The following is a 95018-nucleotide window of genomic DNA, read 5'->3' on the forward strand; positions in this document are numbered from 1 at the left end:
CATTCTACAGCGTCCTCTGTATCTGTCAAGCGATTATTTTCTGAAGTTTTTCGTTTTTCCCGATCAACTTCAATCACTTGCGCTTCGACCAACTCTGCGCTGCTCGTCAGCGGGAGGCGAATTCTACAGCGTTACAACCGCGTGTCAAACTCTTTTTTCTCACCGCTGTCGATTCAAACAAACTCGACCTGCTTCCTCGCTGACCTCATCCGATAAACCCTTGTAACTCATTGAATCTCAAGGATTTTTCGTTTCCGTCTGCGCCGGAAGTGGGGCGAATTATAGACACATCACAGAGCGCGTCAACCGTTATTTTGAACTTTCTTCAGAAACCAGAGTAACGCGCCCAAAAGCCTTCTTCCCGGCCTGACAGACATGCGTAGAACCCAGCTTAAAGATAAAGCTGCGATCAACGACCTCACCATCTATACGCACACCACCGGAAGCCAACAGATCACGAGCAACGGCGGAGTTCTTTACCAGGCCTGCTTTATTAAGGACGGCCGAGATCGGCATATCTTCAGCAGCGCTGACGGAAATCTCCGGCAGATCGTCCGGCAGCTCACCTTCTTTCATACGGTTGCCCGCAGAACGGTGCGCATTGGCGGCCGCCTCTTCACCATGGAAACGAGCGACCAGCTCTTCTGCCAGCTTGATCTTGATGTCACGCGGATTGGCACCCGCCTCACAATCAGCCTTGAAGCCTTCGATCTCTTCCATGGAGCGAAAGCTCAGCAGCTCGAAGTAGCGCCACATCAGCGAGTCAGGCATCGACACCAGCTTGTTGTACATGATGCCCGGCGCTTCCTGGATGCCGACGTAGTTACCCAGGGACTTGGACATCTTCTTGACGCCATCCAGACCTTCGAGCAGCGGCATGGTCAGAATGCACTGCGGCTCCTGACCATACGCACGCTGAAGCTCACGACCCATCAGCAGGTTGAATTTCTGATCCGTACCACCCAACTCGACATCGGCGCGCAACGCGACCGAATCGTAGCCTTGCACCAACGGGTAGAGGAATTCGTGGATGGCAATCGGCTGACTGCCTTTATAGCGCTTGTCGAAGTCATCACGCTCCAGCATGCGCGCTACCGTGTACTGGGAAGACAGTCGAATGAAGTCTGCCGGACTGAGCTTGTCCATCCAGGTAGAGTTGAACGCGACCTCTGTCTTGGCCGGATCAAGGATCTTGAACACCTGAGCCTTATAGGTTTCTGCGTACTCCAGAACCTGTTCACGGGTCAGCGGCGGACGAGTGGCACTCTTGCCGCTCGGATCACCGATCATGCCGGTGAAGTCGCCTATCAGGAAGATGACCTGATGGCCCAGCTCCTGGAATTGACGCAGCTTATTAATAAGGACGGTATGACCCAGATGCAGATCGGGCGCCGTCGGGTCGAATCCGGCCTTGATGCGTAGCGGCTGGCCGCGCTTGATTTTGGCGACCAGTTCGGCCTCGACCAGGAGTTCATCCGCGCCGCGCTTGATCAGCGCCAGCTGCTCTTCAACCGACTTCATATCAGCCCCTAATTTAAAGGGAACCAACCATACAAGATCAGAGCCCAATTACAAGTTTTTGCCCAGCACTCACCTACGAATCAGGAAGGGATTCGTGGGAAGGGTTGCTTCGGGCAGGTTTTGGTTATATTTTATACAGTTATTTCATCTTCATCATGTCATTCATCTTTTCCTTTTCACCTTTTTCAAAGTCAAAATTACCTATGATAGACACACCGCCTAAAGCGCCCCCGCTTTATCCGAAGAGTCATCTGCTCGCTGCAAGCGGCATCGCCGCCCTGCTGAGCCTGGCTCTTCTGGTTTTCCCTTCCAGCGAAGTCGAAGCCAAACGTACCAATCTGGTTCTTGATCTGGAGATGCCGTCAGATCAGAACGCACAGGATCAAGACGCTCCAGACGCCGCCCAAGCCACACCTGAAAGCGCTGAATCGCCATTTGCACAGATCGATAACACTGAAGAACAGACTTCAGAAACGGCGAGCACTCAACCCGAAGCGAAGAAACAGATCCCTGAAGCGGTTAAAAACCCTAATCATCGGGAAGTGGTCGTCGCCAAGGGCGACACGCTGTCTACCCTGTTTGAAAAAGTAGGCCTTCCAGCCGCCACGGTTCATGAAGTACTGGCCAGCGACAAACAGTCCAAGCAGTTCAGCAAGCTGCAGAACGGTCAGGTCCTGCAGTTCGAGCTCACGCCTGATGGACAGTTGAAACAGCTGCACACAAAACTCAGCGAACTCGAAACCATCAGCCTGTCCAAAACGGCCGCAGGCTTCACGTTCAATCGCGAAGTCAGCAAACCCAACGTCCGTAATGCCTATGTCCATGGTGTGATCAACAGCTCGCTGTCGCAGTCGGCGCAGCGCGCAGGCCTGACCCACAGCATGACCATGGATATGGCCAACATCTTTGGCTACGACATCGACTTCGCCCAGGACATCCGCAAGGGCGATGAATTCGACGTCGTCTACGAGCAGAAAGTAGTCAATGGCAAGAGCGTCGGCACCGGCAACATTCTGTCGGCCCGCTTCACCAATCGCGGAAAGACCTACACCGCGGTCCGTTACACCAACAAGCAAGGCAACACCAATTACTACACCGCCGATGGCAACAGCATGCGCAAAGCGTTCATCCGTACTCCGGTGGACTTCGCCCGCATCAGCTCAATGTTCTCCATGGGCCGCAAACACCCGATTCTCAACAAGATCCGCGCTCACAAAGGTGTCGATTACGCAGCGCCACGTGGCACGCCAATCAAGGCAACCGGTGATGGCAAAGTGATTCTTGCCGGTCGTCGCGGCGGCTACGGCAACACCGTGATCATTCAACACGGCGATACCTACCGCACGCTCTACGGCCATATGCAAGGTTTCGCCAAAGGCGTACAAACCGGTGGATCGGTCAAACAAGGTCAGGTGATCGGCTATATTGGAACAACCGGCTTGTCGACGGGCCCGCACCTGCATTATGAATTCCAGGTCAACGGCGTACACGTCGACCCGTTGGGTCAGAAACTTCCGATGGCGGATCCGATCGCCAAGTCCGAAAAACAGCGGTTCATGCAGCAAAGCCAACCGTTGATGGCGCGTATGGACCAGGAAAAGGCCACCACGCTGGCCTCGAATAAAAGGTAATCCATGGCCTTCTTCTATATAGGTGTGATGTCCGGCAGCAGCCTCGATGGGATTGATATCGCCCTATTGGAGCAGGATGACCGACCAAGACTTCTGGCAACTCACTACATTCCCATGCCGGAAGACCTGCATGCGGAACTACTGAGCCTCTGCTCAAGCGGCACGGATGAGCTCACGCGAGCCGCCCTCGCCGAGCAGAAATGGTGTCGTCTGGTTGCCCAGGGTGTATTGACCCTGCTCAAGGAGCAGAACATGGTGGCCGGTCAGATCCGTGCCATCGGCAGCCATGGTCAGACCATCCGTCACGAACCTGCACGCGGCTTCAGTATCCAGATCGGCAACCCTGCGCTGCTCGCCGAGCTGACCGAGATCACAGTGGTAAGCGACTTCCGCCGTCGCGACATTGCGGCAGGTGGTCAGGGGGCCCCGTTGGTGCCTGCCTTCCACGAAGCCCTGTTCGATGACAACAAGGAGCATCGCGCAGTGCTCAACATCGGGGGGTTCAGCAACCTAAGCCTGATCGAGTCTGATCGCCCGGTTTCGGGTTTCGACTGTGGTCCTGGCAACGTATTGCTCGATGCCTGGATCCAGTCGCAACGCAATCAGAGCTATGACAAGGATGGTGCATGGGCGGCGAGCGGTCAGGTAGACGCAGCGCTGCTGAAAACCCTGTTGAGCGACCAGTTCTTCCTGACCAAGGGGCCGAAGAGCACCGGCCGTGAGGTGTTCAATCTTGGCTGGCTGCATCATCATCTGTTCCAGCTGCCGACCCTGGCGCCAGAGAATGTGCAGGCTACGCTGCTTGAACTGACTGCGCTTACCATTACCGAATCCCTGCAGTCAGCCCAGTCCAGCACCATGGAACTGCTGGTCTGCGGTGGTGGCGCTCACAACACTGCGCTGATGAACCGTTTGGCCGAGCTGCTACCCAATACCCGTGTCAGCAGCACAGCCAAATTCGGGGTTGATCCTGACTGGGTCGAAGCGATGGCTTTTGCCTGGCTCGCGCACTGCTGCCTGGAGAGCGTACCGGCCAATCGGCCAACGGTCACCGGCGCCAAGGGGCTGCGCGTGCTGGGCGCTATCTACCCCGCCTGATGTCGGACGCCAGAATGAAAAACGCCGCTCAATGAGCGGCGTTTTTCATGACTGCGATGCGTTGTCAGATCGAGAACGACGACCCACAACCGCAGGTAGTGGAAGCATTCGGATTCTTGATCACGAAGCGCGAACCTTCCAGCCCTTCCTGATAATCCACCTCGGCACCTGCCAGGTACTGGAAGCTCATTGGGTCGACCACCAGGCTGACGCCTTCGCGCTCGACGATGGTGTCATCGTCTGCGACGTCTTCATCGAACGTGAAGCCGTACTGGAAGCCGGAGCAACCGCCGCCGGTCACGAAGACACGCAGTTTAAGGCGATCATTGCCCTCTTCATCGACCAGAGACTTCACCTTGTGCGCTGCACCAGGGGTGAATTCCAAAGCCGTCGGAGTGAAGGATTCGACACTCATGTCAGATATCTCCCGGCGTTAAGCCGTCGTAATGCGTAATGACGGGCATTATCCGCTTGTCCTAGAAAATCGGTCAACTATTTGCAGAGCAGCGGCAAGCGAAGGTTATGTTCGCTTGCCGCCCGAGTCGGAACTTACGGCATCATCCCGGCATGAGACAGGCCCAGACGCTCGTCCAGACCAAACATGATGTTCATGTTCTGAACCGCCTGGCCTGAAGCGCCCTTGACTAGATTGTCGATAACCGACAGCACGACGACCAGATCGCCACCCTGCGGACGATGCACCGCAATGCGGCAGACGTTGGCACCGCGCACACTGCGCGTCTCGGGATGGCTGCCAGCTGGCATAACATCCACGAACGGCTCATCGGCGTAACGCTTCTCGAACAGCGCCTGTAGATCCACAGAGGTGTCAGTGACCGTTACGTACAGAGTGGAATGGATACCACGAATCATGGGCACCAGATGCGGAACGAACGTCAGGCCAACATCGCCGCCGGCTGCGCGGCGCAGGCCCTGGGTGATTTCAGGCAAGTGACGGTGACCTTTGACAGCGTACGCCTTGAAGCTTTCGTTGGCTTCCGAGTACAGCGAGCCGATGTTCAACCCGCGCCCTGCGCCGCTCACACCCGACTTGCAGTCGGCAATCAGCCGCCCGTTATCGGCAATGCCCGCTTCAAGCAGCGGCAGAAAACCTAGCTGAGTGGCGGTCGGGTAGCAGCCGGGCACCGCAATCAGGCGCGCCGTCTTGATCTGCTCACGATTGACTTCAGGCAGGCCGTAGACCGCATCTTTCAACAGCTCTGGGGCACCATGGGGCTGGCCGTACCATTTGGCCCACTCATCCGAGTCCTGCAAGCGGAAGTCGGCAGACAGGTCGATCACCCTGGTGCCGGCAGCCAGCAATTCGCCGGCGAGTGCGTGAGCGACACCATGCGGGGTGGCGAAAAACACGACATCACACGCGCCCAGTGTCTGCACGTCCGGGACGCTGAATGCCAGACCGTCGTAATGGCCTCGCAGGTTAGGGTACATATCGGCGACAGGAAGACCGGCCTCCGAGCGAGAAGTAATCACCACCACTTCAGCTTGCGGATGCTGTGCCAACAGACGCAGCAGTTCGACCCCGGTGTAACCCGTGCCACCGACGATACCGACCTTGACCATAACCTGCCCTCAACGAAACAACTGGAAAGCGGTCGATAATATGGGCCTATGGCCTCTGCGACAACCGACAACGTGACGTATGGACACCCAAGCCTCTACTATTCGGCCACCGTGAACCTGGGAATAACTAAAAATGCTCTATTTATGGATCAAAGCACTGCACATCATTTCAATGGTCTGCTGGTTTGCAGGTCTCTTCTACCTGCCACGGCTGTTTGTTTATCACTCGATGAGCGAAGACACCATCAGCCGGGACCGGTTCTGCATCATGGAGCGCAAGCTGTACCGAGGCATCATGGGACCCGCAATGATCGCGACCCTGATCTTCGGCGGCTGGCTGATCAGCTTCAACCCCAGCGGCTACTTCAGTCAGGGCTGGATGCACGTCAAGCTTACGCTGGTCGTGTTGCTGATCGGTTACCACCATGTCTGTGGCGCGCAGGTCAAACGTTTCGCCCGCGGCGAGAATGGTCGTAGCCATGTGTTCTACCGCTGGTTCAATGAAATTCCGGTTCTGATCCTGCTTGCCATCGTCATTCTGGTCATCGTCAGACCTTTCTGATCGCGGTGACACAGCCTGTAAAACAGGTGCCCCACGCGGCGGCGCCTGGTTCGCTCTCACTTCAAGACAAGGAAGCCCTGTATGGCCGATACCCACTTCAAAATCGTATTCGAAGGGCAGGTGCGCCCAGGCGTTGAACCCGAAGTGGCGAAAGCCAATCTCGCCAGGCTATTCAGTAGCGAAGCCGCTGCGGTGGAAAAACTGTTCAGCGGACACCCTGTCGCGCTCAAGCGGGGTCTGCCTCATGACGAGGCGGAGCGCTATGTGAACGCCCTCAATGATGCAGGCGTCGAAGCGCGGATCGAACCGGATCCAGCCATCAGCCTGAGTCTCAATAAAACAGAGGCTCAACCGTCCGCCTCGCCTTATGCCCCTCCAAAATCGCAGGTCGGAACGGAGTTTGCCGAGCCGTCCACGCTCAAGGTGTTCGGTATTCAGGGCCGTATCGGCCGTCTGCGTTATCTGGCGTGGATTCTGGTCCTTAGCGTGACCTTGTTACCGCTGTCGCTCATCACAGTCAGTTTCCTGACCCAGTCATTGGTGGCCGGCGGGCTGCTGTTCGCGGTTCTGCTGATGGCGTACGCACTCCTCGCCGCTCAAATGGGCATCAGGAGACTGCACGATATCGGCTGGTCGGGCTGGCTTTTACTGCTGAACCTTGTGCCCTTCGTGGGCAGCTTCTTTCCGATCCTGATGACGGCCATACCCGGCACCAAAGGCCCGAACAAGTACGGCGCCCCCCAGCCGCCTAACTCACGTGCAGTCAAGATATTGGCCGGACTGTGGGTCTTGTTGATTCCTCTGATTATTGTGGGCAGCCTTTCCGGCGGCGTGGATGCGATCAAGGACGAACTGGACGTTCAGACAGATGAGTACGAACAGTCCCTGCCCTACGACGACGAAGCAGAGCGGGACAGCGTTCAAACGAACGCTGCCGATGTGGAAAAATCGCCCGAAGACAACACCGAGAAGCAATAAAGGGCTCGCGGCCCGGTAAACTGCCGACCGCATTATGCTCAATGGAGAACTGCATGACCCGTTACGCCCTGATCACTGGCGCATCCAGCGGCATCGGCCTGGCCATGGCCGAGGCACTGGCGCGCCGTGGCCGCAGCCTTATTCTGGTCGCTCGCCAGCGGGATCAGCTGGAAACCATCGCGCTGGAGCTGACGCAGCGCTTTGGCGTGGAGGTGCTGTTTCGCGCATGTGATCTGGGCGAGCCGTTGCGTCTCTCCGGGTTTCTGCTTGAACTGGAAGACGGCGCGCATCAGATCGACCTCTTGGTAAACGCAGCGGGCATCGGCACCTGTGGCCCGTTTCTGGCCCAGGACTGGGGCGCGGAACAGGACCTGATCGACCTGAACATTTTGGCGCTCACACGCCTGTGTCATACCGTCGGCAACCTGATGGCGATTCAGGGCGGCGGGCAGATTCTCAATGTCGCGTCCGTGGCGGCGTTTCAGCCAGGTCCGTGGATGAGCACGTACTACGCGAGCAAGGCTTACGTCCTGCATTTCTCCGAAGGCCTGCGTGAAGAAGTGAAAAAAACCGGGGTCAAGGTGTCGGTACTGTGCCCTGGCCCGACCCGCACTGCGTTCTTCCGCACGGCGCAGCTCAAGGTCAACACCGAAAACATGATCAGTGCCGAAGAGGTTGCGCTCTACACCGTGCGGGCCCTGGCAAAGAATCGCGCCGTGATCATACCCGGCTGGCGCAACAGACTCTGGACGTTCAGCCCACGCCTCGTATCGCGCTGGGTGACACGGCAAATCAGCGGCTACATCAACAAGTCATGCTGCCCGCGCTGATCGACAAAGGGCTGGGCGGGGCCTGCCTCGCTCAGTACACTCGGTCGCATCGATAACCTGCAGATAATCATCAACCGACAAGGAGCACACGGCTGTGGATACTTTGTTCACCAGGATCATCAATCGGGAAATACCGGCAAAGATCATCTACGAAGACGATCAGGTGCTGGCCTTCCACGACATTGCCCCTCAGGCTCCCGTGCACTTTCTGGTTATCCCCAAAAAGCCCATCCGCACACTGAATGACCTGACCGAGGACGACAAAGGTCTGGCCGGTCATATCCTGTTCACGGCGCAGCGCCTGGCCAAGGAGCTGGGCTGTGAAGATGGCTTTCGTGTGGTCATGAACTGCAACGAGCTGGGTGGACAGACCGTTTATCACATTCACATGCACGTACTGGGTCAACGCCAGATGAACTGGCCGCCGGGCTGAGTCAGCCGTTGCGCAGAGTACGCCTTGCCAGGCTTGCACCCTGGAAGCCGGCAAGGCGGTACATGCCCAAACCCTCCCCTGCTGATTCGGGTAAACTGCCTTCCATGGACCCAACCGGAGGTGCCCATGGCTACCGAACGTCACTACTCCCCCATTGACCGTCTTTTACTGCAAGCCGATAGCGCGATGCGCACGCTGCTGCCGTCGAGCGGCCACTCGCAGCGACCGTCGCCTGCCATCGTGCAGCCTGATCGCACCATGAGCGATGTCGAAACGCGCCATGTCGCGGGTCTGATGCGCATTAACCATACCGGCGAAGTCTGCGCCCAGGCGCTGTATCAGGGGCAGGCATTGACCGCCAAACTGCCCAAGGTACGCAAAGCCATGGAGCACGCCGCCGAAGAAGAAATCGACCATCTGGTCTGGTGCGAGCAGCGTATTCATCAGCTTGGCAGCCACACCAGCGTGTTGAATCCATTGTTCTACGGCCTGTCCTTCGGTATCGGTGCAGCGGCTGGCATTATCAGCGACCGAGTGAGCCTTGGGTTTGTTGCAGCGACGGAAGATCAGGTCTGCAAGCACCTGAGCGAACACCTTGAACAGCTGCCGGCCGAAGATGACAAGTCTCGGGCGATCCTCGAACAGATGCTCAGCGATGAAGAGCATCATGCCGAATCTGCGCTGGAGGCAGGCGGTTTCCGCTTTCCGGCACCGATCAAGTTTGGCATGAGTATTCTGGCCAAAGTCATGACCAAGAGTACCTATCGCATCTGAGCGGATCGCACGCACAAAAAAGGCGCCTTTAAAAGGCGCCTTTTTCGTTGCGGCAGTCCGTGCCGGTCAATGCAGTTGCATTCAGACCGCTACGTTACGACCGTAGAAGATCTCGAGCATCTCGTGCTTGACCTTCGCGGTGACCTGTTCACGCTGTTCAGTGGACAGGTTGCTGGTCGCGTCGCCGAACAGGTAGTTGTCCAGTTCGAACTCTTTGAGCAGCATCTTGGTGTGGAACAGGTTTTCCTGGTACACGTTCACGTCGGTCATCTGGTAACCGTTGCGAGTGTCTTCGGACAGGTAGTTCTGGATCGAGTTGATCTCGTGATCGATGAAGTGCTTCTTGCCTTCCACGTCACGGGTAAAACCGCGCACGCGATAATCGACTGTCACGATATCCGACTCGAACTTGTGAATCAGGTAGTTCAACGCCTTGAGCGGTGAAATAACGCCACAGGTCGACACATCGATATCCACTCGGAATGTGGCAATGCCATCCACCGGGTGAATTTCCGGGTAGGTGTGAACCGTGATGTGGCTCTTGTCCAGGTGAGCCAGAATGGTTTCCGGCAGTGGACCTGGCGACTCTTCGATCTGGCTTTCGGTAGGCGTTACCGGCTGCTCGGAGATCAGAATGGTCACACTGGCACCCTGAGGATCGTAATCCTGACGCGCGATGTTCAGGATATTGGCACCAATGATATCGACAACATCGGTCAGAATCCGCGTCAGGCGTTCTGCGTCATACACACTGTTGATGTATTCGACGTACGCCTGCTGGTCCTGCGGGGTTTCCGCATAGCAGATGTCATAAATGTTGAAGCTCAAGGTCTTTGTCAGGTTATTGAACCCGTGGAGCTTGAGTTTGCTTTTCACCGTTAAAAACTCTCTATATGTGTGCGGCGCCAGCCGCGTGATCAAGCATGCCCGTCAGATGAGTCCGGCTCAGCTGCGTAGGACGGTTAACACCTCTTCGCGTTGGCGATTTTGGTTGTCTGCTCGGGCACAACAGCAGAAAACCCATGCATGCTGTGCCCTGAAAAAGTGGCGCATTATGCAGACGTCCGAAGCCGTCTGCCAGAGTGTGCGCCGTTTTTATGATCGTTGGATGTCTGGATGTCAGCCCAGCTCGACGATTTCATAATCGTGAGTGATCTTCACGCCCGCATTGCCAAGCATGATCGAGGCCGAGCAATACTTTTCTGCAGACAGCTCGATGGCCCGTTTGACCTGGGCTTCTTTCAGCCCTCGACCTTTAACGACAAAGTGCAAATGAATGCGGGTGAAGACTTTCGGGTCTTCGTCAGCGCGTTCGGCTTCAAGAAACGCCTCGCAACTTTCGACCGGCTGACGAGACTTTTTAAGGATGCTCACCACGTCGAAGTTGCTGCAACCGCCCAGACCGATCAGGACCATTTCCATGGGCCGAACGCCCAGGTTGCGACCGCCGCTTTCAGGCGGGCCGTCCATGACCACCACATGCCCGCTGCCGGACTCGCCGAGGAACATGGCTTCGCCAGCCCATTGGATGCGTGCCTTCATCGCCAAGACTCCACTGCTAAAAAAGGGTCGTCAGCTTAGCATAGGGCTGCTCTATCGCCCGGCTGCGTAAAGAAAAATGGGATATGTAGCTAATGTGTAGGAAGTTTCGTAAATTGAGCCCGCCATTCGTCGAAAAGCTGGCGAGATTGCAGGTGCAGCCGATACCTACAGGTATGCCATTTGGCGAAGGTCTTTTTTCGGAAGTTACGCATGGTCGCGATCACACTTACATCAAAAACAAAGAGTCTGGACAAGCTTCTTCCCCACGCACAACGTCGTCGCTGCGCAGCCAAAAGCAATATCATCAATGCCGGTGACAGTTCTGAGTCGTTGTTCTTGATTATCAAAGGGTCAGTCACGGTTCTGATCGAGGATGATGAAGGCCGGGAGATGATTATCGCCTACCTCAACAGCGGAGATTTCTTCGGCGAACTGGGTCTTTTCGAACAGCCCGGCCATGAATCGGTACGCAGTGCCTGGGTGCGCGCCAAGACCGAGTGCGAAGTGGCTGAAATCACTTACGTGAAGTTTCGTGAGCTGACTCAGCAGGAGCCGGAAATCCTTTACGCCCTTGGCAGCCAGATGGCGGATCGCCTGCGCAACACCACACGCAAGGTGGGCGACCTGGCGTTTCTGGATGTCACCGGACGCGTGGCCCGTACGTTGCTGGACCTGTGCAGGCAACCGGATGCCATGACCCATCCTGATGGCATGCAGATCAAGATCACCCGTCAGGAAATCGGACGCATCGTGGGGTGTTCGCGGGAAATGGTCGGACGCGTACTCAAGGCTCTGGAAGAGCAGAGCCTGATCAACGTCAAGGGCAAGACCATGGTGGTGTTCGGCACGCGCTGATCGCAGCCTGTCACAACCGCGCGAGCAGTTGCCGGTAGGATCGGATCAGACGCTCAAGGACATCATCCTGGGCAAACACTTCCTGCAGGGCGATGTGGCTTTCAGCCCGAACCCTGGCATCCAGTTCGCACAGCTCATTGAAGCGATTGACCGCAGCCACCATGGGCACACGCTCGTTCTCCAGCAGCAAGGCGGCATGGGCCAGTACGACGGGCCGTGATCCACCCTGACTCTGGCGCCAGCGCTGGGCCGTTCCGACCATCTTGCGACCGTTGAGGTTGACGTTGAAGCGACCGTCACAGAACGCACCTTCGACCTCGCCCAGCGAAGCCTGCCCTCCCAGCTCCACCAGCAGATCGAGAATGGGCTGACACAGGCGTCGATAGGCCGTCTCGATCCGGTCGCGATCCACGTCAGTTGATGGCTGCGCGTAGACCAATGCGATGTTCACCGTAGCCGATGACTGTGGCACCGGCTCACCACCGGTTTCTCGCAACAGAATCGGCCAACCGTTATCGGACAGCGTTTCACTGGCTTCGACAAAGCCCGGCAAGCGGCTCATGCGTCGCGGCATGACCAGCGCCCGATCATTGGGCCGCCAGAACAGCAACCCGTGATCGGACTCACCCGCCCCGACCGAGGCCAGCAGATCCTGCTCAATCTGCAGGCCTTTTTCCACACAGATATCGATGATCGAGTCCGACATGCTGGGCCTCTGGGTCATGGTCGGTCTGACCGCTGTCAGTCGAGCGTCGAGCCGCTCACCGGGCTGCCACGCTCAGGGAAGAACAGACGCTGCAATTCGGTTCCCGGATGTTCGGCGCGCATGAACGCCTCGCCCACCAGAAACGCGTAGACGTCACTGATTTCCATCAACTCGACGTCCGCGCGATTGAGGATGCCGCTTTCGGTGATCACGATCCGGTCGCGAGGAATGCGCGGCAGCAGGTCCAGCGTGGTTTCCAGACTGACGTCGAAGGTGTGCAGGTTGCGGTTATTGATACCGACCAGCCGAGTGTCGAGGGTCTTGAGCGCGCGTTCAAGCTCGTCGCCATCGTGCACTTCGACCAGCACATCCAGCCCGACGCCCTTGGCGACGGCAGCCAGCTCCGCCATCTGCCCATCGTCCAGCGCAGACACGATCAACAGGATGCAGTCGGCGCCCAGAGCACGCGCCTCGACGACCTGATAAGGGTCAATCATGAAATCCTTGCGGATCACCGGCAAATTGCAAGCTGCACGCGCTTCGCGCAAGTACGCATCAGCACCCTGAAAGAAATCGACGTCCGTCAGGACTGACAGGCAGGTTGCGCCACCCGCCTGATAACTTCTGGCAATGTCTGCCGGCAGGAAGTTTTCGCGGATAACGCCCTTGCTCGGCGAAGCCTTCTTGATCTCTGCGATGACCGCAGGCTGTTTCTTTTTGACCTGCGTGATCATGGCATCGGCAAAGCCTCGTGGCGCGTCGGCCGCAGCGGCTTGCTGCTCCAGTTCCGCCAGGCTGACGATGGCGCGACGAGCCGCGATTTCCTCGGCCTTACGGGCGAGAATCTTTTCCAGTACGGTTGGTACGCTCATCCTTCATTCTCCTGTTTGAACACTGCCGTGAAGGCGCCCAACTCTTCCAGTTTTTCCCGCGCAAGGCCGGTGTGCAACGCATCATGCGCCAGTGCCACGCCTTCTTTCAGGCTGGTGGCATGGTCAGCGGCATAAAGCGCAGCGCCGGCATTGAGCACAATCATTTCAGCCGCTTTCTGGCCGTTCTCGGTCTTGCGACGCCCCAGTGCATCACGAATCAGCTCGAGCGAGGCCGCCGGACCTTCGACCGCCAGCCCATAAAGGCTCTGGCTCTTGATGCCCAGGTCTTCAGGCTGCACCCAGTATTCGGTCACTTCGCCGTTCTTGAGTTCCGCGACAAAGGTCGGAGCGGCCAGGCTGAACTCATCCAGCCCATCCTGCGAATGCACCACCAGCACATGCTTGCTGCCCAGTCGCAGCAGCACTTCGGCCAGCGGACGGCACAGCGCCTGATTAAACACTCCCACAACCTGGTGGCGGACACCCGCCGGATTCGTCAGCGGGCCGAGCATGTTGAACAGGGTGCGCAAGCCCAGATCACGCCGAGGGCCGGCAGCATGCTTCATGGCGCGATGGTGAGACTGGGCAAACATGAAGCCGATGCCGACGCTGTCAATGCAGCGCGCGACCTGGACCGGCGTCAGGTTCAGGTAAACGCCCGCCGCCTCCAGCAGATCAGCACTGCCGCTCTTGCCCGAGACTGCACGGTTGCCGTGCTTGGCCACGGTGCAACCCGCTGCCGCGATCACAAAGGCTGAGGCCGTCGAGACGTTGAAGATGTTGGCGCCGTCGCCGCCGGTGCCGACGATATCGACAACCCCTTCCAGGGTTTGTAACTCGACCTGGTCGGCCAGTTCACGCATGACCGACACCGCGCCGACGATCTCGTCGATGGTCTCGCTCTTCATGCGCATGCCCATCAGAAACGCACCGATCTGCGATTCGGTGCATTGCCCGGTCATGATCTCGCGCATGACGTCACGCATCTCGTCAGTGGTCAGGTCCAGCTGGTTGACCACGCGGTTCAGCGCGCTTTTGATATTCATGGGGGTATTCATAAAAAGTCCTTAACCCTGACGACTGCCGCCGCGCTGCTTGAGGAAATTGGCGAACAGCTCGTGGCCCTGCTCGGTCAGGATCGACTCGGGGTGAAACTGCACCCCTTCGACGTTCAGTGTCTTGTGACGCAGGCCCATGATTTCATCGACCGAACCGTCGTCGTGTGCCGTCCATGCGGTCACTTCCAGGCACTCTGGCAGCGTGTCCAGCTTGACCACCAGCGAGTGGTAACGCGTGACGACCAAAGGATGGTTCAGACCCTCGAACACGCCCTGGTCTTCGTGGATGACCGGGCTGGTCTTGCCGTGCATGACCTGACGCGCACGCACCACGTCGCCGCCAAACGCCTGACCAATGGACTGATGCCCCAGGCACACACCCAGAATCGGCAATTTGCCCGCGAAGTGATTGATCACCTCCAGCGAGACACCGGCTTCATTGGGTGTACAAGGACCCGGCGAGACAACGATACGCTCAGGGTTCAAGGCTTCGATCTGGGCGATGGTCAGCTCGTCATTGCGGATGACCTTAACGTCGGCACCCAGTTCACCCAGGTACTGCACGACGTTATAGGTAAAGGAATCATAGTTATCGATCATCAGCAGCATTTTGCTATTAGCCTTTTGAATTTACTGACTTTGTTCATGCCTTCAGATCGCCACTCGCTCAAGCATCCGCCTGTTCAGCCGCATCGAATGACGTGACAGTGGCGGGAGAACATGACGAATTGAAGACATACAGGTGCGGATCCGGCAGGGCCGGCAAGGAAATAGTCAGGCGCGCCAACGCCAGCGGGCGTGAGCCTTGATAACGCGCATCAAGAGTTTGCTGACAATCGTCACGGAAGGGGTCTCATCGGTACGTTTCGGGACATTAGCGTACCCGGCTGCACGGTGCAATATCATTGTACGATAGCGAAAGGCTATTCATGGATGTGAAAAGTACCGAAAGCGCACACGTGCTTTTCCATGAATGGACAGACGGGGCTGCATAATTTACCTCAGTGATAGGCCAACCACTGGGCGGTAACTTTCGATAGCGCTGGCGGTCATGAAGAGGCTTGCTACGTTTCCTAGACAGAATAAAAACACAGGAAAGGATCTTTTCTCATGATCACGACATCAAGGCGCTGGCCCTTTGCGGCCTGTCTGCTTTCGCTGGCCTGCAGCACGGCCGTTGCCGCGCCCTACTCGACCATGGTGGTGTTCGGCGACAGTCTGGCCGACGCAGGGCAGTTCCCCGACACCGGCGGGCCTGCCGGTTCCACCCTGCGCTTCACCAACCGCGTCGGTCCGACGTACCAGGATGGCAGCGGCGAGGTCTATAACCTCAACTCTTCAACACTCATCGGCAGGATGCTCAATGTACCCGCTGGCGATCTGGCAGCCTCGACCTCGCCGGTCAATGCCGCGCTGGGCTTGCCAGATGGCAACAACTGGGCGGTGGGCGGCTATCGGACCGACCAGATTCTGGATTCGATCACGACGCGATCCGACGCGGTGACGCCCATCACCAATGGCTCGCAGACCGTCCTGCGCAGCCGGACCGGCTATCTTCCGGCCAACGGACTGCGCGCTGACCCTAACGCGCTGTATTACCTGACCGGGGGCGGCAACGATTTTCTGCAGGGTCGTGTGTTGAGTGCCGGCAGCGCCGCACAAGCTGCCAATCAGTTGGCTGACAGCGCGCAAGCCCTGCAACAGGCCGGTGCACGCTACATCATGGTCTGGTTGCTGCCGGATATCGGTAAAACGCCAGCCTTGAGTGGTTCGCCACTGGCTTCGGCAACTTCAGCACTCAGCGCGGGTTTCAATCAGCAACTGGTCAGCCGACTGGCACAGATCAATGCTCAGATCATTCCGCTGAACGTTCCGTTGCTGATCAATGAAATCCTCGCTGAACCGGCACGTTTCGGGTTCGACTCCAACGAAAACCTGGTCAGCACCTGTTTTAGCGGCGACAGCTGCCGGGAAAGCACTACCAACGGCAGGTCCAGTGCGACACCGAATCCGAGCCGGTTGTTCTTCAATGATCGCGTCCACCCGACCGAAGCCGGCCAGCGCTTGCTGGCCGACTATGCGTATTCATTGCTGTCGGCGCCTTGGGAAATCACCCTGCTGCCTGAAATGGCCAACAGCACCTTGCGTGCTCATCAGGACGAGCTGCATGCCCAGTGGCTCAGCGACTTCGGCAACTGGCAGGCGGTGGGTCAGTGGCAAGGCATTCTCTCGGCGGGCGGTCAGAAGCTCGACATCGATGCCCAGGACACTTCTGCCGATGCTGACGGCAAGGGCTACAGCCTGACCATTGGCACCAGCTACCGTTTCGCCGAGAACTGGCGTACAGGCGTAGTTGCCGGCGCCTATCGACAGAACCTTGAGGCAGGCCCAAGAGACTCGGACTACAAACTCAACAGCTACATCGCCACTGCGTTTCTGCAGTATCAGGCCAATCACTGGTGGGGCGATCTGGCAGCGTCCGGCGGCAAGCTGGATTACGAAAACGCCGAGCGCAAGTTCGCGCTGGGCGTGAGCGAGGGTCAGGAGAAGGGCGATACCGAGGGTGAGCTGTGGGCGGTGAGCGCACGCGTCGGTTTCGACATTGCGGGCATGGCCAGCCGCTGGCACCTGTCACCCTTCATCAGCGCGGACTATGCGCACATCGATGTGGACGGCTACTCAGAGGAAGGCGCTCGCTCGACGGCCCTGACCTTTGGCGATCAGACACGCAAGTCAAAACGCGCAGGCGTAGGCTTACAGGGCAAGTTCGACGTCACGCCTTCGACTCAGCTCTGGGGAGAAGTGGCGCGTGAACGGGAGTTCGAAACCGATCAGCAGAACGTGAGAATGTCACTTAACAGCGTGCCATCCATCGACTTCACGCTGGACGGCTACACCCCGCAACGCAACCTCAACCGAGCCACAGTGGGCGTCAGTCAGAAACTCACTCAGGACCTCACGCTGCGCGCCAACTACAACTGGCGCAAGAATGATGACGTGACCCAGCAAGGCGCGAACGTGGCGTTAAGCCTGAATTTCTGATCGGAGGTCGGTTCCCGGTCGTTCCTGCACAGCGCGCAGGAACGATCAGCAACATTCGGTCAGGCGGAGCGAACTGAACAGCTCACTCCCCTGCTGTCTGCTCCGCCAGCGCCACGGCACGGAACATTGCACGACGTTTGTTGAGGGTTTCTTCCCACTCCAGCGCCGGGACAGAGTCCGCCACAATCCCGCCGCCGGCCTGCACATGCAGCTCGCCGTTCTTGATCACAGCGGTGCGAATTGCGATGGCAGTGTCCATATTGCCGTTCCAGGCAAAGTAACCCACTGCCCCGCCATACACGCCGCGCTTGACCGGTTCCAGCTCGTCGATGATTTCCATGGCGCGAATCTTTGGTGCGCCCGACAAGGTGCCCGCTGGCAGAATCGCCCGCAGTGCATCCATTGCCGTCAGGCCTTCTTTCAACTGACCGGTGACGTTGGAAACAATGTGCATCACATTGGAATAACGCTCGATGACCATCTTCTCGGTCAGCTTGACCGTACCGACTTCCGAAACACGACCCGTGTCGTTGCGGCCTAGATCAATCAGCATCAGGTGCTCGGCAATTTCCTTGTCATCGGACAGCAGGTCTTTTTCCAGCGCAAGGTCAGCCTCTTCGTTGGCACCACGCGGGCGTGTGCCAGCAATCGGACGTACCGTGATCAGATTGTCCTCGACCCGCACCAGCACTTCCGGCGAACTGCCGACGACATGGAAGTCACCGAAGTTGAAGAAGTACATGTAAGGCGTCGGGTTGAAGCAACGTAGCGCCCGGTACAGATCGATGGGCGCGGCCTTGAAGTCGATGGACATGCGTTGCGACGGCACAACCTGCATCACGTCGCCCGCCAGGATGTACTGCTTGATGGTATCGACCGCAGCTTCGTAATCGTCCTGCGTGAAGCTTGAACGAAACACCGGATCAGGCGCAGGCGGTCGATCCAGGTCCAGGCCACGACGCGGCGTGATGGGCTGGCGCAGTTTGTCCATCAGCTCATCGAGCTGCTTGCGACCCTGCTCGTAGGCGTCCTGTAGCGCCGGATCGACCAGCACGATGGCGTGCATCTTGCCCGCCAGATTGTCGAACACCACGACCGCATCGGACACCATCAGCAGGATATCGGGCACGCCCAGCGGATCCGGGTTCGGACAGTTCGCCAGACGCTTCTCGACGTACCGCACGCAGTCATAACCGAAGTAGCCCACCAGCCCGCCGTTGAAGCGCGGCAGACCGGCAATGGTCGGCACGTTGTAGCGCGCCTTGAAGGCTTCGACGAACGCCAGCGGGTCTTCGGCTTCATGGCTCTCGATCTCGACGCCATCATGGGTAATGCTGACGCGATGACCGTGCACGCGCATCACGGTGCGGCATGGCAAACCGATGATCGAGTAACGCCCCCATTTCTCGCCGCCCTGCACCGACTCCAGCAGATAAGAGTTCGGCTGGTCAGCCAGCTTCAGGTAGATGGACAGCGGCGTGTCAAAGTCGGCCAGGGTTTCGCGGGCAAGCGGGATGCGGTTGTAGCCGTCAGCGGCCAAACGCAGGAATTCTTCACGGTTCATGAGCAACCTCGTGGTTTGAGGAAAAATCGGTCAAATAGGCAAACGTACCGGCGAGCCGGCCAGGATCAAGTCAGGCGCGCCAACGCCAGCGGGCCAGGGCCTTCATGACTTTCATCCAGAGTTTGCGAGTGACCACCACGATGGAATCTCTAAGGGAGGGACGTTCGATGTCGGGCAACAGTATCTCAGCGTCCTGATCCAGGCAACCGGGAATCAGCTTGCGCAGATCATCGATCACCATGGCTGGAGATTCCTCGGCAATCGGGCGACCGTGGTTGTAGCCATAACTCAAGGCAACGCACGCCACACCAGCGGCTTTGGCCGCCTGCACATCGCTGCGCGAGTCGCCGACAAACAGCGACTGCGAAGCGGGCACACCGGCCATTTTCATGACGAAGAACAGCGCAGCAGGGTCGGGCTTCTTTTGCGGCATGGTGTCGCCGCCCACGATCCAGCGAAAGAACCGCCCCAGCTTCATTTCATCGAGCAGCGGTGCAACAAAGCGCTCCGGCTTGTTGGTGATGAGCGCCATCTGCACGCCCATCTTCTGCAGCCACTTCAGGGTTTCACGCACGCCGGGATAGACCACGGTGAACTCGTGCTTTTCCGCGTACGCTTCCATGAACAGTTCAAGCCCGCGCTCGGCCAGCGCGTCATCAACGCCACTGTGCTCGATGTCATTGGCCAGCGCCCTGCGCACCAATACCGGAGCGCCGTTGCCGACCCAGGCACGGACCGACTCAAGCCCCGCTGCCGGACGATCGAGTTGCAGCAGCATCTTGTCCACTGCTACGGCCAGATCCGGTACGGAGTCCACCAGGGTTCCGTCCAGATCGAACATGATCAGCCTGGGCAGTTGACCTGCAAACAGCTGCTCGAAGCCGTTCATGCGCGGGCAGACGCCAGTTCGGCACGCATTTTCTCAATCACTTCACGGTAATCGGGCGCATTGAAGATGGCCGAGCCGGCCACAAATGTATCAGCGCCAGCCGCTGCGATTTCGCGGATGTTATTGACGTTGACGCCGCCATCGATCTCCAGACGAATATCACGCCCCGACGCGTCGATCAGCGCCCGCGCTTCGCGCAGTTTGTTAAGCGTGCCGGGAATGAACTTCTGACCACCGAAACCCGGGTTGACGCTCATGAGCAGGATCATGTCGACCTTGTCCATGACGTATTCCAGCAGGTTCAGCGGCGTGGCCGGGTTAAACACCAGGCCCGACTTGCAACCGCCTTCGCGGATCAACTGCAGCGAGCGGTCGATGTGCTGGGTGGCTTCGGGGTGGAAGGTAATGTAGGTCGCACCGGCCTCGATGAAATCGCCGATGATGCGATCCACAGGGCTGACCATCAGGTGCACATCGATAGGTGCTGTTACGCCGTATTTACGCAGCGCGCTGCACACCATCGGACCAATGGTCAGGTTCGGGACGTAGTGGTTGTCCATGACATCGAAATGCACGAAGTCCGCGCCAGCGGCCAGAACATTGTCGACTTCCTCACCCAGACGGGCGAAGTCAGCGGAAAGAATCGATGGGGCAATAACGAAGGGCTGCATGGCGCACCTGTTTGAGCAGAATCACGGTGGCGCGCATTGTACTCCAACGTTTCTCAATATGTCGCAGGTGCACTTTTCAGGTGTCCCTCTCGCGACCAACACATTAGCTTGCTCGCGAAGAGGACAGTCCATCCGCTGCTGATGTGGCGGCTGGACTACAGCTTTCGCGAGCAAGCTCGCTCCCACAAGAAATGCATCGGCCGCAAACTGCCTGCCAGATTGAATGGGCTTCGACGCGGCGCTGTCTCGCGGCCAATACATTAACCGTGGGAGCGAGCTTGCTCGCGAAGAGGACAGTCCAGCCGCTGCTGATGTGGTGACTGAACTACAGCTTTCGCGAGCAAGCTCGCTCCCACAAGAAATGCATCGGCCGCAAACTGCCTGCCAGATTGAATCGCGCAACGGCATCAAGCCGCCTGCGTCCTCAACTTCTCGCTGCGCCCACGCAGCCATTCGAGCACCAGCAGCAACACCACCGAAAAACCGATCAGCAAGGTTGCCGCCGCCGCGATGGTCGGGCTGAGGTTTTCGCGAATGCCGCTGAACATCTGGCGCGGCAAGGTGGCCTGCTCCGGGCCTGCGAGGAACAGTGTCACCACGACTTCATCGAACGACGTCGCGAAGGCAAACAGCGCGCCGGAAATTACCCCCGGCGCGATCAAAGGCAAGGTCACCCGGCGGAACGCTGTCAGCGGCGACGCACCGAGGCTGGCCGCCGCACGCACCAGATTGTGGTTGAAACCCTGCAGGGTCGCCGACACCGTGATGATCACGAACGGCACACCCAGCACCGCATGCACCAGAATCAGCGAGGTGTAGCTGTTGCCCAGTCCAAGCGGCGCGAAGAACAAATAGCTGGCCACACCGACAATGACCACAGGCACCACCATCGGCGAAATCACCAGCGCCATGACCAGCGCCTTGCCGGGGAAGTTGCCCCGCGTCAGCCCTATCGCCGCCAGTGTTCCGAACACCATGGCCAGCAGCGTCGCCGCCGGGGCGACAATCATGCTGTTCTTCAGCGAGCGCATCCACTCGGCAGAGTTGAAAAAGTCCTGGTACCACTGCAGCGAAAAGCCCTGCAGCGGGTAGACCAGAAAGCTGCCGGAGTTGAACGACAACGGCACGATAACCAGAACCGGCAGCACCAGAAACAGCAGCACCAGCGCGCACAGGATGCGTAACGCGAAGTACCAGATGCGCTCGATCGGCGATGTGTAGGGATTCAACATGGTGACGCTCCTCAGCTCAGACGCAGGCGGCTTGCGCCGACCAGCCAGCTATAAATCAGATACAGCACGATGGTCGCCAACAGCAGCAGGCCGCCCAGCGCCGTCGCCATGCCCCAGTTGATGCTGGTGTTGGTATAGAACGCGACGAAGTAACTGACCATCTGATCGTTCGGGCTGCCCAGCAAGGCCGGGGTGATGTAGTAGCCGATCGACAGAATGAACACCAGCAGGCAGCCCGCGCCGATGCCGGCATAGGTCTGCGGGAAGTACACGCGCCAGAAGCTGGTGAACGGATGGCAGCCCAGCGAAATCGCGGCGCGCATGTAGGTCGGCGAGATGTTCTTCATCACGCTGTAGATCGGCAGGATCATGAAAGGCAGCATGATGTGCACCATCGAGATGTACACGCCGACCCGGTTGAAGACCAGCTCCAGCGGCTTGTCGATGATACCCATTGCCAGCAGCGCGCTATTGATCAGACCACTCGATTGCAACAGAACAATCCACGCAGCAACACGCACCAGGATTGAGGTCCAGAACGGCAGCAGCACCAGAATCATCAGCAGGTTGCTTTGGCGGGACGGCAGGCTGGCGAGCAAATACGCCAGGGGATACGCCAGCACCAGACAGATGACCGTGATGACAAAGCCCATCCAGAAGGTACGGGCGAAGATGTCCAGGTAGATCGCTTGATCGGGGGTCGCGGGGGCCACTTCACCGAGGTCATCGATGCGATGATCCAGGGCGGCCAACACGTAAAAAGGCGTGATGCTGCTGGTGTTGCGGCGCACAGCCTGCCAGTAGGCCGGGTCGCCCCAACGTTCATCCAGCGCTTCAAGCGCTTCTTTATAAGAGGCGGGCTCAGTCTTGAACGGCAAGGCACGCGCCGTCTTGCTCAGCAGGCTACGATAGCCGGCCAGCTCAGTGTTCAGGCGTCGGGACAGATCGCCCAAGGTCGAATTCTTGCGGGTTTCAGCCAGGTCCAGGCTCAACGCCTTGTAGACCGACTCGGGCGGCAGCCCTTTTCCATCCCATTTCTGGACTTCAATCACGGTGCTCGGCAAGGCGGCAACGACTTCCGGGTTACCGACGCTCTTGTAGAGCAGCGCGGCGATGGGCACCAGAAACACCAGCAGCAGGAAGATGACCAGCGGAGCGATCAGTGCCTGGGCCTTCCAGCGATTGACTCGCTCTGCACGCGCGAGACGTTGCTTCAAGTTGGGGCTGGCGCCTTCAGTCAGGGGCACGGCGGTGGCCATAGCGAACTCCGAATCTTTCAACGAAGAGGGTGTTCCCTGAGTCAGGGAACACCCGGATCTAACTCAACGTAACGCGATTACTTGGCGGCCCAGGCAGTGAAACGCTGCTCCAGGGATTCGCCATTGTCGTTCCAGAACGCCACGTCCATCTGCACCTGATCCTTGATGTTTTCAGGCGTGGTCGGCATGTTCTGCAGGGTTTCCTTGTCCAGCAGCGCAACAGCCTGGGTGTTGACCGGGCCGTAGGCGATGTTTTGCGAGTAGACCTTCTGCTGCTCCGGCATCAGGCTGTATTCGATGAACTTCTTAGCCGCTTCAGCGTTTTTCGAACCCTTCGGAATGGCCCATGCGTCGAAGTCGTAAACGCCGCCGGTCCAGACCACCTTCAAGTTGCTTTCTTTCTGCACGGCAGCGATACGGCCGTTGTAGGCCGAACTCATCACCACGTCGCCGGAAGCGAGGTACTGTGGCGGCTGTGCGCCAGCTTCCCACCATTGAATGCTCGGTTTGAGCTCATCAAGTTTCTTGAACGCGCGGTCCTGGCCGTTTTTACTGGCCAGCACTTTGTAGACATCCTTCGGCGCAACACCGTCGGCCATCAAAGCGAATTCCAGGGTGTACTTGGCACCCTTGCGCAGGCCACGCTTACCCGGGAATTTCTTGGTATCCCAGAAATCCGCCCAGCCGCTCGGCGCGCTGGACAGCTTGTCGGCGTTGTACGCCAACACCGTGGACCAGACGAAGAAACCAGCGCCGCAGGTAGTAATCGCGCCAGGAACAAAGTCAGCTGCCTTGCCCAGCGTGGCTGGATCCAGCTCCTCAAACATATCCTCACTGCAACCACGAGCCAGCTCCGGCGACTCGACTTCTACCAGATCCCAGGAAACACTCTTGGTGTCTACCATGGTTTTGATCTTGGCCATTTCACCGTTGTACTCACCGGCAATGATCTTGCCTTTACCCGCCTTTTCCCACGGCGCGTAAAAGGCTTTTTCCTGAGCGGCCTTGTTGGCACCGCCGAAGGAAATGACCGTCAGGTCTGTGGCTGCCATGGTCTGCGCTGCGCACATCATGCCCAGGGTGATGGCGGTGAACTTCAATGATTTCAGCATTTATTCTTTTCTCCACGAGCAGTGTTGGTAAGCGATTGGGGTGGGCGATGAATTCGCCTCTGTTATTGCTTTTATCGATGGATCAATGCACTTGCTGCAAGGGGTCGAGCGCGCGGACGTGCTCGACTTGCCAGCCGATCGGCACCACGTCGCCAACACTCAGCGCAGGGTCCAGCTCGGCGATGGGCTGTTTGACGAAGAAGTCGGTCTTGCCTGCCACTTCCAGACGCACACGCACGTGGTCGCCCAGATAGATGAACTCGGCCACACGGCCGGAAAAACGGTTGGCACAGCTTTCGCTGCGGCCATTGAGGTGGATGCGCTCCGGGCGAATCGAAAGCGTGACCGGCCCGCCTGGCTGACCCACGTTGATCGCCAGAGCGTGGACTTTTTCACCGCGCTCAAGCTCGACCACGCAACGGTCGCCGTCCTGGCTGACCAGACGCCCATTGAGGCGATTGTTTTCGCCGATGAAGTTGGCGACGAAGGTATTTCTCGGCTCTTCATACAGGTTGCGCGGTGGGGCGATCTGCTGGATTTCGCCCTGGTGGAATACGGCTACACGGTCAGACATGGTCAGCGCTTCGCCCTGATCGTGGGTCACGTAAACCACGGTCACACCAAGACGCTGGTGCAGGTGTTTGATTTCCATCTGCATGTGTTCGCGCAACTGTTTGTCGAGCGCACCCAGGGGTTCGTCCATCAACACCAGCTGCGGTTCGAAGACCAGCGCACGCGCCAGAGCGACGCGCTGTTGCTGACCGCCTGACAACTGCGCCGGGTAGCGGTGAGCGAAGCTGTGCAACTGGACCATTTCCAGCGCACGCTTCACCTTCTCGCCAACGTCGGTCTTGCTCATGCCACGCACCGACAGCGGGAACGCCAGGTTCTCGGCAACCGTCATGTGCGGGAACAACGCGTAGTTCTGGAACACCATGCCGATGTCGCGCTTGTGCGGCGGCACATTGTTGATGGCGCGGCCGCCGAGCAGGATTTCACCGGCGGTGGGGGTTTCGAAACCGGCCAGCATCATCAGGCTGGTGGTCTTGCCGGAGCCGGACGGCCCGAGCAGGGTCAGGAACTCGCCCTTGCGAATGTCCAGGTTAAGGTCTTTGACGATCAGTGCTTCGCCGTCGTAGCTCTTCTGCACACCACGAAAGCTGACCAGAACATCACTTGCTCCAGCGCTTGTATCGACGTCGCTCATTACCCACACCTTTGTTTTGTCTGCGTGGCTTCAAGACTAGAACAGCCCGAAGCCCCCGCAAATCGGGGGTAATGAGAGATTAGGCTAGGCGGTCTGGAAGGCTTGGGGTAGGGATTGCCCTACAGGGATGGCGGGATTGGACATGTCTTCGACATTGCACAGCATCAGGTGGAAGCGGGCCTGTCCGAGCAAGAGCGTCAACCCTGAGCATCTGCGTCGCCTGACCCATTTTTCGCGGACAAGTCCGCTCCCACGGCGCGGTGTCCAGAACGCTGATGCATGTCGTTTTCAGACTCAGAGCAGCTTGTGCTCCATCGCGTATTTCACGAGATCGGCCAACGAGTTGAGCTTCATTTTCTGCATCAGCCGCGCTTTGTGGGTGCTGATGGTCTTGCTGCTCAGCGCCAGTTGCTGGGCAATGTCATTGACGTTCGCGCCTTGGGCCAAACGTTCGAATACCGAAAACTCGCGTTCCGACAGCAGTGAGTGCAGCGGCCGATTGTCAGTAAGGCCCACTTCGAACACCATCCGGTCGGCCAGTTCCGGGTCGATGTATCGCCCGCCCGCCGCCACCCGGCGAATCGCTGTCAGCAGCAATGCCGGATCGCTGTCCTTGGTGGCGTAGCCGGCTGCACCGACCTTCAATGCACGCGCCGCCATCTGAGCCTCATCGTGCATCGACAGCACCAGAATGGCCGGCGGATTGTTCAGCGCACGAATTCTGGGAATCGCTTCCAGACCGTTGACGCCTGGCATTGAAATGTCCAGCAGCACCACTTCACAGGCCACATGGCGCAGGGTTTCGAGCAACTGCTCGCCATTGCTGGCCTCGCCCACCACTTGCAGGTCCTTGGCCAGGCCGATCAATTGCTTGATCCCCTCACGCACGATGGTGTGGTCTTCGGCTACCAGTACACGGATCACTTTGCTCGCTCCTGTCCAGCGGGGTCCAACGGAATATAAGCGCGCAAGGTTGTGCCCTCACCCAGCTCGCTGTCCAGCTCCAATCGGCCACCCAGCATCAATACACGCTCACGCATCCCGACGACACCAAACGACACCGGCCTGCCCGGCTCGATGACGAAGCCCTGCCCGTCGTCGGCAATGGTCATGCACATCACATCCCCTTCAAGCGTCAGGCTGATCTCGACGGTGTGCGCCTGGGCGTGCCGCATCACGTTGGTCAGCGCCTCCTGAAGAATCCTGAACATGCCCGTTGCCCTGGCATCGCTGAGCACGGGCAGGTTGTCCGGGACCTGCACCAGACAAGGAATCTGCGTGCGCGATTCAAAGCGTCGGGCCTGCCACTCGATGGCCGAGGCAATGCCGGCATCGAGAATCGGCGGCCGCAATGCTGTGGCCACATCGCGCACCAGTTGGAATAGCTGCGCGATCAGCTTTTTCATGCTCCCCAGCCGGTCGCTCAATCCCGGGTCCAGATCAGCGTAAGCCAGTTCACACATCGACGTTTCCAGCTTGAGCACCGTCAACATTTGCCCCAGCTCGTCGTGAACCTCACGGGCGATCCTGGCCTTCTCTTCTTCGCGCACACTTTCCAGGTGGGCCGACAGTTCACGCAATTGATCGTGGGCGCGACGGCGCTCGCTGACGTCGCTGAGGAAGACCACCAGATACTCCGCCTCACGAAAGCGCAAGAAGCTCAGTGACACATCGACCGGCAGCACACTGCCGTCGGCGCACACACAATTGGTCTCGAACAACTGCGGGCTGTCTTCGGCAGAGCGGGCGTTTTTCCACAGGTTGAGCCAGCGGTCCATATGCAGGCCGGGGTCGAAATCGATCAGGGGGCGCTCGACCACCTTCCCCGGCGCATACCCGAGCATGGTCTCCGCTGCCTGGTTGGCGTAGCGCACGCGGCTGTCCCAATTGACCCACAAAATGCCGACGGTGCTCTGGTCGATGGAAAACTGCGCCAGCCGCAGCGATTCCTCCCCCTGCACTCGACGGGCAATGTCGTCGCGGGCCGCCAACAGCTCCTGCTCAAGTGCCCGTTGCTGGCGACGTTGCCAGATCACGATGGCAAAACAGGCGAGCATCATGACCAGCAACAAGATGCAGAGGTTTTGCCAGAGCCCTGGCGACTCGCTGAAATGCGCAGGCGTCATGGGCATCCAGCGGGTGTGCAATTGCTCCAGCTCCTTGGCCGGGATGGTGCGCAAGGCCTCGGCGACGATGTCCGCCAGTTGCGGCTCATCTCGACGCGACGCGACCCTCAGCAACAACGGCAGACCGATATCGCCCACCACCGCCAACCCGGCAAACTCAGGCTCGCGCAACAGACGACTGAGTTGCGCTTCATCGGCCACGGCATAGCGCGCCTGCTGGCTGAGCAGGAGTTGCAGAGCCTGGCGTTCGAGCGGTACGCCTTGCAGGTTCAGGTGCGGGTAGTTACTGCGCAGGTAGTCCGCCGTCGTACTGGGCATGCGCACCGCGACCCGCGAAAGGCTGTCGAGCTTGTCCAGATCCACCACAGCGCTGCCATCACGCTCGCCGATCAGCAACTGTGAGACACGTAGATACGGATCAGAAAACAGCCAATGCCGCAGTCCTGCCGGCGTCTGCATGAGACCCGGTGCGACGTCCACTTCGCCATCGGCCAGCGCCTTTTCCAGCGCGGCCTGATCGGAGAAGTTTCGCCACAGCAGTTCGACCGGCAGCGTGGCCGCCAGCGCATTCATGAGGTCAACGTTAGCGCCCGACAGTTGTTGCAGGCGTTGATCGAACTGCGCATAGGGCGCGCGCAACACCAGTCCAACGCGCAGCGGGCCATGCCGGGTCAGCCAGTCGCGCTGCGTCGGGCTCAATTGAGCACGAGCCACCAGGCCAGGCTCATCGAACTGTGCATTCGCCGCTTGCGCCATCAAGAGCACAGCCAGGCAGCCGATAAAACCGATGCGCCAAAGACGAGTTAGCAACGTGTCGTTCTCATGTAAAAGTATTGCGCAAAGGCGCGTGCCTGACAAAAGCCGATCAACCCATTAGGCTGCCGGGATAGTTTCTGGCTTGGAATATCCGATGTCCTACACCATTCGCGCAATGTTTCCTGCATTGTTTCTGTCATTGATCGTCCCTTGCGCCCTACCTGCAATGGCCGCCGATGCGCCAAAGGATGCTGCCAAAGAGACACCTGAAGAGCGCGCACCCTTGCTCAGTCGTGCGCAGGAAGATGCTCTGGCGCTTGAGCGTCAGTTGCCCCGGCAAGACCAGCAACAGTTGCAGGCAGGAGACGAAAGCTTCCTGGCGCTGTGGAAGCCGGCCAATACGCCAGAGCCGCAAGGCGCGGTCATTATCCTGCCCGGCGCCGGCGAGTCTCCGGACTGGCCTGATGTGGTCGGGCCGCTGCGCCGCAAGTTTCCCGATGTCGGTTGGGCCAGCCTGAGCGTCACCCTGCCCGACGCCCAGGACACTGCGTTGATGCCGCGTGAACCTGAAGCAGCGACTGGCGACGCCGGTGCAGAAAAAGCCAAGGCAGTGCCAAAGGACGCGCCTGCGAAAGATGCGACCGCAGAGGCAGAAGCCCAGGCCAGCGCCGAGACGGCCAAGGCAGCAGCCGATGAAGAAAGCAACAAGGCACAGGCCGAACGGGTGTTTGCCCGCATTGATAGCGCAATTGCGTTTGCACAACAGAACAAGGCACACAGCATCGTGTTGCTGGGCCACAGCAGCGGTGCTTATTGGGCGGCGCGCTACATGAGCGAACGGCCATCGCCTCTGGTACAGAAACTGGTGATGGTTGCCGCACGCGAACCGCTCAACCTTGCGCCCTCGTTGCGCGACATGGTGCCTGAACTGAAGGTCAAGACCGGGGACTTCATCTACAAAACCCCGGACCAACAGGCCGCAACGGACCGCCTGCAAGCCAGCAAACGCGCCAAAGGTCCGGGCTTCACGCAAATCGGGCTGCTCAGTATCGCGGGCAATCAGGAAACCGAACAGGAACAAATCTTCCGCCGGGTACGCGGCTGGGTCGAGGCTAAATAGCGGTTGGCACGCCTCACCAGAAATGCTGCGTCCTCAAAATAGCTTTCGTGGACAAGTCCACTCCTACAGATTGATGAACACGTAGGAGCGGACTTGTCCGCGAAGAGGGTCTTCAGATCAATGCCTGCTCACTGGAACCCGCGACGCGCCTTGATCACCCGATAGGCATTGTGCAACTCGCTGGTTTTTTCGGTCGCCACCCGGACCTGCAGCGAGCTGGCGCCCGAACCTGCGATCTTGTCCGGGTGATGCCTGCTGAGCAATCGCCGATACGCGCGTTTGATGCTCACAGGGTCGGTGTCGGCCTGCACGCCCAGCAACAGCATCGCACCCTTGTAGACATCGCTGCTGCTGATCGGCGGGCGTTTCATCGGGTCATGTTCGGCAGACAGCGCTTCGATCTGCGGCTCGGTCCAGCCCAACCACATTCCCCAGACACCTATCAGCTCGCGCTCGGCCCGTGACGCCTTGCCGTCGGCCCACGCCATTCGCCAGCAGGCGCGCAACAACCCCTCAGTGCTGTCCGGCTGGCCACGCAGACGACGCAGGTAACTGCGCAGCCCGTCAGTGCCATCCTTGCCGCGTTTGAACGCATTGATTGCGCGCAGTTGATCGGCCTTGCCCAGGCCCAACTGCTGCATCTCTGCACGCGCCTGATGGATGTGACTGGCAACGACGCGCCCGTCACATTTGGCCAGACGCCCCAGCAATACGAACAGCAACTCATCGTCATGAATGGCCGCGCGACCACCCAGACGCTCGCGCAAGTGCGCCCAGCTGTACAGCTTCAGCCGCCGATCCAGCGCCTGCCCCAGCAATGCGCCCAGCAGCGCGCCAGGAATGTCGGCGATGGCATAGCCGATCCCGGCACCTGCCAGCGTGCCCGGCCAGATCATTCAGCGCGTCCCGACAACAGCTGTTCCACTTCGGCCAGACGTTCGTGGGTGCCGACATCCACCCAGCGCCCTTTGAAATGCTCGCCGGTCACCTTTCCGTCACGCATGGCGTCGCGCAATAGCGGTGCCAGCTTGAACGCGCCCGCCTCACATCCCGCAAACAGACGCGGGTGCAGGATGGCGATACCGCTATACGTGAGGCGCGCTCCGGCCGAGTCGTCATCGCGCACCTGACCATCGACCAGCGAGAAGTCGCCGCTCGGGTGATGCGCCGGGTTGTCGATCAGCACCAGATGCGCTAGCCCTGCCAGCGGGGTACGTAATGCGGCGAAGTTGTAATCGGTCCAGATGTCGCCATTGACCACCACAAACGGGTCATCACCCAGCAACGGCAAGGCGCGAAAGATGCCGCCACCGGTCTCCAGAGGCTCGCCTTCAGGCGAGTAACGGATATCAAGGCCCAGACGCTGCCCGTCACCCACATAGTCCTCGATCTGCTGGCCCAGCCACGCGTGGTTGATGACCAGGTCGTGAAATCCGGCCTCACGCAAGGCATTGAGGTGATACTCGATCAGGGGAACACCGCCCGCACGCACCAGAGGTTTTGGCGTGTGCAGGGTCAGCGGGCGCATGCGCTCGCCTTTCCCGGCGGCGAGAATCATCGCTTTCATGCAGTCCTCTTCAACACAATCGATACCTTTTCAAAAATGATTCAAACGGCCGTCTCGACCGGCTGCTGCAGGCTGGTCAGCAACTGACCCAGTTGCGCCAGCTCCGGGCGTCGCGAAAGAACGGCTTCTATATAGGCGAAAAAGCGTGGCACGTCGCCCAGATAACGAGGCTTGCCGTCGCGATGACAAATGCGCGCGAAGATCCCGATGACTTTCAAGTGACGCTGCACACCCATCAGGTCGCTGGCTCGCTCGAACGCGGCGAAGTCGTCATGAACCGCAATGCCCTGCGCGCGCGCCTGCTCCCAGTAGCCTTTCAACCAGCCCGTGACACGTTCCTGCGGCCAGCTCAGGAACGCGTCCTTGAACAGACAGGTAATGTCGTAGGTCACCGGCCCGTAAACAGCATCCTGAAAATCCAGCACACCGGGATTGGGCTCGCTGATCATCAGGTTACGGGGCATGTAGTCGCGATGCACCAGCACTTTGGGCTGTATCAACGCGCTTTCGATCAACAGCTCGCTGGCCTGACGCCAGTCGGTCAACTGCGCCTCGTCCATGTCGACGCCCAGATGACGTTTCACGTACCACTCGGGAAACAACTCAAGCTCACGGCGCAACAATGCCACGTCGTAGCTGGGCAACGGCGCGTCCATCGGTAACTGCTGATACGCCAGCAACGCGTCGATGGCATCGGCGAACAATGCATCGGCGTTATCGGCATCGATCACGTCCAGATAAGTCTGACGACCCAGATCGTTGAGCAGTAAAAAGCCCTGTTCGAGGTCTTCGGCGTAAATTTTCGGAACATTGATGCCCGACTTTTCCAGCAAATGAGCGATATCAACGAACGGTTTGCAGTTTTCCTGGGGTGGCGGCGCGTCCATGACAATAAAAGTTCGACCCTCGCCTTCCCAGCGAAAGTATCGGCGAAAACTGGCATCACTACTGGCCGCAGTCAATGTAGCCGGGGGTACGGCGCCCCAATTTTGCGCCGCGAACAGCGCTGGCAACTGCTCGTCGAGCCAAACTTTCAGGGATTGCAGGCGTATATCTTGATCTGGCATTACAAGGGTCTCCGACGGCGCTAGCCGTCAAGCGGGTCATGCTTTATTATCCGGGATCTTTTTCAGCCCATCGAGAGGCGTGCGGCCCCCCCGCGGGCAGATGGCGCGCAGGAAGCCCGGACTAATAAGATGGCATTGAAATCCCCCGCGTTTCGTAAAAAATTTCCGTTGCTCGTAACCGGCAGTCTGCTGGCGATGCAACCTCTGGCCACTCAGTTCGTGGTCGCCGCGGAACAGTATGACTGCTCAGTCTCTGCTTCGGGTGCCTGGAACTGTGCGCCGAAATCCTCTACCGCTGCCGTAGAGCTGCCTCCACGTCCTGTGCACAGCACAACGTCGGTCAGTTCCAACGGCACCGTGACGTCGGACAGTACCGTCGACGGTCAACCGGCAGCCACCACGCAACTGGTGACCGAAGCCAAGGGTAAAGGCCTGAAGTCGCGTAGTGCTGACTACAGCCACCTCGATTGGGTTCCTCGCGAAAAGCTCACCGCAGCGCAACTGGCCGAAACCGGTCCGTACTGCTCGGGTGCCTACGTAGAGCCGATTCGCCCAGGCATGGATGACAAGACACCGATGAGTGAGGCACCGATGTTCGTCGGTGCTAAAGCCTCGCGTTACGAGCAGGAAGCACAGGTTGCGACCCTCGCGGGTGACGTTGTGCTGCGTCAGGGCAGCATGCAGGTACAGGCCCAGGAGGCCGCCCTGCATCAAGCCGAAAACCGTGGCGAGCTGAACGGCGATGTCCGTCTGCGCGACAACGGCGCACTGATCGTCGGTGACAAGGCCGAGCTGCAGCTCGATACCGGCGAAGCCCGTGTCGACAACGCCGAGTACGTTCTGCACAAGTCGAACATTCGTGGTAACGCCCTGTACGCCAAGCGTGCAGAGAACGCGATCATTCGTCTCAAGGACGGTACGTACACCTCCTGCGAACCGGGCAGCAACGCCTGGACGCTGAAAGGCAACAACATCACGCTGAACCCGGCGACCGGTTTCGGCACCGCGACCAACGTAACGTTGCGGGTCAAGGACATACCGGTCCTCTACACCCCGTACATCTACTTCCCGATCGACGATCGTCGCCAGTCAGGTTTCCTGCCGCCGACCATCTCGGCAGGTGGCGACAACGGCTTCACGCTGGTCACGCCGTACTACTTCAACCTGGCGCCGAACTACGACGCCACGCTGTATCCACGCTACATGGCCGATCGCGGCCTGTTGATGGAAGGCGAGTTCCGTTATCTGACCAAAGGCAGCGAAGGCCAGTTTGGCGGCGCATACCTGAACGACGAGAACGACGAACGCAGGCAGCAGTCCGACTACGACAAGACACGCTGGATGATCAACTGGCAGCACGTGGGCGGTCTCGATACCCGCTGGCTGACCAAGGTCGACTACACCGACATCAGCGATCCGTATTACTTCCAGGACCTGGAAACCGATCAGATCGGCGTCAAGAGAACCGACTACATCAACCAGCAGGGTTCCCTGACGTATCGCGGCGACAACTATTCGGCAGTCTTCAACGCCCAGGCGTACAAGCTGGCGACCGTTGCGAACATCACGCCTTACAACCGTCTGCCACAGATCACCTTCAACGGCACCCTGCCTTACAACCCGGGCGGCCTGAAGTTCGACTACCAGACAGAAGCGGTGCGCTTCGAACGCGACCTGCGTAACGGCAACTTCATCGACGAAAACGGCAACTCGACACCTCGTCTGGACAGAAACGTTGCAGGTCTGGCCCGCTCCAACGGCGACCGTCTGAACCTGGCACCGTCGGTGAGCCTGCCGATGAACTGGACCTACGGCTTCCTGACGCCAAAGCTCAAGTATGTCTACACCCAGTACGATCTGGATCTGGACAGCCAGGGCAAGAGCACACTGCTGGCTGACGAAGAGTACAGCAGCAGCCAGAGCCGCTCCGTGCCGATCTTCAGCGTCGACAGCGGCCTTTACTTCGACCGTAATACGCAGTGGTTCGGCAAAGACTATCGCCAGACGCTGGAACCGCGCCTGTTCTATCTCTATGTTCCCGAGAAAGACCAGACCGACATTCCGGTATTCGACTCAAGCGAAAGCACCTTCAACTACGCCTCGCTGTTCCGTGACAACCGCTTCACCGGTTCCGACCGCATCGGCGACGAAAACAAACTGTCGCTGGGCGTGACCAACCGCTGGATCGAAGAGAACGGTTTCGAGCGTCAGCGCTTCAGCATTGGCCAGGCGCTGTACTTCGAAGACCGCAAGGTGCAATTGCCGGGTGTGGTATTCGCAGACCGCGACGACGCCAAGGCCAACGTGTCGCCTTACGCACTGGAATACGAATACCGCTTCAACCGCGACTGGCGCTTCAACTCCGATTTCAACTGGGATCCGGACAGCAAGAGCACCCGTTCGGGCAGCGCGATGTTCCATTACCAGCCTGAAGACAACCCGAACAAGGTCGTCAACGTCGGCTATCGCTATCGCAACGACCAGATCCGGTTCGACCAGACCACTGGCCGCTGGACCGTGGGCGGTGGTGACTACGGCAGCCCGGGCGATCCGAACTACGTGAAGGATTACTACAAGATCCAGCAGCACGACTTCTCGGTCATCTGGCCAATCGTGCCGCAGTGGAGCCTTATCAGCCGCTGGCAATATGACTACAACCGCGACCGTACCATCGAGGCCTTTGGTGGTTTCGAATACGACAACTGCTGCTGGAAACTGCGCCTGATCAACCGTTACTGGGTTGATTACGACGAATTCAGCCAGGAAGCGCCTCAGAACGAAAAAGGCGACCGCGGTATATTCCTACAAATCGTGTTGAAGGGACTCGGCGGCGTGACCGGCGCCAAAGTAGAGAGCTTCCTCGACAAAGGCATCCAAGGTTATCGTGAACGTGAAGACCAAGCTTTCTGATTGTCTGCGCCCGCTGATGCTGGGCGCGTTACTCCTGAGCGGCGCCGTGCATGCAGCGGTTCAACCTCTGGACAGTGTTGTGGCCATCGTCGATAACGACGTGATCATGAAAAGCCAGATGGACCAGCGTGTTCGCGAAGTTCAGCAAACCATCGCCAAGCGCGGGTCGGGCGTACCGCCCGCCGAAGCGCTGCAGCAGCAGGTTCTGGATCGTCTGATTCTGGAAAACCTGCAGCTGCAGATCGGCGAGCGTTCCGGCATCCGCGTCACTGACGAAGAGCTGAACCAGGCCATCGGCACCATTGCCCAGCGTAACAACATGAGCGTGGAGCAGTTCCGCGCTGCCCTCGCCCACGATGGTCTCTCGTACAACGATGCACGCGAGCAGGTTCGCCGGGAAATGATCATCAGCCGTGTGCGCCAGCGCCGCGTAGCCGAGCGTATCCAGGTGTCCGAGCAGGAAGTGAAGAACTTCCTGGCCTCCGACCTGGGCAAGGCTCAGTTGTCCGAAGAGTTTCACCTGGCCAACATCATGATCGCCACGCCTGACAGCGCATCGTCCGATGCCATTCAGGCCGCCGCGCGCAAGGCCAAGGATGTCTACGACCAACTGAAGAAAGGTGCCGACTTCGCGCAGATGGCAATTGCCAAATCGTCGAGCGAAAGCGCACTGGAAGGCGGTGACATGGGCTGGCGCAAAGCCGCGCAACTGCCTCCACCTTTCGGCGATATGCTCAGTTCGATGCCGATCGGTGACGTGACGCCTCCGGCGCGTACGCCTGGTGGCTTCATTATTCTCAAGCTGCTGGAAAAACGCGGCGGACAAGGTCAGGCCCAGATGCGTGATGAAGTTCATGTGCGTCACATCCTGATCAAGCCAAGCGAAATTCGCAGCGAAGATGAAACCCGTCGTCTGGCCACCAAGATCTACGAGCGCATTGAAAACGGCGAAGACTTCGGCGAGCTGGCCAAGAGCTTCTCGGAAGATCCGGGCTCGGCGCTCAACGGTGGTGACCTGAACTGGGTCGACCCCAACTCGCTGGTTCCGGAATTCCGTGAAGTCATGACTGAAACGCCTCAGGGCGTGGTGTCCAAGCCGTTCAAGACCGCTTATGGCTGGCACGTACTGGAAGTACTTGGCCGTCGCGCCACGGACGCCACCAGCCAGGCCCGTGACCAGCAAGCCCTGAACGTGCTGCGTAACCGCAAGTACGACGAAGAGCTGCAAACCTGGCTGCGTCAGATCCGTGACGAAGCCTACGTTGAAATCAAGCTCCCTGGCGCAGCCCAGGCTGCACAGTGACGCCAAAGCGCTTCGCACTGACACCCGGCGAGCCGGCCGGCATAGGTCCTGACCTTTGCCTGCTGCTCGCCACGCAGCCTCAGCCACACCCCCTGATTGCCATCACCAGCCGTGACCTGCTCCTTGAGCGGGCCGCGCAGCTGGGTGTGGTCGTCAACCTGATCGACGCTGCCCCCGATGCCTTCCCGGACGCGCCAGCGCCCGCCGGCAGCCTGTATGTCTGGGACACGCCATTGGCGCAACGGGTGGTCACAGGTGAGCTGAACAAGGCCAACGCCGGGTTCGTGCTGCAAACCCTGACACGCGCCGGGCAAGGCTGCCTTGACGGCCTGTTCAGCGGCATGATCACAGCACCGGTCCATAAGGGCGTGATCAACGAAGGCGGGTTCGCCTTTTCAGGACACACCGAATTCCTTGCCGAACTGACCCATACCGAACAGGTCGTGATGATGCTGGCCACCGGCGATCTGCGCGTTGCTCTGGTGACTACGCATTTGCCATTGCGCGATGTGGCCGACGCCATCACGCCAGATCGCCTGGAGCGCGTCACGCGCATCCTGCACGCCGATCTGGTGAACAAGTTCGGCATCGCCCACCCGCGCATCCTGGTGTGCGGCCTCAACCCTCATGCCGGTGAAAGCGGGCATCTGGGGCGCGAGGAAATAGACATCATCGAACCGACTCTGGAGCGTCTGCGCAGCGATGGGCTGGACCTACGCGGCCCGCTGCCTGCCGACACTCTGTTTACCCCCAAATATCTGGAGCACTGCGACGCGGTGCTGGCGATGTACCACGATCAGGGCCTGCCGGTGCTGAAATACAAAGGCTTTGGCGCAGCGGTCAATGTGACGCTGGGCCTGCCGATCATTCGCACGTCTGTCGACCACGGCACCGCGCTGGATCTGGCGGGCAGTGGCAAGATCGACACCGGCAGCCTGCACGTGGCGCTGCAAACCGCCTACCAGATGGCCGAGACCCCTTCATGACCGAGCAATACCAACACCGGGCGCGCAAGCGTTTCGGGCAGAACTTCCTGCACGACGCAGGCGTTATCGACAAGATCCTGCGTGCCATTCGGGCAAAGCCTGAAGACCGCCTGCTGGAAATCGGGCCAGGCCAGGGCGCGCTGACCGAAGGCCTGCTCAACAGCGGGGCTCATCTGGATGTCGTGGAACTGGACAAAGACCTGATCCCGATCCTCAACAGCCAGTTCGCCGGCAAACCCAACTTCAACCTGCATCAGGGCGATGCATTGAAGTTCGACTTCAACAGTCTGGGCGCACAACCCAACAGCCTGCGCGTTGTCGGCAACCTGCCCTACAACATCTCCACACCGTTGATCTTCCATCTGTTGCAGAACGCCAGCCTGATTCGCGACATGCACTTCATGCTGCAGAAAGAAGTGGTCGAGCGCCTCGCGGCGGGCCCGGGCGGCGGTGACTGGGGTCGCCTGTCGATCATGGTCCAGTACCATTGCCGCGTGGAGCACCTGTTCAACGTCGGGCCAGGCGCGTTCAATCCGCCGCCCAAAGTGGACTCGGCCATTGTGCGCCTGGTGCCGCACGAAACACTGCCCCACCCTGCCAAGGATCATCGCCTGCTGGAGCGCGTTGTACGCGAAGCCTTCAACCAGCGCCGCAAGACCTTGCGCAACACGCTCAAGCTGCTGTTGAGCAGCGACGAAATCACCGGCGCTGGCGTAGACGGCAGCCTGCGTCCGGAACAACTGGATCTGGCTGCTTTTGTACGCCTGGCCGACAAGCTCAGCGAGCAGACCGTAGCACCGTAACCTGTCGAGACAAGTGAACGGCGAACGGCCATTCGTCATTTTCCGCGCACTTGTCCTAGACTGATGCTTCTACTCAGTGCTCCCGTTTTTTTCGCTATGGATTTCAAGGCCTACTGAATGTCCGATTCCCGTTATCAGGTCGACGTCAGCGTCGTCACACGTTTCCTCGCAGAACAGTCGCAACCCGAGCAGAATCGCTTCGCGTTCGCCTACACCATCACGGTCCAGAACAACGGCCAGTTGCCGGCCAAGCTGCTGTCCAGACACTGGGTCATCACCGATGGCGACGGCCACGTCGAGGAAGTCCGGGGCGAGGGTGTGGTCGGGCAGCAGCCGTTGATCAAGGTCGGGCAGAGCCACACGTACAGCAGCGGCACGGTCATGACCACCAAGGTCGGCAACATGCAGGGCTCGTATCAGATGCTCGCTGAAGACGGTAAACGTTTCGACGCCGTCATCGCCCCCTTCCGTCTTGCCGTACCCGGTGCCCTTCACTGATGGCGGTGTACGCCGTCGGCGACCTGCAAGGTTGCCTGGAACCACTGAAGTGCCTGCTTGACGATGTGGGTTTCGACCCTGAAAAAGATCGCCTGTGGCTGGTGGGTGATCTGGTCAACCGCGGCCCCCAGTCGCTGGCAACGCTGCGCTTTCTGTACAACATTCGTCAGTCGCTGGTGTGCGTGCTGGGCAACCACGACCTGCACCTGCTCGCTGCCGCGCGCAACATCGAGCGTCTCAAAAAGAGCGACACCTTGCGTGAAATTCTGGAAGCGCCTGATCGCGACGATCTGCTGGGCTGGATACGCCAGCAGAAGCTGATGCACTACGACGAAACGCGCAACGTGGCCATGGTTCATGCCGGTATCGCGCCACAATGGTCGCTGAAGAAAGCGCTCAAGCACGCCGCCGAAGTCGAACAGGCCTTGCAAGACGACAATCTGTACGAACCCTTTCTGGATGGCATGTACGGCAACGAGCCTGTCAAATGGGACAATGCCTTGCATGGAGTCACTCGTTTGAGGGTGATCACCAATTACTTCACCCGAATGCGGTTCTGTACCAGCGATGGCAAGCTGGACCTCAAGGGCAAGGAAGGTGTAGAAACCGCCAAGCCTGGCTACGCGCCCTGGTTCAGCCATCAGACACGCAAGACGCGCTCGGTTAAAATCATTTTCGGTCACTGGGCGGCACTCGAAGGCCGCTGTGACGAACCGGGTGTCTTCGCCCTGGACAGCGGCTGCGTATGGGGCGGCGCAATGACACTGCTCAACGTCGACACCCTTGAACGCCATCAATGCAATTGCGATGCTGCCGGCAATGTCGCGACACCGGCCATCACCCGAATACCGAGCCACGTCGCACCGCATCAGCCCCCAGAGGCACAGGAGCCCAAACAATGAGCGAGTTCAAACGTATTCCCCCAGAGCAGGCTCAGGCGCTGCGTGAACAAGGCGCGGTCGTGGTCGATGTTCGCGACGCCCAGACGTTCGAGAGCAACCATATTCCCGAATCGCTGCACCTGGACAACCACTCCATTGCCGACTTCATCGCCAAGGCCGATCTGGACAAGCCTCTGGTCGTGATCTGCTATCACGGCAACTCCAGCCAGAACGCTGCCGCCTATCTGGTGGGTCAGGGCTTCTCGGATGTCTACAGCGTGGACGGCGGCTTCGAGCTCTGGCGCTCGACTTTTCCGGCAGAAACCGTGCAAGGCCGCTGAAAAATATTTTTATGACAGCCGATCCCGCGTTCTACGCGGGCTCGCGCCCCAACTGACGAACGGTCAGCCCGTCTTCTCGCTCATCCCTTCTTTATCTTTCCGAATCCGAACTATCCTTAGCCTCAGGCCATCCGAAATCAGGGGAGAGCCGGTACACCGGCGCGTGGGTCATCGGTAGCTACTTTTATGGTGTTCTGGGGGGTAAACGGCATCTGGATACTCAGCTGCTGCCAGCATCGACTGACGATCCGCCGCCGGCTCAACGTATCGAGCGAGGTGACGTCATGAGTATTTTTAGCCACTTCCAACAACGCTTTGAAACGACACGCCAGGAAGAGCTCTCGCTGCAGGAGTATCTTGAGCTCTGCAAACAGGATCGCAGTGCCTATGCCTCAGCCGCCGAACGTCTGCTGCTGGCCATAGGTGAACCTGAGCTGGTGGATACCTCCGCCAACTCGCGGTTATCGCGAATTTTCTCCAACAAGGTGATACGGCGCTATCCGGCGTTTGCTGACTTCCATGGGATGGAAGAATGCATCGACCAGATCGTTTCCTACTTCCGCCATGCCGCTCAAGGCCTGGAAGAAAAGAAGCAGATTCTCTATCTGCTTGGCCCGGTTGGCGGTGGTAAATCGTCTCTGGCTGAAAAACTCAAACAACTGATCGAAAAGGTCCCGTTCTACGCCATCAAGGGCTCGCCGGTGTTCGAGTCGCCATTGGGCCTGTTCAATGCCAATGAAGACGGTGCCATTCTCGAAGAAGACTTCGGCATCCCGCGTCGCTACCTGAGCACCATCATGTCGCCTTGGGCGACCAAACGTCTGGCTGAGTTCGGGGGCGACATCAGCCAGTTCAAGGTCGTGAAACTCTATCCGTCGGTACTCAACCAGATCGCTGTGGCAAAAACCGAGCCGGGTGACGAGAACAACCAGGACATCTCGGCCCTGGTCGGTAAAGTCGACATTCGCAAGCTGGAAGAATTTCCGCAGAACGACGCCGATGCCTACAGCTACTCGGGCGCACTCTGCCGGGCCAACCAGGGCCTGATGGAATTCGTCGAGATGTTCAAGGCACCCATCAAGGTTCTCCACCCGTTGCTGACGGCTACTCAGGAAGGCAACTACAACAGCACCGAAGGGTTGGGCGCGATTCCGTTCACCGGCATTCTGCTCGCGCACTCCAACGAATCGGAATGGCACAGCTTCCGCAACAACAAGAACAACGAAGCCTTCATCGACCGTATCTACATCGTGAAGGTGCCCTACTGCCTGCGCGTCAGCGACGAAATCAAGATCTACGACAAACTGCTGTTCAACAGCTCCCTGTCCAAGGCGCATTGCGCACCGGACACGCTGAAGATGCTTGCGCAGTTCACAACCCTGTCGCGCCTCAAGGAGCCGGACAACTCCAACATCTACTCCAAGATGCGCGTGTACGACGGCGAGAACCTCAAGGACACCGACCCGAAAGCCAAGTCGATTCAGGAGTACCGCGATAGCGCGGGTGTCGACGAGGGCATGAACGGTCTGTCGACCCGTTTCGCGTTCAAGATCCTCTCCAAGGTGTTCAACTTCGATCCGCATGAAATCGCCGCCAACCCGGTACACCTGCTCTATGTGCTGGAGCAGCAGATCGAACAGGAGCAATTCCCGGCCGAGACGCGCGAGCGTTACCTGCGCTTCATCAAGGAATACCTGGCACCGCGCTACATCGAGTTCATCGGCAAGGAAATCCAGACGGCTTATCTGGAATCCTACAGCGAGTACGGTCAGAACATCTTCGATCGCTATGTGCTCTATGCAGACTTCTGGATTCAGGATCAGGAATACCGCGACCCCGAAACCGGCGAGATTCTCAACCGGGTGGCCTTGAACGAGGAACTGGAAAAGATCGAGAAACCCGCCGGCATCAGCAACCCGAAAGATTTCCGCAACGAGATCGTCAACTTCGTGCTGCGCGCCCGCGCCAACAACAATGGCAAGAACCCGACCTGGCTCAGCTACGAGAAGCTGCGCGTGGTGATCGAGAAGAAAATGTTCTCCAACACCGAGGACCTTCTGCCGGTCATCAGCTTCAACGCCAAGGCCAGCAAGGAAGACCAACAGAAGCACAACGACTTCGTCACTCGAATGGTTGAACGGGGCTACACCGATAAACAGGTACGTCTTCTCTCCGAATGGTATCTGCGCGTACGCAAGTCGCAGTAATGGCAGCGGCAAGCGGCAGGCTGTAAATCTCGGGCCGGCGTCAGGCCCGCCCGAGGTGCTGTTTTGTGCCAGCGCTTGCTTTTAAGCTTCAGGTTCACCGCCTGAAGCTTGCAACTTGAAGCTGCCCGGAGGGCCTATGAGCTATGTGATTGACCGACGTCTCAACGGCAAGAACAAGAGCACGGTAAACCGGCAACGGTTTCTGCGGCGTTATCGCGACCACATCAAGAAGGCTGTGGAAGAAGCGGTCAGCCGACGCTCCATTACCGATATGGAGCATGGCGAACAGATCAGTATCCCCGGTCGGGACATCGACGAACCAGTGCTACACCACGGGCGTGGTGGCAAACAGACGGTCGTTCACCCCGGCAACAAGGAGTTCACCACCGGCGAGCACATCGCCCGGCCGCAAGGCGGTGGCGGCGGCAAAGGGCCTGGCAAGGCGGGCAACTCCGGCGAAGGCATGGATGAGTTCGTGTTCCAGATCACCCAGGAAGAGTTTCTCGAGTTCATGTTCGAGGACCTTGAGCTGCCTAATCTGGTCAAGCGTAACCTGACCGGTACGGACACCTTCAAAACAGTGCGTGCCGGGATCAGCAACGAAGGCAACCCTTCACGCATCAATATCATTCGCACGCTGCGCTCAGCACACGCACGGCGCATCGCCCTGTCCGGCAGCAGCCGCGCAAAACTCAAGGAAGCCACAAGCGAACTTGAGCGCATGAAGCGCGAAGAACCAGACAATTTCGGCGACATTCAAGAGCTTGAGGTGGAAATCGAACGTCTCAAGGCGCGTATCCGTCGCGTGCCCTATCTGGACACCTTCGACCTCAAATACAACCTGTTGGTCAAGCAGCCCAACCCCAGTTCCAAAGCCGTGATGTTCTGCCTGATGGACGTTTCAGGTTCCATGACGCAGGCCACCAAGGACATCGCCAAACGCTTCTTCATCCTGCTGTACCTGTTTCTGAAGCGTAACTACGACAAGATCGAAGTCGTGTTCATTCGTCACCACACCAGTGCCCGCGAAGTGGACGAAGAAGAGTTTTTCTATTCACGGGAAACCGGCGGCACCATCGTGTCCAGCGCCTTGAAACTGATGCAGGAAATCATGGCCGAGCGCTACCCGAGCAACGAGTGGAACATCTACGCGGCCCAGGCTTCCGACGGGGACAACTGGAACGATGATTCGCCGATATGCCGCGACATCCTCACCAAACAGATCATGCCGTTCGTGCAGTACTACACCTACGTGGAAATCACGCCGCGCGAACATCAGGCACTTTGGTACGAATATGAACGCATCGGCGAGGAATATGCCGACACGTTCGCCCAGCAGCAGCTTGTCTCTGCCGGTGATATCTATCCGGTATTCCGCGAACTCTTCCAGCGAAGGTTAGTGTCATGACCGCCAGAGAGCAGAAACGCCAACCCATCTCCACGGGGTCAGAGTGGACGTTCGAACTGATCCAGACCTACGATCGGGAAATCAGCCGCATCGCTGATCGTTACGCGCTGGACACTTATCCCAACCAGATCGAAGTGATTACCGCTGAACAGATGATGGACGCCTACGCGTCGGTGGGCATGCCGCTGGGCTATCACCATTGGTCCTACGGCAAACACTTCCTCAGCACCGAAAAATCCTACTCGCGAGGCCAGATGGGTCTGGCCTACGAGATCGTGATCAACTCGGACCCGTGCATCGCCTACCTGATGGAAGAAAACACCATCTGCATGCAGGCACTGGTCGTCGCTCACGCCTGCTATGGACACAACAGCTTCTTCAAGGGCAACTACCTGTTCCGCACCTGGACCGATGCCAGCTCGATCATCGATTACCTGGTGTTCGCCAAGCAGTACATCATGCAATGCGAGGAACGCCACGGCATCGATGCGGTGGAAGACCTGCTCGACTCCTGCCACGCCCTGATGAACTACGGCGTGGATCGCTACAAACGCCCTTATCCGATCTCCGCCGAGGAAGAGCGACGCCGGCAGAAGGACCGCGAAGAACACCTGCAACGCCAGATCAACGACCTGTGGCGCACCATCCCGAAAAGCGCGAAAGAAGGCGGCAAGGAAGACAACGCGCGCTTCCCGGCTGAACCCCAGGAAAACATCCTGTACTTCATCGAGAAACACGCGCCGCTGCTCGAACCCTGGCAGCGCGAAGTGGTGCGCATCGTGCGCAAGATTGCGCAGTACTTCTACCCCCAACGCCAGACTCAGGTGATGAACGAGGGCTGGGCAACATTCTGGCATTACACGTTGATGAATGACCTGTACGACGAAGGCTTGGTCACCGACGGCTTCATGATGGAGTTTCTGCAGTCGCACACCAGCGTCATCTACCAGCCCGGCTTCGACAGCCCTTACTACAGCGGCATCAATCCGTACACGCTGGGTTTTGCCATGTATCAGGACATTCGGCGGATGTGCGAACACCCCACCGATGAAGACCGTCAGTGGTTCCCGGAAATTGCCGGCACGGACTGGCTCACGGCGATCAAGTTCGCCATGAGCAGCTTCAAGGATGAGAGCTTCATCCTTCAGTACCTCTCACCCAAGGTCATTCGCGACCTCAAGTTGTTCAGCATCATGGATGACGACCAGAAGGACGACCTGCTGGTGCCCGCCATCCACGACGAGAACGGCTACCGGACCATTCGCGAAATCCTTGCCGCGCAGTACAACCTGGGCAACCGCGAGCCCAACATCCAGATCTACAGCATTGACCGTCGCGGAGACCGCTCGCTGACCCTGCGCCACCAGCAGCACAATCGCAAGCCGCTGGGTGACTCCACGGACGAGGTACTCAAGCACCTGCATCGCCTGTGGGGCTTCGATATCCATCTGGAAACCCTGCTGGGTGATCAGATCGTAAAAACCCATCATGTGCCACCGAGAGGCGAGCACGCCGACAGTGAATATCCCCGGCTTGATATGGCGGTCGTTCACCTCTAGGGACTAGACGCCTGCACTCTTGAGCGGGTAATCGTTCGGTTTTAGCCTCCGCAGGCACGACAAGGTTTATCCTGTCGCGCTTACGGAGGTTTTTTATGCAGATTTATAAAGTGGGCGGCGCTGTACGTGATCGCCTTCTGGGTCAGCCAGTCACCGACATTGACTGGGTGGTGGTCGGTGCTTCGACCGAAGAAATGCTGATCAAGGGCTACCGCCCGGTCGGCACAGACTTCCCTGTGTTTCTTCATCCGCTGACGGGCGAGGAATATGCCCTGGCGCGTACTGAGCGTAAAAGCGGCGTGGGGTATGGCGGCTTCGTATTTCATGCAAGCCCAGACGTCACGCTGGAACAGGACCTGATCCGTCGCGACCTGACGATAAACGCGATGGCCGAAGACAAGGACGGCAACCTGACCGATCCGTACCACGGCCAGCAGGATCTTGAAGCACGCATCTTGCGCCACGTTTCCCCCGCATTTGCCGAAGATCCGCTCCGGGTGCTGCGCGTTGCCCGCTTCGCGGCGCGTTATGCACCGCAAGGATTCAGCATTGCTCCCGAGACCCTGGACCTGATGCGCCAGCTCAGTGAATCGGGTGAACTCCAGGCGTTGACGCCCGAGCGCAGCTGGAAGGAGATTTCCCGCGCACTCATGGAAAAACAGCCACAGGTGTTCATCAAGGTGCTGCATGAGTGCGGCGCGCTCAAAGACCTGATGCCTGAAGTCGAAGCGCTTTTCGGCGTGCCCCAACCCGAAGCGCATCACCCGGAAATCGATACCGGCGTGCATGTATTGAGCGTGCTGGAACAAGCCGCCCGCCATGAACATTCGCTGAGCGTACGCTGGGCGTGCCTGCTGCATGACCTGGGCAAAGGACTGACGCCGGAATCGGAATGGCCCAGGCACATTGCCCATGAACACACCGGCCTGCGCCTGATCAAGATCGTCAACGAGCGCTTCCGCGTGCCGAGGGAATGCCAGGAACTGGCGCTACTGGTCGGCCAGTACCATACCCACGGACACCGGGCACTGGAGCTGAAACCCTCGACCGTGCTGGAACTGCTGCAAAGCTTCGACGTATACCGCAGACCACAACGTTTCGAAGAATTCATCGCGGCGTGCGAAATGGATGCGCGGGGCCGTCAGGGCTTTGAACAACGCAATTATCCACAGGCGGACTACCTGCGCGGTGCTGCGCAGGCGGCGCGATCGGTGTCAGTACAGCCGCTGCTTGAAAAAGGTTTGCAGGGCAAGGATCTGGGCGACGCCCTGAAAAACGAGCGACTGGATGCGCTGAAGATCTACAAGGCGGAGTATGGCGGATAAGTGATTTGATCCTACGCTACGCGCATGAGCATCACGGCTGCATGCACCCAGGCCTGGAAGATGCACAAAACGGGGTCAAAAACGAAAGTGTCTGACTGAATGCGTACCCGTGGGAGGTGGCTTGCCGGCGATGGCATCAGTTCAGCCACCGATGTGTCGCTTCAGAAAAAGCATCGCCGGCAAGCCGCCTCCCACAGTCCGTTGCTTGCAGAAACACTTGCGTATAACGCTGAGTGCTTCGCGTGTACACGCAGCCCGCAACGCTGCGCGTGTCCATGCTCAGCACTCATCGCTCTACACAATTCTGGAAGACGCGAAAAACGGGGGGGGGGGCAAAAGCGAAAGTATCTGACTGAATGCGTACCCGTGGGAGGCGGCTTGCCGGCGATCGCGGCCGTTCAATCACCGATGTGTCGCTTCAAAAAAAGCATCGCCGGCAAGCCGCCTCCCACAGTCCTTTGGTCGCAGCAAAACGTGTGTATGACGCCTGGAAAACGCGCAAAGCGGGGCCAGAACGAAAGTGTCTGACTGCATGCATACCCCGTGGGAGGCGGCTTGCCGGCGATGGCGTCCGTTCAGTCACTGATGCATGGGGCACGATCATTGTGAAATCAGCCCTTGAGCAACCCCGCAGGCGTGAGTGCCTGCCCTCGCCACTCGAACGCCACAGGCCAGAGCTGCTGGTCGATCTGCGCCTCGGCCCACAGTGTGCTGAACGGCACGCCGACACCCGGATGCGAACGATCCGGGGCGATCAGCGACAGCGGCCATAACACGAAGGCGTTTTTGAGGATTTCTGCACGGGGCAGTATCAGCCCGTCAAAATTGCCGACCTGCTCGCCATACAGCAACACGTCGATGTCCAGCGGCAGGCCCTTGCGATCCGGGGCATAGCGGCCATTGTCGGCCTCGATGAATTTCAAGCGGCGATCCAGTTCCAGCAACGGCAGGTCGGTCAGCGCCGAGACCACCAGATTGAAGAACGGGCCGCTCTTGATGCCCACCGGGTGGCTCTCGAACACGGGCGAGCAGCTCAGGTCGCTCAGAAAACCATCGAGCGCATCCAGCCCGGCATGCAGGTGCGTTTCGCGCTCGATGTTACTGCCGAGCCCGAGAAAAATCCGCGTCAGCGACATCCGCGCTCGATCTCCACGCCCACACCGGCAGCGGCAGGAACCGCACCGGGCTTGGTCAGCCTCAGGTGCAACCAGGGAATAGTGAACTCCGCCATCAGCACCTCGGCCAGACGTTCTGCGAACGTCTCGACCAACTGGAACCGGGCCTGTTCGGCAAAGGCCTGAATGCGGGCCGAAACACTGGCGTAGTCGAGCGCTTTGCTCAGGTCATCGCCCGCCGCAGCAGGTCGGTTGTCCCACGCAAAACTCAGGTCCAGACGCAGGCACTGACGAATGCCGCGCTCCCAGTCATAGGCGCCGATCACGGTATCGACCTCAAGACCCTGGATGAAAACTCTGTCCAAGCACTACTCTCCACTGCACGACAAGGGCGCGATGCGCCGTTAGAATCAGGGCATCCTCGCCCGGAATGGTTAGCATGTTTTGGTTACTGGCGACTTTCGCCTACCTGCTTGGCTCACTGTCCTTCGCTATCCTGCTCAGCCGCCTGAGCGGCAACCCCGACCCGCGTGACAGCGGCTCAGGCAATGCAGGCGCGACCAACATGTTGCGCCTGGCAGGCAAAAAACTGGCCATCCTCACGCTGCTGGGCGACCTCTGCAAAGGCCTTGCCCCGGTACTGATCGCCAACGCTCTGGGCCTCGATCCCTTCCAGCAAGGCTGGATCGGGGTCTGTGCAGTGCTGGGCCATCTGTTCCCGCTGTACTTTCGCTTCCGGGGCGGCAAGGGTGTTGCCACCGCCGCTGGCGTGCTGCTGGGCCTGTACCTGCCAGCGGCCCTGCTGGCCATTGCCGTCTGGCTGCTGACATTCCGTCTGACCCGCACCAGCTCGCTCGCTGCCTTGATAGCCACGCCCCTCACCCTGCCACTGCTGGCCTGGCAAGAACCGAGGGCGCTGCTGCCCATGAGCGTGCTGACCCTGCTGATCGTCTGGCGCCATCGCGGCAATCTACGCGACCTGCTCGCCGGGCGCGAACGGCATTTCTGAATGCCCGGATGAAACCGGCTCACTCGACATGCCATCGCACCTGACATACACGCCTCAGAGGCCCGACAGTTGCTCCATTGGCCAGCGCGCCTGCACGCTGATGCTCAAATCTTCCTTCTGGCCTGCCTGCAAACGCTGGCAGCCGGCATACGCGATCATCGCGCCGTTGTCGGTGCAGAATTCGGGACGCGCGTAGAACACCTGCCCGCGCAACTCACCCAGCATGCTCTCCAGCGACTGCCGCAATGCCTTGTTGGCACTGACGCCACCGGCGATGACCAGACTCTTGAGCCCGGTCTGCTTGAGCGCGCGCTTGCACTTGATGGTCAAAGTCTCCACTACCGCCTGCTGGAAGGCCAGAGCGATGTCGCAACGGGTTTGCTCACTGTCGTCCCCGGCACTCTGGCATTGCTGCCAGGTATTGAGCGCAGAGGTTTTCAGGCCGCTGAAGCTGAACATCAGCCCCGGACGATCGGTCATCGGCCGCGGGAAGACGAACCGCCCTGCCACGCCCTGCGTCGCCAGGCGGGAAATCTCGGGACCACCCGGATATTGCAGCCCCATCATCTTGGCCGTTTTGTCGAACGCCTCGCCTGCCGCATCATCAAGCGTCTCGCCCAGCAATTCGTATTGGCCGATGCCATCGACGCGAACCAGCTGCGTATGGCCGCCGGATACCAACAAAGCGACGAACGGGAACTGCGGCGGGTTTTGCTCAAGCATCGGGGCCAGCAGATGGCCTTCCATGTGATGAACACCGAGCGCCGGAATATCCCAGGCGAACGCCAAGGCCTGAGCGCAGGACGCGCCGACCAGCAAAGCACCCACGAGGCCCGGCCCCGCGGTGTAAGCAATGGCGTCGATGTCCGTCGCCACGCAGTCGGCTTCGGCCAGCGTCTGGCGAATCAGGGGCAGCATGCGCTTGACGTGATCGCGCGAAGCCAGCTCCGGCACCACACCGCCATAGGCGCGGTGCAGGTCGATCTGGCTGAATAATGCGTCGGCCAGCAAACCGCGTTCGCTGTCGTAAAGTGCGACGCCGGTTTCATCGCAGGACGTTTCTAATCCCAGTACTAGCATGGGTTTGCGCCTTGTAGGGGGCAGATTTGAAGGCGCGCATAATAGTCGCCGACCGAGGCGCCGACCAGCGGTTTTCGATCAGAGGCTTTGCATTCCTCTCAATGAGGGGTTAACATCCGCAACCCTTAAAAACCGACGTACTTTTGTGCAGTGTTTGCACGAAGCGTTGACCCCGGTAATGAATGAAGGTAGCTCTGGATGCCAGCCGTCAAAGTTAAAGAGAACGAACCCTTCGACGTAGCTCTGCGTCGTTTCAAGCGCTCCTGCGAAAAAGCCGGTGTTCTGGCTGAAGTTCGTAGCCGCGAATTTTACGAGAAGCCGACTTCTGAGCGTAAGCGTAAGGCAGCAGCTGCTGTCAAACGTCACGCCAAGAAAGTTCAGCGCGAACAGCGCCGCGCCGTTCGTCTGTATTAATACAGACTAGCGTCGCAAGCTTCTGCCTTGCCCGACCTTACAGTCGGGCTGTCGGCAGTTGCAGTGATCGCATCACGCTAGATTGACCGAGCAGTCCAGGCCGCACATGCGACCCAGACTTCAGTCAAGCACGTCCAGCCTGCTTATAGGTGACATTGATCACGTCCACTCGGACAGCAAATCGATCAATGGACAAGACGAGTATGCCTTGATGACTTCGCAAGAAGCTCAGCCAAGGCAGCGTCTCGTGTGCCACTCGCTCATGCCCCAGGCATGCAGTGAGTATGTGCCTATTTCCTTTCCATGCCCAAGCGCCGACCTTCGGATGCGAAGACGTGCCCGTTTGTTGCACTGCCTTTCAAAATGGCGGCTGACAGGCTGACGCAACGCTCGTAGAGTCACCCGATACTTTCGTAATACGCTTGATATGAGAACGCCATGGCCGGGCTGATTCCCCAGAGCTTCATCGACGACCTTCTGAACCGCACCGATATTGTCGACGTGGTCAGCTCGCGCGTGCAGCTCAAGAAAACCGGCAAGAACTACAGCGCCTGCTGCCCGTTCCATAAAGAGAAGACCCCCTCTTTCAGCGTCAGCCCGGACAAACAGTTCTATTACTGCTTTGGCTGCGGCGCAGGCGGCAACGCGCTTGGCTTCATCATGGACCACGACAACCTGGACTTCCCCCAGGCCGTCGAGGACCTTGCCAAGGCCGCGGGCATGGAAGTGCCGCGCGAGCAAAGCGTAAAAGGCCAGAAGCCACGTCAGCCGACGGACTCGCCGCTTTACCCGTTGCTGACCGCCGCTGCCGAGTTCTATCGCCAGGCCCTGAAGAACCACCCGACGCGCAAATCCGCAGTGGACTACCTCAAGGGCCGCGGCCTGTCAGGCGAAATCGCACGGGACTTCGGCCTGGGCTTTGCGCCACCGGGCTGGGACAACCTCTACAAACACCTGAGCAGCGACTCATTGCAGCAAAAGGTGATGATCGACGCCGGTCTGCTGATCGAGAACGCCGAAACCGGAAAGCGCTACGACCGTTTCCGTGACCGGGTGATGTTTCCGATTCGCGACTCACGCGGCCGCGTCATCGCCTTCGGCGGGCGGGTGCTGGGCGACGACAAGCCCAAGTACCTGAACTCGCCGGAAACACCTGTATTCCATAAGGGCCAAGAGCTGTACGGCCTGTTCGAGGCACGCAAATACAATCGCAACCTCGACGAGATCATCGTCGTCGAAGGCTACATGGACGTGATCGCACTGGCCCAGCAAGGCCTGCGCAACGCCGTGGCCACGCTGGGTACGGCGACCAGCGAAGAGCATTTGAAGCGCCTGTTCAGGGTCGTGCCCAACGTGCTGTTCTGCTTCGACGGCGACCAGGCTGGCCGCAATGCCGCCTGGCGAGCCCTTGAAGCGACTCTCTCGAACCTGCAGGACGGACGGCGTGCGCGCTTTCTGTTTCTGCCCGAGGGAGAAGACCCCGACACTCTGGTGCGCTCCGAAGGCACCGACGCGTTCAAGGCGCGCATCAACCAGCACGCTCAACCGCTGGCGGATTATTTTTTCGAACAGCTGACCAAAGAGGCTGATCCTCGCTCGCTGGAGGGAAAGGCGCACATGGCCACCCTCGCCGCTCCCCTGATCGACAAGGTGCCCGGCGCTAATCTCAAGACCTTGATGCGTCAGCGCCTGACCGAAATCACCGGCCTGACAGGCGAAGCGGTCAGCCAACTGGTGCAGAGCGCACCGGCGCAGGCGGCGCCCGGCTACGATCCGTACGTCGATTACGACGCCATGCCTGACTTTGCCGATTACCAGCCACAAGGCGGTTATGAAGCACAGCAGGAATGGACGCCAAAGAAAACCGGCGGTCCGAATCAGAAAAAATGGGAAAAGAAACCTTGGGATAAAAAAGGCAAGCGACCGGACTTCGAGCCACGCACCCCACGGGTGCCAACAGCCGTCGAGCCGCCGATGCAGGCCGCCCTGAGGACATTACTGCACCACCCGGAACTGGCCGAAAAGGTCGAAAATGCCAGCCATTTTGCGGCAGAAGACCAGTCTCAAGCTCAATTGCTGGTCTCGCTCATTGAAGCCAGGCAAAAGAATCCCAACCTTCGGTCGTTACAGTTGATAGCGCGATGGCATGGTACCGAACAGGGCCGTTTGCTGCGCGCACTGGCCGAAAAGGAATGGTTGATTGAGGCCGACAACCTTGAACAACAGTTTTTCGACACTATAACTAGCTTATCCGCTCGCCAACGCGAGCGCAGCCTGGAACATCTGATCACTAAAGCACGTCAAACCGAACTGAGTGCAGAAGAGAAAATTCAGCTTCGTGACCTGCTAAATCGCAATGTTCCTGCACAAACCCCGACCTCAACTGGCGCGTGAGGTCATAGCTCGGGTATAATCCTCGGCTTGTTTTTTGCCCGCCAAGACCTTCAGTGGATAGGGTGTTATGTCCGGAAAAGCGCAACAGCAGTCTCGTATCAAAGAGTTGATCACCCTGGGTCGTGAGCAGAAGTATCTGACTTACGCAGAGGTCAACGACCACCTGCCCGAGGATATTTCAGATCCTGAGCAGGTGGAAGACATCATCCGCATGATCAACGACATGGGGATCCCGGTACACGAGAGTGCTCCGGATGCGGACGCCCTGATGCTGGCCGACGCCGATACCGATGAGGCAGCCGCAGAAGAAGCGGCCGCAGCATTGGCAGCGGTCGAAACCGACATCGGTCGTACCACCGATCCCGTTCGCATGTACATGCGTGAGATGGGCACCGTTGAACTTCTGACCCGTGAAGGCGAGATCGAAATCGCCAAACGTATCGAAGAAGGCATCCGTGAAGTGATGGGCGCAATCGCGCACTTCCCTGGCACGGTTGACCATATTCTTTCCGAATACACACGTGTCACGAGTGAAGGCGGCCGCCTGTCCGACGTTCTCAGCGGCTATATCGACCCGGATGACGGCATCGCGCCGCCTGCCGAAGTCCCTCCTCCCATCGACCCTAAAGCCGTCAAGGCCGAAGGCTCTGACGATGACGAAGAGGAAACGGCTGACTCGAGCGAAGATGAAGACGAAGTCGAAAGCGGTCCGGATCCTGTCATCGCACAACAGCGCTTCGGTGCCGTGTCCGATCAGATGGAGATCACCCGCAAGGCGCTCAAGAAGTACGGTCGCGAAGACAAGCACGCCATTGCCGAGCTGGTCGCCCTTGCCGAACTGTTCATGCCCATCAAGCTGGTTCCAAAACAGTTTGAAGGTCTTGTAGAGCGCGTACGCGGTGCCCTTGATCGTCTGCGTGCTCAGGAACGCGCCATCATGCAGCTGTGCGTACGTGATGCACGTATGCCGCGCGCCGACTTCCTTCGCCAGTTCCCCGGCAACGAAGTCGACGAAAGCTGGACCGACGCGCTGGCCAAAGGCAAGAGCAAATATGCCGAAGCCATTGGTCGCCTGCAGCCCGACATCCAGCGTTGCCAGCAGAAGCTGTCTGCGCTCGAAGAAGAGACAGGCCTGAAGATCGTCGAGATCAAGGACATCAACCGTCGCATGTCGATCGGTGAGGCCAAGGCCCGCCGCGCGAAGAAAGAGATGGTTGAAGCGAACCTGCGTCTGGTGATCTCCATCGCCAAGAAGTACACCAACCGTGGCCTGCAATTCCTCGACCTGATCCAGGAAGGCAACATCGGCTTGATGAAGGCGGTAGACAAGTTCGAATACCGTCGTGGTTACAAGTTCTCGACGTATGCCACGTGGTGGATCCGTCAGGCGATCACTCGCTCGATTGCCGACCAGGCACGCACCATCCGTATTCCGGTGCACATGATCGAGACGATCAACAAGCTCAACCGCATTTCCCGCCAGATGTTGCAGGAAATGGGTCGCGAACCGACCCCGGAAGAGCTGGGTGAACGCATGGAAATGCCTGAGGACAAGATCCGCAAGGTATTGAAGATCGCCAAAGAGCCGATCTCCATGGAAACCCCGATCGGTGACGACGAAGATTCCCATCTGGGCGACTTCATCGAAGACTCGACCATGCAATCGCCAATCGACGTTGCAACGGTTGAAAGCCTGAAAGAAGCAACACGCGAAGTGCTGTCGGGCCTCACGGCTCGTGAAGCCAAGGTTCTGCGCATGCGTTTCGGCATCGACATGAACACCGACCACACGCTGGAAGAGGTCGGCAAACAGTTCGACGTCACCCGCGAGCGGATTCGTCAGATCGAAGCCAAGGCACTGCGCAAACTGCGTCACCCGACCCGAAGCGAACACCTGCGTTCGTTCCTCGACGAGTAAGACGCAACACGCGATGCGATCAAACAAAACCCCCGGCCCTGTGCCGGGGGTTTTGCGTTTCAGGCCTGCTCGCCACGTCCAGCGCCCTCCCCGGCCTGCGCTCAAAGCTGATCGTCAGGCGAGCCCGTCGATGATCGTCCGGAAGGCAAACTTCAAGAATTTGACCTACAACTATGTGTCACCTCAGGCAAAAAGCCTGCTGGCTACCCTTTGGCCTATCGGTTGTTGCCAAGGTTTTGTATTGCAGCATCGCGCATCTGAAATCGCGCCGATGTTGAAACCTTATGCACGCAACACACCAGCAGCGGTAACGGCCACAGCCTTGCCCCACTCGTCCACGACGAGGGATCGAGTGCCGAGCCCCCGCGTTATCGGAAGCCAGACCAAGCACGGACGTGAGCACTTATGCGTGGATTAATGACCGACATCAGTGACAGCAAGCAAACCGAAGAAGCGCTTCGTCTATCCGAAGACAGGTTCGCCTCAGTCTTCGCCCACTGCCCCGACATCATGGTCATCGCCAGCCTCATCGATGGCCAGATACTGGAGGCCAATAGCGCCTTCATCGAGCAATCAGGTTTCACCGCCGAAGAAGCCATTGGCAAGACCCCCACCCAGATCAACGTCTGGGGCGTTCCCGGTATCGGCCCCGGCCTTCTTGAGCAGCTGCAGAAGGGCAACATTCGCAATCTGGAAATACCGTTTCGGCGCAAGGACGGGCAAACCTTCTCCGGACTCATCTCCGCCCAACCTTTCGAACTGGGCTCAACGCCCGCCGTCCTGGTGGTGGTCCGGGACATCACCCCGCTCAAACAGGCGCAACAACAATTGCAGCTCTCCGAGGAGAAGTTTGCCAAAGCCTTTCACGCCTCTCCAGACGGGCTGACCATCAGCCGCATACGCGACGGGATCATTCTGGAGATCAACGAGGGCTTTTCCCGCATCACTGGCTACACCGAAAAGCAGTGCATTGAGCGCTCCACGTTCGATCTGGGTATCTGGGCCGACCCGAATGAACGCAAGGCGATTCTGGCCCACCTTCAGCAGCACGGCTCCGTACACGACTTCCGCGCCAGGATTCGTAGCGCTGACGGCAGCATCCTGCTCTGCGAGCTCTCGTCACACCCGGTGCTGATTGAGGGCGAAGACTGCCTGCTAACCATTTCTCGCGACATCACTGAGCGTCAACAGATGCAGGAAAAACTGCACCTGGCCGCCACCGTTTTCGAAAGCACGGCCGAAGGCGTACTGATCACCGACACCCGCCAGCGCATTAACGCCGTCAACCGCGCCTTCAGTGAGATCACCGGATACAGCGAGGCCGAAGCCATTGGCCACACCCCTCGCCTGCTCGCCTCCGGTCGACACGACAGCGCCTTCTACGCAGCGATGTGGCATCAACTGACAGCAGAGGGCCACTGGCAAGGCGAGATCTACAATCGCCGAAAGAACGGCGACATCTACCCCAACTGGCTGACGATCAGCGCCGTGCGCAATAAGGACCACGCCATCACTCACTTCGTCTCCGTTTTCGCCGATATCTCCAGCCTGAAACAAGCTCAGGCCCGCCTGGACTACCAGGCGCACCACGACCCCCTCACCGGCCTGCCCAACCGCACCCTGTTCGAGAGTCGCCTGCAGACCGCGCTGCTGCACAGTGAAGAGTCCGGCAGCCTGGGCGCGGTGTTGTTTCTGGACCTGGACCGCTTCAAACACATCAACGACAGCCTCGGGCACCCCGTCGGCGACCTGCTGCTCAAAGGCATTGCCGTGCGCCTCAAGGAACACCTGCGCGACATCGACACCGTCGCACGGCTGGGCGGCGATGAATTCATCGTCCTGCTGCCCGGCCTGCTGCAACCCAGCGACGCCGTCTCCATCGCCAACAAGCTGCTGGGCTGCTTCAGCGCGCCCTTTCAGGCGGGAGAACACGAATTCTTCATCAGTTCCAGCATTGGCTGCAGCCTGTTCCCCATCGACGGCACAGACGTCGCGACGCTGGTCAAAAATGCCGACGCCGCGATGTACCGCTCCAAGGCCAAAGGGCGCAACCGCGTCGAAAGCTACACCCGCGACCTGACCGTTCAGGCGAGCGAACGCATCGCCCTTGAACAGGAACTCCGACGCGCACTGGAGCGCAACGAACTGAGCCTGTCGTTCCAGCCCAAAACCAGCCTGCTGACCAACACCCTGGTCGGCGCCGAAGCCTTGATTCGCTGGAACCACCCGACCTTCGGCGAAGTACCACCTGAACACTTCATCCCGCTGGCCGAAGAAAACGGCATGATCCTGCAGATCGGCGACTGGGTCATCGAACAGGCCTGCCGTCAGATGCACCACTGGCGCAAAACCCACAAACCGTTCGGCCCGCTGTCCGTCAACCTCGCCGGCGCACAACTGCGCCAACCGGACCTCGTCGAACGCATCGAACACCTGCTGAGCGACCACGGCCTGGAGCCCGGCAGCCTGCAACTGGAAATCACCGAAAACTTCATCATGAGCCAGACCCAGGAAGCCCTGGCCGTGCTGCATAAACTCAAGAAACTCGGCGTGCAACTGGCCATCGACGACTTCGGCACCGGCTACTCATCACTGAGCTACCTCAAACGCCTGCCGCTCGACATCCTCAAGATCGACCAGTCCTTCGTCCGCGGCCTGCCCGAAGACACCCACGACGCCGCCATCGTCCGCGCCATCATCGCCCTGGGCCGCAGCATGCAACTGACCGTCATCGCCGAAGGCGTGGAGAACAGCGAACAACAGCAATTCCTGGCCGCAGAAGGCTGCGAACAGATGCAAGGCTACATCGTCAGCCTGCCGCTGCCGCCCGAGGAATTCTGCGCGAGGTTTCTTCTTATCGACGTTTAGGACTTTTCGGATAGCACAGCCGCGAAACCGCCGTTATAATCCGCGTCCTGCTGAGGGCCCATAGCTCAGTTGGTTAGAGCAGAGGACTCATAATCCTTTGGTCCACGGTTCGAGTCCGTGTGGGCCCACCACCTTTGAAAGCCGCGCATTGCGGGGCTTTTGTGTTTCTGGCGGAACCCTCACAGATACAGTCTCATGACGATTTAGGTACAGGATCGGTCAGCCAGCAGCCTTAGCCGCCCCCTTCTCATGGCGACTCTCGTCAACCCCGTCACGACGCCTGAAAAGCACTTATTCGTAAAACCACACGCAGTCTCTCAAAGCTCCCCAGTCAAAAACTGCGCCCTGCCATGACCAAAGCTCCAGTCTGCATCCGTGTTGGTGACGATGGACACCATGAGGTCATTGGCGTCGATCCCGCAGTCTTCTTGCAGCGCCTGGGCGAGCAACTGATAAAACCTGACCTTGGATTCTTCAGTCCTGGGGCGGCTGGTCACGCTAATCATCACAACCTTGTCCGTGCGGGGAATACCAAGCCCCGTGTCTTCGACAATCATTCGGCTTGGACGGTGTTCGTTGACGATCTGATAGCGATCACCTTCAGGCACCTGAAATGCTTCAACCACGGCGCGGTGTACAGCATCGAGCAGGATTTTCACCTGGTCATCGGAACGGCCTTCAATGAGGTCAATGTTGATCAATGGCATGATTGAAATCTCGTAATGGAAAGCGCCGTGGCGCAGGACAGGGATCACAAGATAAAGCGTCAAACTGTTCACGACCAGATAAGATAATTGAACTCATTGTTTGCGTATGAGAACAATCGGATCATGAAAAAGTCGGAAATTGAAGGGTTATGGACGCACATCCATTGGCTGTCTGTTCTGGAGGAACAAGGGACCTACACAGCGGCGGCAGCACGATTAGGCGTTAGCAAGTCTGCAGTGAGCCAACGAATCAGTGAGCTTGAAGAGGCGACGGGGCTGCGCCTGGTTCTGAGAACAACACGAAGTGTTCGATTGACTGACGCAGGCAGCTCACTGGTGAGAGAGGTGCGCGGTGCTTATGCCCATATTGCCAAGAGCTTCTTGGATGTCAGGGACTCTGCAGGCGCTGTGCGTGGGCTTCTGAGGTTAACTGCACCTGTTGCCTTCGCCCGGCAACAATTGGTGCCACGCTTGGCAGGCTTTCTCGAAAAATACCCTGAGGTCTGCCTGCAACTGGACGTTTCCGACAGCATTAGCTCCATTGCCACCGATGGGTACGACCTGGCTGTTCGTCATGGTTACCAGGTGCCGGACACGCACGTTGCGTGGAAGCTCTGTGAAACACGGTCTGTACTCGTAGCCACCCGTGAGTATCTGGATCACTGTGGCGAACCTGAAACACCGGGTGATCTCACACAACACAACTGCCTGTATTATCCACGGGGCTCCGATACGCCAGCCTGGACTTTCGAGTGCTCGTCGAAAGGGAGTGAGTTGCGTGAGCGGTTGACCGTCCCGATTAAAGGAACATTCGCGACCAACAACAGTGAAGCGCTTCGTGAAGCTGCTCAGGCTCACTTGGGTATTGCGCTGCTTCCCGACTTCAGCGCCCAGGCAGCGTTAGCGCAAGGTTCGCTGGTTCAAGTACTTGATCACTGGCAACTCAAGGGAGCGTTCTCCGACGAAATCAACCTGATCCGGCCTTACTCGCCGCAAATTCCCAAGGCAGTCACGGCTCTGGTGGCGTATCTCAAAGACCAGTTTTCACAAGGCTTCTGACGAAGATGTGGATCATTGTCCTGGAGGGCATTTGGCCCGGAAGGGACTTTCTGACACTCACACAGCCACCCTTACACTGAAGTATCACAGCTCTGCTGCGATTCTCACCGGGGCTGCCTGAATGCATTGACCCCATGAAGGGGTCGAGAGTGCACGCAGTAGATGCCGCAGTAGCAAGATGATGTGGCAGTAAAAGTAGCAGTCGTGGTCAAGGCCCCATCAGCACCAAGGCCTTGACCATTGAAGTGTTTTTTGCCCACCCTAACCTCCGGACCTGTTATCGCAGCTAACGCATTCTTCGACAAAATGAGTCGGTAACGGCTTTAGTCCGCGCGTGCCACCACCTTTGAGCGCCTCACATTGCGCGGCTTTTCGCGTTTATGGGTGGCTCACCACACCTAAAATCCTTGAGCACACACAGACGCCGGACAGCGCCATGAGCCGTCCTTTACCATCCAATTGACAGATTCCCGCTGGTTCATTGTAATGGCCGACGTTTACGGATAATGCAAGGGACCTGCCATGACCAAGACGTCATCTTCGGGCCGGGGCGATCTGCTCCGCGCGCTGATTTTCATCCCGCTGGGCCTTTGCCTGCTCTTCCTCACCGCTTGGCTGGTTGAAGACCGACTGAGCTTTCTCGCCCAAGCGCAACGTGCTGAAGGGCATGTCAGTGCCCTGAACGCGGGCGGCAGCCATCCCCAGATTGACTTCATCGACGCCGCCACAGGCCAGGCAATCAGCTACCCTGAGAGCGGATTTATATTCGGCTACGCAGTCGGCGACGCAGTGAAGGTGCTCTACCGCACCGAAGCCCCCTCCCGCACCGCGATCATTAAAGACAATGGCGCGCTATGGGGCGCGAGCCTGCTGGCGGGCATGTTCGCACTCGTGTTCACCGCAGGAGGCGGCTACCACATGGCCGCATGGATCCGCCGGCGCCAGATGACGCGGCCTCTATAACGATATTTACCTGCGTATTCCATTACCCGTCACTGCGAACAAGCCCGTTCAATAGGCCTGACTCAGGCCCTGAAAACGAACGTGGTTCACCCGAAGGTTTTCATAAACGGCTCAGCGCATCGCCCGATTGCAGCGAATACATCCGGCGCCTGTTCGCTCAGTTCAACTGAACGCGCCAAGACTTGCTCCAGTGCTTGCAGTTGCTCCGAGATCACCTCTTCTGGGCGCACCACATCACAGGTCTGGGCGAAATCCAGTAGGCCTTGCCGCGAAGCAAATAGTGACTTGTTGCCAACCAGATCCAGCGCCAGGACGTCCTCGGGGATGTAGGCCGTGGTGTTGACGATGTCGTAGGCAGGAGCAAGCCGTGCATCGCGCTGGATGGGGTCGGAGTACAACAGGCCAAAGTTTTTCAGGTGAGCGTCACCGTTCCCGACTATGCAACTCAGGGTCACAATGGCAAATAGCTGGGCCAATGAGTCTTGCACCTGATCAGGGGCACAAAACAGACGGATTGCTTTAGCGATGGCAGAGTAGCTCTTGCTGTATTTCTGCTCAGCAGGCAGCCCCATCAGTGCCGTCATGTCCTCGAAGCCTATGGGGTTGAGTTGGTCATCCCGGTCGAAGCGTCGCATGATGAACAGCTTGGAGTTATCGGACAGGTAGAACTCCGGTACCGCAATGCCTGCTTCCTTTGCCACAGACATACAAATGAATTCGTTGATCGCCAAACCCGGAAACTCATCCCGGCCACTCTTGATGATCAGGTCGGAGGTCTTCGACGTAAAACGCGACGGCGCTTGCTCTTGTCGCTCTGGAACCAGCACCTTGGGTTGCACGCCCGAGATGCCGGCACGCAGGATGTAACGATCCACCAAACCCGCAAAGATGTCCTCGGTACCGTCCCACGCGAGAATCTCGTCAAGACGCTCTCCTGGGAACTGCTGTCGTTGCAATAGTGCATCGACCTCCGGCGAACGGACCGTTACTCGACCGATAGGTGAGCTGCTGCCAGACAGCGCCAACAGCAACATCGGATCGACGGTTGCGATCTTGGCCAAACGGTTACGTAGCTGCTCCAGGACGTAACCTTCCGGTAGATTCATCTGGAAAATTGGATGCAGCTCACGATGGCGGTACTCATCCAGACGCAGAGGCATAAGCAGGCTGATCGCGGCTTGAGCCTTGGCGTCATGGTGATAACGAAACAGGTAATCACCTGCGCTGCTCAGGATTCTTCCACTCTCGCCTTCTGGCGTTGCGACCATCAGCGCGGTCATCATCAGTCAAACACTCCCTGAATTTCATCCAGCGTGGGCATGGCGGCGGGTATGACCGAGAGTTCACAATCCAGAGCTCCGAGCACCCGCGCATAGGCCGTCATGCCTACCGAGAGATCACCTTTCTCTATGGCGATGATCTTTTGCCGCGTGACGGCTGCCAAAGCGGCGAGCCTGGCTTGCGTCAGCCCTCGATTGAGGCGGCGCTGTCGAATCTGCTGGCCGAGGCGCGTTGTGATCAGGATATAGTCCATGTTCCGTATACATAACAAATCAGATGAAATGTAACGTATACCTAACCTCTGAAAAAATCAAAGCCAACATGAGAGTGGGTTGTTTGAGCCGCTATGCCGGCCAGCGGATGTGCTGAACGTCTATCCGGCGCAACGTGAAACCTCACTGATCCGTGATACCGCCAGCCCCACGTAACCACGCTCATTTCCGAGGTCTGAACGCATCCTCACGCAGTCCATTCAATCATCTCTGTTGCGCTACAGATGCTCATGAACCAGCCGGCAGCGGTGGCCGGTGAGAGACGCTATCTCGTTGACCAGGCGCTCGTCGATGGGCCAATTCCAGAAGCCGAAGGCGAGGTTGCCAAAGCCCCATTCACAGCTCATGAACTTCCATTCCACGATGCTGCAACGTTCGCGGCAGGTCGGGCATTGCAGGCGGTCGTCAGGTTCTGCTGAAACCCATGCTTGCACAGCGTCACTCCAAGGCACGTCATCGGGACTGTGCGTGGCGTTACAGCTGGGGCATTCAAAGGCTTGTATGCCGTTATCGCCCGTATGAAATACGCGTCGTTCGATGATGATTTGCACACCGCCCTGCGAGAGCAGATCCTCCACCGGGCAAGCGTCCCAGTTCGCCGCCCTCAGGCCGCGACCGAGCAAATCCGGCCCTGCCCACGAGGGTGCTTGTGGTGCTGACAGGGACACTATCTGTTGTGCAATAAGCCAGTCCCTGACCTGCTGGGCCAAAGGTTTTGCCGCTTCCAGCGAGGCATCCAGAACGACGATCCAATCGACATTGGCTCCCATGGCAGCTCCTCAGGTATCGGTACATTGAATGTCTCGGCCTTGCATGACGCCAGCGTCACACTTTCGCACCGTCGGTTGGCCATTGCTCAGGATCAAAAGCTTCGTGAGCAAGCTCACTCCCACGGTTTGTTGCGTTGTGTGCGGCACGCGGCCTTGGCGTTGCTTTTATCATCACTGCCCTGCCACGTCCTGCAGCCTGACCAACTCCCCACTTTGAAGCGTCCTCTCCTGCACACTCAACGCTCGCTCATGTGCGGCTAACCTGCCTGTATTGTCTCCTTGCAGTTGACAGACAAACCTTTTTCAAGCGCTTTTTCAACTTACAGATGGACATTAATCTAGCCACATGTTGAAACGACAGCCACTCACCACTTCGAAAAAGGATTCCATCATGACCAACGCCACTTACAACCGCCTGAACAAAGACGACGCCGTCGTTCTGCTGGTCGATCACCAGACAGGTCTGATTTCGCTGGTACAGGACTTCACCCCGAACGAATTCAAAAACAACGTTTTGGCGTTGGCCGACGTGGCGAAGTTCTTTGAGCTGCCGACCATTCTGACCACCAGCTTCGAACAAGGTCCGAATGGCCCGCTGGTGCCGGAACTCAAGGAGATGTTCCCGGACGCGCCTTACATTGCTCGCCCTGGCCAGATCAACGCCTGGGACAACGAAGACTTCGTCAAGGCGATCAAGGCCACCGGTCGCAAACAGTTGATCATTGCCGGTGTGGTCACAGACGTTTGTGTCGCCTTCCCGACCTTGTCGGCCCTGGCGGAAGGGTTTGATGTGTTCGTGGTGACTGACTCGTCCGGCACGTTCAACACGGCTGTGCAGCAGGCCGCCTGGAACCGTATGACCCAGGCAGGCGCGCAGATGATGAACTGGTTCTCGGTGGCGTGTGAGTTGCAACGTGACTGGCGCAACGACATCGAAGGCCTGGGCAATCTGCTGTCCCAGCGTATTCCGAACTACCGCAACCTGATGAACAGCTACGCGGCCTTGACTGCACGCTGACAGGTCGTCACAGGAGGGCATTTTGCCCTCCTGCATGTACCTCTATATCAAGTCCCACCATCAGTTCAGCATCCCCCTCAACCTGACCACCTCCCGCGCTTGAATCAACCTCTCCTCTGCACTCAATGCCTGCTCGCAATACTCACGACTCAGGAAAAGTATCACGTCGTTCCCATCCGGCTCTGCGGCATACCCAGGGTGATCCGCAACCTGCGCAAACAATCTCTTGGTGACTGGCGCGATATGGAAATGCAGATTGAATCCTGCCGAGAAACCCAGTTTGTAGACGATCACTTTCCAAGGTTCATATCCCCGCATCAGAAGCTGTTCTGTGCTGCGCAAAACACCTCCCAGCTCGGCCAGCGCTGCCTCGTTCAGGTCGCCCAGATCAGAGGCGGGCGCAACAGACGCAACCATCAGATAGCCGCTGTATCGCGCATCACGCCGATGGCTGATACGCCAGTGCGCGGTCTCAAAGATGTCCCACTCGGTCATACGCCCCTCCTCTGGCTCTTTATCTGCAAATGACTCAAAACGGAGAATATGACACCGCACCTCAGGCATGCGAAATTGCGGGCACTTCGTTATTCATCGCATCAGCAGGAACAGCTCTCAATGGACCTGAAATTCAGCCACATCGACGTCCTCGTCAGCAACCTCGAAGAAGCCTGCGCTTATTACGCGCACATCCTGCAAGCCAGAATCTCCAGAACCCTGATCTGGGAACGAGGCGGTCTGCATGTGCGTTATGCCATCGCGATGATCGGCACTGAACGCTTCATGCTGGTCCAGCCGCTGGCGGGAAATCTGAAGGCGCTGCTGGATGCATCAGGTGAGGGAATGATTTATCGGCATTGTTACTCGACACCGGACATCGAGAAGGCTTACGACCAATTGATCGCGGCCGGTGTGCAGCCCGAAGACGAGAACGGCCAGCCGCTGGCCCGCTCGAACCTGCAGTCGCCATCCGGAGGACGGATCATCTGGCTGCCCAAGCGCTTCGGGCATTTCTCTGTGGAGATTCTGGAAGAGAAAACGCTGGAGGCGTTTATCGAGGAGGCGTTTACGGAGTAGCCAATAACATACCCGCGCCCTGACTGTGAGCAAGCAGCAGGACCGTTCTGCTACCCTGCCAGGGTGCAAAAACCTTGGAGATGCCCATGGAAACCGATCCGATTTGCCTTGTTTTCATACCTGCACTGGTAGTCATTCTGACAGCCGTAGAAAACGAAAAAGGCTCGCCACTCACTGAGGAGGAAGTCGTCGGCATCCGGGACAAGGCGACATGCATGGCAGTCCGGTTCAGTGTCGCGCTCAGTATGGAAAAGGAGCGAGGCTACCCGGATATCGTTGCTGAGAACTGCTGGGAGGAATGGCAGCGCCATCGCGGGCAAGCCCCCTCCCACAACCTGGTGTTCGCTGCAACGTAGCGCAAAATCCCCCTTCCCCTCGCAAATTCCAGAATCACAGCTAAACCTATCCTGTAGCGACTTCGCGCATGTTGCCCCCAGTTCGTCATCAACGGACGGAAGGTACGTGTGCGGTCTCAAGTTGCCGTGAACAAGGCAGATAACCCTTACGTTGCTTCTAGCCGCTGTAATGTTCAAGGATCGAACCCATGACGTCGAGTCAGTACGGTAGTACTCCAGGTCAAAGTCATCCCCGCTTCCTCTGGTTTCCGCTGGTCCCGGTCATCCCGGCCATTGCCTGGATCCTGACTCAGTCGGGCACCTCTTCTGCCAATCTTGCTGCCTGTGCTGTGCTGATCATTCTCGGCGCAGGTGCCGGCGTGTGGAGTGCGCGCTCGCAACGCGACGAAGCCTTGCGTATTACAGCGAACGCGCTGGAGCAGCATCAGGCCAACGACAGTGCGCTCGGCGCGCGGGCTTCTCGGGCGCAGCTCAATGAGGTGCTGCTGGGTGCCATGCCGATCTGGGCCAAGCAGGTGGAAAGCTCGCGCCAGCAGACCGAAACCGCGATTATCGAGCTGACCAGCCGCTTCACCGGCATCGCCGAACGCTTGCAGGAAACGGTTCAGGCCTCCCAACAGGCCGCCGGTGAGCTGGACGGACAGAACGCCGATGGTGCGCTGAAAGTGCTGGCTCAAAGCGACAGCGAGTTGAGCCAGGTCATTGATTCCTTGAAGGCCACGCAGGCCAGCCGCGACGAGACGCTCACTCAGGTACGCAGCCTGACCGCGTACACCGGCGAATTGCGCACCATGGCGGCCGATGTGGCGGCCATTGCGGCGCAGACCAATTTGCTGGCGCTCAACGCCGCCATCGAAGCGGCTCGCGCCGGGGAAGCCGGACGAGGCTTCGCAGTGGTCGCGGATGCCGTGCGCAGCCTGTCGAGCAAGTCCAGCGAGACCGGCCAGCAGATGTCGGCCAAGGTCGACATCATCAACAACGCCATCACCCAGTTGGTGCAGGCCGCGTCCAGCGGTGCCGATCAGGACAGCCACTCGGTGGCCGAGTCCGAGCAAAGCATTCAGCATGTCCTGCAACGCTTTCAGAACATCACCGGTCGCCTGGCCGAGTCTGCCGACCTGCTCAAGCAGGAAAGCCACGGGATTCGCGACGAGATGACCGACGTGCTGGTCAGCCTGCAGTTTCAGGATCGGGTCAGCCAGATCCTCACCCATGTGCGGGACAACATCGATTCGCTGCACGCCCATCTGCAGCAGTCCAGCCAGTCACCCGACGACGCCATCGCGATCAATGCCCGTGAGTGGCTGGCGCGCATGGAGTCCACCTACGCCACCGACGAACAACGCCGTACGCACCATGGCGAATCGGCTGCGCAGCAGAATTCTCAGGAAATCACGTTCTTCTAGGAGCGAATCATGGCTAAGAGTGTATTGGTGGTCGACGACTCGAGCAGTGTTCGGCAAGTCGTCGGTATCGCCTTGAAAAGCGCCGGGTATGACGTTATCGAAGCCAGCGATGGCCGAGATGCACTGGGCAAGCTCACGGGCCAGAAAGTGCACCTGATCATCAGCGACGTGAACATGCCGAACATGGATGGCATCACCTTCGTCAAGGAGGTGAAGAAGCTGGCCAATTATAAGTTCACGCCCATCATCATGCTGACCACCGAGTCGCAGGAATCGAAGAAGGCCGAGGGTCAGGCCGCCGGAGCCAAGGCCTGGGTGGTGAAGCCTTTCCAGCCCGCACAAATGCTGGCAGCGGTCTCCAAGCTCATTCTGCCCTGAGCTTGCCAGCCAAGGAGACCTGCATGCCGATGTTGAGCGAAACGATCGATGACACCGTGCGTGTGAGCATCGATGGCGAACTGACGATCTACACCGTCACCGAACTGGCCGCAGGGCTGCTGCCGCAGATCGGCGCCGCGCCGCGTATGGAAATCGACCTGTCGCAGGTCACCGAGATGGACGGCGCGGGTTTTCAACTGCTGGCGGTGGTCGAGCGTGAGGCTGGCAGGACCGGCACTTCGCTCAGTCTGAGCGGGCAGAGCAAGGCGGTCGTGGAAACATTCGAGCTGTGTCATCCGGGTGCCTTCGTGTAGCCCCCGTCGCAGTGTGGTTCAGTGATCGAAAAAGGAAGTCCACGTGAGCATTAATCTCGATCAGGCACAGCAGACGTTCATCGTCGAGGCTCGCGAGCTGTTGCAGGCCATGGAGGAATCCCTCCTGCAACTCGAAAGCGAGCCAGGCGATCAGGATGCCATTGGCGCGATATTCCGTGCTGCTCACACCATCAAGGGCTCAGCCGGGCTGTTTGGTCTGACCCCGATTGTCAGCTTTACCCACATCGTCGAGGACGTTCTCGACCGACTGCGCGAAGGCAGCGTGTCGGTGGACGCGCAGTTGATCGCGGTGCTGCTCAAGTCCGGCGATCACATGCTGGAGTTGATCGACGTCGTGGCCAGCCGTGGCGAGCAGCTTCAAGCCCCGGCGCTTGAGCGTGAAGCGCGCTTGCGTGAGGCGTTGCAGGCGTATCAGGCACCCACGGATGCGCCCGCCGCAGCCGAACCCACACAGGACCGGTCAAGCAGCGATGTGCAGCCGCAAAGGCTGTGGCACATTTCCCTGCGCTTCGGCGTGGACGTGTTTCGCAACGGCATGGACCCACTGTCGTTCCTGCGTTACCTCAATACGCTGGGTCAGATGGTTCAGGTCACGACCGTGACGGACACCATTCCAGCCATTGACGCGTGGGACCCGGAATCCTGTCATCTGGGTTTCGAGATTGATTTTCGCTCGGCAGCCGGGCACGCAGCGATCAACGAGGTGTTCGATTTTGTGCGTGAAGACTGCGCCGTGGAGATCACCGTCGTAGACGAAAGCACTGAATCCACGGGCACCGGTTTGATGTCGCAGGACGATCACAACCCGGTGGTCAGCAGCGGCGAATTGCTGGGCGATCAGCGCGCCGTGCCGAGAGGCCCTGCTCAGGTTCCTGCAGAGCGCGCGTCGTCTTCGGCCGAGCAGAAGAGCAAGGACGGCCGCTATGTGCGGGTCAACGCCGACAAGCTCGATGAGCTGATCAACCTGGTCGGTGAGCTGGTGATTGCCAGTGCCGGCGCGAACCTGCTGGCGCGCTCCTGCAACAACGCTCCGCTGCAGGAAGCCAGCTCGACGGTGTCGGGGCTGGTCGAGGAGATTCTGGACGGCGCGCTGCACCTGCGCATGATCCCCATCGGCGACACTTTCAACCGGTTCCGCCGCGTGGTGCGCGATGTCAGTCAGGAACTGGGCAAGGACATCGACCTGATCATCAGTGGCGCGGAGACCGAACTGGACAAGACCGTGGTCGAGAAAATCGGCGACCCGCTCATGCACCTGCTGCGCAATTCAATGGACCACGGCATCGAAAGCGCCGAAGCGCGACGTGCCGCTGGCAAGCCCGCCAAAGGTTATCTGAGCCTCAACGCTTATCACGACTCCGGCAGTATCGTGATCGAGATTGCCGACGATGGCGCTGGCCTGAACCGCGAGCGCATTCTGCAGAAAGCGCAGGAGCGTGGCCTGGTGGCCAGCGGCGCTACGCTGAGCGATCAGGAAATCTACAACCTGATTTTCGAGCCCGGTTTCTCCACCGCCGAGGCGGTCACCAACCTGTCCGGGCGTGGCGTCGGCATGGATGTAGTCAAGCGCAACATCACCTTGCTGCGTGGCACCGTGGACCTGGACAGCCAGCCCGGTCAGGGCACCATCGTGCGAATCCGCCTGCCGCTGACGCTGGCGATCATCAACGGCTTTCTGGTCGGCATCGACCAGTCGACCTATGTCATTCCGCTGGACATGGTCCAGGAGTGCATCGAACTCGACGAACAGGATCGCCAGTCCAGTCGCGAGAATGGCTATCTGGACTTGCGCGGCGAAGTCCTGCCGCTGGTGAACCTGCGTGATCACTTCAACCACGAAGGCCCGGTCGCGCGCCGTCAGAACGTGGTGGTGGTGCGTTACGCCGAGCACAAGGCCGGGCTGGTGGTGGACGACCTGCTCGGTGAGTTTCAGACCGTCATCAAGCCGCTGGGCAAGCTGTTCGGCGGGCTGCGTGGCATCAGCGGCTCGACCATCCTGGGCAGCGGCGCGGTGGCACTGATTCTCGACATCCCGGCGCTGCTCAACCAGATCGTTCAACTGGAAACCCGCTCGACCCAATCCCCTCATTCGCTCTCGGCTGCGGCTCGCTGACGCGCCTGCAATTCCATGGAGGTAACCCCGATGAAATGGTTTTACGATCTGAAAATATCCACCAAGCTGATTTCCTCCTTTCTGGTGGTGCTGGTGCTGACGGCGGCCATGGGCGTCTTCGCCATCATCCAGCTCGGGCAGGTCAACCAGACGGCTCAGGACATGAAGGAAAACTGGATGCCGTCCATGCGGGCGGCGTCGGGCATGCGTTTTTACGCCGCCAGCTACCGCCTGAAGGAAAACCGCCACATCGCGGCCGATACCGCACAGGAAAAAGGCCAGATGGAACAGGAGGCTGCAGAAGCCCGCAAGCAATTCGAAACCCGCCTGGGAACCTACGAAAAGCTGCTCTCCAACGACACCGACCGCCAGATGTTCAACAACGTAACAACGGCATGGACTGCGTACCTTGCGGTCAGTAAAGAGCTGTTCGAGCAGTCCCGACAAGGCCTTGAGACCGAGGCGCGTGTCTTGTTGAAAGGCAACTCCAAACTGCACTTCGATGAAGCGACCAACCAGTTGCAGAAAATGGTCGAACTCAACGACGCAGGCGCCACGACTGCCAGTGAAAGGGGCACGGCCCTGTACGAAGGCGCGCGTCTTTCGATCATCGCCGTGCTGGTCGCAGCGCTGCTGATCGGCCTGGGGCTGGCACTGTTCATCGCACGGATCATTTCGCGCCCGCTCAAGGAGGCCGCCATCGCCGCCGAACAACTGGCCGAGGGCAACCTCAACGCGCAGATTTCAGTCGGTTCCAAAGACGAAACCGGCATGGTGCTCAACGCCATGCGCAACATGGTCGGCAAGCTGGCCCACATCATCGGTGAAGTGCGCAACGCCGCCGACAATCTGGCCAGCGCCTCCGAAGAAGTCAGCGCCACGGCGCAGTCGATGAGCCAGGCGACCAGCGAGCAGGCGGCAAGCGTTGAGGAAACCAGCGCTTCGGTCGAGCAGATGAGCGCCAGCATCAATCAGAACACCGAAAACGCCAAGGTCACCGATGGCATGGCCAGCAAAGCCGCCAAGGAAGCCACCGAGGGCGGCGATTCGGTACAGCAGACCGTAGTGGCGATGAAGAAAATCGCCCAGCGCATCAGCATCATCGACGACATCGCCTACCAGACCAACCTGCTGGCGCTCAACGCCGCCATCGAAGCGGCCCGTGCAGGCGAGCACGGCAAGGGCTTCGCGGTGGTCGCGGCCGAGGTGCGCAAGCTGGCCGAACGCAGTCAGGTGGCGGCGCAGGAAATCGGCGAGCTGTCCTCAAGCAGCGTGGACATGGCCGAGAAAGCCGGCAAGCTGCTGGACGAGATGGTGCCGTCAATCAACAAAACCTCTGACCTGGTGCAGGAAATCAGCGCGGCCTCCGAAGAACAGGCCGCAGGCGTGGCGCAGATCAACACCGCCATGACGCAGCTCAATCAGGTGACACAGCAGAACGCGTCGAGCAGCGAAGAGCTGGCCGCCACGGCCGAAGAAATGAGCAGCCAGGCCGAGCAGTTGCAACAGGCCATGAGTTTCTTCGTGCTGAGCCCCGGCACTCAGACAGCCGTGACCAGCACCCACACCGATATGTCCGGCGGCAGTGCGCCGCGTCAACCGTCGCGACCGGCGCAACAGGCACCGAAACGGGCGTTCGCCTACAACATGGCCAGTGCCCCGGATGAATCGGAATTCACCCGTTTCTGATCGCAGGTTCGATACAGGGAGAAACCTATGGGCGCATTGGCCAACACCCGTCAGACCGCTGCGGCGGTCGAGGACGAGGCGCAGTACCTGACCTTCATGCTGGGGGGCGAGATGTTCGCCATCGGCATTCTGGGCATCAAGGAAATCATTGAGTACGGCAGCCTGACAGTGGTGCCGATGATGCCGTCGTTCGTGCGCGGGGTGATCAACCTGCGGGGCGCGGTGGTGCCAGTGGTGGACCTGTCGGCGCGTTTCGGTCGGCAGAACTCGGAGACCACCCGGCGCAGTTGCGTGATCATCATCGAAGCCAGCACCGAAGACGGTCAGCCGCAGGACATCGGTCTGCTCGTGGACACCGTCTCGGCGGTGCTGGAAATTCCCGCTGCGCAGATCGAGCCGCCACCGAATTTCGGCGCGCGGATTCGGGCCGACTTCATCAGTGGCATGGCCAAGGTCGAGGGCAAATTCGTCATCGTGCTGGAAGTCGACCGCGTGTTATCCATCGATGAAATGTCCAGCCTCGCCGAGGCAGGCCAGACGCCTGCGCTCGACTTCGACGCGCATTGAGGTCTGTTCATGCCTGACACAGCGTCGCTCAACGACCGCGAATTCGGCCAGTTTCAATCCTGGCTGTACCGCGCGGCGGGTATCAATCTGTCACCCGCCAAGAAAGCACTCGTGGCCGGGCGCCTGTTCAAGCGCCTCAAGCACTATGAGCTGGAAAGCTATGGCGACTATTTCAAGCTGATCATGACCGACCAGCGCCATGGTGAATTGCAGGTCGCTCTGGATTTGTTGACCACCAACGAAACCTATTTTTTCCGCGAGCCCAAGCATTTTGATTTCCTGCGTCAGCAGGTGCTGCCGCACGCCGCGCCGGGCAAACAGTTCAGGCTGTGGAGCGCCGCCAGTTCCTCGGGTGAAGAGCCCTATAGCCTGGCGATGACCCTGGCCGAAGGGCTGGGCACCACGCCCTGGGAAGTGATCGGTTCAGACATCAGCACTCAGGTGCTGGCCAAGGCACGCACTGGCCATTACCCCATGGAGCGCGCAGGCACCCTGCCCCAGCCGCTGCTGGTCAAGTATTGCCTGAAGGGCACGGGTCGCCAGAACGGCACGTTTCTCATCGACAAGTCCCTACGCAGCCGGGTCAACTTCGTGCAGATCAATCTCAATGAAACCCTGCCCGACCTGGGCGATTTCGACGTGATCTTTCTGCGTAACGTGATGATCTATTTCGATCAGGAGACCAAGAGCAAAGTGGTCGCGCGTCTGCTGCCGCGCCTCAAGTCCGGGGGGTACTTCATCATCAGCCACTCGGAAAGCCTCAACGGGGTGAACGACACGTTGAAACTGGTTGCGCCTTCGATTTACCGCAAACCATGAAAAAGCCTGTCGGCGCGACCGAAAGGGTGCTGGCACCCGGCGAAGTGGCATTTGCGACGCGTCCGGCCCGCCTGCGCACCCTGCTCGGCTCTTGCGTGGCAATTACGTTCTGGCACCCGCGGCGCCACATCGGCGGTATGTGTCATTTCATGCTGCCGGGGCGCAAACGCAAAGGGCAGCCTCTGGACGGCAAATACGCTGACGAAGCCCTGGAGTTGCTCATGGGGCATGTCCGGGCCAATCACACGCGGCCAGAGGACTACGAGGTCAAGCTGTTCGGTGGCGGGCAGATGTTTCCCGAGCATCGCAATGACCTTGGCCAACACGATGTTGCCAACCTGAACATCGGTGCCGCGCTGTCGCTTGCCGAGCACTATCATTTGCACCTGATTGCCCAGGACCTGGGCCGTACAGGCTACCGCAACATCATGTTCGACCTGTGGAGCGGCAACGTCTGGGTCCGGCACCAACCAACGGGAACGCTCGAAAAAGATGCCCACCAAAAAAATCAGCGTATTGCTGGTCGATGATTCGGCAGTAGTGCGACAAGTGCTTCTGGCGATCCTTAACGATACGCCGGACATGTATGTGATGGGTGCCGCTTCGGACCCGATCTTCGCCATGGACAAGCTGGCCCGGGAGTGGCCGGATGTAATCGTGCTGGACGTGGAAATGCCACGCATGGATGGCATCACCTTTCTCAAGAAGATCATGAGCGAGCGGCCGACGCCGGTGGTGATCTGCTCGTCCCTGACCCAGAAAGGCGCGGAGACGTCCTTGCAGGCGCTGTCGGCGGGTGCCGTGGAAATCATCACCAAACCCACCACGGGCCTGAAGAACTTTCTCATCGACTCGGCAGCGCAACTGGTGGCAGCGATTCGCGCGGCCGCCCATTCCAACGTCAAGAACCTGGGCAAACGGGTGGCCGCGCCGGTCCTGACGCCCGCCCACAAGCTCACCGCCGACGCCATCCTGCCTGCCGCCAGCGGCCAGGCGATGGCGCAAACCACGGAGCGTATCGTCGCCATTGGCACCTCGACCGGTGGCACCCAGGCGCTGGAGGCGGTGCTGACCGCATTGCCGCGAGTCTGTCCGGGCATCGTGATCGTGCAGCACATGCCGGAGAAGTTCACGGCGTCGTTCGCGGCACGCCTCGACAGCCTGTGCCAGATCGAAGTACGCGAGGCCCGGCACAACGATCGAATCCTGCCAGGCCTGGCGCTGATCGCACCGGGTGGCAAGCACATGATGGTGACGCGCAGCGGAGCCTACTACCATGTGCAGGTCATCGACGGCCCGCTGGTCAATCGGCATCGTCCGTCAGTGGATGTACTGTTTCGCTCGGTGGCCAGATTCGCTGGCAAGAACGCGACCGGCATCATCATGACGGGCATGGGCGATGACGGCGCGCGCGGCCTCAAGGAAATGCTCGACGCCGGCAGTTCGACTGTCGCTCAGGACGAAGCCAGCTGCGTGGTATTCGGCATGCCCAAGGAAGCCATCAAGCTCAACGCCGCGCAACGCATCATTGCGCTGCAGGACATTCATCAAGCCATTCTGCACAAGTGAGTCGGCGGCTTATTGCGCTGAGGGCGTGATGCTCGACACCCGCCCCACGAACGGGTCAAGCCGCTCGCGTGGCGCGTCGTGCTCGACCACGAGGCCTGCGACCTCCTCGCACTGCGCGACCTGATAGTGGGCGACGCTGGACAGCTTTTCGTTGGTGACGGCCACTACTACCTGGCCGCTTGCAGCCACCACGGCCCGTTTGAACTCGGCGTCTTCCAGACCGAAAGCGGTAACGCCGTTATCCGGGTCAATGGCGCAGGCCCCGAGAAAGCACAGGTCGAAGCTGAATTGCCGCAACTGCTCGACAGCCGTCAGCCCGATCACGCCTCCCGTCACAGGATTCAAACGGCCACCCAGCAGAATCACCTCGACCTTGGGCAATGACATCAGGGGCACGGCAATCAGGGGTGAGTTGGTAGTGATCGTCAGCTCAAGTCGGGGGTCGATGGCGCTGGCGATGGCCAGGTTAGTGGATCCGGCATCAATGAACACGTGCTGACCGCGACTCAGGTACGACGCCGCGGCCTGACCGAGAAGGTCCTTGCGCGAGGCGTCCTGCTGGACCCGAACCGCCATCGGCCCCTCGGAAGCGCGCAACAGAATCGCACCACCGTAGACCCGTTTGCACACGCCGGACGCAGCCAGCGCCGTAAGGTCACGGCGTATCGAGTGCTCAGAGACATTGAATTCGCTGGCCAGATCCGCCGCAATCACCCGCCCGAAACGGGCCAGGCGCTCATGGATCAACTGCTGGCGTTCGCCGGGAAAGGTTTCGTGGGCTGGAGTCATGGCAATCAGGAACCTGCATAAACGAGCATTAACGATCACAAACGAGCGAAATATGCCGACTATTCAGGGTGGCGTCAAATGGCAGGTGGCAGGCTGAAGCCTGATTCGCAGACATTCGCTGTAAGCCTCCCGGAACGCCCAACGTCCCGGGCTGCATGCCCATGCGGATGGCAGCGCATGGGCACGCTCAGGTGCTCATATCAAAGCGATGGCAACTGCCCGATACGACCCATCATCTCGGTCACGATTTGCAGGTCGAGCAGGAATTGCTCGGTGGTCTTGAACTCGTTGTCGGTGTGGCCGGTGTATTTGACTTCCGGTCTGGCCAGGCCGAACTGAACGCCGTTGGGTAACTTATGCACTGACGTGGCACCTGCGGAAGTGCCGAACTCGTGCTTCATGCCCAGGTTTTCGCTGGCCACGGCAAGCAGCGCCTTGACCCATTCACCCTCAGGATTGCGATACATCGGTTCGGCGATGGAGTAGTTGAAGGCTGGCGTGATCTGGCTCTTCTGGCTCCAGGCGGTCAGCTTGTCGGCGATCTCGGACTTGAGTTTTTCCGGGGATTTGCCTTTCGGCACGCGCAGGTTGATCGCCAGTTTGAAGGTCTTTTCGTCCATGCCCACAAAGGTCGGCGACGCGGTCAGCGGCCCCATGAAGTCATCGGCAAAACCAATGCCCAGCTTGTTGCCCAGATAGTCCAGGCCCCAATTGTCGGCGGCATAACGTGCAGCGTCGGTGATGTGGTTGTGCTTGAGCGCAACCTTGCCGTCCAGGCTGTTGATGAAGTCGAGCATCCGGGCGACCGGATTGACACCGGACTCAGGCTCGGAGGAGTGAGCAGACACGCCTGTGACCGTCAGCATCACGCCCTTGCCATCGACCGCTGCTGCCACATCGAAATTGCCGCCGTTGTTCTTGGCGTATTCAGTCCCGGCCTTCTGCAGGCTGGCAGCCAGCTCGGCGGGTGTGTCAGTCACCAGCATGGCCACCGATTTCGACGGAATCTGGTTGGTGGCCATACCGCCGGTCATCGACGTGATCTCGGCACCCGAGCCTTGTCCGGCACGCCGAGTGAAGCTGGCCATTACCGTACCGGAGCCTTTTTCGGCGATCACCACCGGATAGCCGCCATCCAGCGCCAGGTTGTAATTGGGCGTCGGGTTGCGTTCAAAGTAATACGGGATCGCGTCACCGGAGGTTTCTTCAGTGGTATCGATCAGCAGCTTGAAATTACGTGCCAGCGGCAGCTTCTCTTCCTTGATGACTTTCATGGCGTACATCGCGACCACGACGCCGTTCTTGTCATCTTCGGTGCCGCGCCCGTACATGCGGTCGCCGATCAGCGTGACCTTGAACGGGTCCAGTTTAGTGCCGTCGGGCAGTACCCAGTTTGCAGGCGTGACCGGCACGACATCGGCGTGCGCATGAATGCCCACCACCTCGTCGCCCGCGCCGTCCAGCGAGATCTCATAGACGCGGTTATCGATGTTGCGGAAGTTAAGGTTGAACGACTCCGCGAGGGCCTTAATCTTGTCGGCGATCCTGATGAACTCGGGGTTGTCGTGCTGCGCGACACCCTCCACCGCAAACGTCGGAATGGCCACCAGCTCACGCAGATTTTCAGTTGCAGCGCTGCCGTATTTCACCCGCGCGTAGAGACCCAGCAACCGATGGATTTCGTTTTGCTGCTCCGCTGTCAGGGTCTTGTTGTCGAGGAATGCGCTGAGGGCGGGTCTCAGGTTGTCGCTGCTGGCGAACTCACTCTGGGCGAGACGGCCCAGAAACTGCCGGAAATCCTTCACTGAAGCGTCGCTGAAGGACTTGAGAATGGCCGCGCTCTGCTGTGGCGTAATGTTGGCTTGTGCAGCGGTGGTGAACGACGAAAGGCTGGCGAACATCAGGGTGGTCGCAGCCAGATGCTTGAGTGAAAAATTCATTGCGCAAGGCATTCCTTTGCAGAAAAGGCGTGAGAAATAGCTGATCACTTGATCAGAAACGTTCTCAAAATAGCACCTGAAAGGACGACTGCGGGAGCCTGCGCTCCGTGTTCTGTCGCCTTGACCGGTAAAAGCGGCGCAGAAATGAAAAACCTGATGACGCGATGCCGCGCAGACGCAACCATACGCGCCCCCTGAACAGACGCTTAAAACAATTGAAGTTTTAAATAACGCGCTTATTCCAGGCCGACAAAAACGTGATACACAAAACGGTAATAAACACCCTCCCCAGTGTCTGATATTCGCAAGACAAACACATGAATTCAAATCAAATAAAATGGAAAGTCGCGACAAACCTGTCGCTTCACTTAACGATCTCGAAGATTGCAACACGGCACCCGTCATTCGGATCAACAATGCCTTCATTGAACGTCGCCCTGCGATCTTCAAGCGCCGCTTAACGCAATGAAACCGGGCATCAGCGCGACTCGCCCTGTGTATAGCCCTGAACGCGATGCGTGTGCAGAACCTTCGTGAGCGTGATGAACTACAGCTGTTTTAAAACATTAAAAACACCGCAGGAATGCCGCACCTTATAAAGGTTATTTCATTTGATCTGCGCACAGAGCGCCACTAACTTCTGCGCACTCACCCCGTGATGAAAAACACACTTAACGTTGTCCGTCCCCTGAGGGAAAGATAGTGCCGAATCAGGTTTTCCTTCCTTTTTCTCGCCCCTCTATGGGCGACGAAGAGATTGCGGCTGTAACCCGCGTGCTGAAGTCCGGCTGGATTACCACCGGGCCGGAATGCCAGCAACTCGAAGAGCAATTCGCCGAGCGTGTCGGGGCGCAGCATGCGATAGCGTTGTCGTCGGCCACCGGCGCCATGCATGTCGCATTGCTGGCATTGGGTGTCGGCCCCGGCGATGAAGTGATCACGCCCTCCCAGACCTGGGTGTCTACGGCAAACATGATTTGTCTGCTGGGCGCGACGCCGGTGTTCGTCGATGTGGACCGCGACACCTTGATGGTTGACGCCACGCAGATCGAACAGGCCATCACTCCCCGAACCAAGGCGATTGTGCCGGTGCACTATGCAGGCGCTGCGCTCAACCTGGATCCCCTCCATGCGCTTGCCAACCGCTACGGCATTGCTCTCATCGAGGACGCCGCCCACGCAGCCGGCACCGAATACAAAGGCCGCCCGGTGGGCGCTCGGGGCACGGCGATTTTTTCGTTTCACGCCATCAAGAACATGACCTGCGCCGAAGGCGCGATGCTGGTCACCGACGACCGTGGACTGGCGGACCGTGTACGCCAGCTGAAATTTCATGGCCTGGGCGTCGATGCCTATGACCGCATGACACTGGGCCGCAAACCGCAGGCCGAGGTCATCGAGCCCGGCTTCAAGTACAACCTGGCCGACATCAACGCCAGCCTTGCACGGGTGCAGTTACAGCGCCTGAACGCGATCAATGCCAAACGCCAGATGCTCGCCAGTCGCTACCTCGACAGGCTGGCCAGCAGCGCCGTACTGCCACTCGCCCAACCCGACTATGCACAGCGTCACGCCTGGCATTTGTTCATCGTGCGCATTGATGCCGAGCGCTGCGGGCTGGACCGCGATGCGTTCATGAAAGCGCTGCAGGCGCACCATATCGGCAGCGGTATCCACTTCATCGCCACCCACCTGCACAGCTACTACCGCCAGCGTTTTCCCGATGTTCACCTGCCGGATACCGAGTGGAACTCCTCGCGGCTGTGCTCGATCCCGCTGTTTCCCGACATGACCCTGGACGATGTCGAGCGGGTTGTGGACGCCATTGAATCGATTGTGGAAGCCCACCCTTGAGACCCTACCCTATCCGTTGCGTGTCGATCGTCATCCCGGTCTACAACGAACAGCAAAGCCTGCCGGAACTGCTGCGGCGCACCGAAGCGGCCTGCGCACGGCTGCGCCATGATTACGAGATCGTGCTGGTCGACGACGGCAGCCGAGACCAATCCGCCGAGATCCTGCAACAGGCTGCCGAACGCGAAGGCAGTCAGGTCGTTGCAGTGATCCTGAACCGCAACTATGGCCAGCACGCGGCGATCATGGCCGGGTTCGAGCAGTGCAGGGGCGATGTGATCGTCACCCTCGACGCCGACCTGCAAAACCCGCCGGAAGAGATTCCGCGCCTCATCGCCCTGGCCGAACAGGGCTACGACGTGGTCGGCACGGTGCGTAACAACCGTCAGGACTCGGCCTGGCGACGTTGGCCCTCGAAGCTGATCAACCTCGCGGTGCAGCGCTCGACAGGCGTGGCCATGAACGATTACGGCTGCATGCTGCGCGCCTACCGACGCACCATCGTCGACGCGATGCTGGCCTGCCGTGAGCGCAGCACCTTCATCCCGATCCTGGCCAACAGCTTCGCCCGGCACACCACCGAAGTGCTGGTCGAACACGCCGAGCGCGAGCACGGCGACTCGAAGTACAGCCCCATGCGGTTGATCAATCTGATGTTCGACCTGATCACCTGCATGACCACCACGCCCCTGCGGCTGCTCAGCATCGTCGGCTTCAGCATGGCGTTTCTGGGCATTGTGTTCGCCGTGATGCTCATCGTTCTGCGGCTGATCTTCGGTGCGCCGTGGGCCGAGAACGGCACCTTCGTGCTGTTCGCCGTGCTGTTCGTGTTCACGGGCGGACAGTTCATCGGCATGGGCCTGCTGGGTGAGTACCTGGGTCGCATGTACAGCGATGTACGGGCCCGGCCGCGCTTCTTTATCGAAAAGGTCGTGCGCCGCTCAACCGAGACGACGACTGACCTTGTTGACTCCTCCGCTTCTCCTTATCTGAACAAGGTTGCGCCATGAGCACTAAAGCTGTCGTTTTCGCTTATCACGATATTGGCTGTGTCGGCCTGCAGGCGTTGCTGGAGGCCGGTTATGACATCGCGGCTGTGTTCACCCACGCCGATGACCCTGGCGAAAAGACCTTCTTCAGTTCGGTCGCTCAACTGTGCGCGCAACACGACATACCGGTGCACGCTCCCGAAGACCCGAACCATCCGCTGTGGATCGAGCGTATCGACAAGCTGAACCCGGATTTCATCTTCTCGTTCTACTACCGCCAGTTGCTCAGCGAACCGTTGCTGGCCTGCGCGACGAAGGGCGCACTCAATCTGCACGGTTCGCTGCTGCCACGCTATCGGGGCCGGGCGCCCGCGAACTGGGTACTGGTCAACGGCGAACGCGAAACCGGCGTGACCCTTCACCACATGGTCAAGCGCGCAGATGCAGGCCCCATCGTGGCGCAGCAACGCGTGCCGATCAGTACGCTGGACACCGCGCTGACGCTGCACGGAAAACTGCGCGAGGCCGCCGCCAATCTGCTCTCCGACGCGCTGCCGTTGCTGGCCCTGGGCAGGTTGCCCGGCACGCCGCAGGACGAAACCCAGGCAACGTACTTCGGCCGGCGCACGAAGGCGGACGGGCTGATCGACTGGGCACGCCCCGCCGCGCAACTGAACAACCTGATTCGCGCCGTCACCCAGCCCTACCCTGGCGCGTTCTGCGCGGTGGGCGAGCACACGATGATTATCTGGAGTGCGCGCGTAGAGGATGTCAGTCACGGTCTGGCACCCGGCACTGTGATCGGCTGCGACCCGCTGCGTATTGCCTGTGGCGAGGGCGCGCTGGTGATCAACGCAGGCCAGCGTGGCGATGAGGGCCTGTACCTGAGCGGCGCGCAACTGGCTCGCGAGTTCGGGCTGGTGGAAGGCTCGCGCCTGCAGGGCGCTGGCGAGGGCCGCACGGCGCGTCGCACTCGTGTGCTGATTCTGGGCGTCAACGGCTTTATCGGTAACCACCTGTCCGAGCGTCTGCTGCAGGACGAGCGCTATGAAATCTACGGCATGGACATCGGTTCGGACGCCATCGAACGACTGCGTGCCAAACCCAACTTCCATTTCATCGAAGGCGATATCAGCATTCATACCGAGTGGATCGAATACCACATCAAGAAGTGCGACGTGGTTCTGCCGCTGGTGGCCATTGCAACGCCCATCGAGTACACCCGCAATCCGCTGCGCGTGTTCGAACTGGATTTCGAGGAAAACCTCAAGATCGTTCGCTACTGCGTTAAATACAACAAGCGGGTGATTTTCCCGTCCACCTCCGAAGTCTATGGCATGTGCCAGGACGCCAGCTTCAGCGAAGACACGTCCAATCTGGTGGTCGGCCCGATCAATAAGCAGCGCTGGATCTACTCCGTGTCCAAGCAGTTGCTGGACCGCGTGATCTGGGCCTATGGCCAGAAAGGGTTGCAGTTCACGCTGTTCCGCCCGTTCAACTGGATGGGGCCACGCCTGGACCGCCTGGACTCGGCACGCATCGGCAGCTCTCGCGCCATTACTCAATTGATCCTGCACCTGGTGGAAGGCACGCCCATCCGGCTGGTGGATGGCGGCGCGCAAAAGCGCTGCTTTACCGACGTGGTCGATGGCATCGAGGCACTGGCGCGTATCATCGAAAACCGAGGCGACCGCTGCAACGGTCAGATCATCAACATCGGCAACCCGGACAACGAGGCCAGCATTCGGCAACTGGGCGAAGAGCTGCTGCGTCAGTTCGAAGCCCACCCGCTGCGGTCCAACTTCCCGCCGTTCGCAGGTTTTCGTGAGGTGGAAAGCCAGTCGTTCTATGGCAAGGGCTATCAGGACGTCAGCCACCGCAAACCCTGCGTCGACAACGCAAGGCGGCTGCTGGACTGGACGCCGACCATTGAGCTGAGCGAAACCATCGGCAAGACGCTGGATTTCTTTCTGCGCGAAGCCATGGCCGAACAAGCGGATCGGCATTGATGCGGGCAGGCCTGAGAATCGACGTCGACACCTACCGCGGCACCCGTGAAGGCGTGCCGCGTTTGCTGGACATGCTGGACGAGGCACAGATCAAGGCCACGTTCTTTTTCAGCGTCGGCCCGGACAACATGGGCCGCCACCTATGGCGGCTGATTCGCCCGCAGTTCTTCTGGAAAATGCTGCGCTCGCGAGCCGCCAGCCTGTACGGCTGGGACATTCTGCTTGCCGGCACGGCCTGGCCGGGCAAGCCGATAGGCCGCGATCTGGGTCCGTTGATGCGCCGCGCCATGGAGGCAGGCCACGAAGTCGGCCTGCACGCCTGGGACCATCACGGCTGGCAAGCCCATGCCGGACACTGGAACGCGTCGCGTCTGACGGCGCAGATCCGCCGGGGCGTCGATTGCCTGAGCGATATTCTGGGCGGCCCGGTGACCTGTTCAGCCGCTGCAGGCTGGCGCGCCGACGCGCGCGTCGTGCATGCCAAGCAACCTTTCGGGTTTCGCTACAACAGTGACTGCCGGGGCCATTCGCTGTTTCGTCCGCTGCTGGCCGACGGCACACCGGGCACACCACAGATTCCCGTGGATCTGCCGACCTTTGACGAAATGGTCGGCCCGCAACTCGACGCCGAGGCGTTCAACCGCTTCATCCTCGGGCGTTTCGCCGTTGATCAACTGAACGTCTACACCCTGCATGCCGAAGTCGAAGGCATTGTGATGGCCGATGAGTTCAGGCAGTTGCTTGCGCAGGCGCGTGCTCAAGGCATCCGCTTTCAGCCCCTGGGTGACCTGTTGCCGGACGCCATCGAGCAGTTGCCATCCGGTCAGGTGGTTCGCGGCACCCTTGCAGGACGCGAAGGCTGGCTCGGGGTGCAACGATGACCTCAAGCCGCAGCCGTGACATCGCCCTGCTGTTGCTGGCGTTTGTCGTCGCCTGCCTGTTGCCGCTTGGCTCGCACGGGCTGTGGATTCCCGATGAGACACGCTACGCGCAGATCAGCCAGGAAATGCTCCGCACCGGACAGTGGGCTGCGCCGCACTTCATGGGCGTGCGTTACTTCGAAAAACCCGCCGCCGGTTACTGGTTGATCGCCGCCGGGCAGGCACTTTTTGGCGAGAACCTGTTCGGCGTGCGCATAGCTTCGGCGTTGAGCACTGGCCTGAGCGCCTGGCTGGCCTGGCTGATTGCCTCATGGATATGGAACGACCGGCGCAAAAGCTTCGCCAGTGCGCTGCTGTTCATGAGCTTTGGCTTCGTTGCCGGGCAAGCGGGTTATTGCAACCTGGATCCGCAGTTCACGCTGTGGGTCAACCTGTCACTGGTGGCGTTCTGGTATGCGGCTCACAGCAGCGGCCGCGCACGAGTGGGCGCGTGGATGGTGCTGGGGCTGGCCTGTGGCATGGGTTTCATGACCAAGGGATTTCTGGCCTGGGCGCTGCCGGTGCTCATTACCGTGCCTTACATGCTGTGGCAGAAACGCCTGCTCGAACTGATCCGCTATGGCCTGCTCGCGGTGGCGGTCGCCATTGCCGTGTGTCTGCCGTGGGTGCTGACGGTTCATGACCAGGAGCCCGATTACTGGCGCTTTTTCTTCTGGCACGAGCATGTTCGCCGTTTCGCAGGGGAAGATGCCCAGCATGCCCAGCCCGTATGGTTCTACCTGCCCACGCTGATACTCGCTACCCTGCCCTGGGCGCTGTTGCTACCCATAACGTTCAGGCAGGCCTGGCAGCAGAGAAGCCGGCCGGCCATCGGTTTTCTGCTGATGTGGACCCTTCTGCCGCTGATCTTTCTGAGCCTGAGCAGAGGCAAGCTGCCCACCTACATCCTGCCGTGCCTGCTGCCATTGGCACTGCTGATGGCCGACGCGCTGGTCGAACGGCTCAAGCACGGCCCTGTCACGGCCTTGCGCCTCAATGGCTGGGCAAATGCCACCGCCGCGCTCGTCGGCCTGGTGGCGCTGCTGTACTTGCAATGGAAGGACCCAATCTACGCCCACGAACCGATGCACCTGCTGCTGGCCATCAGTGTGCTGACGGCCTGGATCCTGACGAATGCGCTGCAAGGCCTGCGTCCGCAGTCGTTGTGGGCGATGCCCGCAGCAGGCAGTCTGCTGTTGGTGGCGTTGTTGCCTGCGGCGCTGCCTTACAGCCTGGTATATGACAAAACGCCCGACCAGTTCGTCGCCCGGCATTACTCGGCGCTGGTCGCCAGCCAGTCGCTACTGAGCAATGACCTGGGGGCGGCCTCGGCCCTGGCATGGCGGCTCAAACGTTCGGACGTCACCTTATTCAATACCTGGGGCGAGCTGAAATACGGCCTCGACTACCCGGATGCCAGCCAGCGCCAGGTCAGCTTGAAGGGCATTGATGCATGGATGAGCGAAGCCCGGCGTCACGGCCAGGTCGGCGTGATCATGCGCGGTGACGGAAAAGAAGAATTGCGCGAGCTCAATGCGCTGCCCAAAGACGGCACGCGTTATGTAGAAGGCGATCTGGTCATCGTGATCTACGGGCAGTCAGGGTCATGACGTGGCTATTGCTGCTCGCCGCCTGCCTGCTGACCTGCCTGGGCCAGATTGCCCAGAAACTCGCGGTCGAACGCTGGCGGGGTCAGTTTCCCGGCCTGCTGGCGGCGGCGCGCTCGGCCTGGCTATGGCTCGCGGTGTCGTGCCTGGGCCTTGGGTTGCTGGTCTGGCTGATGGTGTTGCAGCGCATGGACGTCGGCGTTGCGTACCCGATGCTGGGCCTGAATTTCGTACTGATCACCCTGACCGGCCGGTACCTGTTCAACGAGCCGGTCGACCAGCGGCACTGGCTGGGCGTGATCCTGATTCTGGCGGGCGTCGTTCTGTTGGGGCGTCAGGCATGATCCGCCCGGGTGTGATGCTGGCCCTTGGCAGCGTGATGCTGGTCAGCGCCGCGCAACTGGGCATGCGCTGGGGCATGAGTCGCCTGCCCTCGCCTTCAGGATTGATCGAGACTCAGGGTCTGGCGCTGCTTGATTGGCACGCCATGGTTGTCATTTTCGCTTCAATAGGGGCCTATGCGCTGTCGATGCTGCTGTGGCTGCTGGCCCTGCGCCGTTTGCCCCTGAGCCGTGCCTATTCGTTACTGAGCATCAGCTACGTGCTGGTGTACCTGCTGGCCGCTGGCCTGCCGTTTTTCCATGAGACGTTCACGGTATCGAAAACTGTGGGTGTCATCCTGATCGTGATGGGGGTTCTGACCATCAACCTTCGGCGCATTTCTCGCACTTCTCTGCAGGGTTCTTTCCATGAAAATCAGCGTTTTCGGTAGCGGATATGTCGGTCTGGTACAAGCAGCAGTGCTTGCCGAAGTGGGTCATGACGTTGTGTGCATGGACATCGATCAGGCCAAGGTCGATCAATTGAGCCAGGGTCAGGTGCACATCTACGAGCCAGGACTGGCCAATCTGGTACGCGAAAACCTTGACCATAAACGCCTGCATTTCACCAGCGACGAACAAATGGCCGTCGAACATGCCGAGGTGCTGTTCATCGCCGTCGGCACGCCGTCCTGCGAGGATGGATCAGCGGACATGCGCAGCTTCTTCGCGGTCGGCGAGAGCATTGCCCGGCACCGTAGCGAACCGCTGATCATCGTGGAAAAATCCACCGTGCCGGTGGGCAGTGGTGACGCGCTGCGTGCGCATCTCGACAAGGCCCTGCGCCAGGCCGGACGCCTGTTGCAATTCGATATCGTCTCCAACCCGGAATTTCTCAAGGAAGGCTCGGCCGTCAACGACTGCCGTCGCCCGGACCGCATTGTCATCGGCTGCGAAAACGAAGCGGTGCGCAAGGTCATGCGTGAACTGTACGCGCCGTTCAACCGTAACCACGACCGCATCATGTTCATGGACCTGCGCAGCGCCGAACTGACCAAATACGCGGCCAACTGCATGCTCGCAACCAAGATCAGCTTCATCAACCAGATCGCCGAGCTGGCCGAGCACCTGGGCGCGGATGTCGAGGCGGTGCGGCTGGGGATCGGTGCCGACTCGCGCATCGGCTATGACTTCATCTATCCCGGCTGCGGCTATGGCGGCTCCTGTTTTGGCAAGGACATCCGGGCCTTGATCCACAGTGCCCGTGAGGCCAATTGCTCCAACGACCTGCTGTCAGTGGTCGAGGCCATCAACGAGCGGCAGAAGAACAAGCTGTTCGAGCGGATCAACGCGTTCTACAAGGGAGATTTGCGCGGCAAGACTTTCGCGCTGTGGGGCCTTGCGTTCAAGCCCAATACCGACGACATGCGCGATGCGCCCAGCAGGGTCTTGATGGAAGCCCTGTGGGCAGCGGGAGCGACTGTGCGTGCGTTTGACCCAGAAGCCATGCAGGAAACCCAGCGAATCTACGGCTATCGCAAGGACCTGGTGTTGATGGGAACACCGGAATCGACACTCAACGACGCCGATGCGTTGATCATCTGCACCGAGTGGCAGCAGTTCAAGGCACCCGATTTCGACCTGATCCAGCAACGGCTCGGCGCGCCGGTGATTTTTGACGGGCGCAATCTGTATGACACCGAACGCCTGTCAAAAAGCGGCTTCCACTACTTCCCTATCGGCCGGGGCGAATCGTGCGAGCTGCCGATTCCGCAGAAACAATGGGCACCTGTGCAACCGGTCGTCACTCGTCAGACGGTCTGACCTCAACGGCCGGCACTGGCGGCGTCGTAGCTGACGAAGTAGTAGCTGCGACTGCCGACCTTCACGCATTCCACGGTTTTGAGCGGCGGCTCGGGCTCGATGGTGCGCTCCATGATCGCCACGTTACTCGGGTCGCTCATCAGAAAGCGGTTCACGCTTGCATCGCTGTCATAAGCGTCGAGCAGGCTATGAATGTAAAAAGCACTCGCGCCCGACAACCGCTCGCTGGGCTGGAACAATGCCACGTGATGCCCCTGAGCCTGCAATGCCTGAACAGCGCCCGCCAACGGCAGGAATGAAAAGTGCCGGTCTTCTCGTGGCATGAGCCACACCGCTGCCGACAGGTAAGCGGCGACGGTCAGCGCGCCCCCCGTCGCAAGCAAGGCACGTTGATTGCGCACTGCAAACGCGGCAGCGGACGAGGTTCGGGAATGCGCCTTGAGCCTGGCACCCAACACCCATGCGTACTCCGCTGCGATCACGGCGGCCGCAGGTGCCGATGACATCAGGTAGACCATGCGCTTGCTTGATGCCAGCGTCAGCAGCAAAAACTGTGCAGTCAGCCAGAGGCTGAAGAACAGCAAATACCGGTTGGCGAGCAGTTGCTTGCGAAAGTGCCACAGCCCCAGATACACCAGCAGGTTCCAGGGCATGAACGCTTCAGGCAGCTTGGCGATGTAGTAGTAGAAGGGCTCGTAGTGCCCGGCCTCCTCGAACGAGCCACTGAAACGCCCGACGCTGTTGGTCCAGAGCACATCCTTGAGCGACTGCACGCCGCCCTGTCCATACAGGAAATACAGCCAGACCATCAGCGGTATCAAGCCCAGCAGCGTAAACGCCGCCGGGCGCAGCCAGTCGGCCACGACCAGCCGCCGCTGTTGCAGCGTCTGGCAAACCAGCCAGGCAAAAATCACCACGCCCGGCAACGCCAGCCCCAACACGCCTTTACTCAGCGTCGAGATCGCAATACCCAGCGTGAACACCCACCACGGCCACGACGATCGATCGTCTGAAGGCGTTCGGGTGACGGCATGAACATACATCAGCAAGGCCGTGGTCACACCCAGCGCCAGCAGCGCGTCTTCACCGACCTGGCGCGAATTGCTCCAGAAACCAGCCGTGGTCGTCAGCAAAAACGCAGCAAGCCAGGCGACCTGCGTCGCACGCCCCATGCGCCTGAGCATGGCGTACAGCAACATCACGCTGAACAGCCCGGCAAATGCCGATGCCAGTCGCACCGCCCAAGGCTGGGCACCGAACACCCGAATGGCGCTCGCATCGAGCCAGACACTCAACGGAGGCTTCTCCAGAAACGGCTGACGGCTCAAGGTCGGCGTGACCCAGTTGTCCGTCAGGTGCATTTCCATGGCGATGCCCGCCACGCGCGGCTCCGTCGAACTCTGAAGCTGATGATTACCCAGTGCGAAGAAAAACAGCAGGGCACTCAACATCAACAACCACAGCGTGCGCGAAGCCAACATTGCAGGTATCCGGGAAGCCAGAAGGACTCGCAGTATAAGCACCCGGATCGGCAGGTTTCATGAAACCGAGTGTTACATTCAGGTCTTCAGCGACCTCTTGAAAGCCAGCGTAAAGACCGCCGGGACCGCCCCTTGAAACATTTCACGGAAACTGTCGAAATGACCCATCGAACCGCCTGACTCGGGGCCGAATTCATCGGCTGGCAGGCGATGTCTTCAGGAGCGTCGGCATGGCAGAAGATATTTACACGCTGCGCAAACGCTTCGACACGCCCGACACAAGACTCTCGCATCGCGAGCAATCGGCGATGACGGCTGAGGAGCTGGCAGAGGCGCGTGTTCATGCCTGTGCGAATATTTCAAACCGGATCCAGATCCTGCTTGTGCCCATCCTGGCTGGCAGTCTTGCTCCGTACTTTGTTTTTCTATTGAGCGTGATCGCCTATGCAAGCGTGTTTTCCACGCGCCACGATATGGACAAAGCCGTAGGCGACTACAGCCCTTGGGTGATCGCCGCCACACCGCTGGTCGTGGGAAGCTGGGCGCTCTATAGCACCTTGCGCGCCAAATACGACGTAACCGAGCGTTACTGGAAAACCATGCCCGACCAAGGGCTGGTCGACATAGAGCGACACACACTGACGTGGGCGATCAACCTGTGGTCCTATTGCTTCGATTCAGACTCCAGCACGATGGACCGCTGGGTCGATGGACAGCTCAAATCAGTGAATGACAGTGGTGTCTCGCAATGGCTGCTGGCAAGAACCACTGCGGGCCAGTGGTTGGTACTGCGACACGCCATCGAGGGCGCCATGTGGATAATGCGAGGGCCCGAAACGCCCGCTGTAAAGCTTCAGCTACACCCCACTCAAGACCTCGCCCTCGCCTTCGCCCCCCGGACCAACCGGTGCCTGAGCAAGCGCTTCTCCGGCAGCCCCCTGCCTGTTGCACAGACCAGTCTCTGGCTGAGCGACACGCAAGCACAGCATCTGGGCGAAATCGCTCATCACTGGCATTTTTTCTATCCGCAGCGTTATGGCGTAGTGAGTCAGGAAGACGCTCGATGGATCGATGCGCTGGTCGAACGGGCTCGGCATAACAGGTCGCCGGTTGCCGATTTGCCCGCTTCATGAAACCGTGCGCTGGATTTGTCTCTCTCGCGCCTTATTGAAATGTGCCCCGAAGCCAGCCGAACCTGTCGGCTGGCAGACGATGCTCCAGGAGCTTCAGCCGGCATGGCAGAAAGCGATTACACGCGATACCTACGTTTTTTCACGCCAGACATCAGGCTCAGCCACCGCGAGCAATCGGCGATGACAGCGCAGGAACTGACAACGGCGCGCGGTTACGCGCTTGAGCTGAAAAACAACTGGGGGCTGGTTCTGTTCGTACCCGTTCTGTTTCTCGCGGCCCTGCTTGTGGTGCCTGTCGACTTGTCGACGTTGCTCGGGCTGCCTGCAGGTGTCGATCACATGACTGATCACCCTCAACGCTGGATTCTCGACGTCGCTGCGCTCGTACTGGCCTGCTGGGCGATGTACAACATCATGCGTGTCAAATGCAGCGTCACGGCCCGTTATTGGAAAACCATGCCCCGGCAAGGCGTGGTTGACCTGGAGCCGCACAGACTGGTCTCCGCGATCAACCTGTGGTCAGCGTATATCGATTACGACGCCTGTGTGGTGTCTGAATGGGTCGATGGCAAACTCACTACGGTCTGCTACACCGGCGTGTCGCAATGGCTGCTGGCAAAAACCGCTACCGGCCAGTGGTTGGTATTGCGGCACGCCATAAAGGGCGAGATGCTGAAGGGAAGCCCTGAAGTCCCCACGCACGATCTTCAGCTACACCCCACTCAAGACCTCGTATTCGCCTTCGCACCCCGGACCAATCTGTGCCTGGGCAAGCGCTTCGGCGGTAATGCGTTGCCTGTCGCCCAGTCCGGCCTGTGGTTAAGTGAATCGGAACAACACTATCTAGGCAAAATCGCTCATCACTACGATTTTTTCTACCCGCAGCGTTATAGCGTAGTGAGTGAGGAAAACGCGGTGTGGATCGAGGCGCTGATTCAAAAGACGCAATGCAGCATCCCGTCGACTGCTGGCAAGAACACAGGCTGACGCAACATCGAGCCTCTGAGCTGGACGATGAGCCGAATAGCTCGCACATTCGGCTCATCACGTGAGCCGAATAGACGTTCTACCTGGCATCACTGACTGTTTCCAACGCAGGAAACGTTCGCCTCCAGCAGCGTTCAAGCTGGCCAGTTAAGCGGTGACGAGCCCATGCAGGTGGTTTCCGGTGGCCTTGACAGGCCGACCGTGCATTTTGAAGCTCCGCCGCGACACCTGCTCGAACCTCAGTTGACTGACTTCCTTGAATGGTTTGCCGCCAGCCGAAAGGATGCGCAACTTGACCCGCTGATCCGCGCAGGCGTCGCGCATTTCTGGTTCGTCACGCTTCATCCTTTTGACGATGGCAACGGCCGCCTCACCCGAGCCCTCACTGATCTTGCGCTGGCGCAAGGGGAGCACCAGGCCGCACGCCTGCCAGGCGGCGGCCGAAGCACGCGTTACCCAATCAACTGGCCGTCGCAGTAAAGAATTCCCGACCCTGTCCGACAGCCTTTCAACCTCAACACTTTGAAACCCGCAATCGCTCTGCACCTGGAAAGGATTCCACATGAATTACAGCGCCATGTTTGGCCCGGCCCTGAACCTGCTCATCTGGCTGGTTCCGGCCGTGCTGTTCGTCTCGTTTCTCAAATCACCCTGGGCGAAGGGGCAGATGGGCGAATTCTGGGTGCGACTGTTCACGCACTGGAAACTGGACAGGCAGGTCTATCGGCGTCTGCACAACGTCACGCTGGACACCGCCGACGGCACAACGCAGATCGACCATGTGTTTCTCTCGCCTTTCGGCATTTTCGTGCTGGAAACCAAGAACATGAGTGGCTGGATCTTCGGCAGCGAACTACAACCTCAGTGGACCCAGAAAATCTACCGACGCACCTACCGATTCCAGAACCCGCTCCGACAGAACTACAAACACCTGAAAGCGCTTGAAGCGACGCTGGGCGTCGGTCTGGAGCACCTTCATTCTGTTGTCAGCTTTGTGGGCGAAAGCACGTTCAAAACCCGGATGCCGGCCAACGTGACGCAAGGTATCGGTTACATTCGCTACATCCGTTCCTTTCAGCAGCCGGTGTTCAGCGAAGCTGAGGTCGACGCGCTGATGCAGACGCTGCAAGGCAAACGACGGGCGCCCACGCGTGCGACACATCGTGAACATGTTCAGAACCTCAAGCGACGCAAGTAAGGCATTTGGAGCAGTCCGGCCACCACAAACCAAACCCGTGCGCCACCAAATGTGGCTTACTGGCACTCATCGCCATCCAATCAGGGATCTCTTCCCTACCCTCGCGGTCTTTTAACGCATGACGAATTCGCGCTCTGCTTACATACCTTCCTGGCTTCGCCCTGTTCTGCGTCCTTTGCTGGATCCGTATCGCCGTTATCGGCATGCACGATTGATCCATGCGGCGCGTATTGCGGTGGGGTTGCTGGTCACCATTCTGCTGACCACCGGCCTCAACCTGCCTCATGGCGAATGGGCGTCGGTGACGATGCTGATCGTCATCGGCGGCCTGCAGCACCACGGCAACATCGGCAAGAAGTCGGTCGAACGGGCCTACGGCACGCTGATTGGCGCGGGGCTGGGCTTGATCGTGGTCGTGCAGCAGGGTTATCTGGAAATGCCGCTGCTGACCTACGCGATCATGTCAGTGCTGTGCGGTTTCTTCGCTTATCACGCCATCGGCAAGGGCGGCTATACCGCGTTGCTGTCGGCGATCACCCTGTTCATCGTCGCAGGCCATGGCTACAACCCGATCAGCGACGGGCTGTGGCGCACGGTGGATATTCTGATCGGTATCGCGCTGGCGCTGGCGTTCTCCTTTGCGTTGCCGCTGTATGCCGTGTTTTCGTGGCGCTACAACCTGGCCAGCGGGCTGCGTGATTGCGCCAAGGTGTACGGGCGGATCGTGCAGGGCCAGCCGGTGACGGCCGATGAGCATTTGAAACTGACTGCAAAGCTCAACGCCACCATGCTGCAACTGCGCTCGCTGCTGCCGTCGGTGTCCAAGGAAGTGAAGATGTCCATGGTCGAACTGGACGCCATTCAAGGGCATTTCCGCATGTGCCTGAGCACCCTGGAAATCCTTGCGAACATTCGACCAGCCAATCTCGACCAGATGGCCGGCGAGCCGCTGAAGGCGTCGCTGGACGGCGAGTATCGACAGATCCGCCGCCAGTTGATCGGCATGGCGCGTGCGCTGCAGACTGGCGCCACCGAACGGCTGGCGCGCTCTTCGGAAGCCAGCCCTGTGAAACCTGAAGTTCCCGCTGAACTGGTCGGCTATCAATTGATGACTCAACAACTGGCGCACAACCTGGACGGCCTGCAGGCCCGCCTGGCCAAGACGGCAAAGCGCTGGAAGTTCTGATACAACGCTGCCTCACCGCAGGCATGCGATTGCGGGAGAAGGTGTCAGGCCAGTTACTGACGGGTTGCGTTGAAAAACCCGATCGCCGGCAAGCCGCCTCCCACAAAAAGTGTTTCGTCAGTAGCCTGTAGTTCTTTTGATGGAGAGAGCAGTGTCCACTTCCCACCCGCCAGCGCTGGATGAAATAGATCGCAGGCTGATCGCCGCGCTGCAGATCAATGCCCGCGAAAGCGTCGCGACGCTGGCCCGTCAGCTCGGCATCGCCCGGACCACCGTGACCTCCCGGCTTGCACGCCTGGAGAGCACCAGGGTGATCACCGGCTATGGCGTGCGCCTTGGTCAACGCGTCATCGACGGCGGTTTGCAGGCGTACGTCGGGATTACCGTGCAACCGCGTTCGGGCAAGGAAGTGCTGCGCCGCCTCAGTGCGCTGGCGCAGTTGCAGCAGTTGTGCGCGGTGAGCGGCGAGTTCGATTACGTGGCATGGCTGCGTACCGATTCACCCGAGCAACTGGACGAACTGCTGGACCTGATCGGCAGCGTGGACGGTGTGGAAAAAACCACCACCTCGATCATCCTCAGCAGCAAGATCGACCGTGGACAACCGGTCTGATCCCATCCAGAACGAAAGAATCACACTCAAAATAACCAGCCATATCGTCAGTTTGCACAAACAAACATCATATCGACGACACTTTGCGTCTTATTAACGTGCTCACACTTATCTAGACTGTTGTTTTTCGCCGTTGCCCACCAAGGTCAGTCATGAAAAACAACCGTCATCCCGCCAACGGCAAAAAGCCGATCACCTTGTTTGGCCCCGATTTTCCATTTGCCTTCGATGACTGGATCGAGCACCCGAAAGGTCTGGGCAGCATCCCCAAAGAACAGCATGGCGCGGAAGTGGCGATCATCGGTGCCGGTATCGCCGGGCTGGTGGCAGCCTATGAGCTGATGAAGATGGGCCTCAAGCCAGTCGTCTATGAAGCCTCGAAAATGGGCGGTCGTCTGCGCTCGCAGGAGTTCGAAGGTGCCAAGGGCATCGTCGCCGAATTGGGCGGCATGCGCTTTCCGGTATCGTCGACGGCCTTCTTTCATTACGTCGACAAGCTGGGCCTTGAGTCCAGGCCTTTCCCCAACCCGCTGACTGCCGCCTCCGGCAGCACGGTCATCGACCTGGAAGGCACCACCTACTACGCACAGATGCTCTCTGACCTACCTGCGTTGTTTCAGGAAGTCGCTGACGCCTGGGCCGACGCACTGGAAAGCGGCTCGCAGTTCTCCGAGATTCAGCAAGCCATTCGTGACCGCGATGTGCCGCGTCTCAAAGCGTTGTGGAACAAACTGGTCCCACTGTGGGACGACCGCACGTTCTATGACTTCGTGGCGACCTCCAAAGCGTTTGCCAAACTGTCGTTTTACCATCGTGAAGTGTTCGGCCAGGTGGGCTTCGGCACAGGCGGCTGGGACTCTGACTTCCCCAACTCAATGCTGGAAATCTTTCGCGTGGTCATGACCAACTGCGACGAACACCAGCATTTGATCGTCGGCGGTGTGCAGCAGGTGCCGGTGGGCCTGTGGAGCCACGTGCCCGAGCGCTGCGCCCACTGGCCCAAAGGCACCAGCCTCTCGTCCCTGCATCGTGGTGCACCGCGCACCGGCGTGAAGCGCATTGCCCGCGCCGAAGATGGCCGCCTGTCGGTGACCGATAACTGGGGTGATACCCGCCAGTACGCAGCTGTGCTGACCACCTGCCAGAGCTGGTTGCTCACGACCCAGATCGAGTGCGAAGAATCGCTGTTTTCGCAGAAGATGTGGATGGCGCTGGACCGCACGCGCTACATGCAGTCATCGAAAACCTTCGTCATGGTTGATCGCCCGTTCTGGAAGGACAAAGACCCGGAAACCGGCCGCGACCTGATGAGCATGACCCTCACCGATCGCCTGACCCGTGGCACTTACCTGTTCGATAACGGCGACGACAAGCCTGGCGTGATCTGCCTGTCATACTCGTGGATGAGCGATGCGTTGAAAATGCTGCCGCAACCCGTCGAAAAACGCGTGAAGCTGGCGCTGGATGCCCTGAAGAAGATTTACCCGAAGGTCGACATCGCAGCGCGCATTATCGGCGACCCGATCACCGTCTCGTGGGAAGCCGACCCGCACTTCCTCGGTGCTTTCAAAGGTGCGCTGCCCGGCCATTACCGCTATAACCAGCGCATGTATGCGCACTTCATACAGCAGGACATGCCCAGCGAACAGCGCGGTATGTTCATCGCCGGTGATGACGTGTCCTGGACGCCCGCCTGGGTGGAAGGCGCGGTGCAGACCTCGTTGAACGCCGTGTGGGGCATCATGAATCACTTCGGCGGCAAGACCCACGCTGAAAACCCGGGTCCCGGCGACGTGTTCCACGAGATCGGACCGATTGCACTGGCCGACTGAGAGAAGGAAATGCCCATGCGTGTCGCCTTGTACCAGTGCACACCCTTGCCGCTGGATGTCAGCGGCAACCTGACCCGACTGCACCGACAGGCCGAGGCGGCTGCCGCACAAGGTGCGCAGCTGCTGGTCTGCCCGGAGATGTTTCTGACCGGCTACAACATTGGCGCGCAAGCATGCGCTGAGCTGGCACAAGCCTGTGACGGACCCGCTGCAATGCGCATTGCGCAGATTGCCCGTCAGCACGGGATTGCGATTGTCTATGGCTACCCGGAGCGCAGCGCCGAACAGCAGATCTACAACGCCGTGCAGTTGATCGACCGTCAGGGCAACCGACTGACCAACTACCGCAAGACGCACCTGTTCAGCGAACTGGACACCTCGATGTTCACAGCGGGTGAAGACCTTTGCCCGGTGGTCGAGCTCAATGGCTGGCGGCTGGGCATGCTGATCTGCTACGACGTGGAGTTTCCCGAAAACACACGCCGTCTGGCACTTGCCGGTGCCGAGCTGATTCTGGTGCCGACAGCGAATATGGCGCCTTTCGATTTCGTCTGCGACGTGACTGTGCGGGCGCGAGCGTTCGAAAATCACTGCTACGTGGTGTACGCCAACTATTGCGGCAGCGAGGGCGAGATTCGTTATTGCGGCCTGAGCAGCCTCTGCGCGCCGGATGGCAGTCGTCCCGTACTGGCGGGGCAGAATGAGACATTGCTGATCGGCGAACTGGACCGGACGCAGCTCACACAGGCCAGAACCGTCAACGACTACTTCAAGGATCGCAGGCAGGATTTGTATTGAACGCTCGCAAATCCTTTGGTCGTTCCCATGCTCCGCTCCATCGTGACGGATGAACACAAACCTCGTGGGAGCGAGCTTGCTCGCGAA

At 59.2% G+C, this 95018-nt stretch carries 87 protein-coding genes, 1 tRNA gene and 1 pseudogene; 57 read left to right on the top strand and 32 right to left on the bottom strand.

Features of this window, described 5'->3' with window-relative positions:
* Positions 1–309 precede the first annotated feature (309 nt).
* The gene (gene tyrS / locus BUB69_RS12270; RefSeq protein WP_073166802.1) at positions 310–1521 is read right to left on the bottom strand and encodes a tyrosine--tRNA ligase; all 1212 of its coding nucleotides are present in this window, start codon (positions 1519–1521) and stop codon (positions 310–312) included.
* Positions 1522–1724: 203 nt separating this feature from the next.
* Between tyrS and BUB69_RS12275 the strand changes: the two genes are divergently transcribed.
* Together BUB69_RS12275 and BUB69_RS12280 are read left to right on the top strand one after the other, a co-directional pair.
* Complete coding sequence (locus tag BUB69_RS12275) at positions 1725–3152, top strand: peptidoglycan DD-metalloendopeptidase family protein (RefSeq protein ID WP_073166805.1); 1428 nt, start codon at positions 1725–1727, stop codon at positions 3150–3152.
* A 3-nt stretch (positions 3153–3155) separates the two neighbouring features.
* Positions 3156–4250, top strand: coding sequence for an anhydro-N-acetylmuramic acid kinase (locus BUB69_RS12280; RefSeq protein ID WP_073166809.1), 1095 nt, complete (start codon positions 3156–3158; stop codon positions 4248–4250).
* 64 nt (positions 4251–4314) lie between these two features.
* Here the strand turns inward: BUB69_RS12280 and erpA are convergent, their stop codons facing one another.
* Positions 4315–4665, bottom strand: coding sequence for an iron-sulfur cluster insertion protein ErpA (gene erpA / locus BUB69_RS12285; protein ID WP_004885454.1), 351 nt, complete (start codon positions 4663–4665; stop codon positions 4315–4317).
* Between the two features lie 134 nt (positions 4666–4799).
* A complete protein-coding gene (gene argC / locus BUB69_RS12290; RefSeq protein WP_073166812.1) occupies positions 4800–5834 on the bottom strand; it encodes an N-acetyl-gamma-glutamyl-phosphate reductase in 1035 nt (344 codons plus the stop codon).
* A 133-nt stretch (positions 5835–5967) separates the two neighbouring features.
* Between argC and hemJ the strand changes: the two genes are divergently transcribed.
* The 5 genes from hemJ to coq7 all read left to right on the top strand — a co-directional run bounded on the left by hemJ (position 5968) and on the right by coq7 (position 9411).
* The gene (gene hemJ / locus BUB69_RS12295) at positions 5968–6396 is read left to right on the top strand and encodes a protoporphyrinogen oxidase HemJ (protein ID WP_073166816.1); all 429 of its coding nucleotides are present in this window, start codon (positions 5968–5970) and stop codon (positions 6394–6396) included.
* An 81-nt stretch (positions 6397–6477) separates the two neighbouring features.
* Complete coding sequence (locus BUB69_RS12300; protein WP_073166819.1) at positions 6478–7374, top strand: DUF805 domain-containing protein; 897 nt, start codon at positions 6478–6480, stop codon at positions 7372–7374.
* A 53-nt stretch (positions 7375–7427) separates the two neighbouring features.
* Positions 7428–8204 (top strand): SDR family NAD(P)-dependent oxidoreductase, encoded by a 777-nt coding sequence (locus BUB69_RS12305; RefSeq protein WP_073166823.1) that lies wholly within the window; start codon positions 7428–7430, stop codon positions 8202–8204.
* 94 nt (positions 8205–8298) lie between these two features.
* Positions 8299–8637, top strand: a complete 339-nt coding sequence (locus BUB69_RS12310; RefSeq protein ID WP_073166827.1) for a histidine triad nucleotide-binding protein — start codon at positions 8299–8301, stop codon at positions 8635–8637.
* Positions 8638–8763: 126 nt separating this feature from the next.
* Positions 8764–9411 (top strand): 2-polyprenyl-3-methyl-6-methoxy-1,4-benzoquinone monooxygenase, encoded by a 648-nt coding sequence (gene coq7, locus BUB69_RS12315; RefSeq protein WP_073166829.1) that lies wholly within the window; start codon positions 8764–8766, stop codon positions 9409–9411.
* 81 nt (positions 9412–9492) lie between these two features.
* Here coq7 and speD read toward each other — a convergent pair whose 3' ends face one another.
* Both speD and BUB69_RS12325 read right to left on the bottom strand, forming a co-directional pair.
* The gene (speD, locus tag BUB69_RS12320; protein ID WP_004885441.1) at positions 9493–10287 is read right to left on the bottom strand and encodes an adenosylmethionine decarboxylase; all 795 of its coding nucleotides are present in this window, start codon (positions 10285–10287) and stop codon (positions 9493–9495) included.
* Between the two features lie 243 nt (positions 10288–10530).
* Entirely contained in the window at positions 10531–10953 is a 423-nt protein-coding gene (locus BUB69_RS12325) for an OsmC family protein (RefSeq protein ID WP_024687686.1), read from the bottom strand.
* Between the two features lie 210 nt (positions 10954–11163).
* Here BUB69_RS12325 and crp point away from each other — a divergent pair, with 210 nt between their 5' ends.
* Entirely contained in the window at positions 11164–11808 is a 645-nt protein-coding gene (crp, locus tag BUB69_RS12330; RefSeq protein ID WP_073166833.1) for a cAMP-activated global transcriptional regulator CRP, read from the top strand.
* A gap of 10 nt (positions 11809–11818) precedes the next feature.
* Here the strand turns inward: crp and BUB69_RS12335 are convergent, their stop codons facing one another.
* From BUB69_RS12335 to BUB69_RS12350, 4 genes are read right to left on the bottom strand one after another with little or no spacing between them, the layout of a single operon-like run.
* Complete coding sequence (locus BUB69_RS12335) at positions 11819–12514, bottom strand: lipoate--protein ligase family protein (protein WP_073166836.1); 696 nt, start codon at positions 12512–12514, stop codon at positions 11819–11821.
* 35 nt (positions 12515–12549) lie between these two features.
* Positions 12550–13386 (bottom strand): indole-3-glycerol phosphate synthase TrpC, encoded by an 837-nt coding sequence (gene trpC / locus BUB69_RS12340; protein ID WP_073166840.1) that lies wholly within the window; start codon positions 13384–13386, stop codon positions 12550–12552.
* On the bottom strand, positions 13383–14432 hold the full coding sequence (gene trpD / locus BUB69_RS12345) for an anthranilate phosphoribosyltransferase (protein ID WP_073166843.1): 1050 nt from the start codon (positions 14430–14432) through the stop codon (positions 13383–13385). The genes trpC and trpD overlap by 4 nt, the downstream gene beginning before the upstream one ends.
* Before the next feature lie 21 nt (positions 14433–14453).
* Positions 14454–15053 (bottom strand): aminodeoxychorismate/anthranilate synthase component II, encoded by a 600-nt coding sequence (locus BUB69_RS12350; protein ID WP_073166847.1) that lies wholly within the window; start codon positions 15051–15053, stop codon positions 14454–14456.
* Between the two features lie 501 nt (positions 15054–15554).
* Here BUB69_RS12350 and estP point away from each other — a divergent pair.
* Entirely contained in the window at positions 15555–17486 is a 1932-nt protein-coding gene (estP, locus tag BUB69_RS12355; protein ID WP_073166849.1) for an esterase EstP, read from the top strand.
* Positions 17487–17568: 82 nt separating this feature from the next.
* On the opposite strand, the gene trpE is transcribed toward estP, so the two are convergent.
* The 9 genes from trpE to BUB69_RS12400 form a co-directional block, all read right to left on the bottom strand.
* Positions 17569–19050: an anthranilate synthase component I gene (gene trpE / locus BUB69_RS12360; protein ID WP_073166852.1), complete on the bottom strand. Its 1482-nt coding sequence runs from the start codon at positions 19048–19050 to the stop codon at positions 17569–17571.
* Positions 19051–19120: 70 nt separating this feature from the next.
* Positions 19121–19939, bottom strand: coding sequence for a phosphoglycolate phosphatase (locus tag BUB69_RS12365; RefSeq protein ID WP_073166855.1), 819 nt, complete (start codon positions 19937–19939; stop codon positions 19121–19123).
* Positions 19936–20610 carry a ribulose-phosphate 3-epimerase gene (gene rpe, locus BUB69_RS12370; protein ID WP_073166859.1) on the bottom strand — a complete coding sequence of 225 codons (675 nt, stop codon included), beginning with the start codon at positions 20608–20610 and terminating at the stop codon, positions 19936–19938. Before rpe ends, BUB69_RS12365 begins: the two co-directional genes overlap by 4 nt.
* A 407-nt stretch (positions 20611–21017) precedes the next feature.
* On the bottom strand, positions 21018–21842 hold the full coding sequence (locus tag BUB69_RS12375) for an ABC transporter permease (protein WP_073166862.1): 825 nt from the start codon (positions 21840–21842) through the stop codon (positions 21018–21020).
* An 11-nt stretch (positions 21843–21853) separates the two neighbouring features.
* Positions 21854–23101 carry an ABC transporter permease gene (locus BUB69_RS12380; protein ID WP_073166866.1) on the bottom strand — a complete coding sequence of 416 codons (1248 nt, stop codon included), beginning with the start codon at positions 23099–23101 and terminating at the stop codon, positions 21854–21856.
* 77 nt (positions 23102–23178) lie between these two features.
* Positions 23179–24213, bottom strand: a complete 1035-nt coding sequence (locus BUB69_RS12385) for a polyamine ABC transporter substrate-binding protein (protein WP_073166869.1) — start codon at positions 24211–24213, stop codon at positions 23179–23181.
* An 82-nt stretch (positions 24214–24295) separates the two neighbouring features.
* Positions 24296–25420, bottom strand: a complete 1125-nt coding sequence (locus tag BUB69_RS12390; RefSeq protein WP_073166871.1) for an ABC transporter ATP-binding protein — start codon at positions 25418–25420, stop codon at positions 24296–24298.
* Positions 25421–25714: 294 nt separating this feature from the next.
* A complete protein-coding gene (locus BUB69_RS12395; RefSeq protein ID WP_004885362.1) occupies positions 25715–26344 on the bottom strand; it encodes a response regulator in 630 nt (209 codons plus the stop codon).
* Entirely contained in the window at positions 26341–28302 is a 1962-nt protein-coding gene (locus BUB69_RS12400) for a sensor histidine kinase (RefSeq protein ID WP_245825284.1), read from the bottom strand. Before BUB69_RS12400 ends, BUB69_RS12395 begins: the two co-directional genes overlap by 4 nt.
* A 154-nt stretch (positions 28303–28456) precedes the next feature.
* On the opposite strand from BUB69_RS12400, the gene BUB69_RS12405 reads away from it, so the two are divergent.
* Positions 28457–29422: an alpha/beta hydrolase family protein gene (locus tag BUB69_RS12405; RefSeq protein WP_073166877.1), complete on the top strand. Its 966-nt coding sequence runs from the start codon at positions 28457–28459 to the stop codon at positions 29420–29422.
* Positions 29423–29550: 128 nt separating this feature from the next.
* Here the strand turns inward: BUB69_RS12405 and BUB69_RS12410 are convergent, their stop codons facing one another.
* The 3 genes from BUB69_RS12410 to BUB69_RS12420 are packed head-to-tail and all read right to left on the bottom strand — an operon-like array spanning position 29551 to position 32056.
* Positions 29551–30318 (bottom strand): TerB family tellurite resistance protein, encoded by a 768-nt coding sequence (locus BUB69_RS12410; protein ID WP_073166881.1) that lies wholly within the window; start codon positions 30316–30318, stop codon positions 29551–29553.
* Positions 30315–30989 carry an N-acetylmuramate alpha-1-phosphate uridylyltransferase MurU gene (gene murU, locus BUB69_RS12415; protein WP_073166884.1) on the bottom strand — a complete coding sequence of 225 codons (675 nt, stop codon included), beginning with the start codon at positions 30987–30989 and terminating at the stop codon, positions 30315–30317. Before murU ends, BUB69_RS12410 begins: the two co-directional genes overlap by 4 nt.
* A gap of 41 nt (positions 30990–31030) precedes the next feature.
* Positions 31031–32056 carry an aminoglycoside phosphotransferase family protein gene (locus BUB69_RS12420; protein WP_073166888.1) on the bottom strand — a complete coding sequence of 342 codons (1026 nt, stop codon included), beginning with the start codon at positions 32054–32056 and terminating at the stop codon, positions 31031–31033.
* A gap of 129 nt (positions 32057–32185) precedes the next feature.
* On the opposite strand from BUB69_RS12420, the gene BUB69_RS12425 reads away from it, so the two are divergent.
* The 11 genes from BUB69_RS12425 (at position 32186) to BUB69_RS12475 (ending at position 46277) form a co-directional block, all read left to right on the top strand.
* Positions 32186–34966, top strand: a complete 2781-nt coding sequence (locus tag BUB69_RS12425; RefSeq protein ID WP_073166891.1) for an LPS-assembly protein LptD — start codon at positions 32186–32188, stop codon at positions 34964–34966.
* Positions 34947–36269, top strand: coding sequence for a peptidylprolyl isomerase (locus BUB69_RS12430; protein ID WP_163032098.1), 1323 nt, complete (start codon positions 34947–34949; stop codon positions 36267–36269). The genes BUB69_RS12425 and BUB69_RS12430 overlap by 20 nt, the downstream gene beginning before the upstream one ends.
* Positions 36266–37255 (top strand): 4-hydroxythreonine-4-phosphate dehydrogenase PdxA, encoded by a 990-nt coding sequence (gene pdxA, locus BUB69_RS12435; RefSeq protein ID WP_073166894.1) that lies wholly within the window; start codon positions 36266–36268, stop codon positions 37253–37255. Before BUB69_RS12430 ends, pdxA begins: the two co-directional genes overlap by 4 nt.
* Positions 37252–38058 (top strand): 16S rRNA (adenine(1518)-N(6)/adenine(1519)-N(6))-dimethyltransferase RsmA, encoded by an 807-nt coding sequence (gene rsmA / locus BUB69_RS12440; RefSeq protein WP_073166897.1) that lies wholly within the window; start codon positions 37252–37254, stop codon positions 38056–38058. The genes pdxA and rsmA overlap by 4 nt, the downstream gene beginning before the upstream one ends.
* 117 nt (positions 38059–38175) lie before the next feature.
* Positions 38176–38556: a Co2+/Mg2+ efflux protein ApaG gene (apaG, locus tag BUB69_RS12445; protein ID WP_024687709.1), complete on the top strand. Its 381-nt coding sequence runs from the start codon at positions 38176–38178 to the stop codon at positions 38554–38556.
* Positions 38556–39458 (top strand): symmetrical bis(5'-nucleosyl)-tetraphosphatase, encoded by a 903-nt coding sequence (locus BUB69_RS12450; RefSeq protein WP_073166900.1) that lies wholly within the window; start codon positions 38556–38558, stop codon positions 39456–39458. The genes apaG and BUB69_RS12450 overlap by 1 nt, the downstream gene beginning before the upstream one ends.
* The gene (glpE, locus tag BUB69_RS12455) at positions 39455–39778 is read left to right on the top strand and encodes a thiosulfate sulfurtransferase GlpE (protein WP_073166903.1); all 324 of its coding nucleotides are present in this window, start codon (positions 39455–39457) and stop codon (positions 39776–39778) included. Before BUB69_RS12450 ends, glpE begins: the two co-directional genes overlap by 4 nt.
* A 284-nt stretch (positions 39779–40062) precedes the next feature.
* A complete protein-coding gene (locus tag BUB69_RS12460) occupies positions 40063–41985 on the top strand; it encodes a PrkA family serine protein kinase (RefSeq protein ID WP_004885332.1) in 1923 nt (640 codons plus the stop codon).
* 136 nt (positions 41986–42121) lie between these two features.
* Positions 42122–43393, top strand: coding sequence for a YeaH/YhbH family protein (locus BUB69_RS12465; RefSeq protein WP_073166906.1), 1272 nt, complete (start codon positions 42122–42124; stop codon positions 43391–43393).
* Entirely contained in the window at positions 43390–44952 is a 1563-nt protein-coding gene (locus BUB69_RS12470) for a SpoVR family protein (protein WP_073166908.1), read from the top strand. Before BUB69_RS12465 ends, BUB69_RS12470 begins: the two co-directional genes overlap by 4 nt.
* A gap of 95 nt (positions 44953–45047) precedes the next feature.
* The gene (locus BUB69_RS12475) at positions 45048–46277 is read left to right on the top strand and encodes a multifunctional CCA addition/repair protein (RefSeq protein WP_073166911.1); all 1230 of its coding nucleotides are present in this window, start codon (positions 45048–45050) and stop codon (positions 46275–46277) included.
* Between the two features lie 611 nt (positions 46278–46888).
* On the opposite strand, the gene folK is transcribed toward BUB69_RS12475, so the two are convergent.
* Together folK and folB are read right to left on the bottom strand one after the other, a co-directional pair.
* Positions 46889–47413: a 2-amino-4-hydroxy-6-hydroxymethyldihydropteridine diphosphokinase gene (folK, locus tag BUB69_RS12480; RefSeq protein ID WP_073166914.1), complete on the bottom strand. Its 525-nt coding sequence runs from the start codon at positions 47411–47413 to the stop codon at positions 46889–46891.
* Positions 47404–47757 (bottom strand): dihydroneopterin aldolase, encoded by a 354-nt coding sequence (folB, locus tag BUB69_RS12485; RefSeq protein ID WP_073166916.1) that lies wholly within the window; start codon positions 47755–47757, stop codon positions 47404–47406. The genes folK and folB overlap by 10 nt, the downstream gene beginning before the upstream one ends.
* A 74-nt stretch (positions 47758–47831) precedes the next feature.
* On the opposite strand from folB, the gene plsY reads away from it, so the two are divergent.
* Entirely contained in the window at positions 47832–48401 is a 570-nt protein-coding gene (gene plsY / locus BUB69_RS12490; protein ID WP_175561722.1) for a glycerol-3-phosphate 1-O-acyltransferase PlsY, read from the top strand.
* A gap of 54 nt (positions 48402–48455) precedes the next feature.
* Here the strand turns inward: plsY and tsaD are convergent, their stop codons facing one another.
* On the bottom strand, positions 48456–49481 hold the full coding sequence (gene tsaD / locus BUB69_RS12495) for a tRNA (adenosine(37)-N6)-threonylcarbamoyltransferase complex transferase subunit TsaD (RefSeq protein WP_024688254.1): 1026 nt from the start codon (positions 49479–49481) through the stop codon (positions 48456–48458).
* A 198-nt stretch (positions 49482–49679) separates the two neighbouring features.
* Here tsaD and rpsU point away from each other — a divergent pair, with 198 nt between their 5' ends.
* From rpsU to BUB69_RS12520, 5 genes are all read left to right on the top strand, one after another.
* Positions 49680–49895, top strand: a complete 216-nt coding sequence (rpsU, locus tag BUB69_RS12500) for a 30S ribosomal protein S21 (protein ID WP_002551877.1) — start codon at positions 49680–49682, stop codon at positions 49893–49895.
* A gap of 438 nt (positions 49896–50333) precedes the next feature.
* Positions 50334–52289, top strand: a complete 1956-nt coding sequence (gene dnaG / locus BUB69_RS12505; RefSeq protein ID WP_073166922.1) for a DNA primase — start codon at positions 50334–50336, stop codon at positions 52287–52289.
* Positions 52290–52356: 67 nt separating this feature from the next.
* Entirely contained in the window at positions 52357–54207 is a 1851-nt protein-coding gene (gene rpoD / locus BUB69_RS12510; RefSeq protein WP_073166925.1) for an RNA polymerase sigma factor RpoD, read from the top strand.
* 417 nt (positions 54208–54624) lie between these two features.
* Positions 54625–57075, top strand: a complete 2451-nt coding sequence (locus BUB69_RS12515) for a bifunctional diguanylate cyclase/phosphodiesterase (protein WP_163032104.1) — start codon at positions 54625–54627, stop codon at positions 57073–57075.
* A 54-nt stretch (positions 57076–57129) separates the two neighbouring features.
* A tRNA-Ile gene (locus tag BUB69_RS12520) sits at positions 57130–57206 on the top strand.
* 186 nt (positions 57207–57392) lie between these two features.
* On the opposite strand, the gene BUB69_RS12525 is transcribed toward BUB69_RS12520, so the two are convergent.
* Positions 57393–57854 carry a tautomerase family protein gene (locus tag BUB69_RS12525; RefSeq protein WP_245825280.1) on the bottom strand — a complete coding sequence of 154 codons (462 nt, stop codon included), beginning with the start codon at positions 57852–57854 and terminating at the stop codon, positions 57393–57395.
* Between the two features lie 51 nt (positions 57855–57905).
* Here BUB69_RS12525 and BUB69_RS12530 point away from each other — a divergent pair, with 51 nt between their 5' ends.
* Positions 57906–58841: a LysR family transcriptional regulator gene (locus BUB69_RS12530; protein WP_073167641.1), complete on the top strand. Its 936-nt coding sequence runs from the start codon at positions 57906–57908 to the stop codon at positions 58839–58841.
* A gap of 522 nt (positions 58842–59363) precedes the next feature.
* Complete coding sequence (locus tag BUB69_RS12535; RefSeq protein ID WP_073166933.1) at positions 59364–59804, top strand: DUF3592 domain-containing protein; 441 nt, start codon at positions 59364–59366, stop codon at positions 59802–59804.
* 86 nt (positions 59805–59890) lie between these two features.
* Here the strand turns inward: BUB69_RS12535 and BUB69_RS12540 are convergent, their stop codons facing one another.
* The 3 genes from BUB69_RS12540 to BUB69_RS12550 all read right to left on the bottom strand — a co-directional run bounded on the left by BUB69_RS12540 (position 59891) and on the right by BUB69_RS12550 (position 62127).
* Positions 59891–61087, bottom strand: a complete 1197-nt coding sequence (locus tag BUB69_RS12540) for a type II toxin-antitoxin system HipA family toxin (protein ID WP_073166937.1) — start codon at positions 61085–61087, stop codon at positions 59891–59893.
* A complete protein-coding gene (locus BUB69_RS12545; protein ID WP_024688248.1) occupies positions 61087–61338 on the bottom strand; it encodes a helix-turn-helix transcriptional regulator in 252 nt (83 codons plus the stop codon). The genes BUB69_RS12540 and BUB69_RS12545 overlap by 1 nt, the downstream gene beginning before the upstream one ends.
* Before the next feature lie 237 nt (positions 61339–61575).
* Entirely contained in the window at positions 61576–62127 is a 552-nt protein-coding gene (locus BUB69_RS12550) for a hypothetical protein (protein ID WP_073166940.1), read from the bottom strand.
* A 391-nt stretch (positions 62128–62518) separates the two neighbouring features.
* Here BUB69_RS12550 and ycaC point away from each other — a divergent pair, with 391 nt between their 5' ends.
* Positions 62519–63145 carry an isochorismate family cysteine hydrolase YcaC gene (ycaC, locus tag BUB69_RS12555; protein WP_069142817.1) on the top strand — a complete coding sequence of 209 codons (627 nt, stop codon included), beginning with the start codon at positions 62519–62521 and terminating at the stop codon, positions 63143–63145.
* A gap of 60 nt (positions 63146–63205) precedes the next feature.
* Here ycaC and BUB69_RS12560 read toward each other — a convergent pair whose 3' ends face one another.
* Positions 63206–63640, bottom strand: a complete 435-nt coding sequence (locus BUB69_RS12560; RefSeq protein ID WP_073166944.1) for an HIT family protein — start codon at positions 63638–63640, stop codon at positions 63206–63208.
* Between the two features lie 120 nt (positions 63641–63760).
* Here BUB69_RS12560 and BUB69_RS12565 point away from each other — a divergent pair, with 120 nt between their 5' ends.
* From BUB69_RS12565 to BUB69_RS12615, 11 genes are all read left to right on the top strand, one after another.
* Positions 63761–64219, top strand: a complete 459-nt coding sequence (locus tag BUB69_RS12565) for a VOC family protein (protein ID WP_073166948.1) — start codon at positions 63761–63763, stop codon at positions 64217–64219.
* A gap of 86 nt (positions 64220–64305) precedes the next feature.
* Entirely contained in the window at positions 64306–64575 is a 270-nt protein-coding gene (locus BUB69_RS12570; RefSeq protein ID WP_073166951.1) for a hypothetical protein, read from the top strand.
* 494 nt (positions 64576–65069) lie between these two features.
* Positions 65070–65981, top strand: a complete 912-nt coding sequence (locus BUB69_RS12575) for a methyl-accepting chemotaxis protein (protein ID WP_425439366.1) — start codon at positions 65070–65072, stop codon at positions 65979–65981.
* A 9-nt stretch (positions 65982–65990) separates the two neighbouring features.
* Positions 65991–66359, top strand: a complete 369-nt coding sequence (locus tag BUB69_RS12580) for a response regulator (protein WP_073166955.1) — start codon at positions 65991–65993, stop codon at positions 66357–66359.
* A gap of 23 nt (positions 66360–66382) precedes the next feature.
* Positions 66383–66673 (top strand): STAS domain-containing protein, encoded by a 291-nt coding sequence (locus tag BUB69_RS12585; RefSeq protein ID WP_073166957.1) that lies wholly within the window; start codon positions 66383–66385, stop codon positions 66671–66673.
* A gap of 43 nt (positions 66674–66716) precedes the next feature.
* Positions 66717–68807: a chemotaxis protein CheA gene (locus BUB69_RS12590; protein ID WP_073166959.1), complete on the top strand. Its 2091-nt coding sequence runs from the start codon at positions 66717–66719 to the stop codon at positions 68805–68807.
* A gap of 30 nt (positions 68808–68837) precedes the next feature.
* Positions 68838–70496 (top strand): methyl-accepting chemotaxis protein, encoded by a 1659-nt coding sequence (locus tag BUB69_RS12595; protein ID WP_073166961.1) that lies wholly within the window; start codon positions 68838–68840, stop codon positions 70494–70496.
* A 27-nt stretch (positions 70497–70523) separates the two neighbouring features.
* Positions 70524–71063, top strand: coding sequence for a chemotaxis protein CheW (locus BUB69_RS12600; protein WP_073166964.1), 540 nt, complete (start codon positions 70524–70526; stop codon positions 71061–71063).
* A 9-nt stretch (positions 71064–71072) separates the two neighbouring features.
* Positions 71073–71882, top strand: a complete 810-nt coding sequence (locus BUB69_RS12605) for a CheR family methyltransferase (RefSeq protein WP_073166967.1) — start codon at positions 71073–71075, stop codon at positions 71880–71882.
* Complete coding sequence (gene cheD, locus BUB69_RS12610) at positions 71879–72412, top strand: chemoreceptor glutamine deamidase CheD (RefSeq protein WP_073166970.1); 534 nt, start codon at positions 71879–71881, stop codon at positions 72410–72412. Before BUB69_RS12605 ends, cheD begins: the two co-directional genes overlap by 4 nt.
* A complete protein-coding gene (locus BUB69_RS12615; protein ID WP_073166972.1) occupies positions 72375–73451 on the top strand; it encodes a protein-glutamate methylesterase/protein-glutamine glutaminase in 1077 nt (358 codons plus the stop codon). Before cheD ends, BUB69_RS12615 begins: the two co-directional genes overlap by 38 nt.
* Positions 73452–73460: 9 nt before the next feature.
* Here BUB69_RS12615 and BUB69_RS12620 read toward each other — a convergent pair whose 3' ends face one another.
* Entirely contained in the window at positions 73461–74240 is a 780-nt protein-coding gene (locus BUB69_RS12620) for a DeoR/GlpR family DNA-binding transcription regulator (protein WP_073166975.1), read from the bottom strand.
* Positions 74241–74440: 200 nt separating this feature from the next.
* The gene (locus tag BUB69_RS12625; RefSeq protein ID WP_073166978.1) at positions 74441–76180 is read right to left on the bottom strand and encodes a dipeptidase; all 1740 of its coding nucleotides are present in this window, start codon (positions 76178–76180) and stop codon (positions 74441–74443) included.
* Between the two features lie 702 nt (positions 76181–76882).
* On the opposite strand from BUB69_RS12625, the gene arnB reads away from it, so the two are divergent.
* The 8 genes from arnB to BUB69_RS12665 are packed head-to-tail and all read left to right on the top strand — an operon-like array spanning position 76883 to position 85703.
* Positions 76883–78034, top strand: a complete 1152-nt coding sequence (gene arnB / locus BUB69_RS12630) for a UDP-4-amino-4-deoxy-L-arabinose aminotransferase (protein ID WP_275669755.1) — start codon at positions 76883–76885, stop codon at positions 78032–78034.
* The gene (gene arnC / locus BUB69_RS12635; RefSeq protein WP_073166985.1) at positions 78031–79044 is read left to right on the top strand and encodes an undecaprenyl-phosphate 4-deoxy-4-formamido-L-arabinose transferase; all 1014 of its coding nucleotides are present in this window, start codon (positions 78031–78033) and stop codon (positions 79042–79044) included. Before arnB ends, arnC begins: the two co-directional genes overlap by 4 nt.
* On the top strand, positions 79041–81032 hold the full coding sequence (arnA, locus tag BUB69_RS12640; protein WP_073166989.1) for a bifunctional UDP-4-amino-4-deoxy-L-arabinose formyltransferase/UDP-glucuronic acid oxidase ArnA: 1992 nt from the start codon (positions 79041–79043) through the stop codon (positions 81030–81032). The genes arnC and arnA overlap by 4 nt, the downstream gene beginning before the upstream one ends.
* The gene (gene arnD / locus BUB69_RS12645; RefSeq protein ID WP_425439365.1) at positions 81029–81913 is read left to right on the top strand and encodes a 4-deoxy-4-formamido-L-arabinose-phosphoundecaprenol deformylase; all 885 of its coding nucleotides are present in this window, start codon (positions 81029–81031) and stop codon (positions 81911–81913) included. Before arnA ends, arnD begins: the two co-directional genes overlap by 4 nt.
* Entirely contained in the window at positions 81910–83562 is a 1653-nt protein-coding gene (gene arnT, locus BUB69_RS12650) for a lipid IV(A) 4-amino-4-deoxy-L-arabinosyltransferase (RefSeq protein WP_073166995.1), read from the top strand. The genes arnD and arnT overlap by 4 nt, the downstream gene beginning before the upstream one ends.
* A complete protein-coding gene (gene arnE / locus BUB69_RS12655) occupies positions 83559–83903 on the top strand; it encodes a 4-amino-4-deoxy-L-arabinose-phosphoundecaprenol flippase subunit ArnE (RefSeq protein ID WP_073166999.1) in 345 nt (114 codons plus the stop codon). Before arnT ends, arnE begins: the two co-directional genes overlap by 4 nt.
* Entirely contained in the window at positions 83900–84331 is a 432-nt protein-coding gene (gene arnF, locus BUB69_RS12660; protein ID WP_073167002.1) for a 4-amino-4-deoxy-L-arabinose-phosphoundecaprenol flippase subunit ArnF, read from the top strand. The genes arnE and arnF overlap by 4 nt, the downstream gene beginning before the upstream one ends.
* Entirely contained in the window at positions 84309–85703 is a 1395-nt protein-coding gene (locus tag BUB69_RS12665) for a UDP-glucose dehydrogenase family protein (protein ID WP_073167006.1), read from the top strand. Before arnF ends, BUB69_RS12665 begins: the two co-directional genes overlap by 23 nt.
* 2 nt (positions 85704–85705) lie before the next feature.
* Here the strand turns inward: BUB69_RS12665 and BUB69_RS12670 are convergent, their stop codons facing one another.
* Complete coding sequence (locus BUB69_RS12670; RefSeq protein WP_084537091.1) at positions 85706–87184, bottom strand: ArnT family glycosyltransferase; 1479 nt, start codon at positions 87182–87184, stop codon at positions 85706–85708.
* A 230-nt stretch (positions 87185–87414) separates the two neighbouring features.
* Here BUB69_RS12670 and BUB69_RS12675 point away from each other — a divergent pair, with 230 nt between their 5' ends.
* The 8 genes and pseudogenes from BUB69_RS12675 (at position 87415) to BUB69_RS12715 (ending at position 94931) form a co-directional block, all read left to right on the top strand.
* A complete protein-coding gene (locus BUB69_RS12675; protein ID WP_073167009.1) occupies positions 87415–88317 on the top strand; it encodes a hypothetical protein in 903 nt (300 codons plus the stop codon).
* A 102-nt stretch (positions 88318–88419) separates the two neighbouring features.
* Positions 88420–89304 (top strand): hypothetical protein, encoded by an 885-nt coding sequence (locus BUB69_RS12680; protein ID WP_073167012.1) that lies wholly within the window; start codon positions 88420–88422, stop codon positions 89302–89304.
* A 138-nt stretch (positions 89305–89442) separates the two neighbouring features.
* Positions 89443–89733 (top strand): annotated as a pseudogene (locus BUB69_RS12685) (Fic family protein); the annotation flags it as partial.
* 133 nt (positions 89734–89866) lie between these two features.
* Positions 89867–90502 (top strand): nuclease-related domain-containing protein, encoded by a 636-nt coding sequence (locus BUB69_RS12690; protein ID WP_073167015.1) that lies wholly within the window; start codon positions 89867–89869, stop codon positions 90500–90502.
* A 118-nt stretch (positions 90503–90620) separates the two neighbouring features.
* Complete coding sequence (locus tag BUB69_RS12700) at positions 90621–91688, top strand: FUSC family protein (RefSeq protein ID WP_073167020.1); 1068 nt, start codon at positions 90621–90623, stop codon at positions 91686–91688.
* A 151-nt stretch (positions 91689–91839) separates the two neighbouring features.
* Positions 91840–92301 carry an Lrp/AsnC family transcriptional regulator gene (locus BUB69_RS12705; protein ID WP_141121856.1) on the top strand — a complete coding sequence of 154 codons (462 nt, stop codon included), beginning with the start codon at positions 91840–91842 and terminating at the stop codon, positions 92299–92301.
* Between the two features lie 152 nt (positions 92302–92453).
* Entirely contained in the window at positions 92454–94133 is a 1680-nt protein-coding gene (locus BUB69_RS12710) for a flavin monoamine oxidase family protein (protein WP_073167026.1), read from the top strand.
* Positions 94134–94148: 15 nt separating this feature from the next.
* Entirely contained in the window at positions 94149–94931 is a 783-nt protein-coding gene (locus BUB69_RS12715) for a carbon-nitrogen hydrolase family protein (RefSeq protein WP_073167030.1), read from the top strand.
* Positions 94932–95018: the final 87 nt, after the last annotated feature.

This window comes from Pseudomonas asturiensis (assembly GCF_900143095.1).
In the GTDB taxonomy this organism is placed as follows: domain Bacteria; phylum Pseudomonadota; class Gammaproteobacteria; order Pseudomonadales; family Pseudomonadaceae; genus Aquipseudomonas; species Aquipseudomonas asturiensis.

Excerpts from the sequence above, each read along its gene's own strand:
- tyrS (WP_073166802.1), bottom strand. The coding sequence starts at position 1,521 with ATGAAGTCGGTTGAAGAGCAGCTGGCGCTGATCAAGCGCGGCGCGGAT.
- BUB69_RS12275 (WP_073166805.1), top strand. The coding sequence starts at position 1,725 with ATGATAGACACACCGCCTAAAGCGCCCCCGCTTTATCCGAAGAGTCAT.
- BUB69_RS12280 (WP_073166809.1), top strand. The coding sequence starts at position 3,156 with ATGGCCTTCTTCTATATAGGTGTGATGTCCGGCAGCAGCCTCGATGGG.
- erpA (WP_004885454.1), bottom strand. The coding sequence starts at position 4,665 with ATGAGTGTCGAATCCTTCACTCCGACGGCTTTGGAATTCACCCCTGGT.
- argC (WP_073166812.1), bottom strand. The coding sequence starts at position 5,834 with ATGGTCAAGGTCGGTATCGTCGGTGGCACGGGTTACACCGGGGTCGAA.
- hemJ (WP_073166816.1), top strand. The coding sequence starts at position 5,968 with ATGCTCTATTTATGGATCAAAGCACTGCACATCATTTCAATGGTCTGC.
- BUB69_RS12300 (WP_073166819.1), top strand. The coding sequence starts at position 6,478 with ATGGCCGATACCCACTTCAAAATCGTATTCGAAGGGCAGGTGCGCCCA.
- BUB69_RS12305 (WP_073166823.1), top strand. The coding sequence starts at position 7,428 with ATGACCCGTTACGCCCTGATCACTGGCGCATCCAGCGGCATCGGCCTG.
- coq7 (WP_073166829.1), top strand. The coding sequence starts at position 8,764 with ATGGCTACCGAACGTCACTACTCCCCCATTGACCGTCTTTTACTGCAA.
- BUB69_RS12325 (WP_024687686.1), bottom strand. The coding sequence starts at position 10,953 with ATGAAGGCACGCATCCAATGGGCTGGCGAAGCCATGTTCCTCGGCGAG.
- crp (WP_073166833.1), top strand. The coding sequence starts at position 11,164 with ATGGTCGCGATCACACTTACATCAAAAACAAAGAGTCTGGACAAGCTT.
- BUB69_RS12335 (WP_073166836.1), bottom strand. The coding sequence starts at position 12,514 with ATGTCGGACTCGATCATCGATATCTGTGTGGAAAAAGGCCTGCAGATT.
- trpC (WP_073166840.1), bottom strand. The coding sequence starts at position 13,386 with ATGAGCGTACCAACCGTACTGGAAAAGATTCTCGCCCGTAAGGCCGAG.
- trpD (WP_073166843.1), bottom strand. The coding sequence starts at position 14,432 with ATGAATATCAAAAGCGCGCTGAACCGCGTGGTCAACCAGCTGGACCTG.
- BUB69_RS12350 (WP_073166847.1), bottom strand. The coding sequence starts at position 15,053 with ATGCTGCTGATGATCGATAACTATGATTCCTTTACCTATAACGTCGTG.
- estP (WP_073166849.1), top strand. The coding sequence starts at position 15,555 with ATGATCACGACATCAAGGCGCTGGCCCTTTGCGGCCTGTCTGCTTTCG.
- trpE (WP_073166852.1), bottom strand. The coding sequence starts at position 19,050 with ATGAACCGTGAAGAATTCCTGCGTTTGGCCGCTGACGGCTACAACCGC.
- BUB69_RS12365 (WP_073166855.1), bottom strand. The coding sequence starts at position 19,939 with ATGAACGGCTTCGAGCAGCTGTTTGCAGGTCAACTGCCCAGGCTGATC.
- rpe (WP_073166859.1), bottom strand. The coding sequence starts at position 20,610 with ATGCAGCCCTTCGTTATTGCCCCATCGATTCTTTCCGCTGACTTCGCC.
- BUB69_RS12375 (WP_073166862.1), bottom strand. The coding sequence starts at position 21,842 with ATGTTGAATCCCTACACATCGCCGATCGAGCGCATCTGGTACTTCGCG.
- BUB69_RS12380 (WP_073166866.1), bottom strand. The coding sequence starts at position 23,101 with ATGGCCACCGCCGTGCCCCTGACTGAAGGCGCCAGCCCCAACTTGAAG.
- BUB69_RS12385 (WP_073166869.1), bottom strand. The coding sequence starts at position 24,213 with ATGCTGAAATCATTGAAGTTCACCGCCATCACCCTGGGCATGATGTGC.
- BUB69_RS12390 (WP_073166871.1), bottom strand. The coding sequence starts at position 25,420 with ATGAGCGACGTCGATACAAGCGCTGGAGCAAGTGATGTTCTGGTCAGC.
- BUB69_RS12400 (WP_245825284.1), bottom strand. The coding sequence starts at position 28,302 with ATGGCGCAAGCGGCGAATGCACAGTTCGATGAGCCTGGCCTGGTGGCT.
- BUB69_RS12405 (WP_073166877.1), top strand. The coding sequence starts at position 28,457 with ATGTCCTACACCATTCGCGCAATGTTTCCTGCATTGTTTCTGTCATTG.
- BUB69_RS12410 (WP_073166881.1), bottom strand. The coding sequence starts at position 30,318 with ATGATCTGGCCGGGCACGCTGGCAGGTGCCGGGATCGGCTATGCCATC.
- murU (WP_073166884.1), bottom strand. The coding sequence starts at position 30,989 with ATGAAAGCGATGATTCTCGCCGCCGGGAAAGGCGAGCGCATGCGCCCG.
- BUB69_RS12420 (WP_073166888.1), bottom strand. The coding sequence starts at position 32,056 with ATGCCAGATCAAGATATACGCCTGCAATCCCTGAAAGTTTGGCTCGAC.
- BUB69_RS12425 (WP_073166891.1), top strand. The coding sequence starts at position 32,186 with ATGGCATTGAAATCCCCCGCGTTTCGTAAAAAATTTCCGTTGCTCGTA.
- rsmA (WP_073166897.1), top strand. The coding sequence starts at position 37,252 with ATGACCGAGCAATACCAACACCGGGCGCGCAAGCGTTTCGGGCAGAAC.
- apaG (WP_024687709.1), top strand. The coding sequence starts at position 38,176 with ATGTCCGATTCCCGTTATCAGGTCGACGTCAGCGTCGTCACACGTTTC.
- BUB69_RS12450 (WP_073166900.1), top strand. The coding sequence starts at position 38,556 with ATGGCGGTGTACGCCGTCGGCGACCTGCAAGGTTGCCTGGAACCACTG.
- glpE (WP_073166903.1), top strand. The coding sequence starts at position 39,455 with ATGAGCGAGTTCAAACGTATTCCCCCAGAGCAGGCTCAGGCGCTGCGT.
- BUB69_RS12460 (WP_004885332.1), top strand. The coding sequence starts at position 40,063 with ATGAGTATTTTTAGCCACTTCCAACAACGCTTTGAAACGACACGCCAG.
- BUB69_RS12465 (WP_073166906.1), top strand. The coding sequence starts at position 42,122 with ATGAGCTATGTGATTGACCGACGTCTCAACGGCAAGAACAAGAGCACG.
- BUB69_RS12470 (WP_073166908.1), top strand. The coding sequence starts at position 43,390 with ATGACCGCCAGAGAGCAGAAACGCCAACCCATCTCCACGGGGTCAGAG.
- BUB69_RS12475 (WP_073166911.1), top strand. The coding sequence starts at position 45,048 with ATGCAGATTTATAAAGTGGGCGGCGCTGTACGTGATCGCCTTCTGGGT.
- folK (WP_073166914.1), bottom strand. The coding sequence starts at position 47,413 with ATGTCGCTGACGCGGATTTTTCTCGGGCTCGGCAGTAACATCGAGCGC.
- plsY (WP_175561722.1), top strand. The coding sequence starts at position 47,832 with ATGTTTTGGTTACTGGCGACTTTCGCCTACCTGCTTGGCTCACTGTCC.
- tsaD (WP_024688254.1), bottom strand. The coding sequence starts at position 49,481 with ATGCTAGTACTGGGATTAGAAACGTCCTGCGATGAAACCGGCGTCGCA.
- rpsU (WP_002551877.1), top strand. The coding sequence starts at position 49,680 with ATGCCAGCCGTCAAAGTTAAAGAGAACGAACCCTTCGACGTAGCTCTG.
- dnaG (WP_073166922.1), top strand. The coding sequence starts at position 50,334 with ATGGCCGGGCTGATTCCCCAGAGCTTCATCGACGACCTTCTGAACCGC.
- rpoD (WP_073166925.1), top strand. The coding sequence starts at position 52,357 with ATGTCCGGAAAAGCGCAACAGCAGTCTCGTATCAAAGAGTTGATCACC.
- BUB69_RS12515 (WP_163032104.1), top strand. The coding sequence starts at position 54,625 with ATGACCGACATCAGTGACAGCAAGCAAACCGAAGAAGCGCTTCGTCTA.
- BUB69_RS12530 (WP_073167641.1), top strand. The coding sequence starts at position 57,906 with ATGAAAAAGTCGGAAATTGAAGGGTTATGGACGCACATCCATTGGCTG.
- BUB69_RS12535 (WP_073166933.1), top strand. The coding sequence starts at position 59,364 with ATGACCAAGACGTCATCTTCGGGCCGGGGCGATCTGCTCCGCGCGCTG.
- BUB69_RS12540 (WP_073166937.1), bottom strand. The coding sequence starts at position 61,087 with ATGATGACCGCGCTGATGGTCGCAACGCCAGAAGGCGAGAGTGGAAGA.
- BUB69_RS12545 (WP_024688248.1), bottom strand. The coding sequence starts at position 61,338 with ATGGACTATATCCTGATCACAACGCGCCTCGGCCAGCAGATTCGACAG.
- BUB69_RS12550 (WP_073166940.1), bottom strand. The coding sequence starts at position 62,127 with ATGGGAGCCAATGTCGATTGGATCGTCGTTCTGGATGCCTCGCTGGAA.
- ycaC (WP_069142817.1), top strand. The coding sequence starts at position 62,519 with ATGACCAACGCCACTTACAACCGCCTGAACAAAGACGACGCCGTCGTT.
- BUB69_RS12560 (WP_073166944.1), bottom strand. The coding sequence starts at position 63,640 with ATGACCGAGTGGGACATCTTTGAGACCGCGCACTGGCGTATCAGCCAT.
- BUB69_RS12565 (WP_073166948.1), top strand. The coding sequence starts at position 63,761 with ATGGACCTGAAATTCAGCCACATCGACGTCCTCGTCAGCAACCTCGAA.
- BUB69_RS12570 (WP_073166951.1), top strand. The coding sequence starts at position 64,306 with ATGGAAACCGATCCGATTTGCCTTGTTTTCATACCTGCACTGGTAGTC.
- BUB69_RS12575 (WP_425439366.1), top strand. The coding sequence starts at position 65,070 with ATGCCGATCTGGGCCAAGCAGGTGGAAAGCTCGCGCCAGCAGACCGAA.
- BUB69_RS12580 (WP_073166955.1), top strand. The coding sequence starts at position 65,991 with ATGGCTAAGAGTGTATTGGTGGTCGACGACTCGAGCAGTGTTCGGCAA.
- BUB69_RS12585 (WP_073166957.1), top strand. The coding sequence starts at position 66,383 with ATGCCGATGTTGAGCGAAACGATCGATGACACCGTGCGTGTGAGCATC.
- BUB69_RS12595 (WP_073166961.1), top strand. The coding sequence starts at position 68,838 with ATGAAATGGTTTTACGATCTGAAAATATCCACCAAGCTGATTTCCTCC.
- BUB69_RS12600 (WP_073166964.1), top strand. The coding sequence starts at position 70,524 with ATGGGCGCATTGGCCAACACCCGTCAGACCGCTGCGGCGGTCGAGGAC.
- BUB69_RS12605 (WP_073166967.1), top strand. The coding sequence starts at position 71,073 with ATGCCTGACACAGCGTCGCTCAACGACCGCGAATTCGGCCAGTTTCAA.
- cheD (WP_073166970.1), top strand. The coding sequence starts at position 71,879 with ATGAAAAAGCCTGTCGGCGCGACCGAAAGGGTGCTGGCACCCGGCGAA.
- BUB69_RS12615 (WP_073166972.1), top strand. The coding sequence starts at position 72,375 with ATGCCCACCAAAAAAATCAGCGTATTGCTGGTCGATGATTCGGCAGTA.
- BUB69_RS12620 (WP_073166975.1), bottom strand. The coding sequence starts at position 74,240 with ATGACTCCAGCCCACGAAACCTTTCCCGGCGAACGCCAGCAGTTGATC.
- BUB69_RS12625 (WP_073166978.1), bottom strand. The coding sequence starts at position 76,180 with ATGAATTTTTCACTCAAGCATCTGGCTGCGACCACCCTGATGTTCGCC.
- arnA (WP_073166989.1), top strand. The coding sequence starts at position 79,041 with ATGAGCACTAAAGCTGTCGTTTTCGCTTATCACGATATTGGCTGTGTC.
- arnT (WP_073166995.1), top strand. The coding sequence starts at position 81,910 with ATGACCTCAAGCCGCAGCCGTGACATCGCCCTGCTGTTGCTGGCGTTT.
- arnE (WP_073166999.1), top strand. The coding sequence starts at position 83,559 with ATGACGTGGCTATTGCTGCTCGCCGCCTGCCTGCTGACCTGCCTGGGC.
- arnF (WP_073167002.1), top strand. The coding sequence starts at position 83,900 with ATGATCCGCCCGGGTGTGATGCTGGCCCTTGGCAGCGTGATGCTGGTC.
- BUB69_RS12665 (WP_073167006.1), top strand. The coding sequence starts at position 84,309 with ATGAAAATCAGCGTTTTCGGTAGCGGATATGTCGGTCTGGTACAAGCA.
- BUB69_RS12670 (WP_084537091.1), bottom strand. The coding sequence starts at position 87,184 with ATGTTGGCTTCGCGCACGCTGTGGTTGTTGATGTTGAGTGCCCTGCTG.
- BUB69_RS12675 (WP_073167009.1), top strand. The coding sequence starts at position 87,415 with ATGGCAGAAGATATTTACACGCTGCGCAAACGCTTCGACACGCCCGAC.
- BUB69_RS12680 (WP_073167012.1), top strand. The coding sequence starts at position 88,420 with ATGGCAGAAAGCGATTACACGCGATACCTACGTTTTTTCACGCCAGAC.
- BUB69_RS12690 (WP_073167015.1), top strand. The coding sequence starts at position 89,867 with ATGAATTACAGCGCCATGTTTGGCCCGGCCCTGAACCTGCTCATCTGG.
- BUB69_RS12700 (WP_073167020.1), top strand. The coding sequence starts at position 90,621 with ATGACGAATTCGCGCTCTGCTTACATACCTTCCTGGCTTCGCCCTGTT.
- BUB69_RS12710 (WP_073167026.1), top strand. The coding sequence starts at position 92,454 with ATGAAAAACAACCGTCATCCCGCCAACGGCAAAAAGCCGATCACCTTG.
- BUB69_RS12715 (WP_073167030.1), top strand. The coding sequence starts at position 94,149 with ATGCGTGTCGCCTTGTACCAGTGCACACCCTTGCCGCTGGATGTCAGC.